This is a genomic window from Neobacillus sp. 204, from assembly GCF_046562815.1.
In the GTDB taxonomy this organism is placed as follows: Bacteria; Bacillota; Bacilli; order Bacillales; family Cytobacillaceae; genus Neobacillus.
On sequence record NZ_JBJORY010000009.1, the window covers coordinates 115,344 to 230,686 of the forward strand.

The 115,343-nt window shown below is 38.3% G+C and carries 113 protein-coding genes, 1 other RNA gene and 4 other annotated features (2 of these 118 cut by a window edge); of the genes, 25 read left to right on the plus strand and 89 right to left on the minus strand.

The genetic code is table 11. The features are described 5' to 3' along the window. From polX to zapA, 3 genes are all read right to left on the minus strand, one after another. Positions 1 to 891, minus strand: the 5' portion of a protein-coding gene (gene polX / locus ACJ004_RS19190; RefSeq protein WP_410894745.1) for a DNA polymerase/3'-5' exonuclease PolX. 828 nt of this gene lie to the left of the window's left edge; the window shows 891 of its 1,719 coding nt (coding positions 1-891); it begins with the start codon at positions 889 to 891; its stop codon lies off the left edge, out of view. Positions 892 to 965: 74 nt separating this feature from the next. Further along, complete coding sequence (locus ACJ004_RS19195; RefSeq protein WP_410894746.1) at positions 966 to 1,520, minus strand: CvpA family protein; 555 nt, start codon at positions 1,518 to 1,520, stop codon at positions 966 to 968. 6 nt (positions 1,521 to 1,526) lie between these two features. Continuing rightward, positions 1,527 to 1,787: a cell division protein ZapA gene (gene zapA / locus ACJ004_RS19200; protein WP_410894747.1), complete on the minus strand. Its 261-nt coding sequence runs from the start codon at positions 1,785 to 1,787 to the stop codon at positions 1,527 to 1,529. Between the two features lie 108 nt (positions 1,788 to 1,895). On the opposite strand from zapA, the gene rnhC reads away from it, so the two are divergent. Then, entirely contained in the window at positions 1,896 to 2,846 is a 951-nt protein-coding gene (gene rnhC / locus ACJ004_RS19205; protein ID WP_410894748.1) for a ribonuclease HIII, read from the plus strand. 56 nt (positions 2,847 to 2,902) lie between these two features. After that, the gene (locus ACJ004_RS19210; protein ID WP_410894749.1) at positions 2,903 to 3,196 is read left to right on the plus strand and encodes a 4a-hydroxytetrahydrobiopterin dehydratase; all 294 of its coding nucleotides are present in this window, start codon (positions 2,903 to 2,905) and stop codon (positions 3,194 to 3,196) included. A gap of 219 nt (positions 3,197 to 3,415) precedes the next feature. On the opposite strand, the gene pheT is transcribed toward ACJ004_RS19210, so the two are convergent. From pheT to ACJ004_RS19225, 3 genes are all read right to left on the minus strand, one after another. After that, positions 3,416 to 5,830 carry a phenylalanine--tRNA ligase subunit beta gene (gene pheT / locus ACJ004_RS19215; RefSeq protein WP_410894750.1) on the minus strand — a complete coding sequence of 805 codons (2,415 nt, stop codon included), beginning with the start codon at positions 5,828 to 5,830 and terminating at the stop codon, positions 3,416 to 3,418. Positions 5,831 to 5,881: 51 nt separating this feature from the next. Beyond that, the gene (gene pheS, locus ACJ004_RS19220; protein WP_410894751.1) at positions 5,882 to 6,919 is read right to left on the minus strand and encodes a phenylalanine--tRNA ligase subunit alpha; all 1,038 of its coding nucleotides are present in this window, start codon (positions 6,917 to 6,919) and stop codon (positions 5,882 to 5,884) included. Positions 6,920 to 6,983: 64 nt separating this feature from the next. Then, positions 6,984 to 7,228 (minus strand) — a binding site (T-box leader). Between the two features lie 61 nt (positions 7,229 to 7,289). Then, entirely contained in the window at positions 7,290 to 8,039 is a 750-nt protein-coding gene (locus ACJ004_RS19225; protein ID WP_410894752.1) for a TrmH family RNA methyltransferase, read from the minus strand. Between the two features lie 119 nt (positions 8,040 to 8,158). On the opposite strand from ACJ004_RS19225, the gene sspI reads away from it, so the two are divergent. Beyond that, positions 8,159 to 8,365, plus strand: a complete 207-nt coding sequence (gene sspI, locus ACJ004_RS19230; protein ID WP_410894753.1) for a small acid-soluble spore protein SspI — start codon at positions 8,159 to 8,161, stop codon at positions 8,363 to 8,365. A gap of 91 nt (positions 8,366 to 8,456) precedes the next feature. On the opposite strand, the gene ACJ004_RS19235 is transcribed toward sspI, so the two are convergent. The 20 genes from ACJ004_RS19235 to ACJ004_RS19330 form a co-directional block, all read right to left on the minus strand. After that, a complete protein-coding gene (locus ACJ004_RS19235) occupies positions 8,457 to 9,542 on the minus strand; it encodes a M42 family metallopeptidase (RefSeq protein ID WP_410894754.1) in 1,086 nt (361 codons plus the stop codon). Positions 9,543 to 9,613: 71 nt separating this feature from the next. Next, the gene (locus tag ACJ004_RS19240; RefSeq protein WP_410894755.1) at positions 9,614 to 10,105 is read right to left on the minus strand and encodes a dUTP diphosphatase; all 492 of its coding nucleotides are present in this window, start codon (positions 10,103 to 10,105) and stop codon (positions 9,614 to 9,616) included. Positions 10,106 to 10,133: 28 nt separating this feature from the next. Beyond that, complete coding sequence (locus tag ACJ004_RS19245) at positions 10,134 to 10,394, minus strand: DUF1294 domain-containing protein (RefSeq protein WP_410894756.1); 261 nt, start codon at positions 10,392 to 10,394, stop codon at positions 10,134 to 10,136. Between the two features lie 99 nt (positions 10,395 to 10,493). Further along, positions 10,494 to 10,853, minus strand: a complete 360-nt coding sequence (gene rplT, locus ACJ004_RS19250) for a 50S ribosomal protein L20 (RefSeq protein ID WP_026563363.1) — start codon at positions 10,851 to 10,853, stop codon at positions 10,494 to 10,496. A 38-nt stretch (positions 10,854 to 10,891) separates the two neighbouring features. Then, complete coding sequence (gene rpmI / locus ACJ004_RS19255) at positions 10,892 to 11,092, minus strand: 50S ribosomal protein L35 (RefSeq protein WP_066258063.1); 201 nt, start codon at positions 11,090 to 11,092, stop codon at positions 10,892 to 10,894. A 17-nt stretch (positions 11,093 to 11,109) separates the two neighbouring features. Further along, positions 11,110 to 11,613 carry a translation initiation factor IF-3 gene (infC, locus tag ACJ004_RS19260; RefSeq protein ID WP_066258068.1) on the minus strand — a complete coding sequence of 168 codons (504 nt, stop codon included), beginning with the start codon at positions 11,611 to 11,613 and terminating at the stop codon, positions 11,110 to 11,112. Positions 11,614 to 11,760: 147 nt separating this feature from the next. Next, positions 11,761 to 11,893 (minus strand) — a sequence feature (ribosomal protein L20 leader region). Between the two features lie 162 nt (positions 11,894 to 12,055). After that, positions 12,056 to 13,990, minus strand: coding sequence for a threonine--tRNA ligase (thrS, locus tag ACJ004_RS19265; RefSeq protein ID WP_410894757.1), 1,935 nt, complete (start codon positions 13,988 to 13,990; stop codon positions 12,056 to 12,058). Between the two features lie 86 nt (positions 13,991 to 14,076). Further along, positions 14,077 to 14,326, minus strand: a binding site (T-box leader). Positions 14,327 to 14,422: 96 nt separating this feature from the next. Then, the gene (locus tag ACJ004_RS19270) at positions 14,423 to 15,298 is read right to left on the minus strand and encodes a putative sporulation protein YtxC (protein ID WP_410894758.1); all 876 of its coding nucleotides are present in this window, start codon (positions 15,296 to 15,298) and stop codon (positions 14,423 to 14,425) included. A 163-nt stretch (positions 15,299 to 15,461) separates the two neighbouring features. Then, positions 15,462 to 16,388: a primosomal protein DnaI gene (dnaI, locus tag ACJ004_RS19275; protein WP_410894759.1), complete on the minus strand. Its 927-nt coding sequence runs from the start codon at positions 16,386 to 16,388 to the stop codon at positions 15,462 to 15,464. 12 nt (positions 16,389 to 16,400) lie between these two features. Beyond that, on the minus strand, positions 16,401 to 17,789 hold the full coding sequence (locus ACJ004_RS19280) for a replication initiation and membrane attachment family protein (protein WP_410894905.1): 1,389 nt from the start codon (positions 17,787 to 17,789) through the stop codon (positions 16,401 to 16,403). Between the two features lie 234 nt (positions 17,790 to 18,023). Then, the gene (gene nrdR / locus ACJ004_RS19285) at positions 18,024 to 18,485 is read right to left on the minus strand and encodes a transcriptional regulator NrdR (protein ID WP_410894760.1); all 462 of its coding nucleotides are present in this window, start codon (positions 18,483 to 18,485) and stop codon (positions 18,024 to 18,026) included. An 89-nt stretch (positions 18,486 to 18,574) separates the two neighbouring features. Then, entirely contained in the window at positions 18,575 to 18,970 is a 396-nt protein-coding gene (locus ACJ004_RS19290) for a hypothetical protein (protein ID WP_410894761.1), read from the minus strand. A gap of 110 nt (positions 18,971 to 19,080) precedes the next feature. Continuing rightward, positions 19,081 to 19,455: an adenosylmethionine decarboxylase gene (gene speD, locus ACJ004_RS19295; RefSeq protein WP_218347926.1), complete on the minus strand. Its 375-nt coding sequence runs from the start codon at positions 19,453 to 19,455 to the stop codon at positions 19,081 to 19,083. A gap of 342 nt (positions 19,456 to 19,797) precedes the next feature. Then, positions 19,798 to 20,829, minus strand: coding sequence for a glyceraldehyde-3-phosphate dehydrogenase (locus ACJ004_RS19300; protein ID WP_410894762.1), 1,032 nt, complete (start codon positions 20,827 to 20,829; stop codon positions 19,798 to 19,800). A 177-nt stretch (positions 20,830 to 21,006) separates the two neighbouring features. Further along, the gene (coaE, locus tag ACJ004_RS19305; RefSeq protein ID WP_410894763.1) at positions 21,007 to 21,612 is read right to left on the minus strand and encodes a dephospho-CoA kinase; all 606 of its coding nucleotides are present in this window, start codon (positions 21,610 to 21,612) and stop codon (positions 21,007 to 21,009) included. A gap of 82 nt (positions 21,613 to 21,694) precedes the next feature. Then, positions 21,695 to 22,330, minus strand: coding sequence for a sporulation membrane protein YtaF (gene ytaF / locus ACJ004_RS19310; RefSeq protein ID WP_410894764.1), 636 nt, complete (start codon positions 22,328 to 22,330; stop codon positions 21,695 to 21,697). Positions 22,331 to 22,435: 105 nt separating this feature from the next. Continuing rightward, a complete protein-coding gene (gene mutM / locus ACJ004_RS19315; protein WP_410894765.1) occupies positions 22,436 to 23,263 on the minus strand; it encodes a DNA-formamidopyrimidine glycosylase in 828 nt (275 codons plus the stop codon). A gap of 15 nt (positions 23,264 to 23,278) precedes the next feature. After that, positions 23,279 to 25,915: a DNA polymerase I gene (polA, locus tag ACJ004_RS19320; protein ID WP_410894766.1), complete on the minus strand. Its 2,637-nt coding sequence runs from the start codon at positions 25,913 to 25,915 to the stop codon at positions 23,279 to 23,281. Between the two features lie 19 nt (positions 25,916 to 25,934). Beyond that, positions 25,935 to 27,353 carry a two-component system histidine kinase PnpS gene (gene pnpS, locus ACJ004_RS19325; RefSeq protein WP_410894767.1) on the minus strand — a complete coding sequence of 473 codons (1,419 nt, stop codon included), beginning with the start codon at positions 27,351 to 27,353 and terminating at the stop codon, positions 25,935 to 25,937. Next, a complete protein-coding gene (locus ACJ004_RS19330; RefSeq protein WP_410894768.1) occupies positions 27,350 to 28,066 on the minus strand; it encodes a response regulator in 717 nt (238 codons plus the stop codon). Before ACJ004_RS19330 ends, pnpS begins: the two co-directional genes overlap by 4 nt. 195 nt (positions 28,067 to 28,261) lie before the next feature. Between ACJ004_RS19330 and ACJ004_RS19335 the strand changes: the two genes are divergently transcribed. After that, complete coding sequence (locus ACJ004_RS19335; protein ID WP_410894769.1) at positions 28,262 to 28,852, plus strand: nuclease-related domain-containing protein; 591 nt, start codon at positions 28,262 to 28,264, stop codon at positions 28,850 to 28,852. 530 nt (positions 28,853 to 29,382) lie between these two features. Here the strand turns inward: ACJ004_RS19335 and ACJ004_RS19340 are convergent. The 5 genes from ACJ004_RS19340 to ACJ004_RS19360 form a co-directional block, all read right to left on the minus strand. Then, complete coding sequence (locus ACJ004_RS19340; RefSeq protein WP_410894770.1) at positions 29,383 to 29,859, minus strand: MaoC/PaaZ C-terminal domain-containing protein; 477 nt, start codon at positions 29,857 to 29,859, stop codon at positions 29,383 to 29,385. Positions 29,860 to 29,947: 88 nt separating this feature from the next. Beyond that, positions 29,948 to 30,886: a malate dehydrogenase gene (gene mdh, locus ACJ004_RS19345; RefSeq protein WP_410894771.1), complete on the minus strand. Its 939-nt coding sequence runs from the start codon at positions 30,884 to 30,886 to the stop codon at positions 29,948 to 29,950. A gap of 91 nt (positions 30,887 to 30,977) precedes the next feature. Then, positions 30,978 to 32,246, minus strand: a complete 1,269-nt coding sequence (icd, locus tag ACJ004_RS19350) for an NADP-dependent isocitrate dehydrogenase (protein WP_410894772.1) — start codon at positions 32,244 to 32,246, stop codon at positions 30,978 to 30,980. A 140-nt stretch (positions 32,247 to 32,386) separates the two neighbouring features. Then, positions 32,387 to 33,505 (minus strand): citrate synthase, encoded by a 1,119-nt coding sequence (gene citZ / locus ACJ004_RS19355; protein ID WP_410894773.1) that lies wholly within the window; start codon positions 33,503 to 33,505, stop codon positions 32,387 to 32,389. A gap of 276 nt (positions 33,506 to 33,781) precedes the next feature. Beyond that, the gene (locus tag ACJ004_RS19360; RefSeq protein WP_410894774.1) at positions 33,782 to 34,243 is read right to left on the minus strand and encodes a DUF441 domain-containing protein; all 462 of its coding nucleotides are present in this window, start codon (positions 34,241 to 34,243) and stop codon (positions 33,782 to 33,784) included. A 216-nt stretch (positions 34,244 to 34,459) separates the two neighbouring features. Between ACJ004_RS19360 and ytvI the strand changes: the two genes are divergently transcribed. Continuing rightward, positions 34,460 to 35,575 (plus strand): sporulation integral membrane protein YtvI, encoded by a 1,116-nt coding sequence (ytvI, locus tag ACJ004_RS19365; RefSeq protein WP_410894775.1) that lies wholly within the window; start codon positions 34,460 to 34,462, stop codon positions 35,573 to 35,575. A gap of 37 nt (positions 35,576 to 35,612) precedes the next feature. On the opposite strand, the gene ACJ004_RS19370 is transcribed toward ytvI, so the two are convergent. The 8 genes from ACJ004_RS19370 to dnaE form a co-directional block, all read right to left on the minus strand. Next, complete coding sequence (locus tag ACJ004_RS19370; protein WP_410894776.1) at positions 35,613 to 35,999, minus strand: FxsA family protein; 387 nt, start codon at positions 35,997 to 35,999, stop codon at positions 35,613 to 35,615. Positions 36,000 to 36,124: 125 nt separating this feature from the next. Continuing rightward, positions 36,125 to 37,888, minus strand: a complete 1,764-nt coding sequence (pyk, locus tag ACJ004_RS19375; RefSeq protein ID WP_410894777.1) for a pyruvate kinase — start codon at positions 37,886 to 37,888, stop codon at positions 36,125 to 36,127. Between the two features lie 58 nt (positions 37,889 to 37,946). Further along, on the minus strand, positions 37,947 to 38,906 hold the full coding sequence (gene pfkA / locus ACJ004_RS19380) for a 6-phosphofructokinase (protein WP_410894778.1): 960 nt from the start codon (positions 38,904 to 38,906) through the stop codon (positions 37,947 to 37,949). 371 nt (positions 38,907 to 39,277) lie between these two features. Then, positions 39,278 to 40,255 (minus strand): acetyl-CoA carboxylase carboxyl transferase subunit alpha, encoded by a 978-nt coding sequence (gene accA, locus ACJ004_RS19385; protein ID WP_410894779.1) that lies wholly within the window; start codon positions 40,253 to 40,255, stop codon positions 39,278 to 39,280. Continuing rightward, entirely contained in the window at positions 40,249 to 41,127 is an 879-nt protein-coding gene (gene accD / locus ACJ004_RS19390) for an acetyl-CoA carboxylase, carboxyltransferase subunit beta (RefSeq protein ID WP_410894780.1), read from the minus strand. The genes accA and accD overlap by 7 nt, the downstream gene beginning before the upstream one ends. Positions 41,128 to 41,324: 197 nt before the next feature. Continuing rightward, positions 41,325 to 41,954 carry a FadR/GntR family transcriptional regulator gene (locus ACJ004_RS19395; RefSeq protein ID WP_410894781.1) on the minus strand — a complete coding sequence of 210 codons (630 nt, stop codon included), beginning with the start codon at positions 41,952 to 41,954 and terminating at the stop codon, positions 41,325 to 41,327. Between the two features lie 7 nt (positions 41,955 to 41,961). Further along, a complete protein-coding gene (gene ystJ, locus ACJ004_RS19400; RefSeq protein ID WP_410894782.1) occupies positions 41,962 to 43,200 on the minus strand; it encodes an NADP-dependent malic enzyme in 1,239 nt (412 codons plus the stop codon). A 127-nt stretch (positions 43,201 to 43,327) separates the two neighbouring features. Next, positions 43,328 to 46,690: a DNA polymerase III subunit alpha gene (gene dnaE, locus ACJ004_RS19405; RefSeq protein ID WP_410894783.1), complete on the minus strand. Its 3,363-nt coding sequence runs from the start codon at positions 46,688 to 46,690 to the stop codon at positions 43,328 to 43,330. A 218-nt stretch (positions 46,691 to 46,908) separates the two neighbouring features. Between dnaE and ytrH the strand changes: the two genes are divergently transcribed. Both ytrH and ytrI read left to right on the plus strand, forming a co-directional pair. Next, positions 46,909 to 47,247 carry a sporulation membrane protein YtrH gene (gene ytrH, locus ACJ004_RS19410; RefSeq protein ID WP_026563332.1) on the plus strand — a complete coding sequence of 113 codons (339 nt, stop codon included), beginning with the start codon at positions 46,909 to 46,911 and terminating at the stop codon, positions 47,245 to 47,247. Continuing rightward, a complete protein-coding gene (gene ytrI, locus ACJ004_RS19415; protein ID WP_410894784.1) occupies positions 47,244 to 47,744 on the plus strand; it encodes a sporulation membrane protein YtrI in 501 nt (166 codons plus the stop codon). The genes ytrH and ytrI overlap by 4 nt, the downstream gene beginning before the upstream one ends. 92 nt (positions 47,745 to 47,836) lie before the next feature. On the opposite strand, the gene ACJ004_RS19420 is transcribed toward ytrI, so the two are convergent. Then, positions 47,837 to 48,787, minus strand: coding sequence for a DHH family phosphoesterase (locus tag ACJ004_RS19420; RefSeq protein ID WP_410894785.1), 951 nt, complete (start codon positions 48,785 to 48,787; stop codon positions 47,837 to 47,839). A 96-nt stretch (positions 48,788 to 48,883) separates the two neighbouring features. On the opposite strand from ACJ004_RS19420, the gene ACJ004_RS19425 reads away from it, so the two are divergent. Next, positions 48,884 to 49,195 (plus strand): YtpI family protein, encoded by a 312-nt coding sequence (locus ACJ004_RS19425; protein ID WP_410894786.1) that lies wholly within the window; start codon positions 48,884 to 48,886, stop codon positions 49,193 to 49,195. Between the two features lie 59 nt (positions 49,196 to 49,254). Here ACJ004_RS19425 and ACJ004_RS19430 read toward each other — a convergent pair whose 3' ends face one another. The 3 genes from ACJ004_RS19430 to ACJ004_RS19440 form a co-directional block, all read right to left on the minus strand. Continuing rightward, a complete protein-coding gene (locus tag ACJ004_RS19430; protein ID WP_410894787.1) occupies positions 49,255 to 50,574 on the minus strand; it encodes a DRTGG domain-containing protein in 1,320 nt (439 codons plus the stop codon). Positions 50,575 to 50,700: 126 nt separating this feature from the next. Further along, on the minus strand, positions 50,701 to 50,940 hold the full coding sequence (locus tag ACJ004_RS19435; RefSeq protein WP_410894788.1) for a hypothetical protein: 240 nt from the start codon (positions 50,938 to 50,940) through the stop codon (positions 50,701 to 50,703). Positions 50,941 to 51,023: 83 nt separating this feature from the next. After that, positions 51,024 to 51,704 carry a metal-dependent hydrolase gene (locus tag ACJ004_RS19440; protein WP_410894789.1) on the minus strand — a complete coding sequence of 227 codons (681 nt, stop codon included), beginning with the start codon at positions 51,702 to 51,704 and terminating at the stop codon, positions 51,024 to 51,026. A 188-nt stretch (positions 51,705 to 51,892) separates the two neighbouring features. Here ACJ004_RS19440 and ACJ004_RS19445 point away from each other — a divergent pair, with 188 nt between their 5' ends. Together ACJ004_RS19445 and ssrS are read left to right on the plus strand one after the other, a co-directional pair. Continuing rightward, positions 51,893 to 52,990, plus strand: a complete 1,098-nt coding sequence (locus ACJ004_RS19445; RefSeq protein ID WP_410894790.1) for a M24 family metallopeptidase — start codon at positions 51,893 to 51,895, stop codon at positions 52,988 to 52,990. 56 nt (positions 52,991 to 53,046) lie between these two features. Further along, positions 53,047 to 53,243: non-coding RNA, 6S RNA (ssrS, locus tag ACJ004_RS19450), on the plus strand. 90 nt (positions 53,244 to 53,333) lie between these two features. Here the strand turns inward: ssrS and ald are convergent. The 3 genes from ald to ACJ004_RS19465 form a co-directional block, all read right to left on the minus strand. After that, entirely contained in the window at positions 53,334 to 54,452 is a 1,119-nt protein-coding gene (gene ald / locus ACJ004_RS19455) for an alanine dehydrogenase (protein WP_410894791.1), read from the minus strand. Positions 54,453 to 54,629: 177 nt separating this feature from the next. Beyond that, positions 54,630 to 55,061 carry a hypothetical protein gene (locus ACJ004_RS19460; protein WP_410894792.1) on the minus strand — a complete coding sequence of 144 codons (432 nt, stop codon included), beginning with the start codon at positions 55,059 to 55,061 and terminating at the stop codon, positions 54,630 to 54,632. 157 nt (positions 55,062 to 55,218) lie between these two features. Then, positions 55,219 to 55,377: a hypothetical protein gene (locus ACJ004_RS19465; protein WP_410894793.1), complete on the minus strand. Its 159-nt coding sequence runs from the start codon at positions 55,375 to 55,377 to the stop codon at positions 55,219 to 55,221. A 106-nt stretch (positions 55,378 to 55,483) separates the two neighbouring features. Between ACJ004_RS19465 and ACJ004_RS19470 the strand changes: the two genes are divergently transcribed. Beyond that, on the plus strand, positions 55,484 to 55,936 hold the full coding sequence (locus ACJ004_RS19470) for a universal stress protein (protein ID WP_410894794.1): 453 nt from the start codon (positions 55,484 to 55,486) through the stop codon (positions 55,934 to 55,936). A gap of 132 nt (positions 55,937 to 56,068) precedes the next feature. Then, positions 56,069 to 56,383, plus strand: coding sequence for a hypothetical protein (locus ACJ004_RS19475; protein ID WP_410894795.1), 315 nt, complete (start codon positions 56,069 to 56,071; stop codon positions 56,381 to 56,383). Between the two features lie 40 nt (positions 56,384 to 56,423). Here ACJ004_RS19475 and ACJ004_RS19480 read toward each other — a convergent pair whose 3' ends face one another. From ACJ004_RS19480 to sppA, 10 genes are all read right to left on the minus strand, one after another. Beyond that, positions 56,424 to 56,936 (minus strand): MogA/MoaB family molybdenum cofactor biosynthesis protein, encoded by a 513-nt coding sequence (locus ACJ004_RS19480; protein ID WP_410894796.1) that lies wholly within the window; start codon positions 56,934 to 56,936, stop codon positions 56,424 to 56,426. Beyond that, positions 56,933 to 57,775 (minus strand): EcsC family protein, encoded by an 843-nt coding sequence (locus ACJ004_RS19485; RefSeq protein ID WP_410894797.1) that lies wholly within the window; start codon positions 57,773 to 57,775, stop codon positions 56,933 to 56,935. The genes ACJ004_RS19480 and ACJ004_RS19485 overlap by 4 nt, the downstream gene beginning before the upstream one ends. A 117-nt stretch (positions 57,776 to 57,892) precedes the next feature. After that, the gene (locus ACJ004_RS19490) at positions 57,893 to 59,086 is read right to left on the minus strand and encodes an acetate kinase (RefSeq protein WP_410894798.1); all 1,194 of its coding nucleotides are present in this window, start codon (positions 59,084 to 59,086) and stop codon (positions 57,893 to 57,895) included. Between the two features lie 233 nt (positions 59,087 to 59,319). Beyond that, positions 59,320 to 60,303: a class I SAM-dependent methyltransferase gene (locus ACJ004_RS19495; protein ID WP_410894799.1), complete on the minus strand. Its 984-nt coding sequence runs from the start codon at positions 60,301 to 60,303 to the stop codon at positions 59,320 to 59,322. Positions 60,304 to 60,418: 115 nt separating this feature from the next. Next, on the minus strand, positions 60,419 to 60,919 hold the full coding sequence (gene tpx, locus ACJ004_RS19500) for a thiol peroxidase (protein WP_410894800.1): 501 nt from the start codon (positions 60,917 to 60,919) through the stop codon (positions 60,419 to 60,421). A 145-nt stretch (positions 60,920 to 61,064) separates the two neighbouring features. Continuing rightward, entirely contained in the window at positions 61,065 to 61,187 is a 123-nt protein-coding gene (locus ACJ004_RS19505; protein WP_410894801.1) for a hypothetical protein, read from the minus strand. Between the two features lie 74 nt (positions 61,188 to 61,261). Beyond that, positions 61,262 to 61,750, minus strand: a complete 489-nt coding sequence (ytfJ, locus tag ACJ004_RS19510; protein WP_410894906.1) for a GerW family sporulation protein — start codon at positions 61,748 to 61,750, stop codon at positions 61,262 to 61,264. Between the two features lie 16 nt (positions 61,751 to 61,766). After that, entirely contained in the window at positions 61,767 to 62,468 is a 702-nt protein-coding gene (locus ACJ004_RS19515; RefSeq protein WP_410894802.1) for a DUF2953 domain-containing protein, read from the minus strand. 72 nt (positions 62,469 to 62,540) lie between these two features. After that, positions 62,541 to 63,008 carry an RDD family protein gene (locus tag ACJ004_RS19520; protein WP_410894803.1) on the minus strand — a complete coding sequence of 156 codons (468 nt, stop codon included), beginning with the start codon at positions 63,006 to 63,008 and terminating at the stop codon, positions 62,541 to 62,543. Between the two features lie 11 nt (positions 63,009 to 63,019). Beyond that, the gene (gene sppA / locus ACJ004_RS19525; protein WP_410894804.1) at positions 63,020 to 64,030 is read right to left on the minus strand and encodes a signal peptide peptidase SppA; all 1,011 of its coding nucleotides are present in this window, start codon (positions 64,028 to 64,030) and stop codon (positions 63,020 to 63,022) included. 338 nt (positions 64,031 to 64,368) lie between these two features. On the opposite strand from sppA, the gene ACJ004_RS19530 reads away from it, so the two are divergent. Further along, complete coding sequence (locus ACJ004_RS19530) at positions 64,369 to 65,172, plus strand: NAD kinase (RefSeq protein WP_410894805.1); 804 nt, start codon at positions 64,369 to 64,371, stop codon at positions 65,170 to 65,172. A gap of 56 nt (positions 65,173 to 65,228) precedes the next feature. Here the strand turns inward: ACJ004_RS19530 and rarD are convergent, their stop codons facing one another. From rarD to refZ, 7 genes are all read right to left on the minus strand, one after another. Further along, on the minus strand, positions 65,229 to 66,161 hold the full coding sequence (gene rarD, locus ACJ004_RS19535; RefSeq protein WP_410894806.1) for an EamA family transporter RarD: 933 nt from the start codon (positions 66,159 to 66,161) through the stop codon (positions 65,229 to 65,231). A gap of 140 nt (positions 66,162 to 66,301) precedes the next feature. After that, the gene (gene mbcS / locus ACJ004_RS19540; RefSeq protein ID WP_410894807.1) at positions 66,302 to 67,888 is read right to left on the minus strand and encodes an acyl-CoA synthetase MbcS; all 1,587 of its coding nucleotides are present in this window, start codon (positions 67,886 to 67,888) and stop codon (positions 66,302 to 66,304) included. Between the two features lie 302 nt (positions 67,889 to 68,190). Beyond that, the gene (locus ACJ004_RS19545) at positions 68,191 to 68,397 is read right to left on the minus strand and encodes an alpha/beta-type small acid-soluble spore protein (protein WP_410894808.1); all 207 of its coding nucleotides are present in this window, start codon (positions 68,395 to 68,397) and stop codon (positions 68,191 to 68,193) included. Between the two features lie 100 nt (positions 68,398 to 68,497). Continuing rightward, positions 68,498 to 69,703 carry a tRNA uracil 4-sulfurtransferase ThiI gene (thiI, locus tag ACJ004_RS19550; RefSeq protein WP_410894809.1) on the minus strand — a complete coding sequence of 402 codons (1,206 nt, stop codon included), beginning with the start codon at positions 69,701 to 69,703 and terminating at the stop codon, positions 68,498 to 68,500. After that, positions 69,704 to 70,846 carry a cysteine desulfurase family protein gene (locus tag ACJ004_RS19555; RefSeq protein WP_410894810.1) on the minus strand — a complete coding sequence of 381 codons (1,143 nt, stop codon included), beginning with the start codon at positions 70,844 to 70,846 and terminating at the stop codon, positions 69,704 to 69,706. It abuts the gene before it with no gap. 181 nt (positions 70,847 to 71,027) lie between these two features. Beyond that, positions 71,028 to 72,716 (minus strand): septation ring formation regulator EzrA, encoded by a 1,689-nt coding sequence (gene ezrA / locus ACJ004_RS19560; RefSeq protein WP_410894811.1) that lies wholly within the window; start codon positions 72,714 to 72,716, stop codon positions 71,028 to 71,030. Between the two features lie 275 nt (positions 72,717 to 72,991). Beyond that, positions 72,992 to 73,624, minus strand: a complete 633-nt coding sequence (refZ, locus tag ACJ004_RS19565) for a forespore capture DNA-binding protein RefZ (RefSeq protein WP_410894812.1) — start codon at positions 73,622 to 73,624, stop codon at positions 72,992 to 72,994. Between the two features lie 158 nt (positions 73,625 to 73,782). On the opposite strand from refZ, the gene ACJ004_RS19570 reads away from it, so the two are divergent. Next, entirely contained in the window at positions 73,783 to 74,265 is a 483-nt protein-coding gene (locus ACJ004_RS19570; protein WP_410894813.1) for a GAF domain-containing protein, read from the plus strand. A gap of 43 nt (positions 74,266 to 74,308) precedes the next feature. Here the strand turns inward: ACJ004_RS19570 and megL are convergent, their stop codons facing one another. Then, a complete protein-coding gene (megL, locus tag ACJ004_RS19575) occupies positions 74,309 to 75,493 on the minus strand; it encodes a methionine gamma-lyase (protein WP_410894814.1) in 1,185 nt (394 codons plus the stop codon). A 97-nt stretch (positions 75,494 to 75,590) separates the two neighbouring features. Next, on the minus strand, positions 75,591 to 77,018 hold the full coding sequence (locus tag ACJ004_RS19580; protein WP_410894815.1) for a sensor domain-containing diguanylate cyclase: 1,428 nt from the start codon (positions 77,016 to 77,018) through the stop codon (positions 75,591 to 75,593). A gap of 391 nt (positions 77,019 to 77,409) precedes the next feature. On the opposite strand from ACJ004_RS19580, the gene rpsD reads away from it, so the two are divergent. Next, complete coding sequence (gene rpsD / locus ACJ004_RS19585) at positions 77,410 to 78,012, plus strand: 30S ribosomal protein S4 (protein ID WP_410894816.1); 603 nt, start codon at positions 77,410 to 77,412, stop codon at positions 78,010 to 78,012. A 306-nt stretch (positions 78,013 to 78,318) separates the two neighbouring features. On the opposite strand, the gene ACJ004_RS19590 is transcribed toward rpsD, so the two are convergent. The 3 genes from ACJ004_RS19590 to tyrS form a co-directional block, all read right to left on the minus strand. Beyond that, positions 78,319 to 78,768, minus strand: coding sequence for a Gp49 family protein (locus ACJ004_RS19590; protein WP_410894817.1), 450 nt, complete (start codon positions 78,766 to 78,768; stop codon positions 78,319 to 78,321). Positions 78,769 to 79,097: 329 nt separating this feature from the next. Further along, positions 79,098 to 79,286 (minus strand): DUF6954 family protein, encoded by a 189-nt coding sequence (locus ACJ004_RS19595; protein ID WP_410894818.1) that lies wholly within the window; start codon positions 79,284 to 79,286, stop codon positions 79,098 to 79,100. Positions 79,287 to 79,400: 114 nt separating this feature from the next. Beyond that, positions 79,401 to 80,654, minus strand: coding sequence for a tyrosine--tRNA ligase (gene tyrS / locus ACJ004_RS19600; protein WP_410894819.1), 1,254 nt, complete (start codon positions 80,652 to 80,654; stop codon positions 79,401 to 79,403). A 48-nt stretch (positions 80,655 to 80,702) separates the two neighbouring features. Then, positions 80,703 to 80,922: a binding site (T-box leader), on the minus strand. Positions 80,923 to 81,068: 146 nt separating this feature from the next. Here tyrS and ACJ004_RS19605 point away from each other — a divergent pair. Beyond that, positions 81,069 to 83,894 carry a transglycosylase domain-containing protein gene (locus ACJ004_RS19605; RefSeq protein WP_410894820.1) on the plus strand — a complete coding sequence of 942 codons (2,826 nt, stop codon included), beginning with the start codon at positions 81,069 to 81,071 and terminating at the stop codon, positions 83,892 to 83,894. 139 nt (positions 83,895 to 84,033) lie between these two features. Here ACJ004_RS19605 and acsA read toward each other — a convergent pair whose 3' ends face one another. Continuing rightward, positions 84,034 to 85,752: an acetate--CoA ligase gene (gene acsA / locus ACJ004_RS19610; protein ID WP_410894821.1), complete on the minus strand. Its 1,719-nt coding sequence runs from the start codon at positions 85,750 to 85,752 to the stop codon at positions 84,034 to 84,036. Positions 85,753 to 85,975: 223 nt separating this feature from the next. Here acsA and ACJ004_RS19615 point away from each other — a divergent pair, with 223 nt between their 5' ends. The 3 genes from ACJ004_RS19615 to ACJ004_RS19625 are packed head-to-tail and all read left to right on the plus strand — an operon-like array spanning position 85,976 to position 88,470. Further along, positions 85,976 to 86,608: a GNAT family N-acetyltransferase gene (locus tag ACJ004_RS19615; RefSeq protein ID WP_410894822.1), complete on the plus strand. Its 633-nt coding sequence runs from the start codon at positions 85,976 to 85,978 to the stop codon at positions 86,606 to 86,608. 45 nt (positions 86,609 to 86,653) lie between these two features. Then, the gene (locus ACJ004_RS19620) at positions 86,654 to 87,301 is read left to right on the plus strand and encodes an acetoin utilization AcuB family protein (RefSeq protein ID WP_410894823.1); all 648 of its coding nucleotides are present in this window, start codon (positions 86,654 to 86,656) and stop codon (positions 87,299 to 87,301) included. Then, positions 87,298 to 88,470, plus strand: a complete 1,173-nt coding sequence (locus ACJ004_RS19625; protein ID WP_410894824.1) for an acetoin utilization protein AcuC — start codon at positions 87,298 to 87,300, stop codon at positions 88,468 to 88,470. The genes ACJ004_RS19620 and ACJ004_RS19625 overlap by 4 nt, the downstream gene beginning before the upstream one ends. Before the next feature lie 45 nt (positions 88,471 to 88,515). Here ACJ004_RS19625 and ccpA read toward each other — a convergent pair whose 3' ends face one another. The 5 genes from ccpA to ACJ004_RS19650 form a co-directional block, all read right to left on the minus strand. Then, positions 88,516 to 89,514, minus strand: a complete 999-nt coding sequence (ccpA, locus tag ACJ004_RS19630) for a catabolite control protein A (RefSeq protein WP_410894825.1) — start codon at positions 89,512 to 89,514, stop codon at positions 88,516 to 88,518. A 250-nt stretch (positions 89,515 to 89,764) separates the two neighbouring features. Further along, positions 89,765 to 90,844 (minus strand): bifunctional 3-deoxy-7-phosphoheptulonate synthase/chorismate mutase, encoded by a 1,080-nt coding sequence (locus ACJ004_RS19635; RefSeq protein ID WP_410894826.1) that lies wholly within the window; start codon positions 90,842 to 90,844, stop codon positions 89,765 to 89,767. A 262-nt stretch (positions 90,845 to 91,106) separates the two neighbouring features. Next, positions 91,107 to 91,439, minus strand: coding sequence for a bacillithiol system redox-active protein YtxJ (gene ytxJ, locus ACJ004_RS19640; protein WP_410894827.1), 333 nt, complete (start codon positions 91,437 to 91,439; stop codon positions 91,107 to 91,109). A 93-nt stretch (positions 91,440 to 91,532) separates the two neighbouring features. Continuing rightward, positions 91,533 to 92,027 (minus strand): YtxH domain-containing protein, encoded by a 495-nt coding sequence (locus ACJ004_RS19645; protein WP_410894828.1) that lies wholly within the window; start codon positions 92,025 to 92,027, stop codon positions 91,533 to 91,535. A 20-nt stretch (positions 92,028 to 92,047) separates the two neighbouring features. Further along, entirely contained in the window at positions 92,048 to 92,509 is a 462-nt protein-coding gene (locus ACJ004_RS19650; protein ID WP_410894829.1) for a DUF948 domain-containing protein, read from the minus strand. Positions 92,510 to 92,732: 223 nt separating this feature from the next. Between ACJ004_RS19650 and ACJ004_RS19655 the strand changes: the two genes are divergently transcribed. After that, positions 92,733 to 93,848 (plus strand): aminopeptidase, encoded by a 1,116-nt coding sequence (locus ACJ004_RS19655; RefSeq protein WP_410894830.1) that lies wholly within the window; start codon positions 92,733 to 92,735, stop codon positions 93,846 to 93,848. A 219-nt stretch (positions 93,849 to 94,067) separates the two neighbouring features. Here the strand turns inward: ACJ004_RS19655 and murC are convergent, their stop codons facing one another. From murC to ACJ004_RS19685, 6 genes are all read right to left on the minus strand, one after another. Beyond that, on the minus strand, positions 94,068 to 95,369 hold the full coding sequence (gene murC, locus ACJ004_RS19660) for a UDP-N-acetylmuramate--L-alanine ligase (protein ID WP_410894831.1): 1,302 nt from the start codon (positions 95,367 to 95,369) through the stop codon (positions 94,068 to 94,070). 235 nt (positions 95,370 to 95,604) lie between these two features. Next, complete coding sequence (locus tag ACJ004_RS19665) at positions 95,605 to 97,944, minus strand: DNA translocase FtsK (protein WP_410894907.1); 2,340 nt, start codon at positions 97,942 to 97,944, stop codon at positions 95,605 to 95,607. Between the two features lie 285 nt (positions 97,945 to 98,229). Further along, complete coding sequence (locus ACJ004_RS19670) at positions 98,230 to 99,018, minus strand: DUF1444 domain-containing protein (protein WP_410894908.1); 789 nt, start codon at positions 99,016 to 99,018, stop codon at positions 98,230 to 98,232. Positions 99,019 to 99,279: 261 nt separating this feature from the next. Next, positions 99,280 to 99,594, minus strand: coding sequence for a thioredoxin family protein (locus ACJ004_RS19675; protein WP_410894832.1), 315 nt, complete (start codon positions 99,592 to 99,594; stop codon positions 99,280 to 99,282). Between the two features lie 128 nt (positions 99,595 to 99,722). Beyond that, positions 99,723 to 100,232: a DUF84 family protein gene (locus tag ACJ004_RS19680; protein WP_410894833.1), complete on the minus strand. Its 510-nt coding sequence runs from the start codon at positions 100,230 to 100,232 to the stop codon at positions 99,723 to 99,725. Positions 100,233 to 100,281: 49 nt separating this feature from the next. Further along, positions 100,282 to 101,355: a M42 family metallopeptidase gene (locus ACJ004_RS19685; protein ID WP_410894834.1), complete on the minus strand. Its 1,074-nt coding sequence runs from the start codon at positions 101,353 to 101,355 to the stop codon at positions 100,282 to 100,284. Between the two features lie 180 nt (positions 101,356 to 101,535). Between ACJ004_RS19685 and ACJ004_RS19690 the strand changes: the two genes are divergently transcribed. Then, positions 101,536 to 101,865, plus strand: coding sequence for a PepSY domain-containing protein (locus ACJ004_RS19690; RefSeq protein WP_410894835.1), 330 nt, complete (start codon positions 101,536 to 101,538; stop codon positions 101,863 to 101,865). Positions 101,866 to 101,905: 40 nt separating this feature from the next. On the opposite strand, the gene ACJ004_RS19695 is transcribed toward ACJ004_RS19690, so the two are convergent. Together ACJ004_RS19695 and trmB are read right to left on the minus strand one after the other, a co-directional pair. Beyond that, positions 101,906 to 102,748 carry a YtnP family quorum-quenching lactonase gene (locus tag ACJ004_RS19695; protein ID WP_410894836.1) on the minus strand — a complete coding sequence of 281 codons (843 nt, stop codon included), beginning with the start codon at positions 102,746 to 102,748 and terminating at the stop codon, positions 101,906 to 101,908. A 105-nt stretch (positions 102,749 to 102,853) separates the two neighbouring features. After that, on the minus strand, positions 102,854 to 103,495 hold the full coding sequence (trmB, locus tag ACJ004_RS19700; RefSeq protein ID WP_410894837.1) for a tRNA (guanosine(46)-N7)-methyltransferase TrmB: 642 nt from the start codon (positions 103,493 to 103,495) through the stop codon (positions 102,854 to 102,856). A 163-nt stretch (positions 103,496 to 103,658) separates the two neighbouring features. Here trmB and ACJ004_RS19705 point away from each other — a divergent pair, with 163 nt between their 5' ends. Beyond that, the gene (locus tag ACJ004_RS19705) at positions 103,659 to 103,937 is read left to right on the plus strand and encodes a YtzH-like family protein (protein ID WP_410894838.1); all 279 of its coding nucleotides are present in this window, start codon (positions 103,659 to 103,661) and stop codon (positions 103,935 to 103,937) included. Here ACJ004_RS19705 and ACJ004_RS19710 read toward each other — a convergent pair whose 3' ends face one another. The 4 genes from ACJ004_RS19710 to thpR form a co-directional block, all read right to left on the minus strand. Further along, entirely contained in the window at positions 103,938 to 104,711 is a 774-nt protein-coding gene (locus ACJ004_RS19710; protein WP_410894839.1) for a phosphotransferase, read from the minus strand. Between the two features lie 380 nt (positions 104,712 to 105,091). Then, complete coding sequence (pulA, locus tag ACJ004_RS19715) at positions 105,092 to 107,233, minus strand: type I pullulanase (RefSeq protein ID WP_410894840.1); 2,142 nt, start codon at positions 107,231 to 107,233, stop codon at positions 105,092 to 105,094. Further along, positions 107,220 to 108,203 carry a diacylglycerol/lipid kinase family protein gene (locus ACJ004_RS19720; protein WP_410894841.1) on the minus strand — a complete coding sequence of 328 codons (984 nt, stop codon included), beginning with the start codon at positions 108,201 to 108,203 and terminating at the stop codon, positions 107,220 to 107,222. Before ACJ004_RS19720 ends, pulA begins: the two co-directional genes overlap by 14 nt. Positions 108,204 to 108,224: 21 nt before the next feature. Beyond that, positions 108,225 to 108,803 carry an RNA 2',3'-cyclic phosphodiesterase gene (gene thpR, locus ACJ004_RS19725; protein ID WP_410894842.1) on the minus strand — a complete coding sequence of 193 codons (579 nt, stop codon included), beginning with the start codon at positions 108,801 to 108,803 and terminating at the stop codon, positions 108,225 to 108,227. Between the two features lie 164 nt (positions 108,804 to 108,967). Here thpR and cysK point away from each other — a divergent pair, with 164 nt between their 5' ends. After that, complete coding sequence (cysK, locus tag ACJ004_RS19730; RefSeq protein WP_410894843.1) at positions 108,968 to 109,897, plus strand: cysteine synthase A; 930 nt, start codon at positions 108,968 to 108,970, stop codon at positions 109,895 to 109,897. Positions 109,898 to 110,349: 452 nt separating this feature from the next. Here cysK and ACJ004_RS19735 read toward each other — a convergent pair whose 3' ends face one another. From ACJ004_RS19735 to pepV, 3 genes are all read right to left on the minus strand, one after another. Then, on the minus strand, positions 110,350 to 110,760 hold the full coding sequence (locus tag ACJ004_RS19735) for a hypothetical protein (protein WP_410894844.1): 411 nt from the start codon (positions 110,758 to 110,760) through the stop codon (positions 110,350 to 110,352). Positions 110,761 to 111,065: 305 nt separating this feature from the next. Continuing rightward, a complete protein-coding gene (gene dat / locus ACJ004_RS19740; protein WP_410894845.1) occupies positions 111,066 to 111,938 on the minus strand; it encodes a D-amino-acid transaminase in 873 nt (290 codons plus the stop codon). Between the two features lie 23 nt (positions 111,939 to 111,961). Next, positions 111,962 to 113,383 carry a dipeptidase PepV gene (pepV, locus tag ACJ004_RS19745; RefSeq protein ID WP_410894846.1) on the minus strand — a complete coding sequence of 474 codons (1,422 nt, stop codon included), beginning with the start codon at positions 113,381 to 113,383 and terminating at the stop codon, positions 111,962 to 111,964. 454 nt (positions 113,384 to 113,837) lie between these two features. Here pepV and ACJ004_RS19750 point away from each other — a divergent pair, with 454 nt between their 5' ends. Both ACJ004_RS19750 and ACJ004_RS19755 read left to right on the plus strand, forming a co-directional pair. Beyond that, on the plus strand, positions 113,838 to 114,059 hold the full coding sequence (locus tag ACJ004_RS19750) for a DeoR family transcriptional regulator (RefSeq protein ID WP_081825309.1): 222 nt from the start codon (positions 113,838 to 113,840) through the stop codon (positions 114,057 to 114,059). Positions 114,060 to 114,511: 452 nt separating this feature from the next. Then, a protein-coding gene (locus ACJ004_RS19755) for an amino acid permease (protein ID WP_410894847.1) crosses the window boundary here: on the plus strand, positions 114,512 to 115,343 show its 5' portion. 524 nt of this gene lie beyond the right edge of the window; the window shows 832 of its 1,356 coding nt (coding positions 1-832); it begins with the start codon at positions 114,512 to 114,514; its stop codon lies off the right edge, out of view.

Consider the following 115,343-nt stretch of genomic DNA (forward strand, 5'->3'; position numbering starts at 1 on the left):
CGAAGTGAAGGTGAGAATTTCCCCTGTCTCGATGATTTCCACGCCATACTCACTAATCTTTTCACCGCGTTCTTTGGCGAATTGTCTCATCCGGACATTATGTTCTTTTGAACCGGTAAAATGATGCAGAGTAGTAATGAATTCCTCTGGTTTAACCAGGCGGAAATCGACGGAAATATCATAATCATAGGCAAAAACTAGTGAAACCTTTGTCTCCCCGGCACCAATCACTTCTTTAATGTTTGGTAATTGTAATAAATTCTCGCGTACTTGCTCGGGCCGATTGGTTGCGATAATAAAATCAAGATCCTTTATCGTCTCTCTCATCCTGCGCAAACTGCCCGCACGTGAAAATCGCTGAATATCCCGTAAACCCGCCAGTGTGGCTTCAATCTGCTCGGCAATTGGTAGCATATAGGCCAAAGGTAGGCGTTCAGGCCTTGTACCGACATTGGCTATGGCACTGAGGATTTTTTCCTCTGTTTTCTTACCAAAACCAGCGAGAGCTTGAACTTTCCCCGTTTCACATGCTTCTTTTAAGCTGGAAACATCAATAACCTGTAATTCTTTATAAAGTTTTGCAATTTTCTTACCACCAAGTCCTGGAAGCTGAAGTAATGGAATCAGTCCTGTTGGAACTTCCGCTTTTAACTCCGTTAACACAGAAGAAGATCCTTCTTTTATGTATTCATCGATGACAGCGGCCGTGCCTTTACCGATTCCAGAGAGCGCTGTAAAGTCTTCAATTTCTTTGAGGTCGCGTTCGTCAGTTTCCAAGGCATTGGCTGCTTTTCGGAAAGCGGAAACTTTAAAAGGGTTTTCTCCCTTTAACTCCATATAAATCGCAATTGTTTCTAATACGCGTAATAAATCTTTTTTAGTTACTTCCATTTATAAGTCACCTGCCTACTGTTTAGCATTTTCATTTTATCCTACTTTATGGCATGAATAGAAAAACTTCTCTGCTACAGAGAAGTTAAAGCAGCTGAATATTCAATCCACAAGCTTTTTATTTGCTGTGAAAGGATAGGAGTGTGGTTCACAATTGCTTTTGACAACATCGAATGGTCCAAAGCATTTTGCATAAATTCTATTGGTACTAGCGCTGAAATATATAATAAAATAAAGATAACCAAATATACTTCAATGAAACCCAGAATACCTCCAGCCCAAACATTAAGCTGACGCAGGACAGGCAAATGGGCAACAAAGTCAAGCATCGAACCAATAATTTGCAATAACACTTTTACCGCAAAAAAGATGATGACAAAGGCAATCGCACGGTAAAATGCGGTTTCCATATTACTGCTGTCAGTTAGAATCTTTAATGAAGACACATTTCCAAAGTTCGGATATGGAATCCATAGTGTTAACTTTGGTGCCAGCTGTTCGTAGTATGAATTTGCTGCCACATATGCAATAATAAAACCTATTAAATGAACAAGTTGCAGAATAAAGCCTCTTTTTAGGCCTACAAAGAATCCAATAATTAAAAAAATGATAATTGCTAAATCCAACATAATTTTTTAGTCCTTTTCCTTTACTAGTTCTGTTTGGAGCCGCTCTAATTGGTCTTTCATTTTAAGATAATCATTGACTGCATTTACAGCTGTTAAAACGGCGAGCTTACTTGCGTCTAAATTTGGATTCTTAGAACTGATTTCGCGCATTTTATTGTCAACTAATGAGGCCACATGCCGGATGTGACTTGGACTTTCTGAACCCATAATCACGTATTGCTGTCCGTAAATATCTACGGATGTTCTATTTTTTTGTTTATTCGACAACGTCATGCCTCCAATCAGAGAATCCTAAAATATATCATAACATGAACTGTTATCTGTGGAAAAGTTAAAGCGTATTTTATATTTATTTAGAAATGTGGTGCTTGTAGTATGGGTAATGTTGTATTGAATTTAGAAATGAAAAAGATTATGGAAATGAGGAGTTATTACGGAAAGAATTTACTTGATAAAAACATTCCGGGAAGTGTATTTGCTGCGAAAACGTCTGCCTGTATGATCACAGCTTATAAATCTGGCAAAGTATTATTCCAAGGGAACGATAGTGAAAAAGAGGCAAGTAAATGGGGCAGTACAAACGGATCCTCGAACAAGGCTGCTACAGCATCTAAATCGAAATCAATAGCGAAAGGCGACCTGCCAATTGGCATTAGTCAAATGTCAGCGATTGGTTCAGATGAAGTCGGTACAGGAGACTTTTTCGGGCCGATTACGGTCGTGGCGGCTTATGTAAAAAAAGAGAACATTCCTTTGTTAAAAGAATTAGGTGTCCGTGATTCGAAGGATTTAAACGATGAAAAAATTATTGCGATCGCAAAGGTAATTAAAGATATTATTCCATTTAGTTTAATGACATTAAAAAACGAAAAATATAATCAGGTTCAACAATCAGGAATGTCGCAAGGAAAGATGAAGGCGATCTTACATAATCAAGCGATTTTAAACGTATTAGACAAAATTTCACCAGAGAAACCAGAAGCAATTCTTATCGATCAGTTTGTTCAAGGTAGTACCTATTTTCAGCATATTAAAAGCCAAAAAGCAATTGCCAAAGAGAATGTTTATTTTAGTACAAAAGCAGAGGGCATTCATCTAGCAGTGGCGGCCGCAAGTATTCTCGCCCGATATGCCTTTATCCAATATATTGATAAACTTAGCGAGTCTGCCGGTTTTAAGATTCCGAAAGGCGCCGGGGCGCAGGTAGACGTGGCGGCCGCAAAGCTGATTATGAGCAAAGGCCGTGACATCCTGCCGTCATTTGTTAAGCTCCACTTTGCCAATACAGACAAAGCAATCGCCCTAGTTAATAAAAAACGGTACTGATGATTTGATGCGGTTGCGAATAAATATATAGAAACGATGTTTAGGAGGGATTCAGGGTGGAGGCAAATCGACTAAGTGAAGCGGAGATTTCTACAGCTGTAGCTGGATTACCAGGCTGGAAATTGGACGGAAAATTTATCGTAAAAAAGTACCGCTTTCGTGAGTTTTTACAGGGCGTGGCATTCGTAAATGTCATTGCACAGCTTTCAGAAGAAAAGAATCATCACCCCTTCATTGCGATTGACTATAAACTAGTGACACTCCGACTAACCTCATGGAACGCCGGAGGATTAACCGACTTGGATATCTCTTTAGCAAAAAACTATGACTCGATTTATGAAAAAATATAAATTTAAAGAGGTTGGCCTAGTGTCAACCTCTTTCAGCGGTTTTTTCGGAGATTTACTCTCTTTGATGATACTAATTTAACTTTTATCAGCGCAAAAAAGAGTTTTATCAGAGAATCTGAGCCATATATCAGCGAAAAATAAAATATATCAGCGAACAGACTTTTTTAGGCAAAAAAAAGCCAGCCCGAAAAATTTTCGAGCCAGCTTCTATCTAAATGATTAACCTCTTAAAACCGCACCTGCTTTTTCTTCTAACGCTTCAAGCACTCGGTTATGAATCTTCGTTACTTCCTCATCAGTTAACGTACGTTCTGGATCAACATACTTAAGAGAAAAAGCAATCGACTTCTTACCTGCCTCCATCTTGTCTCCCTCATACAAATCAAACACTTCAGCTTCTTTCAGAAGTGGTGCTCCCGCTGTTACAATAATTTCTTTTAGGGTGCCTGACACCGTTTCTCTGTTTACCACAAGGGCAATGTCTCTTGTAATAGAAGGGAAGCGCGGGATGGCTTCGTATTGTAATGCTGGTGTTTCAGCTTCAAGTACTGCTTTTAATGAAAGTTCGAATACATAGGTATCTTTCAAATCTAGTTCTTTTTGAACAGTTGGGTGAACTTGACCGATAAAGCCGATTTTCTCACCATTTAGGTGTAATTCCGCCGTACGGCCAGGGTGCATGCCATCAACTTGCGCTTGAACAAATTGAACTTTTTCAAGCAGACCTAGCTTTGCGAACATTCCTTCTAAAATTCCTTTGATAACGAAGAAGTCGACTGCCTTCTTCTCTCCTTGCCAAGAATGACTTGACCAAAGTCCTGTAATAGCTGCTGCTAAATGTTCTTTTTCCGATGGAAGAGTGTCTTTTCCATTCGCCAAGAATACAGCACCTGTTTCATATACACCTAAGCTATCGTTTTGGCGAGCACTATTGTATTTTAATACTTCCAAAAGCTGTGGCATGATACTTAAACGCAAGATGCTGCGCTCTTCACTCATCGGCATGGAAAGTCTGATGGTGTCTCGCTTTTCCAGCGCGAATTGGCTTGCCTTTTCTTCGCTAGTCAATGAATATGTCACTGCTTGATACAGGCCTGCTCCTTCAAGGTATTGACGAACTACTCGACGCTTCTGCTGGTACTCAGACAATCTACCTGGGGTTGTGGAACCAATTGGTAATGTTTTTGGGATATTGTCGTAACCGTAAAGACGAGCTACTTCTTCTAGTAAATCTTCTTCAATTTTAATATCGCCGCGGCGTGTTGGAGCCGTCACGGTGATGGTATCCTCCTCAATGCTGACACCAAATTGAAGGCGATCAAAGATTTGCTTCACGTCATTCATCACAAGGTCAGTACCGAGAACACGATTGATTTTTTCTAAAGTGATCGAAACAACAGCTGGCTCAACAGTCAGTGTATCTGCCTCAGCCGTACCTTCTAATACTTCACCGCCAGCGTATTTAGCCATCAAATAGGCGGCACGCTCTCCAGCGGCACGAACACGATTTGGATCGACACCCTTCTCAAAACGAGCGCTCGCTTCACTTCTTAAACCATGGTCTTTCGAAGCTTTACGGACCGTTGCCCCGTTAAAATAAGCGGATTCAAGTAATACGGTTGTTGTATCTGACGTTACCTCTGAATTTGCTCCCCCCATTACACCGGCAAGAGCAACAGGTTCTGTTCCATTTGTGATGACCAGATGATCAGCTGTAAGCGTCCGTTCCGCATCATCAAGCGTGATAAATTTCTCCCCATCAACGGCTCGGCGGACAAGGATTTCTTTTGATCCTAAGCAATCATAATCAAACGCATGGAGCGGCTGACCGTATTCAAGCAAAATATAGTTGGTGATATCGACCACATTATTGTGGGGACGAATTCCCGCTGCCATTAAGCGTGTCTGCATCCAGAGCGGGGAAGGTCCAATTTTTACATTTTTAATGATTTTCGCTACATATAATGGGTTATCTTCTTTTGTCTCGACCACGATTTTAACATAATCAGATGCTTTTTCATTTGAGGGCTGAAGGTGCGTTTCAGGAAGTTTAACTTCTCTGCCAAGGATTGCCGCCACTTCATAGGCTACACCTAACATGCTTAAGCAATCAGCACGGTTTGGTGTCAAGCTAAGCTCCAGAATTTCATCATCTCGATTTAACATGCTAATGGCATCGACGCCCACTTCAGCATCTGCTGGAAAAACAAAGATTCCCTCGGAATACTCTTTCGGTACCACTTTTCCTTCGATTCCAAGTTCCGTAAGTGAACAGATCATTCCGTTCGATTCTTCACCGCGAAGTTTCGCGCGTTTGATTTTAAAATTACCTGGTAGTACGGCACCTACTGTTGCCACCGCAACCTTTTGTCCTTGAGCCACATTAGGTGCTCCGCAAATGATTTGTACAGCTTGTTCCCCACCGACATCGACAAGACACTTGCTTAATTTATCCGCATTTGGGTGCTGCTCACGTTCAAGGACATGACCAACAACAACGCCTTGAATACCGTCGTTAAGGATTTCAACTCCCTCAACCTCAATACCGCTCTTGGTAATCTTTTCTGCTAAATCAGTTGCAGTTACTCCAGTTAAATCGATATAATCCTGGAGCCATTTATATGAAACGAACATGTCGTCATCCTCCTTTATTTATTCAACTTCAACAGGGTGAAGCGTTCAATTTTATTCGTGTTTTGAAAATTGTTTTAAGAAACGAACATCATTTGTATAGAAATGTCTGATATCATCTACACCGTACTTTAACATCGCAATCCGTTCTGGTCCCATACCAAAAGCAAAACCAGTGTATTTTTTAGAATCGTATCCAGCCATCTCTAGAACGTTTGGATGGACCATACCTGCTCCGAGAATTTCAATCCAGCCTGTACGCTTACAAACACTGCAGCCATGGCCGCCGCAAATTTTACAAGAAATGTCCATTTCAACAGACGGCTCAGTGAATGGGAAGAAGCTTGGGCGTAACCGGATTTCACGATCTTCTCCGAACATTTTTTTCGCAAATACTTCTAAGGTTCCTTTAAGGTCACTCATACGAATGTTTTCACCAACAACAAGACCTTCGATTTGCATAAACTGATGAGAGTGCGTCGCATCATCATTATCACGACGGTATACTTTACCTGGGCAAATGATTTTGATTGGCCCTTTACCTTGGTGTTTTTCCATCGTCCGCGCTTGGACTGGTGATGTATGTGTACGAAGAAGGATATCTTCGGTGATATAGAACGAGTCCTGCATATCGCGTGCTGGGTGCCCTTTCGGTAAGTTAAGTGCTTCGAAGTTATAATAATCTTGCTCTACTTCAGGACCTTCTGCTACTTGGTAACCCATGCCAATAAATAAGTCTTCAATTTCTTCAATAATTCTGGTCAGCGGGTGATGATTTCCAACCTTTACCGGGCGGCCTGGAAGGGTAACATCAATGCTTTCAGAAGCTAACTTTTCGAGGACAGCTGCTTCTTCTAACCCCTTCTGTTTGGCTTCCATTTTTACGGCAATGGCTTCACGGACTTCGTTTGCTAATGCCCCCATCACTGGACGCTCCTCAGCGGAGAGCTTTCCCATTCCACGCAGTACTTCAGTAATTGGACCCTTTTTTCCTAGGTAGGCAACACGGATGTCATTTAATTCTTTTAAGCTTGCGGACTGTTCAATTTTTTGAATAGCCTCTTCCTGCAATTCCTTTAAACGTTCTTGCATGTCAATTCCTCCTTAATAGTAATCAGTGTCAGGTACCAGAAAAAACAAAAAAACCCCATCCCTGGAAAGGGACGAGGTTTATAGTTCGCGGTACCACCCTTGTAAACACGTTATGTAAAAAAACATTGTGTTCGCTTCATTCTGATAACGGCATATGCCGGTGCATCTTTACATTTTCTTTTGAAAATGGTCCCGACGCCAACTCAGGAGGTGAACTTCTCTTATCCTCGCCATAAAAGTGCTTTCAGTCGCGGCACTTTCTCCCTAAAAGGTCTTAAATAAGATACTTTTCTCCGTCATCGTCATTTAATATTCAATATTGTTCATTATTATATAATATTTTCACTTATAAGGTCAAACTAGTTTACGCCTATTTTTTCAAATAATAGAGAAGGATCCCTGTTGCCACGGCTACATTTAATGACTCACTTTTCCCATAAATCGGGATATAAAGGTTCGCTGTTGTGCTAGCAAGAATATCTTTGCCGACACCATTTCCTTCATTTCCAACAATCAAGGCAAATGCATCCCCTGTGGAAATATCAGTATATGCAGATGCTCCTTCGAGTGCTGTACCGTAAACAGGAATATTTTTTTCCTGCAGCTTGTCCATCCATTCATGAAGGTCCCCTCTTATAATTGGGAGATGAAAATGACTTCCTTGCGCAGACCTAAGGACTTTAGAGTTATAAATATCTACACTTCCTCGACCCACGACAACCGCGTCGATCCCTGCTGCATCTGCGGTGCGTATCATAGTTCCAAGATTTCCTGGGTCCTGAACGGCATCAATGAACAAAAAGGTTTTAGCTTCACGGACTTCAGCATTTGCGATCCGGCACACAGCATAAATTCCTTGCGGGGCTTCTGTATCTGTTAATGAATTCGATATCTCTTCCGTAACTTGTGTTACAGGAGTGGAACCAGCATCCCATCGAGAAGGTAAACCCACTTTTTCAGAAACAATGATCTCTACTATTTGTTCGCCTTGTTTCAGGCCTTCTTCCACTAAATGAAAACCTTCCACTAAAAACGTTCCTGACTTATCCCGTTCTTTTTTGGTTAGTAACTTTTTCCATTGTTTAACTTTAGGATTATTAATTGATTCTATATGTTTCAAAACCCGCTCTCCTTTTATAATAACGATGCTTTTTTTATTATAGCCTAACAAAAATACATAATAAAACCAAAAATAGAAAACATATTAAAGTAATACAGGATAAAAAGGAGTGCAAATACATGAATTTAAATTTACGTAATGCGATTGTTCACAATGTTACCGGGAATACACAAGATCAATTAGAAGATACCATTGTTGATGCGATTCAAAATGGGGAAGAAAAAATGCTTCCAGGTCTCGGCGTTTTATTTGAAATCATTTGGAAAAATTCTTCCGAAGAAGAAAAAAAGGAAATGCTTACAACCCTTGAGAATGGGTTAAAGTAATAATTATTTGAAGAACTGTCGATACCAAAAATCGGCAGTTTTTTATTTTTAAAAAAATCCCCGGCCAATTGACCAGGGATCCCATAATAAGTTATTCAAAGGTAATTTTATCAACAGTTTCACGATCTAAACGCTTGATGACTTCGACAATCAACTTCACGGCATTTTCGTAATCATCACGATGGAGCATCGCTGCATGGGAATGAATATACCTTGTCGCAATCGTAATCGGCAGTGCCGGAACGCCATTATGTGTCAAATGGATCGATCCTGCATCCGTACCGCCGCCAGGAATCGATTCGAACTGATATGGAATGTTCAATTCATCAGCTGTATCGGTCACTAAATCGCGCAGACCTTTATGGGCTACAAGAGAGGCATCATAAATGACCACTTGTGGTCCTTTACCCATTTTACTCATAGCCTCTCTTTCAGAAACTCCAGGTGTATCCCCGGCAATACCTACATCAACAGCAAAGCCGATATCCGGGTTAATTTTTGCCGATGCTGTCTTGGCACCACGCAAACCAACCTCTTCTTGAACATTTCCGACACCATATACTACATTTGGATGGTCTACACCCTTGAGTTGTTTGAGAACATCTATGGCAATCGCACAGCCAATTCGGTTATCCCAAGCTTTAGCTAATAGCATCTTTTCATTGTTCATAACTGTAAATTCAAAATATGGAACGACCATATCGCCCGGACGAACACCCCACTCATTGGCTTCCTCTCGGCTTGAAGCACCAATATCAATAAACATGTCTTTAATTTCAACAGGTTTCTTGCGTGCTTCTGGTGATAAAATATGCGGTGGCTTTGAACCGATAACCCCGGTTACATCTCCCTTTCTCGTAACGATGGTCACACGCTGTGCAAGCATGACCTGTCCCCACCAGCCGCCGACCGGTTGAAAACGAAGAAAACCTTTGTCATCGATTTGAGTAATCATGAAGCCAACTTCATCTAAGTGACCCGCCACCATAATTTTCGGGCCGCCTTCTTTACCTACCTTTTTGGCAATCAAACTGCCGAGTCCATCGGTTGTGAGTTCATCTGCAAATGGTTCTATGTATTTTTTCATGACTTCACGAACTTCGCGCTCATTACCAGGAATCCCTTTGGCATCCGTTAATTCTTTTAACATCGTCAAGGTTTCATCTAATTTTGCCATTTATAAGCCCCTTTATCGGTTTGTTTGACCTTAATTATACAGAAAATGGCGAGAAATTCGCAATTTTTCTGCTAATAGTTATTCTGCTGTCTTAGATAATTTACTTCGTTTTTGTGGAAATATGCTTTTTCTATTTCTTCATATGTAAATCCGAGTAAGGATGCTAATCCTAAGTAGGATGTAAATAACTTTATGTAATCATCCAAACTTTTGCTCTTTTGAAAAATAATGATTCTGTCGTAAACAAATAAAAACTGTTCTGTCACATCCAAAGATGACTGTCGATCATTTAAATCCAATTGCTCTCTATCATATCCACATTCGATCCCGAGCGATAAAATAAAATGAACACCATCAACAAATTCCTCTAGAATTACTTCTTTAGCTGATGATGGTTTAACGCTCCAAAATTTAAAACTGCGCGTTTCATTGGCTAATTCACCGATTTCAACGAGCAATGCGAGCACCTTTCTATCAAATAAATCTTCGTCTTGCAGGCCGTGCTTGTCCTCAATATGGGTATCCAATGCTTTTTGCATCTGAAACAGTTTTTCTAATTGCATGCTACCATCACTCCCTATGAAAAATTATTTATAGTAAATATTTAATGAACAGACCTAGCTCTATCACGGCAAGGGCCGGAAAACCAATCTTAAATGAAGTATGCTTCGTTTTATGACGATAAAGCTGCATACCCGCTGTCGCACCGACAGCACCGCCAAGTAATGCTACCATCCACAAGGTCCTCTCAGAAATGCGGTATTCATGCTTTTTAGCCCGCTTCTTATCTTCCCACATAATCACGAGTCCTACTATATTCATGATTAAATAGGCCACTAACCATGCTTTCATCAACCGTATCCCCCTTATAGAAAAAGCCATCCTCATCAAAGAGAATGGCCTTTAATATGTCTAGCGCAAGCAACCTAAGGGCGCTTTATGCTTTTCTTATTACTTGTTAATGTTTTGTTTTGCAACGTTTGCTAATTCAGCAAATGCGTTTGCATCGCTTACTGCTAATTCAGCAAGCATCTTGCGGTTTACTTCGATACCAGCAAGCTTTAAGCCATGCATTAAACGGCTGTAAGAAAGACCGTTCATACGAGCTGCTGCATTGATACGAGTAATCCAAAGTTTGCGGAAGTCGCGTTTTTTCTGACGACGATCGCGGAAAGCATACATTAAAGATTTCATAACTTGTTGGTTAGCAACCTTATATAATGTATGTTTTGAACCGAAATAACCTTTTGCTAATTTAAGAACTTTTTTACGACGCTTGCGCGTAACTGTACCGCCTTTTACACGTGGCATGTAATTTCCCTCCAATATATAAATCGATCACTAAATTTTTACTTCATGTAAGTTAACATTTGACGAATGCGTTTGAAATCACCTTTAGAAACAAGGGATGCTTTGCGAAGCTTACGCTTTGCTTTAGTTGATTTGTTAGCAAATAAGTGGCTTGTATAAGCGTGGTCACGTTTAAGTTGACCTGAACCAGTTTTCTTGAAACGCTTTGCAGCGCCACGGTGAGTTTTCATTTTTGGCATTTGGGATATCCTCCTTATTACTTGTCGATTTTAGGTGCTAAAACCAGGAACATGCTCCGGCCATCCATTTTAGGATGAGATTCGATCGTTGCAACTTCCTTGCACGCCTCTGAAAAACGGTCTAACACACGTTGACCAATTTCTTTATGGGTAATCGCCCGGCCCTTGAAACGGATTGAAGCTTTTACCTTGTCGCCTTTTTCTAAGAACTTAATTGCATTGCGCAACTTTGTATTAAAGTCATGCTCATCAATTGTTGGGCTGAGACGAACTTCTTTAGTAGTGATGATTTTTTGATTCTTCCGAGCTTCTTTGTCTTTCTTTTGCTGCTCGAATTTAAATTTGCCATAGTCCATAATTCTGCCGACTGGAGGCTTTGCATTTGGTGCTACAAGTACCAAATCAAGGTTCACTCTTCCGGCAATCTCTAAGGCTTCAGTTTTGGTTTTAATCCCCAACTGCTCGCCATTTTGATCAATTAGGCGAATTTCGCGAGCGCGAATGCCCTCATTTAACAACATGTCTTTGCTAATAATTAGCCACCTCCAAGGTTTTATCAAGAATACAACGTCTTGGTCAAGAAAATCATAACGAGCCCTTTCAAACCTTAACGTATGACGCCACTCTGAATCAACAGGTATAAAACTTTTTAGCAGTGCTATAATTGCACAAACAAAAAAGTGCGGATGAATACACCCACACTTTACAGAACAAAAGTAATTAAACCAAAAAGTTCAAGTAAAACCTGCCAACTGCAAATTGCGTCAACCAGGTGAGAAGCGGGTGCTTCTTCTTTTCCCAAAAACAAGTATTCAATTTTCACCTTAGTAAATATAACATAAGCAAAGATATAATGTCAAACGAACTATTTTCTTTGACAACGAAATTTATTTTAGCAAGAAACAAATAATTATTCAATAGTTTTTTTCAAACAAAAAGAGAGGCGAACCTCTCTTTCTTATATTATCCTCTTTTCACTTCAGCAACTAATGAAGCTAAAAACTCTGCAAATGGCTTTGTTTCTGAGTTTTGTTCCCCATATTTGCGGACGTTGACAGCCTGATCTTCGACTTCTTTATCCCCAACAACTAGCATATATGGTATTTTTTGCATTTGCGCTTCACGGATTTTATAACCAATTTTTTCATCACGGCCATCCAATTCGACACGGAAACCTTCACTTTGAAGCTGTTCCTGTACTTGTTTGGCATAATCATAATGCACACCTGGCGAAACTGGAATGACCTGAACTTGGACTGGAGCAAGCCAAGTAGGGAAGGCACCCTTATATTCCTCAATTAAGAAGGCAACAAAACGCTCCATTGTTGATACAACACCACGGTGAATAACGACTGGACGATGCGGTTTGCCGTCCTCGCCAACATATGTTAAATCAAAACGTTCAGGTAATAAGAAGTCTAATTGAACAGTTGATAGTGTTTCATCTTTTCCTAAGGCTGTCTTCACTTGAACGTCAAGCTTAGGACCGTAGAAGGCCGCTTCTCCTTCCGCTTCATAATAGTCAAGTCCAAGATCATCCATGGCTTCCTTAAGCATACCTTGAGCTTTTTCCCACATCGCGTCATCATCAAAATACTTTTCAGTATCTTGTGGGTCACGATAAGAAAGGCGGAAAGAGTAGTCATTAATATCAAAGTCTTTATATACAGCTAAAACGAGGTTAACTACCCTCTTGAATTCATCTTTAATTTGATCAGGACGAACAAAAATATGCGCATCATTCAAAGTCATTCCACGAACACGCTGCAGTCCTGAAAGTGCACCAGACATTTCATAACGATGCATTGTTCCTAGTTCAGCAATCCGAATCGGAAGCTCGCGATAGCTGTGGATGCTGTTCTTGTAAACCATCATGTGATGCGGGCAATTCATTGGGCGGAGCACTAATTGTTCATTGTCCATATCCATGACAGGAAACATATCTTCCTGGTAATGATCCCAGTGGCCTGAAGTCTTATATAAATCTACACTTCCCATAATTGGAGTGTAGACATGGTCATAGCCCAGACGCTGTTCCTTATCCACAATGTAACGTTCAACTACCCGACGAATAGTTGCACCCTTCGGCAGCCATAACGGTAATCCTTGACCAACCAATTGGTTACTAGTGAAAAGGTTCAACTCTTTACCAATTTTACGATGGTCACGCTCTTTCGCTTCTTCAAGTAAGCGAAGGTGTTCAGCCAAGTCTTCTTTTTTGAAGAAGGCAGTTCCATAAATACGTTGGAGCATTTTATTCTTACTGTCGCCGCGCCAATAAGCACCAGCAATACTTAATAACTTAAATTCCTTGATCTTACCAGTCGATGGAACATGAACACCACGGCAAAGATCAAAAAAATCGCCTTGTTCATAAATTGTCACTGTTTCATCATCAGGAATAGCTTCAATTAATTCAAGCTTATATGGGTCGCCTGCTTCTTTAAAAAGCTGAACAGCTTCAGCACGGCTTACCTCTTTGCGAACAATCTCAATATTTTCATTGACGATTTTCGCCATTTCTTTTTCAATCTTCGGAAGATCTTCGGGAGTTAATGATTCCTCAAGATCCATATCATAATAGAATCCACCCTCGATCACTGGGCCAACACCAAGATTCACATCTGGATAAAGCCTTTTAACTGCCTGAGCCATTAAATGGGCTGTACTGTGACGTAAAATCTCTAATGCATCATTGGAATCTGCGACGACGATTTCTATTGAACCATCTGAATTAATTGGACGGCGAAGATCATAAAGTTGACCGTTCCACTTGCCGGCTATCGCTTTTTTCTTTAAGCCTGGGCTGATGGAAGCGGCAATATCTTCCGTTGTTGTTCCTTGTGGGAACTCCTTTACTGCCCCATCTGGAAACGAAATCTTAACAACGTCTGACATGGTAATTCCTCCTTTGTAATTAAGCGTTTCGGGCTATTGTAGCCTAGAAATTCGCTTTTGAAAAAATAAAAAAAACCCGTCCCTGGAAAAGGGACGAGTTTTGATAAACACGTGGTTCCACCCAATTTTTCATTTTCAAATAAAGACTCATTGAAAATGACTTTGGTCTGTTAACGGTCGAGAGCCGTCAACAATTACTTCCCTCATGAAAACATGAAGCGTTCACTGTTGAAGTTTAAAGGTGGTAAGTATTATTTTCGTGTTAGGAGACTTTCAGCCATGTCCTCCCTCTCTAGAAACCGTAAAAAATACTGTTATCCTTATCATTACTTTTATTATGATTATACTATGTAGAGTATTATAATGATTAAACTTCTAAAAATCAAGAGACATCAACCCACAAAAACAAATTATTACAAAAATTCATGTGGCTCAAGCATGGTTCTCCGAATTATCATCGTCTACCCATTTCTTTACTTCACGTAAAGCAGCAAATGATTTTATAGTTACTCTTTCTTCAAAAATGTTTTTAATTGTCCTCACTAACGGCTCATCAGGGTCCTTTGTATATAAGAAAATTGTTGTTGGCGCAAGTGATAATAATGGGGCAATAGACGCAGAATCCACATAAACAGGATGATTAACCAGTAATTTACGGTCAATCATTCTTGTTAATTCGGCTCGCTTCATTTCAACAAACTGATCATTATAAAAGGTGATTTCTTCGTCGAACAGCAAATGCAGCACGTCCATTTTTGGTTCACGATTCACCAGGAATTCCCGGAGCATCTGTACAAATATTTGATATTCCTGCTCCATTTTATATTCATCGATGGCTATCTCAACATAACCTTCCAATGATTGCAGATACGGGCGTAATCGAAATTTAAGGAACGAGTCAAACGAAAATGATATATCATCCTGAAAAATATACTCGACGGCTCCCCTAATATTCGCCCCCTCATTTGAATCATTCAAAAAAACCGACAGATCTTCTCGTTGACCTTCGAGAATAGAATAGATAATCTCGATAATTTGTTGCTGTTCTTCGAAATCCTCATAAAAATATCGGCTTTTTAAAATTTCCCTAAACCAATCATCACGCTTAATAATCGTAATAAATTCATAAAATGCGTGTTTAGCGATCGTAGAAATTTCAATCGATAAAATACTGCCCAAAAATTTAACTATATGTCGATCTTCTATTAGAAGAATAGTTTCTTTCTCATGATTATTTGGTAAGTACTTCAGCAAGTGGTAATAGAATTTTTCTGCATCCACCTTGCTTTGGAAGATGATTTCCGCCAACCAAATCCCCCCTTTAGGCCAATCTTTGTATTAATATATATGGGGGACTTGGCTAAAATAGAAGTTAGCCTGCAAATGCTTTTGTTATTTACAGAAAAAAAGTAAAGAAAAAGGACTGCCGACCTGTTATCGACAATCCTTCATACACTTTCTATGGTACATATTATCTTCTGTTTGGTCCTTCGACCATTACTGGCACACTCAAGGAGCGAATTCGCTCCATGATTCGTCGTGCTTTCATTTTCTCTTCTTCCCCTCGCTGACTATAGGTTAAATGATGCTCTAACTCCGCAAAATTAAAGTTTGAAGTAAAAAATGTCGGGAGACTTTCCAGCATACGAAACTGTAAAATTGGCCCCAATACTTCATCTCTAGTCCAACTTGATACAGCTTCCGCACCGATATCATCAAGCATTAAAATGGGTTCTTTTTTTAAAGCTTCAATTTTTTCATTCAATGTGGAATCCGCGATCGACCCTTTCATCTCTCTCAACAATTCAGGAACATAAACAATCATCGAAGAAATTTGTTTCTTTGCCAATTCATTGGCAATAGCACCTAATAAATATGATTTCCCCACACCAAATTTCCCGTAAAGGTAAAGACCTTTTGGTTTATTTCCTGCCTCATAGTTCATTAAAAACGTGGCGGCCTTATCTCCAGCATCGAGTCGCCCCGAGTCCCCTTCAAATTCTTCAAAGGAGGCATTTAGTATATCTCTAGGAACATATAAACTTTTGATTAATTTCTCATTTTTCTTCTTTTCGTCAGCCAATATTTTTCGAGGACATTGTTTATAAACAACATCGATTGAATTCCGAGATAAAACTAAATCAGGGTGATACCCCTTCATAAAATTAACGCAGCCTGCAAGGGATTCACATTTATTGCAATCCTTGCTCTGATTGATGTACTCATAAAGTTTGCTCATACTTTTATCAATCATTGCTTGATCAACAGCATCTTGATGTTGAGCCAAAAATGCTTTAACATCAGAGTTTTGCAGAACTTGCATACGCTGTTGTTCATAGCGTTTTTGAAAACTTTCATTAGATGCTAATTTATTTAATGTTTTATTGATTTTCTCCAACTGGGACACCCCCTATTTGCGGAAAGCTTTTAATTTTTCCTCAATTGCTCGTTTTTTTGCCTCTACTTCATTGGTATTACCTTGTGTTTGTTCTTTACTTGCATCTTGTGTGCTCTCATCAAACCAATCAGGAATTAACTCTGTTCGAATTGGCTTTTTATTAATCGATTTTCCTGCTTTTTTACTTTGAGTAACCTTTTGTTCTTCATTCTTCGCGAGCTCCATTGCTTCCTTCACTGTTTTTACTTGCTTCCTTGCCCAATGACTAGCGATTGACTCAACAAAACCCTTTGTAAATTTCATGTCTGTTTTTCTCATCGCCACTTCAATTAAGACATTTACAACACCTGGCGGGAGTTTATATTTAATCATAATTTCTTCTAACGTTTTCAAATTGGTTTGTGAAGGTTCAACTCCACCTGAAAATTCTTTAAAAACGATAAGCGGCGGGATTGTTTCGTACGAACGAATTAATTTTTCTTCCTGTGTTTTCGGTTCCGTAATTTGCGTTTGAAGGGCAATTGGCTGAGTTCGGTTAATTAGACTCGGAAGTTGGTCATAATTAACAAATTGATACCAATCACGAGCCCCTTTTCTTAATTCCTCAATATCAACTTCTTCGTGCTCATTAATGGCACCTAAAATAAAATTTTTCATTTCGATTGGGTCGATTTGATACAGAAAGGCAAGATTACTAATCACATTTTTCACCTTAGCTGTTAACGCCTTTTTCGGAACAAGCGATTCATTCAACCCTGCCGCTAACATATCAAAATCAAACGTATCTAAACCAATTTGAATCGGATTTGCTTCTGCCCGTCCGATAAACTGCTGATTTTCTTCCTCATGTAATTCGTCAGAAATACCTTGGATATATTGCATACTTCCAGGGGCTGCCGATGCAAACACATCCTGAAAGGCTTTAGTAACATCTTCATACTCATCTTCGCTCGGCTTTTGTTGGTCACTAAAAAAGCGTTTTAGCCTAGAAAAATGATTTTTTCCGATTTTACGATAAAGATATATATTTAGCATCCCATCTAAAAAGAATTGTTCCGGATTCAGAGGAGGACGGAGCTCATATAAAAAGGATCTTCCCCCTTCATTTGTCTTAACGCGCGTCTTTAATAAACCTATACCTTCTAGTTTTAATCTTGCTTCGTAAATGTCCTTTAAGTTCACCTCTAAGAGATTCATCAACAGATGGTGTGTGGAAGATTCAGACCAAAGCCGATTTTCCTCTAGCTCTGCCCAGAGTGTCATATATAAACTAAAGCAAGTCGAACCAATCAAGGGCTGATATAAAAACGTCAGTACTTTCCGGTCATAATCATGCAAAAGCCCATCAGCAGCTACGATATAACGATCGATAGGAAGAATTTCCTGCCAATGCTGAGCCATTTTAATCAAACCTTTCCTCTTTTAATTAGGCTATTTTCGCAAAGATTGTTGTTTTTCGTATAAGTTCAACAACCCGTATAACTATATACTTCGTGGCATCTTTTCGTAAGAACTTTTGCGAAAATTGCCTAGAAACTTAGTAAATGACCCTTATAAAGTTCCTAAAGCAACAAAGTTTACGAAAAGAGCCTTTAATAAAAAAGAGAGCCAAAGACCATACTCCTCTTTAGCTCCTTAAGATTTTTCTTTTTTTATTAATTCCTTTAATTCATCAATGAAAACATTGATATCTTTAAATTGACGATAAACAGATGCGAATCTGACATAGGCAACTTCGTCCACGTGTGCTAGCCTGTCCATTACCATTTCACCGACGGCCTCACTTTTTATTTCAGAAATACCCTGACTGCGCAGGTCCTTTTCAACACCGTGGGTTATATCTTCTAATTCCTTCAAGGCCACAGGCCGCTTCTCACAAGCTTTAATCAAGCCTCTTAATATTTTTTCACGGCTGAATTCTTCTCTGGTACCTTCTTTTTTGACTACAATTAGCGGGATCTCTTCAATCTTCTCGAACGTAGTAAAACGATACCCACATTCTTCACATTCGCGTCTCCTACGTGTTGCCCGACCTTCATCAACAGGTCGAGAATCGAGGACACGTGTACCATAATTTTGACAAGAAGGGCATTTCATTGTAATCAACTCCAAATCTACACTGTAACTCCCGAACAAAAACGCTTACTTTTATCTTATAAAAAAGAATATCTTTATACAAGTAAGTATTAGGAGTTTTTTATTCCTACGAAGGTATGTAATCGATTAATTCGCTCGTAATAAGAATTAATCCGCTTTTTTAAAGCTGGATAGGTGCCGATTAAGGAAAATTGTTCAGAAGATATATTAAAGTCTACTGCTGTTTCCATTGGTTTTACAGCAACTATGGTAACAATCAGAAAGCATTTGATTGGTTTATTAATTTCAACAGCAATTTCTCCATGTTCTTTAGAAACGGTTGTTACCTTGCAATCAGCATCATCATGAAATAACTTTTCAACTGATTCGAAAACTTGATTAACCTTCGCCTTATAATAATGCGTTTTTAAGGTATCATCCGCAATTCGGTCTGAAGTCTCAATTTGCTTCTTAAAACGAACAAATAAATTACCTAACATAGCCATACTATTCCTCCCCAAGATATAACCTTTGGTCTTATTGTACAACATTTTCCCAAAATATAAAAAGAGGTGTATATTTAGATACACCTCTTGATTAATTGTTTTTATAAGAACTATAAAACCTTTGCCTGTTTCACATGAACAGGTCCCATGCCACGTGGGATTTCAATATTTTCACGTGTTTGCGCATTTAATGCCTCAGCAATATAATCTGCTGCAACATTAGGATTTAAATCACCGCAAGTGTATACATCAATGCTGGCGTATCCATGTTCAGGAAAACTGTGAATAGTAAGATGTGATTCGGAAATAATGACAACACCACTCACACCTTGAGGAGCAAATTTATGAAATGCTACTTCACGGATCTCCGCTCCAGATTTAAGAGCTGCTTCAACAAAAGTCGTTTCGATAAAATTCATATCATTCAATTTTTCAAAGTCGCATCCCCATAATTCAGAGATTACGTGACGTCCCATTGTTTCCATATTCATTTTCCCCCTCTAACCTTTTATGTTCTTTCTTGAAATCCAGTTATTGATGGTATCCTCTAACTACCACGGGGGAAAGTTAGTCCAGAGAGGTCCTAACCCTTTAAGTAATTAAAAGCTACCTAAATTTCAAGAAGTTCACGATGACTAGTATACTTTGTTTATATTTTTTTTGCAACCTATCAATATAAAAAACTTTTTAGTTAATGTTCGCACCAAAGGTCGATGGGCATTTCCATCCTTTAATAAATTCAACAAAGTTATTTTATGCGGATTACAACAAAAAGTCACATGCTAGAAACAATAAAAAAAGGCTGTCTGTCGACAGCTTCTTTTCATTTACCCAACTTTTACCTGGGAGGACCTTGCTATTTCCTGTGCCACTAAAAGCGTGAGATCTACAACTCGTGAAGAATACCCCCACTCATTATCATACCACGCCAAAACCTTTACCTTTCTTGTCCCCATCACCATTGTGGAAAGACCATCAACAATGGCTGAATGCTCATTAGTATTAAAATCAACAGATACTAATGGTTCCATCGTGAAATCCAAAATCCCTTTTAATCGACCGTTCGCTGCTTCAATAAAGGCATGATTGACATCATCAACCGTTACATCTTGCTTAAGATCAACGACTAAATCAACTAGAGAAACGTTGGGTGTTGGTACACGAAGTGACATGCCATGTAATTTCCCCTTTAACTGTGGTAAAACTAGCGAAATTGCTTTTGCTGCACCCGTTGTCGTTGGAATGATGGATTGTCCACATGCACGAGCCCTCCGTAAATCCTTATGAGGGTTATCAATATTCTTTTGATCATTTGTATACGCATGAATGGTTGTCATTAATCCACATTCAATGCCGAACCTTTCGTCTAATACCTTTGCAACCGGGGCAAGGCAGTTGGTTGTACATGATGCATTGGAGATAATATCATGATAATTAATATCAAGCATTTCCTCATTAACACCCATCACAATGGTAACGTCCTCATTTTTTCCTGGTGCCGTTAAAATCACTTTCTTAGCTCCTGCCTCTAAGTGCAAGGCTGCCGCTTCCCGGGCATTAAACTTTCCAGTTGCTTCGATAACTATTTCAATTCCGAGAGCTCTCCATGGAAGTTCCTCTGGCTTACGACTACTTAATAGTTTTATCCTTTTTCCATTGACAAGCAGCTCATCATCCAATGGGATGACCTCTCCTTGAAATGGTCCATGATTTGTATCATATTTAAGTAAATGTGCTAATGTTTCCGCAGGATAACTTGCATTTATGGCCACAACATCCAGCTTATTTTCAAGGATCGCTTTTCTAAAAACCATCCTACCAATTCTCCCAAACCCATTAATTGCAACTTTTGTCTTCATTTTGCAACCCCTTCCGCATTAATGTCATACTTAATACTCGTATTGTTGTAATTAGTATAACATATTTAGGTTTAATTGTGATGAATAAAATGCGGATTTTTAAAATGTTTTATAATTTAGACAACTTGTTAATATAAAAAAAGAGAAGGTGCTCCTTCTCTCCCATTACTTTTCATTCTATTTTTTATCGATGCCAAACTGCGCTAAAATTTCAAGAAGCTGTTTTTTTGTATCAGCAATGGAACCGTTATTGTTAATTACAGCATCCGCGAGCCTAATTTTATCTGACAATGGCATTTGAGAATGAATTCTTGCTTCTGCATCTTCAACCGATAAATTATTTCTCGCGATTAATCTTTTTAATTGTGTTTCATTGTCAACAAAAACCAGGACGGTTTTATCCACCATATAGGTAAGCTTACTTTCAAATAGTAACGGTATATCTAGTACAATCACTTCTTCATTTTTCCGTTTCGCTTTTTCAACTTGGTCGCTCATTCTTTGTCTGACTTCCGGATGAACGATATCGTTTAATCGTTGCCTTTTTTCTACTTGATGAAAAATAATAGAGCCTAGCTTTTGACGATCGATTTCGCCATTGGCTAAGATAATATCCTCGCCAAACTCAGCAATAATTTTAAAGTAAGCTGATTCACCCTTCATTACCGCAAGGCGTGCTTCAAGATCAGCATCAACCACAGTGATATCCATTTCTTTTAAAAAGTTTGAAACCGTACTTTTTCCACTGGCAATTCCGCCTGTTAGACCAATAACTAATGACATCCCGATATCCTCTTTCTTTTTTTCAAGGTATATACTTTGAACTTTGATAACTGTCTTCAATGCCAAACGGGCGCTTCTGTTTTTATAATTTCCAAATGCCTATAATGATTAACAAAATCCCTGGCAAAAAGGTGAACTTTTGAATCCAATCAAACTTATGAAAAAAAGTTCCACTTTTTATTCCTAATAGGACAAATAACGAACTCATAATCGCGACTGTAAATGCTAAATAAAAGGGAGAGTACCCAAGCATCGCTGCACCAATCCCAGCTCCAAAGGCATCTAGCGACAAGGCAAACCCTAACATTAATGCCTCAATCCCGGTAATCGTACCAGATTGATCGAAGTCAGCCGACATCGGCTTTTTCAATATGTTAATAGCTAATCCCAGGGACTTGATCTCAAAATTCACAATTGTTTTTTCCTGATCGAGTACGTCTTTTTCTTTCTCCGGCCGGAAAAATTGATACAAAACCCAGGCACCAAGACCAATTAGGATGATTCCCCCTAGGCTTCCCGTAACTCTTGGTGATAAAACTTTCTCAAGTCCATGTCCAATTGACACAGCAATCATTAAAGAAATAGCCGAACAACTTGCAATAATAATGATTGATCTAAGAGGCATTACCATTTTCCTTAGTCCATAGGTAAACCCCACGCTAAAGCTGTCAAGGCTAAGAGCAAAAGCAAGGATGAGAAGTGATAACAACTGAACCATGATGTCTAGGGCTCCTTCCACCAAAATCATTACGATAGTATATGGCAGGAGTCTATCAAAGGTTAATGTTATTCCATTCTCATATTTTTTACTTTTTCAATTCGCTTAGATCTTTTGGCAATTCGGGCAGAAATGGGTTCCTCTGCCCCCAACTGTGATTTTTTCCAAAGGAGTTCCACACCGTTTACATTCTTCGCCTTTTCGACCGTAAGCATATAATTCAAGCTGGAACATTCCAATTTCCCCTTGAGAGTTAACATAGGAGCGGATTGTGCTCCCTCCCTTTTTGACTGCTTCACTCAAGGTCGCACCAATTTCACGCTGAAGAAGGGTGATTTCGTTTATATCCAGCGTGTTAGCAAGACGTTCTGGGTGGATACCTGCTCTAAAAAGCGCTTCATCAACATAGATATTACCGAGCCCAACAAAAACTTTTTGGTCTAATAAGGCCGTTTTAATTTTCCGATTCGTTTTTTCCAGCTTGTTAGCCAGATACGGAACGGTAAATTCCTCTGAAAAAGGTTCAGGTCCCAGTCCAATCAACGGCTCTGTTAAGAATTCATCGCCTTTTTTATATAGATGCATGGTTCCAAACTTCCGAACATCCCGATACCTTAACTCGGTCCCATCGGTAAAGTGAAAGAGAACATGCGTATGTTTATCAAAGGGCTCGTCCTTTGGATAAAGACCGTACTTTCCTTCCATTCTTAAATGGGAAACTAAGGCGAAATTTCCGGTATAGATAAGTATGAATTTCCCTCTTCTTCCCACATCGATAATGGTCTCTCCAATCAAAGCATCTACAAATTGTTCCACTTCGAGTGGATTTTTAATAATTTTCGGCCAATAGACCGTTATATCTTTAATGGTCTTATTGACCACTAATTTTTTTAATGTTTTCCTAATGGTTTCTACTTCTGGAAGTTCTGGCAAGGTTGTTATCCCCTTCTATTTAGCATCAAACCAAGTTGGTCCGTAGGCATAATCCACTTTCAATGGCACCTTCAATTCAAGGGCATTTTCCATCACATCTGGGACTAACTTCTTCAAAATGTCCAATTCCTCCTCAGGTGCTTCAAAAATTAATTCATCATGCACTTGAAGTAAGAGCCTTGTCTTTAAGCCCATGTCTTTTAAGGCATCGTCCATATCAATCATTGCCTTTTTGATAATATCGGCGGCACTGCCTTGGATTGGAGTGTTCATAGCTGTTCTTTCCGCAAAGCTTCTGATGTTAAAATTACGGGCTGTAATTTCAGGTAAGTACCTTCTTCTTTGCAAAATTGTTGAAACATAGCCTTTTTGTTTTGCTGAATAGATAATGTCATCCATATATTGTTTTACACCAGGGTAGGTATCCAAATAACGTTCAATAAATTGACCGGCTTCCTTTCTCGTTATTCCTAAAGATTGGGAAAGACCATAATCACTGATGCCGTAGACTATTCCAAAGTTAACGGCTTTAGCCTGACGTCTCATATTTGAAGTAACCTCATCTTTATTGACATGGAAAACCTCCATAGCAGTTTTTGTATGAATATCCATGTCATCCTTAAATGCTTGAATTAGCTTCTCATCACCAGCAATATCAGCAAGAACGCGAAGTTCAATCTGGGAATAGTCTGCAGCAAAAATAAGCCAGCCATCCTCAGATGGAACAAAGGCTTGACGAATTTTACGACCCTCTTCCAAACGAATCGGGATGTTTTGCAAATTCGGATCAATCGAACTTAACCGACCTGTCGCAGTTAAAGTTTGTTGATATCTTGTATGGACTTTTCCGGTTTTAGGATTTATCACTTTTAGCAATCCTTCTATATAGGTAGATTGAAGCTTACCTAATTGTCTGTAAAGAAGGATATGTTCAATAATGTCATGATCCTCAGCTAATTTTTCCAATACATCCGCCGAAGTAGAATAACCTGTTTTTGTTTTCTTTAAAGTGGGGAGATTTAATTTTTCGAATAGGATAACGCCCAGCTGTTTCGGTGAGTTGATATTAAACTTTTCCCCTGCTAATTCACAGATCTTCTCTTCAATCTCAATCAGTCTGTCATTTAGCTCTTTTCCCATTGTCTGGAGGCGTTCCTGTTCCACTTTGATCCCGCAGGATTCCATATCTGCTAAAATAAGCGATAATGGCATTTCGAGTTCAGTAAATAATTCATATTGTTCATTTTTTCTTAATTCATCTTCTAGTTTATCTTTTAGATCTGACATAGCAAGACCTTTACGAACAAGATGTTCTGCAAGCTTTGAGGCTTCAGGGACTTTTCGTTTCGCCCCTTTTCCATAAAAAGATTCATCTGTTTGGATCGTATGTATATTGTATCTTTTCGTAATGGCGGCAAGATCTTCAATGTTATCTGAAGGATTTATAAGATACGAAGCCATCAGGATATCAAAGTAAACCCCTTTTAAATGGATATCATATCTTCTTAAAGAGACTTCAGAACGCTTGGCATCATAGACCGTCTTCTTTTTACTCTCATCCTCAGCCCATTTTTTGAAGGCATTCGATTGCAATACTTGATCTGTTGGAAAATAGAAATGTCCCTTTTCATTGACAAGGGAGAAACCGATAATCTCTGCATAATGATAATTATCATCCAACATTTCAACGTAAAAATAATTGTTGTCAGCAAACAACTCCTCCGTGATTTCTGCTGGAGTTTGAAACTCAATGTCTTCTAACTCTGGCTCTTCGGTAGTGTCCGGACCTTCCCCCAGCTTATCCAATAAAGAATGAAAGCCTAATTCTTTAAATAAAGCTATTAATTTTTCCCGGATAAACCCCTCATAAGCGATGGTGTCTATATCCACCTCGACTGGTGCTTTTCTTTCAATCGTAGCCAGCTCTTTGCTCATTAATGCTTGGTCCTTAAATTCTTCCAGCTTCTCTTTTAGCTTATTACCATTTACCTGATCAATAGAGGCTAATAAGTTTTCTAGTGTTGTAAACTCCTTTAAAAGTTTGATCGCTGTCTTTTCACCAACGCCAGGCACACCAGGTATATTATCGGAAGGGTCACCCATTAACCCTTTCATATCAATGATTTGCTCTGGTGTAAGTCCATATTTTTCAGCGACATGTTCAGGGGTGTATACTTCAATATCCGTAATACCTTTACGGGTAATTCCAACTGTTGTCACAGGAGAAGAGAGTTGTGTTAAATCTTTATCTCCAGAGATTACTTTTACTTCATACCCATCATTTTCAGCACTTAAAGACAGGGTACCGATAATATCATCAGCCTCATAATTCTCAAGTTCGTATCTAGAGATCCCATATGCATCAAGAAGGTCACGAATAAACGGAAACTGTTCCGATAGTTCAGGTGGAGTTTTTTGTCTTCCGCCTTTATATTCACTAAAGGTTTTATGACGAAAGGTCGTCTTTCCAGCATCAAATGCTACAAGTATATGGGTTGGCTTTTCATCTTCAAGAATTTTCATCAGCATCATCGTAAAGCCATATACAGCATTCGTGTGAATTCCTTTATCGTTATTAAGCAGGGGTAATGCAAAAAATGCTCGGTAAGCAATACTGTTACCATCTATAAGGACAAGTTTCTTTTTATCCATTTATATCCACCTTCCAAAATCACCTTAAATATTTATAGAATTCGATTATAAACTCGCTTCCTTCACCTAAATCACTTCTGACACTTATGTTTCCATGATGCGCTTCAACTAAGTGCTTAACAATCGCTAATCCAAGGCCAGTCCCACCAGAGTTCCGGCTTCTCGCGCGGTCAACACGATAAAAGCGTTCAAAAATACGCGGGATTTCTTCTTTACTAATACCTATCCCCGTGTCTTTCACATGAACTCTTACATTTTCGCCTTGTTCAAGAAGGATGATTTTCACATTCCCTTCAGAAGGGGTATACGTAATTGCATTAGCAATCAAGTTAATAAACACTTGTTTTAAACGGTCTAAATCACCTTGGATTATCACTTGGTTTTGCTTGCAAAAAAGGTCAAGCTCGATATTCTTTTCTTGCGCCTTTCCAGTTAAAATGGTGATAACTTCCTTTAACAGTACATACAAATCAAGTTCCTGAATATTTAACCTGAAGCCTTGCTGTTCTATTTTTGAAAGATCTAACAATTCTTGGATCAGGGTCTGTAGACGATCACTTTCTTTTAGAATAATTGAAAGAAACGCTGCCAACGTTTCTTTATTGTTCATGGCACCATCCATAAGTGTTTCCGTAAATCCTTTAATAGAAGTAACTGGGGTTTTTAATTCATGCGACACATTGGCCACAAAATCCTTACGCATTTGCTCGAGTTTTTTAATTTCAGTTATATCATGAAATACGAGTAATACCCCTTTCCAAACATTATTGGTTCCAAGAATCGGGACACCATAAACTGAAAAGTATCTCCGTTCGATAAATAAAGGAACAAGTATATGTTTGCTTACTTTCTTTTCTGTTCGAAAGACTTCAGCGACTAACTGACAAATATCCTCGTAATCAATAACTTCATAATAAAGTTTATTTAAATAATCGATTGGTTTCACATGAAATATATCAATAAAGCCTTTATTTATTAGATTTATGTACCCTCTACTGTCAATTAAGACTAAACCAGCACCCATATTTTCAATTAAAGCACTTAGCCGATCCTGCTGCATCTCCTGTGCTTTGGTGAGCTCTTGAAGGTTTTCAGCAAGCATATTAATAGATGACCCAAGCATACCAGTTTCATCTAATCGATTTACTTTTGTTCGAGCCCGGTAATTTCCTTTAGCCAGTTCAATGGCGACATTTGTTGCCGCTTCAATTGGCTTTGTATACTTTGAGGTAATTCTCAAACTTAAGAAAATAATTATAATGATAGCAATCCCAAGGCAAATGGAAAGAACCCAGAGGATTTCTATTTTAAGATGTTGATTTAGTGACTCTAAGAAATAGCTTTTAAAAAATTGCCCTAACAAAATTCCAAATCCAACTAATACCGCTATAATTAATATGATTAGTGAAATTAGTAGTCCTTTTCGGAATTTGGTCATTCTCCTTTTGGCTCCTCCAGTTTATAACCCAAGCCCCGGATCGTTTTGATATAGGCTGGCTTTTTAGTTTCCACTTCAACTTTTTCTCTTAAATGCGAAATATGTACATCGACAATTCTAGTATCGCCAGCAAAGTCATAATTCCAAACAGCACTTAGTAATTGATCACGTGTTAAGACACGCCCTTTATTTTGAGCAAGATAAAGAAGCAATTCAAATTCCTTTAAGGTTAATTCCAATAGATTATCGTTAAAATAAGCCTCATATTTTTCAGGATTGATTTTTAAATTACCTATTTGTAGCTGCCCCGTTTCTTCCCCACTTACTTGTGCAGCTTCAGCTTGAATTTGTGTCCTTCTGAGTATTGCTTTGACGCGGGCAATCACTTCTCTTGGACTGAAGGGTTTGACCATGTAATCATCAGCACCAAGTTCAAGACCCAAGATTTTATCAAACTCATCATCTTTCGCTGTTAACATTAAAATTGGTGTCATGATTCTCTTTTGTCTAAGCTGTTTGCAGACTTCCATTCCATCCATTTTAGGCAGCATAAGATCTAAAACAATGATATCAAGGGATTGTGACTCAGCAATTTGAATTCCAGCTTCGCCATCCATTGCAGTTAATACATCGAACCCTGCTTGCTCCAAATTATATTGTAGTAAAGTAACAATTGACTGTTCATCATCGACAACAAGGACTCTATTTTTCATCATATCCCCCACCTTTTTAGTTACCTCCATTATAATAATAAAGTTTACTTATAATCTAGTTTTACAAAACTTTTACAAATGAACCTCATAAGAGTTAAGATTTTAAAAAAAATTAACCAAAAAGTCATTTCTTGTGGCAGAATTTTCCCATTATTTTTTATAAAATTAAATGGAACACAAGGAAGGGAGTCGCATATGGCCTACAAAAATCGAATTGAATCTGGTGAATTGTTAATTCTAAGAATTTTATCCCGGCGAATGGCTTTAACAGCAGAGGAACATCAGAATTATTTAAACCTAGAAAAAGGCTTTAAAGGAGAAACTCAATTTGATGAATTAACAGAGAGTCTTCAGAGTCCGTGCATTATACTAAACGATTTACTGCTTGAGGTTAATGGTTCTAAATTTCAAATTGATACTACCATCATTTTTCAGGAGGCTATTTACCCTTTTGAAGTAAAAAATTATGAAGGCGACTTTATTTACAAACCTGACAGGCTTGAAAGGTTTTCCGGTAAACCATATAAAAATCCCCTGGACCAACTGAAACGCAGCAAATTTTTGCTCAGCCAATTACTTTATAATTTAGGATACAATATCCCCATTGTGGGATCCGTTGTGTTTATTAACCCCGAGTTTACATTATATCAAGCTCCTCCAAATGAACCTATAGTTTTCCCAACACAAATAAGCCAGCTAACCAAAAAACTGGAGATGGTGCCTGCAAAATTAACTAATCGTCATTTCAAAATTGCTGAAAAAGCTTGTTTCCTTACATCAAATTGAATCACCTTATACGAGGCTACGAACATATGATTATTCTGAAGTGCCAAAAGGGATAACATGTATAAAGTGTAACTCATTCGAGGTAACATTTCCCGCAGGGGCAAGGAAAATTGTTTGTAATCACTGTGGATGTGAGGAAGGGATTGAAGCCGCGGTTTTACGAAATGTTGAAGAAATAAAGCTATTATTTCCAGATAAAAAAATTACGTCTAATTTGGTTTTTGAATGGTGTGGAGTCGGGTCTAAAAAAACAATTAAAAATTTTTTAAAGAAAAACTATCGTTCAATTGGGAAGAAAAAATATACTTATTATGTATGAACCTGTCTTATCGTCCTGTTCGAGCGGGGCTATCACCTTTTAAGCTTTATAAACCGCTCTTATCGACCTGAATAAGCCGGGCATCTCCCTTTTGGGCTTTATGAACCTCTCTTATCGACCTGTTCGAGCGGTGCCATCACCTTTTCGGGCTTTATGAATGTTTTTTAACGCAAAAAGGAATGTCCACCGACATTCCTTTTTTAAAACACTATTAAAAATTCTCCAAAGCCTTCCCATGAAAGTCTTCTAATCGATGCGGAGGGCAAACTTTAAGTTTGCCTTGAATGACCGTTTCTTTCTTTTCATTGGTTCCTACCACACTAATCACAATAGTATGCTCATCTCTTATTACCTCAATTACTTCGAATAAAAATTCGACTGATCCATAATGGTAAACAGGCTTAGGAAACTCAATATCTTGGCCTAAAATATGGCTCCCTGGACCAGGTAAATATTTTGAAATAGCTGAAGTGATTAATCCTGTCAGCATAATACTTGGAACAATTGGTTTTTCAAAAGGAGTTTGTGAAGCATAATCATGCTGAATGTAGAGAGGATTCGCATCGTCAGTTAATCCTAAATAAAGAAGGAGATCCTTGTCTTCTATTTTTTCAGTCATAGATAATTTTTCACCGACTGTAATTTCTTCGATCTTTCGTCCTAACTTTCTCTTTTTACCTAAAAGCATAAAACTCCACCTCCGTGTAAGCGATTTCATTATAATGCAAAGAAATTCGGGGAACCTTTGTAACCCCGAATTTCACTTATATCCTTTTTTACACTAATACTTGCATAACATTACGAACGGATTCCACTGATTTATCTAAAGCAGCTTTTTCGTCAGCAGTTAAGTCAAGCTCGATTACTTTTTCAATACCATTTGCACCAAGGATAGTTGGTACCCCAAGGTAAATACCTTCGTAACCAAATTCACCTTCAAGATAGGCAATAGAAGGAAGAACGCGACGTTGGTCTTTAAGGATTGCTTCACACATTTCGACTAAAGAAGCAGCAGGAGCATAATAAGCACTACCATTACCTAGAAGGTTAACGATTTCACCGCCGCCTTTTCTAGTGCGTTCTACAATTGCTTCTAATCGGTCTTTAGGAATTAATGTTTCTAATGGAATTCCACCAGCATAGGAGTAACGTACAAGGGGAACCATGTCATCACCATGTCCACCCAACACAAAGCCTGTAATGTCTTTAACAGAAAGGTTTAATTCTTGAGCAACAAATGTCCGGAAACGTGCTGAATCAAGAACCCCAGATTGACCGATTACACGGTTTTTCGGGAATCCTGATTCCTTAAAAACAGTGTAGGTCATTGCATCTACTGGGTTAGTTAAAACAATAATCGTACAGTTAGGAGAATACTTCACGATCTCTTGAGTTACACTTTTCATAACCTTTTGGTTTGTCTGAACTAAATCATCACGACTCATACCAGGTTTACGAGCAATACCAGCAGTGATTACTACGATATCTGAATCACGAGTATCTTCATAGTTTGAAGTACCCGTAATATTAGAATCAAAGCCTTGTACTGGACTCGCTTCAAGCATGTCTAAAGCTTTACCTTTTGTTGGGTTTTCCATTTGTGGGATATCAACAAGAACTACATCTCCAAGTTCCTTTTGCGCAAGTAAAAATGCAGTAGTCGCTCCAGTAAATCCTCCGCCGATTACAGTTACCTTTTTACGCTTCAATGACATTATGACTCTCCCCTTTGAACTTTTTTGTTAGACCTAAACCTTAAAATGCAGGAGGGGCTATTTAAGTAACAGCCCGCATCTGCATCGATTTTTATTCCATGTTCTTAATAAGTTCGTCACCAAATTCAGAAGTCTTCACTTCAGTTGCTCCGTCCATTAAACGGGCAAAATCGTAAGTAACAACTTTGGATGCAATAGTTTTTTCCACAGATTTAATAACCATTGAAGCTGCTTCATTCCAACCTAAGTGCTCAAGCAATAACACTCCTGATAAAATAACTGATGAAGGATTTACTTTATCAAGACCTGCATATTTAGGGGCAGTACCATGTGTTGCTTCAAAGATAGCATGTCCAGTTTCATAGTTGATGTTCGCGCCTGGTGCAATACCAATACCGCCTACTTGCGCTGCAAGTGCATCTGAAATGAAATCCCCATTTAAGTTCATTGTTGCAACCACATCAAACTCACGTGGACGAGTAAGGATTTGTTGTAAGAAGATATCAGCAATGGCATCTTTTACGATGATTTTGCCAGTAGCTTCTGCATCAGCTTGGGCCTTGTTTGCAGCATCTGAACCTTGCTCAGCATTGATACGATCATATTGAGCCCAAGTAAAGACTTTATCGCCAAATTCTTTTTCAGCAAGCTCATAACCCCAGTTTTTAAACGCGCCTTCAGTAAATTTCATGATATTTCCTTTATGCACGAGTGTAACTGACTTACGACCTTCTTTAATAGCATAATTAATTGCAGCACGTACTAGACGAGTAGTTCCTTGTTCAGAAACAGGCTTGATTCCGATTCCAGAAGTTTCAGGGAATCTGATTTTCTTTACACCCATTTCGTTTTGTAAGAAATCAATTACCTTTTTTACTGCTTCTGTACCTTTTTCATATTCAATACCAGCATAAATATCTTCAGTGTTTTCACGGAAAATAACCATGTCAGTATCTTGTGGACGCTTAACTGGTGAAGGAACACCTTCAAACCATCTTACTGGACGTAAGCAGACAAACAAATCTAATTCTTGACGCAGTGCAACGTTCAACGAACGAATTCCTCCGCCGACAGGAGTAGTTAATGGTCCTTTGATGGCAATCAAATACTCATTGATTACATCAAGTGTTTCTGATGGAAGCCATTCGCCCGTTTGGTTGAATGCTTTTTCTCCTGCTAAAACTTCTTTCCATACTAATTTACGCACACCTTTGTAAGCTTTTTCAACAGCTGCATTTAAGACACGCTCAGAAGCAGCCCAAATATCAGGTCCAATCCCGTCACCCTCAATAAATGGGATAATTGGATTGTTTGGAACATTTAATACTCCATTTGTAACTGTAATTTTTTCGCCTTGCATAGTTGTTTTCCCTCCTATTATGTAAAAAAAGCTAAATTAAGAGCATGAGTCTACCCTTTGTCTTATCAAAGGTTAGAGATATAAATCTCTAACCTTTTCATACATTCCTATTAGACCAATTATTGCAACAAAAGTAAATATTAAGCTCGTTGGTCTATTGGTACATATTTTTGCATTCCAGGACCAATATAATCTGCACGCGGGCGGATTAAACGATTGTTTTCATACTGTTCAAGGATATGTGCAAGCCAGCCTGATACCCTGCTTACTGCAAAAATTGGTGTCATTAAATCATGGTCAATGCCTAGGCTGTGATAAACAGAAGCAGAATAGAAATCCACATTTGGTGGTAAGTTCTTTTCACCGGTAACAATGCTTTCGATCTTTTCAGACATATCATACCAGTGTGGTTCGCCTGTTAGTTCAGTTAATTTTTTAGACATTTCTCTTAAATGCTTGGCACGTGGATCTCCTTTTCGATAAACACGATGACCAAAGCCCATGATTTTTTCCTTTTTCTCAAGCTTTCCACGTACATATGGCTCTACGTTTTCTAATGTACCAATTTCTTTAAGCATTTTCATAACAGCTTCATTTGCCCCGCCATGTAAAGGTCCTTTAAGGGCTCCAATGGCAGCTGTTACTCCAGAGTAAACATCAGATAATGTCGCCACACAAACCCGTGCAGTAAATGTGGAAGCGTTTAATTCATGGTCTGCATGTAAAACTAGCGCTTTATCAATTGCTTCAATAGCAATGGGTTGTGGATCCTTTCCAGTCAACATGTATAAGAAGTTGGCTGCAAAGCTTAATTCTGGTTTAGGAGCAATTGGCTCCAACCCTTTTCTAACGCGAGCAAATGTTGCCACAATCGCAGGCATTTTTGCCTGTAAGCGAATCGCTTTTCGGTAATTCGATTCTGAATCCATTAAATCTGCTTCCTCATCATATAAACCTAAAAGAGAAACTGCTGAACGAAGTGCTGCCATTGGGTGTACCTTTTCGATTGGGTACATCTTAAAATGTTCGATTACTTCCTGTGGTAATGCTGCATTTTCAGAAAGTTGCTTTTTCAATTCAGCTAATTGTTCAGCATTAGGCAACTTAAGATGCCATAATAAATAGATTACCTCTTCAAAACTAGCATTCACAGCCAAATCATCAATGTCAAAGCCAACGTACGTAAGCGTATCATCAATAATTGAGCTAATGGAGGAAGTTGTCGCCACTACCCCTTCAAGACCGCGTGTTACTGTCATCGTAAATCTCTCCTTTTCATACTAAATTTCCCCATACCAGTGGAACAAAAAGATTCCCCTTATTCATCCATTAAAATGACTGAGCGATTGCTCGGATAAAAAGCAAACAATTAAAATTCTATAACTTTAGGCATTAATTAGTTAATAAGCAAATCAGCATATATATGTGGTTTATGTAAAAAAAGAAACGCTTACAAGCCTATTATAAACAATTATCAGATTTTTGTGAATGAAAAGCATTCGAAAAGTGTAAAAAAATATTATTTTACAAAAAATCTACGTAAAAAAACTAACAATTTTCATTGCCATATAGGCGATACCAGCTCCAATTAATGGACCGACAGCTACACCTTTAAAAATAGATACAGAGAGGATGGTTCCAAGTACTAAAGCCGTCGTAATCTGGGGATCATCTGCTAATAACTTGACGCCTCCTTTCGCCAACAAAGCGACAATCATGCCTGAGATTAGCGCTATCCAAGCATAGGAGGATTTAAATGCACCGGATAAGTCTTTAAAACCGATTTCTCCACTTGCAATTGGCGCTAACACTGCAATGGTAATAATTGTTACCCCCCAATTAATTCCTTTAGACTGGATAAATGAGAATACTTTTGTATCTAAACCCCCTACCTTTAAGACAAGCAGGACAGCAATTGCAATCAGTAAGGAACTGTTTTTAGCGATAAAACCAATAACTAGCAATAAAAGTAAAAATAATACCGACTCATTAAGCATGTTTTCACCTTCCCTTATATAAATTATCGTACCATAATGCTTGCATAGGAGTGAAATTACTGTTTATGTCAGTTTTCCTTCTATTGCATTACGAATCTTTCGCAAAAAAAGTTCATAATGTTTTATGTTATTATATTTAGCTGGAAAAATATGCAGAATTTTTCATAAGATGTTAAACTAGAATTACGATAATTCAGATAAAAGGAGGATTGTCTTTTGAATCTAACGTATCTATACCGGACCATTCGATTTATCATTGTCATCGGCGCAATAGTTTTGGGACTTTTATCTTGTTATTATTTATCAAAAGTAATCTATCCATTTTTAATTGGGCTAATCATTGCTTTTTTAATAAATCCACTAGTTGATATTTTTGAAAGAAAGGTTAGAATGCCTCGTGCATTAGCTGCCATCATTGCACTTATTATTATCTTTGCTTTATTTGCAGGACTTATTACTCTCCTCATAGCTGAAATTGTTTCGGGTGCAAATTATTTATCTACAGTTGTACCGGAACACCTTGATACGTTAATCGAGTATATTGAGAAATATTTCACGGCTCAAATTCTGCCAATTTACGACCAATTATCCAGTGTCTTTAAAAAACTTGATTCTGGTCAACAAGATACAATAATTAGTAATATTCAAAATGTCGGGACTAGAATTGGCACAACTGTTGGTAATTTTATTCAAAATCTCTTCGGGATTATTCCCAATATTATCGCTTGGCTTCCGAATGCGGCGACTGTTTTAATCTTTTCCTTACTGGCGACTTTTTTTATTTGTAAAGATTGGTACCGTTTATCGAGATTGGGTGGACGGCTTTTACCCGAGAAAGCCAAAAAGAGCAGCAGATCTGTTTTTATCGATTTAAAAAAGGCACTATTTGGTTTTATAAAAGCCCAATTAACACTCATTTCAATTACTACAGTTATTATACTAATTGGCTTGCTGATCCTTCGTGTTGATTATGCTATCACTATTGCATTAGTCACTGGAATTGTTGATATTATACCCTATCTTGGGACTGGAGCCGTTTTTGTTCCATGGATTATTTATGTGGCTATCGGTGGCAATATGGGGCTAGCAATCGGGTTAGGGGTTCTTTATATCATCGTCCTTGTTCAACGGCAAATCATGGAGCCAAAAATCCTGTCTTCTAATATTGGCCTCGATCCTTTAGCAACACTGATTGCGTTATTCGTCGGTTTTAAATTAATCGGATTATTAGGATTAATTGTGGGCCCTGTAACACTTGTCATCATCAGCACTCTATATCGTGCGAATGTTTTTCATGATTTATGGGGATTTATAATGGGGAAAGAGAACTAGTAAAAAAGTCAGTTCACTGTGAGCTGACTTTTTATTTTTATTTTATTATTTTTATATTTCCTTTTTTAATCCTTCTTTGCCACATTTTTATGATTAAATATTTTATCGGCTTTCGGGTGGGTGGAAAAAGGAATAGGAAGCCGGTTACATCGGTTATAAATCCCGGTGTTAATAGCAATATTCCACCGATTAATATACAGATTCCATCTAATAAAGCATCTCCAGGAAGTTGTCCATAGCTCAACTGTTCTTGCACCCTTCGGATCGTCTGCAGGCCCTCTCTTTTGGCTAAGTAAGCTCCAATAATTCCGGTCAAAAGTATTAGGGCAATCGTTGGCCACACACCAATGGCTTTACCTGAAAAAAGTAGTACACCAATATCTAGAGCTGGAATTAATATAATCAACAAAAATAAATAACGCATAGATTGTCCCCTTTCCAAAAGGCTTATTTTCATTATATAACGAATGGGGATCCTATTGTCATGATAAAAAAAGAAGGGTTTCCCCTTCTTTACTTTGCTATCAGTTTAATATATTTCACTTGTCTTTATAGTACGCTTGCGTGACCGTTGTAAATAACACCACTTGTTGCATCAACGGTTATTTCTTGACCATCTCTGAACAATTCTAAGGCATTATCTACCCCAACAACTACAGGGATGCTTAGGTTTAGTCCAACTACTGCTGCATGGCTTGTTAATCCACCTTCTTGGGTAATTACAGCAGCACATTTTTCTAGCGCTGGCATCATATCACGATCCGTACCAATTGTTACTAGGATTGAACCTTGTTTTACTTTTTCTAAAGCTTCCTTTGCATCTTGTGCAACTACTACTTTACCAAAGGCAGACCGACGGCCAATTCCTTGTGCTTTTGTAATAATATCTCCGACCACATGAATTTTCATTAGATTGGTAGTACCGGCCTCACCGACTGGCACACCAGCAGTAATGACTACTAAATCACCACGGTTCACGATACCGCTCTTTAAGCTGGCATCAACTGCATTATCCAGCATTTCGTCAGTTGTGGTAGCAACTTTTCCAAACTGAGGGTAAACGCCCCAAACAAGGGAAAGACGACGGCAAACATGTTCAACTGAAGTCACCGCAACAATCGCTGCTTTCGGACGATATTTAGATATCATTCTTGCTGTATGACCGCTTTCAGTAGGAGTTATAATTGATTTTACGTCAAGATTTAAAGCGGTGTGGGCAACAGATTGTCCAATTGCATCAGTGAGATTATGTTCTGTATCTTTGCTGCGGCCTGAAAGTATTTCTTTGTGATCTAATGCTGATTCTGCTCTGGAAGCAATATTGTGCATCGTTTGGACAGCTTCGACTGGATATTGGCCTGCTGCTGTTTCACCAGAAAGCATAATTGCGTCAGTTCCATCAAAAATCGCATTCGCTACATCACTTGCTTCAGCGCGAGTAGGTCGTGGATTTCTTTGCATCGAATCAAGCATTTGAGTAGCTGTAATGACAGGCTTTCCAAGTGCGTTACATTTCTTGATTAACATTTTTTGAACAAGTGGAACTTCTTCAGCAGGAATTTCTACGCCAAGGTCACCACGGGCAACCATTAAACCGTCCGAGATTTCTAGGATTTCGTCAATGTTATCGACGCCTTCCTGATTCTCAATTTTAGGAATAATATGGATATGAGTTGCTTTGTTTTCTTCTAAAAGCTGACGGATTTCTAATACATCTTTTGCTCGTCGTACGAACGAAGCCGCAATAAAATCAATACCTTGTTCAATTCCAAAAAGAATATCTTGCGTATCTTTTTCTGTAATACCCGGCAGGTTAACAGAAACACCAGGCACGTTTACGCCTTTTTTATTCTTCAATGTACCGCTATTTAGAATTTTCGTATGGATTTCACTATTTGATTTGTCTACGTTCGTAACTTCTAGACCAATTAAACCGTCATCTAGAAGAATTTTAGAACCTACATGCACATCATCAATTAATCCAGGATATGTAACAGAAAACTTGTCAACGGTCCCTTCAACTTCTGTCATGGAGACAATAATATTTTCTCCAGCCTGTAGTTCAATTGCCCCGTTTTGCATATTGTTGGTCCGAATTTCAGGACCTTTCGTATCAAGCAAAATAGCAACTGTTTTGCCAGTCAGCTGTGCTGCTTCACGGATATTTTTAATTCGTGCCCCATGCTCTTCAAAATCACCATGAGAAAAATTCAAACGTGCTACGTTCATTCCCGAATTAATTAATTGAGTTAACTTTTCCACACTTTCACTTGCAGGTCCTATCGTACAAACAATTTTAGTTTTCCGTAACATACTTCTTTTCCTCCTATATTAGAAAAGCACCTACGCCATTTCTTATATTCCTATATTCTTAAATTGATAATTCCATGGAAAGCTTGTATAAATCAAGGTCTATAGTATGTTTACGACCTAGTGCCTCAATAATGTCATAGTCGACCAGTTGATTCTTCTCAATCCCTACAGCACGACCGCCTTTTCCTTCAATCAAAAGCTCTACTGCTCTTGCACCTAATCGGCTAGCAAGAACCCGGTCTGCTGCAGTTGGTGAGCCACCGCGTTGAATATGTCCTAAGACAGAAACTCTAGTATCAAAGTTGGTTGCTTCCTGTACCTGCTTCGCAAACTCTACACCACTGCAGACACCTTCAGCCACCACAATAATACTATGCTTTTTACCACGTTCTTGGCCTTTTCGAAGTTTGTCGACAATATCATTCATGTCATAACCTTCTTCAGGAATCAGAATCGTTTCTGCTCCACCCGCAAGACCTGCCCATAGAGCAATGTCACCTGCGTTTCGTCCCATTACTTCAATAACAAAAGTTCTTTCATGAGAAGTAGCAGTATCACGAATCTTATCTAATGAATCGATCACTGTATTTAGTGCTGTATCAAACCCAATCGTAAGTTCAGTTCCGGGAATATCATTATCAATCGTTCCTGGAACTCCCACACACGGATAGCCTTGTTCTGTTAAAGCCTTTGCCCCACGATATGAGCCATCTCCGCCGATTACCACTAAGCCTTCAATTCCATGTGCTTTAAGCTGGTCAATCCCTTTTTGTTGCCCTTCTTTTGTTTTAAATTCTGGACAGCGGGCAGATTGAAGCATTGTCCCACCTCGTTGAATAATATCTCCGACCGAACCCAGCTCTAATTTTCTTATATTTCCAGAAATTAACCCTGTATAACCTCCGTAAACACCATACACTTCTACATTATGATAAATGGCTTTTCGCACAACTGCACGAATAGCTGGATTCATCCCTGGAGAATCTCCACCACTAGTAAGAACTCCTATTTTTTTCATGGTTATCACCTCTGTTTTTTATTGGGAATTTATGTATAAAAATTATATGTAGTAAAATAAAGGAAACGATGAGTTTTAGAAATTACTTCTTTTATTATTTACATAAAACCCGCGAATATTTATAAAATAACATGAAGAAATAACTATAACAACCTTATGGTATTAGTAATTATAAGAGACGGAATAATCAGTTTATTGCAAGCGTTTAATTTCATCTTGTAAGCGTCATCATTGTTTTTTTAAAGAATTTCTAGTGAACATTTTGTGAATTAAAAAAGAGGAAGCTCTCGTTTAAAATTTTACTCAACAAAAAAAGAGTGCCCATGAGGATGAGCACGTTTTATTAAGGTAGTTTACGAAAAGAGCCTTTATTAATTAACACCAATATAATCATTAACTGTCGCAAATTCACCGATTGTCCTAAAACGGTTATATCGATCAGCGATAAGTTCATCTTCCGACAGCTTAAGAAGCTGCTGTAAAGCTTTCTTCAGTACATTATCAATTTCTTCAGCTTGCTTTATTACATCCCTTTGAGCGCCGCCCTTAATCTCCGGAATAATATCATCAATGACGCCTAGCTCTTTTAGATCAGGAGCAGTAATTTTCATGGTTTCGGCCGCATTTCTAGCTAAAGATGCATCTTTCCATAAAATAGCTGCTGCACCCTCTGGTGAAATGACCGAGTAAGTGGAATTCTCGAGCATATAAATCCGATTTCCCACTCCAAGAGCAAGAGCACCACCACTACCGCCTTCACCAATAACAATACACACTACAGGAACCTTTAATCCAGCCATTTCAAACAAATTGCGTGCAATTGCTTCACTCTGTCCACGTTCTTCTGCAGCCTTACCAGGATAGGCTCCCTTTGTATCAATGAAACAAATAATCGGTCGATTAAATTTATTTGCCTGATTCATTAATCGAAGTGCTTTTCGATATCCCTCTGGATGAGGCATTCCAAAGTTCCTGCGAATATTTTCTTTTGTATCTTTTCCACGCTGGTGTCCAATCACTGTAACGGGTAAACCTCGATATTTAGCAATCCCGCCTACAATTGCCTCATCATCACCAAAGGTTCGGTCTCCATGACATTCAAAGAAATTCTCAAACAAATAGGGAATGTAATCTAATGTGGTTGGCCGGTTCGGAAGACGAGCAATTTGGACCCTGTCCCAAGGCTTAATATTTTCATAAATACTTTGTTCGAGTTTTTCAAGCCTTTTCTCTAATTTGGAGATTTCTGAGCTTAGGTCAACATCAGCCGTTTTTGTGAACTCTTGTAAATCAGTAATTTTTTTTCTTAATTCAATTACCGGGCGTTCAAATTCTAACTCTCCTACCATCTGAACACACCTCCAGGTTGATGGATTTCTAGAATGTTGGTGATTTTCTCAACTAAGTCAGTTCGATGGATAATTGCATCCAGTTGACCATGTTTTAAAAGGAACTCGGACGTTTGAAAATCCTCTGGCAATTCTTCGCGTATGGATTGTTCAATAACTCTTCGTCCTGCGAAAGCAATGAGCGCACCAGGTTCAGAAAGGTTGAAATCACCTAATGATGCAAAACTCGCAGAAACCCCGCCAGTTGTTGGATGTGTCATAATCGAGATGATTAATCCGCCATTATTACTAAACTTCTTGAGTGCCACACTAGTTTTTGCCATTTGCATCAAACTTAGTGCCCCCTCTTGCATTCGGGCACCACCTGAAGCAGTAAAAATAATAAAAGGGACATTTAATTCATCCGCTTTTTCAATGGCTTGTGTAATTTTTTCGCCGACTACTGAGCCCATGCTTCCCATTCGGAACGAAGCATCCATTATCGCAAGAACAATTTTATGATCATTGACTGTTCCAATGCCTGTTACAACAGCCTCATTTAACTTACTCTTTTGCCGATCTTTCTCAAGCTTTTCAATATAGTCAGGAAAATCCAATGGATTTTTAGAAATCATATCTTCATTAAATTCTACAAAACTTCCTTCATCAATGAAGCTGTCCAATCGTTCTTTAGAATTCATTGGAAAATGATGTCCGCAATGCAAACATACCTTAGAGTTTTTCAACAATTCTTTTGTATACATGATTTTCTTACAAGAAGGGCACTTTGTCATTATTCCTTCAGGAACATCATTCTTTGCATTTTCCGTCGGAATTTGAGCATATTTCTTCTTTTTTGTCTGGTTTTTTGAAAAAAGATCTTTCAGCGCCAAAATTAAACCTCCTTTGTGCTTCGATAACGCCAAATGGCAAGTTTATCCAATCATAACTTTACTAAAAGTTTTTCTATTTAAGCTTTACTTCATACCTCGTTGCTTTCAAGGGTGGTCAGACCACTTATAGATAAAAAACACCCGTTTCCTAGGGCTTGGATAACCTTCACTATAAGATAAAAAGAGTTCAAAATCTGTTAGTATTTGTCGTTAAAAACTGACAAATTCCGTAGATTGTAATAAGCAGACAGTGTTTTCGCTTCATTCTTTTCGGCTAAGGCATCTAGTAGGATTAAATAATCTTCACGATGATAGATAAAATTACTTGAATCGAGTGAATGGTAATAATCTTTTAAGATGGACCAAATTCTAGAAAAAAGGTGGTTATCTGCTATTTCAATAATTTGATAAAAAAACTCATCATCATTTAAAACATTTTCCTGATTCACCCATGATTTCAAGTTTACAATATTATTATCATCTATTTTTTGAAGGGCTAATCTTAGGCAATCCATCTCTATAAAGTTCTTTGTTTCAAATACATCTCGTTTCGCTTTTTCATCTTGTAAAATAAATGTACTAAGCAACTGAACCAGATGATTCCCCCGAAAATCCCGAATAAACGTCCCTTCACCACGCCTGGTTTCAATTAATCCAAGTAGTTCTAAAGCTCTAAGTGCCTCTCTAACTGAAGAGCGCCCGAAATTCAGGCGCTCAGACAATTCTCGTTCAGAAGGAATCTTATCTCCAGTTTTTAGATCACCAATGGTAATCATTTCACGTAGTTGCTTAACAATCTCTAAATAGACCTTGGTATTGTTTGCCACTCACGTATCACTCACTTTTACCAATAATAGCGAGCCTCTTTGTTTTTTCCTTTATTTCTTCTGGATCAACCTTAATACGTGCTACACCTGTTTCCATAGCTGCTTTTGCTACTGCTGCAGCTACATCTGGCGCAACTCTTGGATCAAAAGGACCAGGAATAACATAATCCGCATTAAGTTCATCTGGATTGATCAGGTTGGCAATAGCTTCTACTGCCGCGACTTTCATTTTTTCATTTATATGGGTGGCACGAACATCGAGTGCCCCACGGAAAATTCCTGGAAAGGCGAGAACATTGTTTACCTGGTTTGGAAAATCTGAACGACCGGTTCCCACCACTTTTGCTCCTGCTGCTTTTGCCTCATCTGGCATAATTTCAGGGACCGGATTAGCCATTGCAAAAATAATAGAATCAGGATTCATTGAAGCGACCATTTCTTTTGTAAGTGCTCCTGCTACTGAAACCCCGATAAATACATCTGCACCTTTAATTACATCTTCAAGGCTGCCAGATAGATTATCTCGATTTGTAAACTTAGCTACTTCAGCTTTCACTACATTCATACCTTGTGGACGCCCTTCGTAAATGGCTCCTTTGGTATCACACATAATTATGTCCCTTACACCATAACTATATAACAATTTAATAATTGCAATCCCGGCAGCACCTGCACCGTTTGCGACTACCTTAATTTCGGTCATTTTTTTGCCAATTAGCTTTAGGGCATTGACAAGACCTGCTACTGTTACAATAGCTGTACCATGCTGATCATCATGGAAAATTGGGATATTTGCCTCCTTCTTCAATCGTTCCTCAATAACGAAACAATTTGGAGCAGCAATATCTTCTAGATTCACGCCACCAAAAGTAGGTTCCAGCAATTTCACAGTTTCAACAATTTTATCTACATCGGTTGTGTTTAAACAAATCGGAAATGCATCAACCCCGGCAAAACTCTTAAATAATACCGCTTTACCTTCCATAACAGGTAGTGCTGCTTCCGGACCAATATTCCCAAGCCCAAGAACTGCTGTACCATCGGAAACGACGGCAACCATATTCCCTTTCATGGTATATTCGTAAACTAATTCTGGTTTCTCATAGATATCTTTACATGGCTCTGCAACACCTGGTGAATAAGCTAAGCTTAAATCATGTGCATTTCGGACTAGAACTTTTGACTTCGACTCTAACTTTCCTTTATTAATTCGATGCATATGTAATGCTTCTTCCCGTAAAGTCAAGATATGTCACCCCTCAAATTTATACAAAAAGTTTATAAACATCCCACTATATGTAGCCCGATTTTTTGGTGGTCAGACCACACTTGTCTCATTATCACTATAACATATCTTAGATAGTTGTAAAGAATTATTCCTTCAAGACAACATTTTTTGGCCCAAGCATCTCCCTTAATAATTGCAGTAATTCGAGGGTTGGTTTGATATTATTTTCTTCACCTAACTTAATTGTTTTTCGACTTTTTTCATAGTGTAAAATTACAGCTGCAGTGCCTTGATTATCTTTTAAAAGTTGATGGATCTGCTGAAGAAATTTCTCATCTTGTCTTTCTTCTACTATTTTCAAATATAAAACTGATTGTTTACGTGTTTTTGTTTTTAGCCACTCTTCTAATAGAAAAACTTGTTGAATGATTAATTGCTGTTTCCCATCACGTTCTTCGATCTTCCCTTCAAGTAATGTAAACCTGCCATGCCCTAATAAGTGCGAATATTTTTTGTATACATTAGGGAAGGCCACTGCTTCCATTTCACCACTTGAATCACTTACGGTTAAAAAGGCCATCGAATCACCTTTTTTGGTACGAATTGATTTCATCGAAGTGATATATACTCCAACTGATACCCGTTGGTTGTTATGATTCATACCAAATAAGGAGTGTGCCCCACTTTGCTTAAGCTGCTCTTCATAAATAGAAAGCGGATGATCAGAAAGATAAAAACCAAGTGCTTCTTTTTCAAATGTCAGCTTATTCTCTTGACTAATGGGATCGACTTGCATATATTTCGGCTTTGGCATGAATTCATCTTCAAATAAATCAAATTGGTTGTTATCTGTTGGTTTAAATATTTGGGCATGTTCCATTGCAACATCTAAACTAGCAAGCAACACGGCACGATCTTCGCCAAACTCGTCGAAGCAGCCAGAGTGAACAAGGAACTCGAGCGTTTTTCGGTTGATAGCTTTACTAGAAACCCGAATACAAAAATCAAATAAGTCTGCAAACCTTTTCTTTTTCCTCGCCTGAAAGATCTCTTTTAAAGCGGCTGCCCCTACACTTTTAACCGCCGCCAAGCTGTAACGGATCTCCTCTTGTTCCACTTGAAAGGAATAGCCGCTATGATTGATAGATGGTGGCAGGACTGTGATATCTTTTTGTTTTGTTTCCATCACGTATTGTGCTATTTTCGTATCATTTCCGATTGCGGAGGTAAGTAAGCCTGCCATAAAATAAACCGGATAATTTGCTTTTAAATAAGCCAACTGATAGGCAATCATACTATAGGCAACGGCGTGACTTCTGTTAAAGCCATAGTTAGCAAAGCGGACGATTAAATCGTAAACATCATTGGCAAGTGTTTGTTCATAGCCTTTTTTTAGAGCACCATGCACAAAATGACTGCGCTCTTGATCTAGAATTTCTTTTTTCTTTTTCCCGACTGCCCTTCTTAAAAGATCCGCTTCCCCCAGCGAAAAGCCTGCCATTTTCGATGCTATTTGGATAATTTGCTCTTGATAGACAATGACACCATATGTATTTTCAAGGATTGGCCGTAAATCAGGGTGTGGATATTCAACTGCTTGTACGCCATGTTTCCTGTCTATAAAGAGCGGGATATTTTCCATTGGTCCTGGGCGGTATAAGGCATTAACTGCCACGATATCCTCAAAGTGGGAAGGCTTTAAGCGTGTTAGAACCTTGCGCATTCCTTCTGATTCAAGTTGGAATACACCCGTTGTTTCACCTTTAGCTAACAGGTTGAAGGTTAGGGTGTCATCTAATGGAATCGAACTAATGTTTATTTTTTTACCAGTTTTACGTGAGATTGAAGATAAAATTGAATCTATCAATGTAAGATTTCGCAGGCCAAGAAAGTCCATTTTTAAGAGGCCGATTTCTTCCAGGTACTCCATTGAAAATTGCGTTAAAAAAACATGGTTTGTCCCCCGCTGGATGGGGATTAAATCAATAAGCGGCTTCTCACTAATAACAACACCTGCTGCATGCGTGGAAGTATGACGCGGAAGTCCTTCTAGTTTTAAAGCCGTTTCAAAAAGACGTTGATACATCGGACTTTCATTAATAAACCTTCTAAGCGCTTCTGATTCTTTATAAGCACCTTTCAAGTCTATTCCTAATCGCGACGGAATCATTCTTGATAAATGTTCGAGTTCCTTGGAATTTAACCCGAATACCTTTCCGATATCTCTTAGGACTGCTTTTGCAGCGAGTGTTCCAAATGTAACAATTTGAGCAACATGCAGTTCCCCATATTTCGCCGCTACATAATTTATCACTTCATCACGACGATGGTCTGGAAAATCAATATCTATATCCGGCATGGAAATTCGCTCAGGATTTAAAAACCGCTCAAATAATAGATCATGTTTTAATGGATCAACATCTGTAATGTATAAAACATAGGCAACTAGTGAACCTGCTGCTGAACCTCTCCCTGGTCCTGTCAAAATCCCATTCTCCCGTGCGTATTTCATAAAATCCCAAACAATTAAAAAGTAGTTGCTGAACTGCATTCGTTTTATCACCGCTAATTCATAGGACAACCGTTCAAAATGCTCCTTAGAAGGCGAGGAAAAACGTTCACTTAATCCCAGTTTACACAATTGATCTAGGAATTCCTCAGCCGGAATTCCTTTTTCTGTTGGAAATGCCGGCAAATAAGTTTTATTTAATTCAATGTCAAAGTGACATCTATTGGCAATCTGGATTGTATTTTCCAATGCATCTGTTATATCAGAAAAGCAATCAACCATTTCGCCTGCCGTTTTTAAATAGAATTGATCGTTTTCCATCTTTTCTCTGTGATCATCCTGCAATTTATCACCATTTTTAATGGCTAGCAAACATTCATGAGCAAACATATCTTCTTTCTCTAAATAATAGACTGGGTGGGTGGCTACAAGCGGGACATTCATTTCTTTTGACATGATCGTAAACTTATTTCTTATTTTAGTTTCTTGTTCGAGGTGATGATTTTGAATCGCAAGAAAAAAGCTATCCTGTCCAAAAATGGTGTCTAGTTTTCTAATCATATCTCTTGCTATTTCCTCGTTGTCATTGATGATCAACTGCTCGATTTCACCTTCGAGACCAGGAGTTATCGCAATTAACCCTTCCGAATAATGTTTCAACCATTTGAGCGGAATTCCATTTTCCGTTTTGGTTTGCACCGTACTAGATATCTTTAACAAATTTTTATAACCACGATCATTTTCAGCGAGTAAGACTAATGGATAGGACTCATTATTGGAGTACTCACTTTCCACATCCACTGTTAATCCGATAATGGGCTTCAAATTATTTTTTTGGCATAACTTATAAAATTCGACTGTTCCGTACATGACGTTTCTGTCCGTTAAAGCGATGGCAGAAAACCCTTTTTCTTGTGCATTTTTTATTAAATCCGGGACAGATGCCGTACTTGTTAATAAACTGTATGCACTATATACATGCAGGTGAATAAAAGACATATTGTCACACCCTTAATTCCATAATCTCTCCCTCTATTATAGAACGAGATTGGTAAAAAAGAAAATATGTTCTCATTTTTTAAGAAAGCGGCAGCGCCCGTTAAACGATGTCCATTTGCCCTAGGCGCTGTAGCTGGCCAATTCTTCATTCATATTTACACATATTTGTCCATATAAATGAGTATTAGTATTGACTACTGGAAGAGGCGGTTGACAAGATGAAAGAAATTGGTTTTTTTCCTGCTTTTATAGAAAGCTACTTTATTGCCTTGGGAGTCGTGCTTGGAGGATCGCTTATTGGGGGAATAGCTTCATTCCTAACTGGGCAGCCGCCGCTAACAACCGTTTATCGCTTATCTTCAGCGCTTAGAATTTGGGCCATTGTTTCTGCCATCGGTGGGACGTTTGACGCGGTTTATACGTTTGAAAGGGGATTATTTAACGCCGATACAAAGGATCTTTTTAAACAGTTTTTATTAATTCTCTCTGCCTTAGGCGGTGCCCAGACTGGTGCCCTGATTATTAATTGGTTGACCCAGGAGCATATCTCATCATGAGAATCCCGCCGTTATATAGAAAACCACCCTGGCAGCGTTTTTTTGCTGGAATGGCCGTTGGGGGAGCAATAAGCTGGTGCATTTTTTTATATATTTATGGAGGCTGGCAGGAAGAGAATACCGAATTAATTAGGAAACAAGAGCAAAAAATTGTTGACTTAAACGAAGAGAAAAAGATCTGGCAGGATGAATATAAAGAGATTAATAAGCGAAAAATTGAGCAGCTTACAGTACAAAAAATCAATATTCGAATTATAAACGGGGAAAAATATAAACTTGATTCTTTAAGTGTTTTAGAGACAGAAGACTCGGTTCGAGATGATATAAGCTTGATGCTTGCAAAAGATATCGAAACAGTCTACAAAAGTAAAGATCTTCTGAAAAAAATTATTGAAAATAAACCCATAAAAATAAATGATAAAAGATATAAACTCAAGGTAAAAGAAATGGTTTTCTATACAAATCTCTCAATACAGGTAGAAATTAAATTTGAATAATAAAACGGAATCACCCGTTTAGCGGTGCATGGACTGGAGCGCTTCGACTAAAATAAAGGAAATCGGCCCCGCGATTGCGAGAGCCGATTTTTTTAATGGTTAAAAGTATAATTCTCACAAACCTCATCCAGTGCTTTCAATACATTGTCTACTTCGTTCCAAGAGTAGATGGAGGCACCTGACGCTAGTGGGTGTCCCCCACCATTAAACTTGCGTGCAACTACATTAATAACTGGTCCCTTTGAACGAAGACGTACTCTTATTTGTTCGTCTTCTTCGATGAAGAAAACCCATGCTTTAATTCCTTTAACATTCCCTAATGTTCCGACAAGGAGAGATGCTTCTGCTGGTTTCGCCTTGTATTCTTCAAGTAGTTCCTTTGTTAGTTTTACGGAGGCGACACCGTTTTTCTGAAGATTAAAATTTTGGAGTATGTAACCATTTAATTTAATGATATTGATATCCAATTCATACATCTTGTCAAATAATTCAGTGCGAGAAAAATTATAATGGATCAATTCTCCTGCATAGCCAAGTGTTTTTTCTGTTGTACTTGGAAATAGAAATCTCCCAGTATCACCGACAATCCCTGCATATAACAGTCTCGCCGCTTCATCATTCATTTTAAGCCCTTTAGCTTTTCCGTTTAAATAAAACTCATAGATCATTTCGCTGCAAGAGCTGGCAGTTGTATCCACCCAAAGTAAATCACCATATCGGTCTTCATTAGGGTGATGATCAATCTTTATTAATTTATCACCAAGTGTGTAGCGCTTGTCACAGATCCTAGCAGCGTTTGCGGTATCACAAACGATCACCAATGCTCCCTTATATACTTCATCTTCAATCACATCAAGCCTGCGCATGTAATGAAGGGTTGGTTCTTCTTGACCAACTGCATAAATCCTTTTATTCGGAAAGGATTCTTGCAATATTGCTGCCAATCCGCCTTGCGAACCATAAGCATCCGGATCTGGACGGACGTGACGATGAATAATTATGGTGTCATATTTTTCAATCTCAGCTAATATTTGCTCAATCATGGGCAATGCTCCTTTACCTACTCATAAACCATAGTGGTATTTTTTTGTTTTTACATGTACAATAATAGAAGATTTTCTATGCCTGGAGGAAATAATATGTTTGTACTTGTTGTATTAATTGCTATACTATTTGCTTTCTACCTATTTTATAAAACAAAATACATCAGAAGCAACCGTTTAGTAGAAAAGAAATGGCTTGCTGCTAAATCAAATATTGCTCTTGGGCTTTTTGTGTTGTTATTTGGTCTTAATCACCTGCTATTCATTTCCGAAACAACAGTATCCTATATTGTTGCTGCAGTATTTATTATTTATGGGGCAGTATTTGGCTGGATCGGTTTCAAAAAATATAAACATTACCTTCCCTTCGCAATTGAGGAAGCGAAAAATTTTGAACTGCAAAAATAAAATAGAAGCCGCTTCTCAATTAGTGAAGCGGCTTTGTTTTATAGTAATATAAATTGAATCTAGCTCCTATCCAACAACTGACACATCATCATCGCTTTCCCGACTAATACTCCTTCATTGAAAACCTCGACATCCACTTTACCAAATTTACGTCCCACTTCCAGGACTTTTGGATAAATTTCTAAATTACTTTCCATTTGAACTGGTTTAATAAAGTAAATCGTCATATTTTCAACGACAAGATCACCTTTTTTATAGGAGCGTAATACGCGGTTGGCAGCATCTGAGACAATGGTTGTAAAAACACCGTATGAAATGGTTCCCAATTGGTTTGTCATTTGTGGTGTTACTTCGCAAGAGTAAACCTCTTCTCCTTTTGCTTTTCCCTGCATTAATACCATTTGATTGGTTACGATATCATCGATGGTTTCCCCAACCTGTGGCTGCCGCTGGTTCATTTGTAAGGCCTTTAAAACATCCTGCCTGCTAATTATCCCTTCAAGTCGGTTAGATTCATCCGTAACAGGAAGTACTTCAATCCCTTCCCAGACCATTGTATGAGCTGTTGACGCCACACTTGTTTTTCCATTAACCGACATCGGATGTTTGGTCATGATCTTATCAATGGATGCTTCCATATCTTGACCTAAAATATCCTTGCTCGTAACCATCCCTTGTATTTTCAAGTTTTGATCGACAACAGGATAGCGGCTGTGGGCAGTTTGTTGATTAAATTCATGCCATTTGGACACCTTATCCGTCGTTTTTAGATAAAAAGTGTCAGCAAGAGGAGTTAAAATATCTTCAACCAATATAATTTCCTTCTTGATCAACTGGTCATAAATAGCGCGGTTAATCATCGTAGCAACAGTAAAAGTATCATAGCTCGTTGAAATAACTGGTATTTCTAGTTTATCAGCCAGCTTTTTGATATGTTCTTCCGCATCGAATCCTCCGGTAATGAGGACGGAAGCGCCTGCTTTTAAGGCAAGTTCATGTGCTTGTGTCCGGTTTCCAACAATTAATAGGTTGCCTGCCTCCGTGTAGCGCATCATGGCTTCTAATTTCATAGCGCCAATCACAAACTTATTAAGAGTTTTATGCAAGCCCGTTCTTCCGCCCAATACCTGTCCATCAACAATATTTACTACTTCAGCAAAAGTCAATTTTTCAATATTTTCTTTTTTCTTTCGTTCTATTCTAATCGTTCCAACACGTTCGATGGTACTAACATATCCTTTATTTTCCGCTTCTTTAATCGCACGGTAGGCTGTACCTTCACTTACGGCCATCGCCTTAGCAATTTGTCTGACTGATATCTTTTCCCCGATAGGGAGTCCATCAATATATTGTAAAATTTGTTCATGTTTTGTGGCCAAGACCTTCACCCTTTTTATAGTCAAATTCCAATCATTCAATTACGAATAATCCGGATTACGTATAACTTTTATTATAGAGTTTATAAAGCCTTGATTCAATGCGGATTCTCACATTACAATTAATTCTCAATGATAGGACCTGGATTTCTTCTTTGGACGTCGGTCCGATTGAAGTTTTTGTCCTTGCCTTTTAGGACTATAAAGCAAACCCGTAAGATTTCCAGCGATGACGATTAAGGCAAATAAGAGCCAGACGATTGAAAAAATCCCCTGGGCACCTTCTGCATAAATCGATAATCTCGGCGCTCCATAATACAGCAAGAAGCCACAGAGTAACAGGCAAAGTAAATATCTGTTCTTTTTCATGTTTATTTCCTCCCCTAAAAAGACTGCTTGTTCCATATTTATGCTTATCGGAGGAAAAAAAGTATGTAAATCATCTAGAACACTTAAATTTCGATTGCTTCGCCTGGTTGGAGTACTTTACCATTTTTATCTTCTAGCATATCAATAAACTTATGCGGATCCTGCTTAATTGGAGGGAACGTATTAAAGTGAATTGGCACAACTGTTTTAGCTTTTAGCAGCTTGGCAGCATATACTGCATCTTCAGGTCCCATGGTAAAATTATCTCCAATTGGCAGGAAGGCCACATCAATCTGATGGCGCTCACCAATCAACTTCATATCTGAAAATAACCCCGTATCTCCGGCATGATAAATGGTCTTTCCTTCATTCATAAATAAAATCCCAGCCGGCATTCCGCAATAGATGAGTTCATTATTCTCTGTTTCATAGCTTGAACCATGAAAGGCTTGCGTTAATTTAATTTTGCCAAAATCAAATTGATAGGCACCACCAATGTGCATGGCATGGGTATTAACCCCTTGCCAGCTGAGGAAAGTTGAAAGCTCGTGGTTGGCAACTACCAGAGCATTATTTTTCTTTGCTAATTCGACTGTATCCCCAACATGATCATTGTGACCATGAGATAAAATAATGACATCGGGTCTTGTTTCCTCCACTTTTAAGTCGGTTAATTGGTTTCCATTAATAAAGGGGTCAATAATAATACTCTTTCCCTTTGTTTGAATTTGCACAACGGAATGGCCATGATAAGATATTTTCATCAAACTCGCTCCTCTCATTTTTCTCTATTAAATATTTCCATACAATACCTGAAATTCCTTCCATTTCTCTAGTTTATTCCTTTACAAACGAATTTAAGCACAAGGAGGACAAAAACGTCTGTTAGTTTACATTTCGGTTTTTAATTGATAATCTCAAATAGGATATGATTGATATAGGGGGAGTTAAAATGAATCAGCGATTAACTAAACTTCAAAACTGGATGAGGGAAAACGACATTGAAGTTACCTTTCTAACCTCTTCTGAAAATGTATTTTATTTAAGCGGATATTACACTAATCCACATGAACGCTTGCTGGCATTAGCAGTTTTTCAGAAAGACGAGCCTTTCCTTGTCTGCCCGGGAATGGAAGTGCCTGATGCGAAACGTTCTGGTTGGGACCATGAAATTCTTGGCTATAGCGACATCGACAACCCATGGAAAATGATTCTAAATTCCATCCAGAAAAGAATTAAAGGTGTCTCCAAAGCAGCCATTGAAAAAGAACATATGAACGTGGAACGCTATGAACATCTTACAAAGTTATTCCCACAAGCATCCTTTGTTTCTGCGGAAGAAAAATTACGCCTGCTCCGTATGATTAAGGATGCAAAGGAATTAAAAATTATTGAAGAAGCTTGTGCTCTTGCCGATTTCGCGGTTGAATTTGGTGCTAGTGAAATCAAGGAAGGCAAAACAGAATTGGAAATACTAAACGCCCTAGAGTACGCCTTAAAACAAAAAGGTGTAACCGAAATGTCGTTTTCGACAATGGTTCTTACTGGGGCTAATGCCGCTTCACCTCATGGAAACCCTGGAGATACGAAAATTCAAAAAGGGGATCTAGTTTTATTTGATCTAGGTGTGGTTGTTGACAGGTATTGTTCTGATATCACTAGGACCGTAGCATACGGTGATATTAATGACAAACAAAAGGAAATCTATGACACCGTATTAAAAGCCCAGCTTGCTGCCATTGAAGCAAGCAAACCAGGGGTATCTGCGGCAGAAGTAGACCTTACTGCCCGTCGAATTATTGCTGATGCAGGTTATGGAGACTTTTTTCCACACAGGCTCGGGCACGGGCTCGGAATTAGCGTCCATGAGTATCCGTCACTAACAGAAACAAACCCACTCATTATTGAGGAAGGTATGGTCTATACGATTGAACCTGGTATTTATGTACCAAATGTGGCCGGTGTCCGCATTGAAGATGACATTTATATTACTGCAGACGGGGCAAAAGTTCTCACAAAATTCCCGAAAGAATTGCAGGTTATAAAATAATTCCATTTGTAAATTTTTTACATTGAAATTTAGATAGAATTGATATATTATACAAATACAAGCTGCGTTGTTCGTAGTCATAATAAAGTTTTAACCTTTAAGCTGTAAAAGGGAGTTTAACCATTGGAGCTGGAATGACAAGCCTCCGTCTATAAGACTTGGAGGACACGCAGGAAATGTTTCTGAGAACACCCACTTTGAGGAGTGGTGGTTTAAAACTTTCTTATATTAATACGGCAAATGCGGCTACATAGTATGTATTTCAAAGCCAGTTCCTTTTAGGAGCTGGTTTTTATTTTTATAAAAAAAGAAGAGGTGTCCACCTCTTCTCGTAAAAATATCATTATTTTTCCAGCAAGGTTTTTGTATCTAAAAATTCAAGCCCATGCGCTTCTGCGACAGCTTGATAGGTCACGAAGCCGCCAAGTGTGTTGATTCCTTTTAACAATGCCTCATTGCTGAGACAAGCTTGTTTATAGCCCTTATTGGCAATTTGCACGGCATATGGGACCGTTACATTTGTTAAGGCAAGGGTAGAAGTTCTTGGCACCGCACCAGGCATGTTAGCAACAGCATAGTGAACCACATCATGCTTCACATAGGTTGGATTGTCGTGTGTGGTAATCCGGTCAGTGGTTTCAAAAATCCCCCCCTGATCGATGGCAATATCCACCACGACACTACCTGGTTTCATTGATTGAATCATTACTTCTGTTACAAGTTTTGGTGCTTTTGCCCCTGGAATAAGAACAGCACCTATCACCAAATCAGAATCCTTCACTGCTTCAGCAATATTATAGGGATTGGACATAAGCGTCGTCACATCCGAGCCAAATATATCATCCAATTGGCGAAGCCGATCAGGATTTAGATCAATAATAGTCACTTTTGCTCCTAAACCAATCGCCATTTTAGCTGCATTTGTTCCAGCTACACCGCCGCCGATAATGGTAACCGTCCCTCTTTGGACCCCTGGGACACCAGAAAGAAGAATTCCCATCCCCCCGTGGACCTTCTCAAGGAATTGAGCACCAATTTGAGGGGCCATTCTTCCAGCCACCTCACTCATTGGCGTTAATAATGGCAAGCTTCTATTGGGTAACTGAACCGTCTCATAAGCAATGCCTACTACTTTATTATCAATTAACGCTTTCGTTAATTCTGGTTCAGGCGCTAGATGTAAGTATGTAAATAATATTAATCCTTCACGAAAGTATTTGTATTCACTTGGAAGTGGCTCTTTAACCTTCATTACCATTTCCATGGACCATGCTTCTTCTGGTGAATCTACTAATTTCGCACCCGCAGATTCATAATCCTCATTTAAAAAACCAGATCCAAGCCCAGCTCCATTTTCAATAAAAACCTCATGACCAAATTTCACTAGGTTGACCACTCCAGCGGGTGTCATGGCAATACGGTTTTCATTATTCTTGATTTCTTTAGGTACACCGATCCGCATGTGCAAACCTCCAAATAAATTTAGTAAAATTAACCAAGAGACTATTTTATTTTATTATACCCTTTTTGTTAAGTAAGATGTAACCTTGTAGCTATTAACTAACAAACATTAGATTTCGACAAAATTATATAGTAAAGGCTTTGCGGTGTATCGCAAAGCCTTTGTTTTATTTGTTCATTAATACCAAGGATAATATGGGTATGGATATGGGTATGGATATGGTGGATAGTAAGGATATCCGTAACCATAACCGAAACCTGGAGCTAATAAGGCACCTGCAGCTAACCCAGTTAAGAATGGGAATCCAAATCCAAATCCAAATGGTCTGCCAAATCCAAATCCAAATGGTCTGCCAAATCCAAATCCAAATGGTCTGCCAAATCCAAATCCAAATGGTCTGCCAAAACCACCGAATCCAAATCCTGGACGGCCAAAACCTCCGAATCCAAATCCTGGACGGCCAAAACCTCCGAAACCAAATCCTGGACGGCCAAAACCTCCGAAACCACCAAAATGTCCGAACCCTGGACGAATCCTTTCATCTGCAGGATCGACCACATTATAGTTCACATCAATGTTACTAGGCACTCCATACATTTCTGTAGTCATGTTTCTCCTCCTCATTTTAATTAATTGACACATTAAAGAATATGCATATGTAAAAGCATATTCTTGGGTATTTGCCCTTTAATTAAAAATATCCATGACATTTGTCCAAAAAAAAAAAAAACTGTCCTATATTAGGACAGCCCAACAGTCTCATCATTTACCCCTCAGTACCAGCAAAGTTATCGTTATCGGCAATTGCGGTGCCTTCGCCAATAAATCCACTATTATATGAATTCAAAATTTGTTGGCTGACTTCCTTTGTACCCTGTTCATCAAACTCAAACGAAAACTGATTTTTTTGTTCATGCTTCACCATCCTGTAAATCTCCTTCCTTTTTAAGGTTACCTCATTATTGTTCGAAAAATTGCAACAGTTATCCCTTGTTAAATAATGTATAATTTAAGTAAGGAGATGATAAATCATGGGACTTAAATATAAAAATATTTTAGTCGCTATTGATGGTTCAAAAGAAGCTGATTGGGCTTTTAAAAAAGGGATTGAAATTGCCAAGAGAAATGATGCTACCCTATTATTAGTCCATGTTATTGACACTAGAACATTTGCATTAATTGAGGCTTATGATACTGTTATTGGAGATCGAGCAGAGAAGCTGGCAAAAGATATGCTTGAAAACTACAAAAAACAAGCGGAGGATGCAGGCTTAACAAACGTGCAATTTGCAATTGATTACGGCTCTCCTAAAATAAGAATTCCTAGAGATTTAGCTAAAAAACACAAAGTAGACTTGATTATCTGCGGCGCGACTGGATTAAATGTTGTGGAAAGGTTCTTTATTGGAAGTGTTTCTGAACATATTACTCGTTATGCAAATTGCGATGTTCTCATTGTCCGCACTGAAAAAGATATAGCATAGTACAGAGTTGATAAGCACGCAGCATGGATGCTGCGTGCTTTTTCTTCAATTAATAAAAACATAGGTTTTTAATGAATGGTTGATAAATGTATAGTAGAATAAATAATAGTCAAACGGATTGGAGGCAATCGAATGAAAGAATATTTTTCTTTTGACCATCGTCTTGGTATTCCACTGCCAGAATTAACCTTGGAATTGGACCATTTCAACAAGGCAAAACAACAGGAAATTCTTTTTTATTGGGAACAAGTTCGCGGCTCGATTCCTGACCGGATAAGAGATCTTGAAACCGAGATTAACCATAAACAAGCACTTCTCTCAAATGAAAGTAATTTTCCTCGCTCTTGTCAACTGAATACGGAGATTGCTGAACTAGCTTCGATTATTAATGATTTATGGCTATGGTACCGGGCAAACGAAGTTCTTTCAACAAAAGTTCATCAATAAAAAACTCCCTTTCCATTTAAAAAGGGAGTTTTCCTAATTATTAGAGGTCTTTTTGAATCTCTTTCACCACATGGCTTATCTCAGGTAAAATTAATTTATTCATAGCAAGCTTCACAGCACCAGTTGAGCCTGGGGTAGAGAATACTGCTTTATTTTTCACAACCCCAGCAATAGCTCTGGAAAGTATTGCAGCAGATCCAATATCTTCTTGATAGCTTAACATCCGGAATATTTCTCCAAAACCGACAATCTCCTTATCAAGTAGATTCTGTACCGTCTCAATCGTTACATCCCGCTTGGCTATCCCCGTTCCGCCATTAGTTAAGATGACATCGATTTCTTCACTTGCACATCCTTTTACGATTTCATTTTGAATTGGATCGGCTACATCTTTAACTATGACATAATCAACAATCTTGTGACCTGCTTGTTCGAGCAAGTCCATCATCAACTTTCCACTTTTGTCCGTTTCCTTATTTCTTGTATCACTAACCGTAATTACTTTGCAATTAACTGTCTTAGGTGCAGCTTTTTTATGCTCTTGAGTACTCATTCAATAAACACCTCTTTTTCACGTAGATAACGAAGTTGATAATATTTATGGGCTAATTCGGTTACTTTTCTCGTTAACTGATAATTAGCACCTGCACCAATGGCCATACTGACAAGCGGTATACCTTGAATCATTTTTTTCCGTAACAAGGTAATGACCAGGGCTTTCACAAGTTGTTGAACCTGCTGTTCAAGCCATGTTATATCCGTTATTTCTTCATTTCCTTCATAAAAATAAAAGTCTTCCTGACCGTCTAATTCTGCCATTAGAGCGTTCCAGCCCTCGCTTTGCAGTCTTGGTGGTAATGTTGCCGTATGAAAGACCTTCAGGGAGGTCATCATTTCAAATGGTGTGTTAACCTCTATCCCATAGGTCATCGCAATTAATTGTACTACCCTTAAATTAATTACTGCGATCGCTGGTATGTCGGTGCCAAGCAGCAGTGGTCCACCAGTCCCCGCTAAGCCACCTTGTGCAAAAGAATATAGACGATGACGCGCGATTTGCTGCTCGGCTATGTATTGTAATTGCTCAATGCTTAACTTTTTTAGGTCTTCAATTTTTGCTAAGTCCTTCTGAAAGATTCGCCCCGAAGATAGAATTCTCTCCTTTGCATCCATTTGCAGCTGAGAGCCTTGGATTATACTATGTAAATGAAACAGCCAGCTATCGATAACCGAAAAGAATTGTCGTTGAATCTTTTCAGGTAATAATGAGAATGAATGTTGCAAATATTTTTCATAGGTTAGTTGGAAATCATTCGGCACAAATTCCTGTATATTTCTTTCCCAATCCCGTATTTCCTTCAAGACCTTTGCTTCACGGTCTGTCAATGGCATGTTTGATTCCCCCTCACAGCAAGGCTTTCTAATTCCAGTATATCATAAAGAAATACTTGTATAAAAAGGCAAAAGGCAAAAGCTATGGCATAGCTTTTGCCTTTTAAATAATAACGATTAATGGATGTCAGCTAGACGTACAACATCGCGGGCAATCATTACTTCTTCATTTGTTGGGATGATTAATACTTTAACTGGTGAGTGTGGATAATTAATAAAAGCTTCTTCGCCTCTAACTTTATTAAGAGCTGGGTCCCAATAGACTCCCATAAATTCAAGACCTCTTAATACATTTTCCCTAATCGTATCACTATTTTCACCAATTCCAGCGGTGAAAATAATAGCATCGACACCATTCATTCGAGAAGCATATGAACCGATGTATTTATGAATCCTGTTTGCAAAAACATCCAAGGCAAGCTTCGCGCGTTCATTTCCTTTTTTCGCTTCAATTTCAATATCACGTAAATCGCTAGAGAAACCGGACATTGCCAACATACCGCTCTTTTTATTTAGTACATCAAGTACTTCCTCAGCAGTTTTATTGGTTTTTTCCATGATATATGGGATCAATGCAGGGTCAATATTACCTGAACGAGTACCCATGGTTACCCCAGCAAGTGGTGTAAAGCCCATAGATGTGTCAATAGACATTCCGCCTTCAATTGCTGCAATACTTGCACCGTTTCCTAAATGACAGGAAATGAGACGTAATTGTTCAACAGGTCGACCTAATAGCTCAGCTGCACGCTGTGAAACATATTTATGAGAGGTTCCATGAAAGCCATACTTACGAATACCATACTTCTCGTAATACTCCATTGGTAAGCTGTATAGGTAAGAACTTTCTGGCATCGTTTGATGGAAAGCCGTATCAAACACTGCAACTGCAGGAACATTAGGAAGCACGCTCATAAAAGCTTTGATTCCGGTTAAATTTGCTGGGTTATGCAATGGCGCAAGTTCCGATAGTTCTTCAATTTTTTTAATAACTTCATCTGTAATAAGCACAGAATCCGTAAATGTTTCTCCACCATGAACCACACGGTGTCCCATTCCAACAATCTCATCAAGAGATTGGATAATTCCAAGTGTCGTTAATTTATCTAAAAGCATTTTAACCGCGACTTCATGATCAGGAATATCAATTATTTCTTGAATTTTTTCTCCGTTAACCGAAATATTAAAAATCGAATCATTTAAGCCAATTCTTTCTATAAGTCCTTTTGTAATGACATCTTCACTTGGCATTTCAAATAATTGAAACTTTAAGGAAGAACTCCCCGCATTAATAGCAATAATTTTTGACATATCGTTACCGCTCCTTTTATATAACAACACTGGTTTGGCATTTTTTTGTGTAGTACAACATTATTTTGCTCAAACCACTCTTGATTATTTCCATCCTTAATTGAATCATTGTGTTTATTATATTTCAAGGCAAATTTCCCTTGGCAACGATTACATTACAAATAAAAATTTATTCTGATATTTCATATTTTTGTATTTGTCAAAAAAAAGATGAACCAGAGTTTAGTCTCGGTTCATCCATTGTTCTCTTGAAACCATTTATCCATTCTTAATAGTATTTTATCCATCTCTACTGCACTTGAAAGGTTAGGCAATTCGACAAGCAATGCCTGTTTTGGCGGCTGTACTCCTTCTCCTTTTTTTTGCAAGATGATAATACTCTTCGCTGATTTTTCATTTTTAAACATACTGATTGGTAATTGCAGCAAGCCTTGCACAATGACATTCTCTTTAAAAAATTCATGTAATAATGGTGCTTGCTCACTTTCAAATAGTCCATTTGGAATAAGGAAGAATAAATAACCTCCAGGCACCGTATGGCGGACACTTTGTTCTATGAATAAATGATGGGAATACGTATGCCCTTCACTTGCACTCACTTGATAATCTGCGGCTCTTACATCATTGGGATAAAAGCCAACAGGCAAATCTGCTATAACCGCATCAACAGGATCGATAAACATCGGCTCAAGGCTATCTTGATTGAAGAGTTGAATTGGGTGAGCTTGTAAATTAGCATTAATATAAGCAAGCTTAATTAAAAGGTCATCAATCTCCACGCCGACAGAGTCAACTTTTCTTTGAAGATGATTTAATACGGTTGTTAACAAATTCCCTGTCCCCACTGCTGGGTCAAGCAAGCGAAATGTTGATTGTTTCATAAATCTTTCTACTAAATAGCCAACAAGCATTCCGACTGAATCAGGTGTCATTTGATGGTTTGGCTGAACACTATTATTCATCCCTTTTAAAATGGCCAATTGATAGGCTTTTCTAATTTCCTCATTTGAAAACTTATCTAAATTAATCTGTCCATATTGTTTCTTAATCCTTTTTTCTGTAAGTTCGCTGACCTCATCTTGAAGGATAGAGCCATGAAATAAATTCTCTCCCGTCTCGGCGAGTGCCTCTAAATATGTACAGTTTAATTCTTCCTGCAAAAGAATTGCTGTTTCATTAAATAATGTAAATAGTTGTTCTACTGGAGATACTTTCACCTTATCCCCTCCCTCATTAATTTCCTTATCCATTTTAATCGAGTATCTACATTTTATACAAGTATTAAGCAATGAAAAAAAGGCCCCGCTATGCAGAGGCCTCCGTAGCACTAGATTATTTAGCTGCTTTTGCTGCTTCGAGTGCTGCTTCGTAATTAGGGTGGTTTGTTGCTTCGCTAACATATTCAACATATGTTACAGTGTCGTTAGAATCAACAACAAATACCGCACGAGCCAACAATCTTAATTCTTGGATAGCAACCCCATATGCTTCACCAAAAGAAAGGTCACGATGATCGGATAATGTTTGCACGTTTTCAATTCCACTAGCGGCACACCAGCGTTTTTGTGCAAATGGCAGGTCAACACTTACCGTTAATATTTTCACGTTACCTAAGCTGTTTGCTTCTTCATTAAAACGGCGTGTTTCTGCGTCACAAACACCAGTATCTAGAGAAGGTACTGAAGTAATCAAACGTACTTGACCCTTGGTGCTATCTAACGTAACTGCTGATAAATCATTTGCAAGCACAGTAAAGTTAGGCGCTTTGTCCCCTACTTTTACTTCATTTCCTAAAAGCGTAATTTGATTTCCTTTAAATGTTACATTTGCCATTTTACATCCTCCTTTGTCGTATCCAAGTTTAAGCGACTATTAAATAGCCACTTTAATTCAACTATGTACAGTGTAAATATATCTTCTCAACATCATTTTTGCAATTATTTAGATTTAACTGTTAATCTTGTCTGTTGATTTCCGCTTAAGGCGCTTCGCTTTTAACGCCTGCGGGGTCTCCCCTGCCCCGTACTCCCGCAGGAGTCTTCGCGTCTTCCGCTCCAATCAACAGAGTGGAAAAATCAACAATTACCTTTAACACAGTCAACTAAAAAAGTGAAATCGGTCCGTTTCATGAAAAAAGTTAACCTTCCTAATCTTTTGGAAGATTAACCTTTCCTACTATAATTCAAGTTCTTCTTTAGGTTTTTGCTCCTTTTTAGATCCTTGGGAACTATTTTGCTGGTTCCCTTGATCTTTTTTAGAGAACATTTGCTGAATTTTATCAATCGCCTGTGGAGCAAGCTCTAGTATTTTCTCGTATAAATGAGTACTTTCATCCAAATGCAACATTTTAACTCCATTAGAGTTGACAATTAAAAAAGCAATTGGGGTAATTGACACACCGCCCCCGCTACCACCGCCAAATGGGTGAGATGAACCTTGACTTTGACCCTGCCCCTGGCTTTGGCCTTGGCCTTGACTTTGAGACCCCTCAATTTTAAATTCACTACCGCCTGCGGCAAATCCAAAACCTACTTTCGAGACTGTTAAAATAACACTCCCATCAGGGGTTTCAACAGGGTCACCAATAATAGTATTTACATCAATCATTTCTTTAAGGCTTTCCATTGCAGTTGTCATCAAACCTTGAATTGGGTGGTCAGACACGGCTGTTTCCTCCTTTTCAAACGGAATTTGTTTTATCATTTGCAAAATTTGTTTTCTTTTTAAAGTGCGGCAGTCCGCCCTTCCAGAATTTAAACAGTTTTAATCCTGCAAGAATAGCATGCCCGATACGAAACTGAATAATACATGATAGTCTTGTTTGCATAACGGTAGCTTGAAAGTGTGGAGTAACTGTGATTTTCGGCATAACTTTAAGCTTAAAATAATGGCTGAGAAGCCCTATCAAGCTCCCTTTTAATGCCCAGATTGCCCCCGTGATCATGCCTGTGTGCGCCGCATCTCCTACTCCAATTAGCGTATCCCATTCTAAACTTTTAATCGTGACTTTTTGAAGAAAATTTCTAACAATCCGATGTAAGCCAAAGACATGATTCAGTAATTTCTTTGTATTTGAAAGATTGTTTTCTATATCTTTTGTTGTGATTTTATTGACATCACTATTGTTGGACTCTTCATTTGCTTCACCCATTTGTTTATTACTTTTAATAATTAGGCTCGGAGAATTATCATCCACTTTTATTAAAGGAACGTTAATTTTATACTTTATTAATCCAAACCAAATCTTGAAAACAATTTTTAAATCATCATTGTCATTATGATGATAGTAATTAATAAGAATGGTTAATTTCGTAAATAGAATGAGAATAAATAAGAGCAATAGAATGGACAAAACTAGGATTACCCAGAACAATTCAATCACAACCTCTCAGCGGGTAGTATTTGCTTTTCCCAAAAAAAATAAACCTACCAACAAATGTTGATAGGTTTATTTTCACCGTTCTATATGGATGACGGTTGTGTCTGTAAAGAGATCATGAAGACCTTGCTTCTTTGGCAAGAATGCAACAATGATATATCCTACAATTACAGTGGCCGAAATATACCGTCCGATCCATTCCCGAAAAAGAATTGATCCCCAGCTAAGTTGATTACTTTTTAAATCGACTACTTTCAATCCAAACACCATTTTTCCTAGCGTTTGATTTAGATATTTTGTCATCAGCACAAAATATACATAAAAGATGACTGCCGATGCGATTGAGAGTGGAGCAAAAATTGTCGATTCTGACAAAGGAATATCCAACAGTCTAAATACCGGTTTAATCAAAATCCTAACAATGCTTCCCACAACTACTAAATCAAGAAGGTAAGCCCAAAAGCGCATCCAGAAGCCTGCATATCGAACGGTATAATAATCGTTTCTGTCGTTCGAGTATTCTTGATACTCATTCGTTTCCATTGATACTCCCCCTATTCCGCATAAAGATACATGAGGCGCGGAGAGTTCGGTTTTGAAAGAACCTTCAATAATCCGGCCATCTCAATATTTTCACTCATTAATTTCTTTGCCTGCATAGTAAATAAGGATCCCAGCCCAAGAGAGTCCGAATACCGAACAACCTGCGCCCCTTTTAGTCTCTCTTGTTTTTTCATATGTTTTACAACATCGTCTAAGTAGCCAAAACCATCAATCAGCCGCAAATCCTTTGCTTGGCGGCCATCATAGACACGGCCATCAGCTATTTTTTTCACTTCTGCGATTGGAAGGTTACGGCCCGCTGAAATAACTTTGACAAACCCTTCATACGAATTATTGATCATCGACTGTAATATTTGCCGTTCCTCTTCTGTCATTTTTCTAGTTGGGCTCATAATGTCTTTATGCTTACCGCTTTTAATGGTCACAAAATCAACACCATATTTATCGGCAAGCCCTTTATAATTGATTCCTTCCATAATAACTCCGAGACTGCCTGTCATGGTCTCCGGACTAGCATAAATCTTTTTAGCCGCCGTTGAAATATAATACCCTCCTGATGCAGCCATGGAACCCATGGAAATATAGACAGGCTTTTTAGTTTCTTTTTGAATTTCCTTTATCTTATCGTGAATTTCTGCACTTTCAACTACTCCGCCACCGGGTGAGTTGACTTTAATAATAATTCCTTTAACCGAATCATCTTCCTTAATATAGTTTAACTTTTTCATAAAATCCTGATGGTTGTAACCAGCGCTTTGCAGGATAGAGCCTGTTTCTCCAGTATCCTGAATGACACCATTCACATCAAGAATCACTATTTTCTTTAATTCGTTTCCTTCATCGACAACTTCCTCTGTAAAAGGCTGTTCAACAGAAGCCATTAAATCGGTAAAATTTGTTTCCAATCCTTTAAATGCAAATGAGGATAAAAAATTAATTACCACAGAGATAAAAAATAACGCTGCTGCAATCCCAAGTGCGGCCCACCGTTTTCCATTCATATATGCGTCGATCCCCCTTTTAGTTTTTGTAAAGGCAATTTTCGCATAGATGTTGCTTTTCGTATAAGTTCATCAACCCGTATAACAATATGCTTCGTGGCATCTTTTCGTAAGAACTTTTGCGAAAATTGCCTAGAAACTTAAGTTATGATCCTTATAAAGCTCCAAAAGCAACAAAGTTTACGAAAAGAGCCTTTATAAAAAATGAATGTCCTTCTTTCATATTGTTTCAATAAAATGCTAAACTAATTTCAGACTAGCAGAATTTTACCAAAGAATATTTTCTGGATTGGAAATAAAGTTAAAATTATTCCATTATCTTGCAGGGGGTCCATAAAATGGGGAATCGGCGTAATATCTACTTTTATCACAAACGAGATACCAAAATGCTATCCGATGTAGCTCCGCTTGTAGACGTGGCAAATCGATATGGATTTACGATTGTTACTGATTACAGAAAAGCTAATATCATCGCAAGTGTTGGTGATGACGGAACGTTTCTTCAAGCAGTCAGGAAAACAGGCTTCCGGGATGACTGCCTTTACATGGGAATTTCAACCAAAGATAGCTTGAATATGTATTGTGATTTTCGAATTAATGATATTTCAAAAATGATTGACGTGATTGTTACTAATGAAAATTTAAAAGTTCGCCGTTATCCGTTAATCGAAGTAGACGTCGATGGCCAAGGTACGTTTACATGCTTAAACGAATTCAGTATTCGTTCTTCAATTATTAAGACTCTGGTTATAGATGTGTTTATAGACAAACTCCACTTAGAAACCTTCCGAGGGGATGGACTGATTGTGGCGACCCCAACAGGTAGTACTGCCTATAATAAATCGGTGAGTGGCTCAATTGTTGACCCACTTCTTCCTTGCATGCAAGTGAGTGAAGTAGCCTCTTTAAATACCAAAAATTACCGAACACTAGGTTCCTCCTTCATTGTTGGTAGTGAACGTTCGCTAACACTTAAAGTAGTATCCGAGGGTAACGACTACCCAACCATGGGCATGGATAATGAAGCATTAAGCATCCGTCACGTTGAAAAAATCACGATAAAAATGAGTGATAAAAGGTTAAAAACACTTAAACTTAAAGACAACTCCTTCTGGGAAAAAGTAAAAAGGACTTTCCTTTAAATAAGCCAAATATACAAAGAAAAACCTTATCCAAGACCGTGGATAAGGTTTTTCCATTATATACTCGTGCTCTTTTGTTTTCGAAAATGTAATCCTTGTGGAGACAATAGCTTTGTTTTTGACAGCGAATAAATCGTTAACGCCGACCAAATGAACAAAAAGGATAGGAGTTGTATTTTTGAAAAATGTTCATTGTAGACAAATACGCCTAATAGTAAGGTTAACGTCGGTGCAATATATTGCAGGAATCCTAATAATGATAGCGGAATTTTTTGTGCCCCTTTTGCAAAATAAAGGAGCGGCACTGCTGTTGCAACCCCTGCACCCATCAATAGCAGATCGGTTGGTACCCCAGCGTTCAAGAAAGCACTGGATCCATCAATAAATAGGAATCCCAGATAAATGACAGCAATTGGTGTAATCACCAGCGTTTCTAGGGTTAACCCAACTGCAGAATCCACATTGATTAGTTTTTTTGCTAAACCATATAGCCCAAAGGATAGGGCCAACGTAATCGCAATCCATGGAAACTGCCCATGGGAAATCGAAATAATTAATACCCCAATGGCAGCTAAGATGAATGATACGTATTGATAAACCGTTAATTTCTCTTTAAGAACAATCATTCCTAACAAAATACTAATTAATGGATTGATATAATAACCAAGGCTTGCTTCAATCATATGACCGCTGTTAACCGCCCAGATATAAATAAACCAGTTCAAACTGATTAATAGGGAAGCTATCGTCAGTGCGGACATTTGCTTTTTATTTTTAGCAAACCCTTTAATGGTCTGGAGAAAAAGTCCCCATTTTTTTGTTAGGAGAAGAATGAAGACCATAAAAATAAACGACCATAAAACACGGCTTGCTAAAATTTCTTTTGCATTCACATGATCTAAAAACTTCCAGTAGATCGGCAATAATCCCCACAGGAAATATGAAAAGCCTGCATGAATGACTCCTTTTTGCGTTTCTGTTTTTTCCATATTTGTCCTAGCCCCTATTCTTTCTAGTTTCGAAATAATTTCTATTATAACGCGAAACTTTGTAAATGGGGGAAAATTTTACTTCGAATAAAAATAAAATAAGCAGACGATTGATCGCCTGCTTACTCTCACAAGAGATATTATGCTTGTTTAGCTTCCTCGAATTCCTTTTTCCGAAGCTCAATTCGGCGGATTTTCCCTGAGGTCGTTTTGGGAAGCTCTGTTAAATACTCTATTTTCCTTGGATACTTATATGGTGCAGTGAGTGTTTTTACATGCTCCTGCAATTTTTTTGTTAATTCGGGGTCAGTAGAATCAATATCCTCTTGTAAAACAACAAATGCTTTGACAATAAAGCCGCGAATCTCATCAGGACTTGCCACAACTGCGCATTCCTTAACAAACGGATGTTTAACGAGGGCATCCTCCACTTCAAATGGTCCAATCGTATAACCGGAACTAATAATAATATCATCACCGCGGCCTTCAAACCAGAAATAGCCTTCTTCGTCCATTTTTGCTTTATCACCCGTTACATAATAATCACCACGGAATTGCATCGCTGTTCTTTCCGGATCTTTATAATAGTTTTTAAATAATGCTGGAGTTTCTACATGGACAGCGATATCTCCCACTTCACCGACTGCACAAACCTGGCCTTCTTCGTTAATTATTTCTACCCGGTTCCCTGGAGTCGGCTTGCCCATCGATCCAGATTTCAATTCCATTCCTTTAGTCACGCCTACAAGCAAGGTATTTTCTGTTTGTCCATAACCGTCACGGACATCGATATTAAAATGCTTTCTAAATGTATCAATCACTTCTCGATTTAAAGGTTCACCTGCAGAGACAGCACTATGAAGCTTTGGTAATTGATAATCAGCCAAGTTATCTACCTTCGCCATTAGTCGATATTCCGTCGGTGTACAACAAAGGACATTAACATCATATTTTTGGAGGAGGCTCAAATATTTTTTCGGTTCAAATTTTCCATTATAGACTAATCCTGTTCCACCTGAGCCAAGCACTGATAAGAAAGGACTCCAAATCCATTTTTGCCAGCCAGGACCGGCCGTTGCCCAAACCGTGTCACCGTCTTCAATACACAACCACTGGGGTGCAGCTGTTTTTAAATGTGCATAAGCCCAGCCATGTGTATGAACCACTCCTTTAGGATTTCCTGTTGTTCCAGACGTATAAGACAAAAAGGCCATATCGTCTCTAAGCGTATCTGCTCGTTCGAATGTTTCAGATGCGGCAGCCATCTCTTCGTCCAAGTTTATCCAGCCCTCTTCAGATCCGCCAATCGTAAATCTTTGCAACGGCTGGGATTCACTGATATTTTCAAATTGATCCACGTATGGATAATAACTAATGACACCTTTGACGTCACCGTGTGTTATTCGGTATTGCAAGTCTTTTTCCTTTAACATTTCCGAACTTGGAATGACGACTATGCCTGCTTTTAATGCAGCCAAATAAACGACATATGCCTCGATGAGACGCGGCACGATGACAAGCACTACGTCGCCCTTGTTTAAACCATTTTTAACGAACACATTTGCGGCTTGATTTACCTTCTTCATTAATTGCTCATATGTAACTTGCTTGGTTTCCCCCGCTTCATTTTCCCACTTTAATGCCACCCTGATCGGTTCTTTTGCAAAGCGCTCTACTTCAGAAACAAGATTATACTTTTCTGGTGCAATTAAATCTTCCCGCTTCATGCTTCTCCCCCTATATTTTGCATAATTATCCCTCAAAATTAATTATACAAAATTATTTAAAAATTTTAAATTATTATTTAAAAAGCGGAATCGCCCGTTTTGCGACGTATGGACTGGAGCAGTTCGACTGAGATAAAGGAAACACGGAGAGCGTAGCGATTCGATGTTGACTTATCGTAGGGAGAAGTGCGAAGTACACTAGTCGCAGGGCGATGGAGCTAGATTGCTGTCTAGGTACAAAACATAAAAAAAGAGAGCGGGGAAAACCCCACGCTCTCTGTAGCCATCTTATTAATTTTTTATTAACGAGAGAATCCGCCGCCTAATTGTGATTCAGCCATTGCTACTAAACGTTTTGTGATTTCACCACCAACAGATCCGTTAGCGCGTGAAGTAGTGTCAGCTCCAAGATTTACACCAAATTCATTAGCAATTTCATATTTCATTTGGTCAAGAGCTTGTTCAACACCAGGAACTAATAATTGATTTGAGTTGTTGTTGTTTGCCATGTGATATCACCTCCTTGTGAGTATAGAATGTGTAGAACTTAAAAGCTTCATTCTATATTACAATTGGTAATTGTTCACAAATTGTTCGAATTTTACCTTTTTAAAATAATTCACTAAATTCTATGCGTTGTTTATTATCCGGTTTGATAACAATGGTCTCTGTCTCTTGCACTGCTTCATGGATTAGTGGTTCAAAATCAAAAAAGCTCTCATACCGCTGCACCTTTTCCCTTTTTGGTTTCGTTTTTGGAGAAGCAGGAACAAAGATTGTACAGCAATCCTCAAAAGGCCTGTTTGAAATTTCAAGTGTATCAATTTCCTGAGCAATTTTTATAATATCCGTTTTGTCCATTGTAATTAATGGCCGCAAAATAGGTGTATTGCTCACCTCATTGATTGCAAACATACTCTCTAATGTCTGACTTGCAACCTGACCAAGACTCTCACCGGTAATTATCGCAAGACCATCATGTTTTTTCCGAATTTCATCAGTAATTCGCAGCATCATTCTTCTTGTAGATGTCATCGAATAATTTTCTGGTACTTGTTCGCGAATTGTTTGCTGAATATCTGTAAACGGTACAATGTGCAAAGTCATCGAACCATATATTTCTGCTAGTTTTTTTGAAAGGTCAATGACCTTTTCCTTTGACCTTTCACTCGTAAATGGCGGACTGAAGAAATGGACAGCTTCAACCTCTACTCCCCGTTTCATTGCCAAATAACCTGCAACAGGACTGTCAATCCCTCCTGAAAGCATGAGCATGCCTTTGCCGCTTGACCCAACCGGTAGTCCCCCCGCACCTTGGATGGTTTCACATGAAAGATAAATGGCTTCCTTTCTTACTTCAATCCGTAAATTAATATCTGGATGTTTGACATCCACCTTAATTCCTGGAATATTCTGTAGTAAATAGCCGCCAATGGTATGATTGATTCCATCCGTATCGAGTTCAAAGCCTTTATCCGATCTTTTAGGTGTAACTTTGAAGGTCTGTCCTTCCTTATATAGGGACCGAACCAATTCAAGTGAGGTCTGTTTTAATACCTCGATACTTCTTTCCACTTTTATAGCTGGACTAAAAGACTGTATTCCAAAAATATTCTTTAACTTGCCAATAACTTCTGCACCATTTTCACCATTTAATAAAACATACATCCGGTCACGGCTGGCTTCCACTTTAACGTTTGGAAATGGCGTGAGAGCAATTCTTACACTTTTCTTCAATTTCTCAACAAATTTATTGCGATTTCTACCCTTTGTTGAGATTTCACCGTAGCGTATTAGTATTCGTTCATATTCCATTTATTTCATTACCTTCCTTAATTGTTTTGCAGATTCTTTGAAAGCCTCTAAAGCCGTAATTGCCTCTTCCATCCGATTCTCAAATGAAAGGCTGATTCTGATCGCACTTTCAGCTAATGTTTCTGGGACTCCCATTTCCAGGAGCGTCTTACTTGGCGATTTCTTTTTGGAGGAACAAGCACTAGTTGTCGAAACAAAGATGCCTTTCTGCTCAAGTGAGTGGATGAACACTTCGGATTTTATTCCAGTTAGTGAAAAATTTAAAATATGCGGTGCAGCCTTTTCATTTGGAGTATGAAGTTGAACACCATCTATTTCTGTTAATCCCTTCCTAAGCACGCTCTGGATTTTCTGCATTCCCTCTAACCCTGCTTCAGCTTTCGTGAAGGTCATCCTCAGTGCCTTGGCCATCGCAACCGCACCTGCGACATTTTCAGTACCACTTCGGAGCTTCCTTTCTTGATTTCCACCAGAAAATAATGGAGCAAGTCTTGCACCTTCACGGATAAAGAGGGCTCCCGTACCTTTTAAGCCATGAAATTTATGGGCGGAAATCGAACAAAAATCCACTCTGTTTTCATACAACGAAAGGGGAATTTTACCAACACTTTGTATGGCATCGACATGAAATAAAATCGTAGGATATTTTTTTAATAGGGCACCGATTTCTGTAATGGGCTGAACCGTCCCCACTTCATTATTCACATGCATAATTGAAATTAAAATGGTATCTTTTCTTATCTCTTTTTCAAGATTTGCCACACTGATTCTGCCAAATTCGTCAACAGGCAGGTAGGTTATCTCAAAGCCTTCTTGTTCAAGTTGTTCCATTGCTGTTCTAACTGATGGATGCTCAACACTTGTTGTAATCAAGTGGCGTCCTTTATTTTTATGCAATAAAGCAGACCCTTTTATCGCTAAATTATTACCTTCAGTGCCCCCGGAGGTAAAATAAATCTCGGCGGGCTTCACTTTAAGGAACGTGCTCACTTGTTCCCGCGCCTGGGATAGCAGCTTTTCAGCTTGTGCCCCCATGCTATGCAGGGAGGATGGGTTTCCATAATATTCACTGGACACCGTTACGAAAGAATCCAAAACTTCTTTAAACGGTTTTGTCGTTGCACTATTATCAAAATAAATCATGTTTTCTCCTCCGAACTTCCGAACCATAACACTTACAAAAATAAATCTTATCATAAAGATAATAAAAGGAAAAACAAAAAACCGATTCAGCTCAAAAGATGACTGATCGGTTTTTAATTTTTTGAACTCAGATAACTGTCTAGCTCCAGCGCCCAGCGGCTAACCGGGCGCTTCGCTTTTATTATTTAGCTACAAATGAAGATTTTATTTTTTTCAAAGCTTCTGGATCAATCACATCTAGTGTTGCTGCTGCTTGTTCTAGAGCCTCTTGATAGTCGTAGTGTCTAAATGCAATTTCTGCTTCCATTAAGCCTTTAGCCACAGATGGATATTGACTTTTGTAACGATTTCCGTATTGAATGGCTTTTTCGGCCAGCATAACATTTTCTAAAAGTTCTATCGTTGAATTAGTAAGTTTTTCCACCGTCAAAACAGCGATTTCTAAATACTGATTTAGGGCCGAAATGTTTAGCGGCTTTTCTTCGAGTTGGTATTTCACATTTTGAATACTTTCATTTGTATCCTCAAACAAATACTTATAATCCTCTGGTAAGCCAGGGACGTTGCTCTTCGTCACAAGACGAACGGTCTCTCCAACCTTTTTCGTAAGTTCTTTAAGCTTTTCTCTTGCTTCAAGTTCATCTTTCCTAAGCGCTTGGAGTTTTAAAGCAAAATCTTGCTGACCCTCACGTATTATATCGAGTTGTTCTTTAATTTGAGCTAACTCATCACTAATGACAGATTGTGCCGTTTCGTTCATTTTTACTTTTTCCATTAGTATTTCAAAATGTTTATACACATTGGAAAGTTCCTTTTCCAGTTGCCGCTGTGTTTCAAAGTCACTTTCAGACAACTGATAGCTTTCTTGAACATGAAACACTTCACTTGATAGATGACTATTTTCCTCAAGAGCAGAAGCGAAAAGGTCACTAGCAATTTGTTCATTTTTTAAGACAAAATGCTTGGCATGAACTTCTTTTTCCAATAAATCAAAGAGAATATCAATCCGATCCTTTACTTCTTTTATTCCTTCGACTGCTTCGTCAATCTTCGTTACTTCAATCAGTACTAAATTCTCAGACAGCTTCTCTTCTAAGCGTTTTAGTTCTTGTTCCACATTAATATGTTCTAAATAATATTCTTGGCTAGACATTTCACGAAACCCTTCAAGGATATCAGAAAGCTGATTCGGAAGGAGCGATTGACATTCAATTAATAACTGCGGGATTAAGTCCATATCTTTCTTAATTGTTCCAAGCTGGCTGTGAATGGACAAAACTACTTCTCGGGCTTCAAGATAATTACCGTGTTCAGTTTTTTCATCAAATTCCTGAAATTTCTGTGATACACCATTAAGTTGTTCCTCTAAAGACTTTTCTGAACTGCCAAAACTGTGCCGGTGGGCAAGGAGCATTTTTTTGGATTCCCTATACCGCTCTTTTAATTCCTCAATTTCAACTCGGTTTTTTTCCTCACTGCCAACCAATTCATGTAACTCTTCTAAAATACTTTTTATCTGATCCTCAGTAGCTTGTAACTTCTCAGCAATCGCTACCTGGACACCTTTGGCTTTATTAAAGCGGTACCGATCTATGTACTCTTCTGCATCAAAAAGCATTTCCTCTAAATCAGGTAGTTGAACCGTAACCACTTCGTCCCACTGATTTCGCCAACGCTCGAAAAGCTCTTCTGTTTGACCTGTCATATTGAGCAGCTTAACCTTTGACATTTCATCCAGTACTGGACGATTCATTAAATCGATTTTCCATGCTTCCAATCGATCCATTTCCTTAAAGTACTTTTTCTTTATTAAATACCCTACTACAAATAAGGCTAGTATTAGGATAAAAAATCCAATGAAATATTCCACAAGTAAGCCCCCTATTTCCAAAAACATTCTATCAAAATGCAGATATCGTCCATCTATTTTAAATAAATCTCTTAATGTTCTGTTCAATGCTATTATGATACCATGTAAACGACATTTTTTGACTATTAATTTCATTTTTTTTGTAAAATAAATGAAAACACATCGAAGGGCGCAATAAGTTCTAAAACAGTGGCGTTGTTAATTTTGTAAAATAGGAAAGTGGTGAATTGGAGAAAATCACCTCCACCTACAAACAAAAAAAATAGCGATTGCCGCTATTTTACTATTGCACCCATTTTTATTGGTACACCCGAACATAAAGTTTTATCGATCCACAAATTAATATCCTTTAAATATTTCTGCTCGAAAAATGGTTCATTAGGAAAGACGTACAAAACTTCCCTCATATAGTGTGTATTCATAAATGGCATCATTAGTAATCCTTTTAACTGTATAATTAAATAGGGAATCGAATGGGGGCGAAATTCATTCCATTCAAAACCTCTTTCAAATATTAATTGAAAATAGTATTTTTCTTTAAGTAAGTATGTTGACATGATCTCTCTTACTATTTGCGAGTCCATCGACATTTCACGGTAGACCAGACTTGCCAATTTACTATTTTCACATTGATAGTGTAATAAATCCGCGACAATTCTTTTTAAACATTCCTTTGCTCCCTTTTCAATGGATGCATAGGCTTCTTCCATTTTACTAATATACTGTTCAAAAAAATGCGTAAAGCAATATTCTAATAGACCTGGTTTGTTTTCGAAATGGTAGGCAATTGTTGCGGTATTTACGTTTGCCAGACGGGCGATATCCCTTATCGACGTTCCCGTGTATCCATTGGACTTAAACAATGTAATAGCAGCCTTAACAATCGCTTCTTTAGCATTTTTCTTCATATATTGTCCCCTTTCTGGAATAACCTAAAATCCCCTTACATATATGATTCTTTGTTCCAGGACAGATTCCTTTATGAAAATATCGACAAAGTCTGCTTATATTCTTGTAAATTTGATAAAATACATATATAAAATTGTTGAAATAAAGGGGAAATATCATGTTTAACGTCGAAATGTATACAGGAAGCCGCGAAGAAAATTATAACCTTGTCATAAAGCAGTTGCATGCTCTCATTCATGATGAAAACAATCAGATTGCCAATCTCAGCAATGCAAGCGCCCTGCTGAACCAATTTCTTGACCGTACTAATTGGGTTGGATTTTATTTAATGGATTCGAATCAACAACTTGTATTGGGTCCATTCCAAGGGCTTCCTGCATGTGTCCGTATTCCGGTTGGCAAAGGTGTGTGTGGAACATCTGCCTTAAAAAAAGAAACACTTCTTGTTGCTGATGTCCATCAATTCCCAGGTCATATTGCCTGTGATGCAGCTTCCCAATCAGAAATTGTTATTCCACTGATAAAAGATGGGAATCTTATTGGAGTTCTTGATATTGATTCCCCTGAAAAGAACCGTTTTGATAAGTTAGACCAACAAAAACTAGAAGAGTTTGTCGCTGTTTTGGTTGAACATATTTAAAATAGAAGAGCACAGAGGAACTTTTCCTCTGTGCTCTTCTATTTTAAATTCTATCCAGTGCCTGTTCGAGGTCTTCTTGGATATCCTCCCATGCTTCTAGTCCAACAGATAGGCGCAGCAAGGTATGATCAATCCCCATTTTTCTCCGTTCTTCCTCTGGGACAACGGCATGGGTCATCGTGGCAGGATGTTGTATTAATGTCTCAGCATCACCGAGACTAACGGCAATTTTTATTAATTGTAATTGATTCATAAACTGTTGTGCTGTTTCCTTTGTTCCTTTAATCGTAAAAGAAATAAGTCCACCGGGTCGTTTCATTTGTTTTTTAGCAATCGAATGATCTTGGTGTTCCGGATCACCTGGAAAATAAACCCTTTCAATCTTCGGATAGCGTTTCATAAACTCATACAGTTTAATGGCATTTTCACTATGACGTTCCATGCGTACTGGCAGTGTTTTTATTCCTCTTAATAGTAGCCAGGCATCAAAAGGAGAGATGATCCCACCGATATCTTTTTGGGTTGTCCTTGATACCTGTCTAATAAAGTCTTTCTTCCCAATAACAAGCCCAGCAATGACATCCCCATGTCCGCAGATATATTTTGTTGCACTATGAATGACAACATCGCACCCAAGGGTAAGTGGGGTTTGAATATATGGTGAACAAAAAGTATTATCAACAACAACGGGAATCCCTTTATTATTAGCCACCTCCGCCACCATTTCCAAATCTACCAGCTTCATTGTCGGGTTTATCGGCGTTTCAATATAGATGCAAGCGGTGTTTGGACGAATTTCTTGTCCTAATGCTTCCGCCGATTCCATTAAAGAAAAGTCGTGTTCGATTCCATATTTCTCTTTTAATAACTCTAACAACCCAAATGTACAACCATAAACTCCTTTTGAACAAAGGATATGATCACCTGTTTTTGTGAGGGCAACTAACACAGCACTGACGGCCGCCATTCCTGACGAAAATGCTAAACCCGCTTCACCTTGTTCGAGTACAGCGATCCGTTCTTCCAAAATTTTCACCGTTGGATTTCCTAATCGTGAATAAATAAACCCCTCCTCCTGACCAGCAAACCTGCTTTCCCCTTGTTCCGCACTTGCAAAAGTAAAGGTGGATGTTTGATATAAAGGGGGAACTAAACTGTCCTGATGTTCATTCGGCCGGTAGCTTGAATGAATGACTTCCGTTTCAAACCGTAATTTCTTTTTCCCCATTCTGGACTCCTCCTTGTTGAAAACGTTTTCATTTACTAATATATATTATGTCGGTTAGATAAATCTCGTTAGGGCACTCAAAAATGAGTGCCCTCCCTTAGCTAACCTTTATATTCTGTTCTTGAATGACGACCTTGTTCTTTCCAGACTCTTTTGCAATATACAGCGCTTCATCCGCTCGTTTAAATAGGAAGTTGTACGCATCGATTCGTTCCTTATTCCAATAAGAAACACCACATGAAACCGTTATATGAGGATCAGAGGTTTCAGATACCTTTTTCACTAATCTTTCAGCGACAACTACGCCTTTGTCTAATGGGACACCCGGAAGATAAAGAGCCAGCTCTTCTCCACCCCAGCGGGCACCGATATCTTCTTCACGGATATTTCTTTTTATTAGGTTTGCAACCTGGACAAGGACTTTATCTCCAACCTGATGACCATATGTATCATTAATTTCTTTAAAATTATCAATATCAAGAAGGATAAAGGTACCTTCTTCGGACTCCTTCATTGACCGCTGGATTTTTTCATCCAAAAATTTTCGAGAATGGAGTTTAGTAAGATGATCGGTAATAATCATCTGCTCTAACTCTTCTCTCAGCATAGAATTTGTAAGTGCAAGTGATGAATGATGGATAAGTGACTGAAGGAGTTTAAATGTATCAAAGGAAAAGAAAAAAGGCTTTTGATGCATCACAATGGAAAAACCTTGTAATTTTTCGCTTTGAATCATTGGAATCGCAAGGATTGAATGAAATCTAGGATTTTTTATGTTATGGAGGTTGCAATCTCCGATAAACAAAGGGTTTTTCTCTAATTCGATTTTTCCCTTTAAATAATCGATATAAATTTTGGCTTGTTGCGTGTAAAAGTAGGGTGTTGAGCCTGGGAGTATTTTTACTTCTGTCTGTTCGTTGGTGAATAAGAAAAAACCAACTTCTTGTGCATTGATGGAAGAAATGATTCGCTCTGACATATACGTCATTGTATCAATTAAGCGCAGGTTGGAATTTAAACAGTGAGAAGTTTCGTTGATTAATTGTAAATTAGAAATTTCTTGCCTTGACTGTTGGTAGTGATAGGCATTCTCCAAGGAACTTCCCGCAGCTCCTGCTAATACTCTAAGAAACTCTATCTCATATTCAGGAAATTCGGTCGAATAGGATGCTACTACCTGCAATACGCCATGAGTACACTGTTTCCCTTTTAAGGGTGCATAAATAATGGCATGTTCAGCAGAAACAGAATATTCAAATTGTATCTCACCAGATGTAAAAGCTTTAATGGCTGCAATATTTTCACTATCATATTCAAGTTCAATAATTGGAAGATCATTGTGGTGGTATGTTTCCTGTGAAAGCAATAAGGAAAATGAGAAGTCAGGATATAATTCCTTTAATGTTATACATAATTCTCCCAAAAGAATCTCTACATCCAGGGACGAATGAAGTGTTTCTGTAATCTGTACTAGTTGCTTATATCTTTTAATTTGCCATTGTAAATCACATTCGAGAATATCCATTAGGTTTCACCCGATCTAATTCCAGATATATACATAGTACCCTAATTATAGTTAATTTTCAGATACTTTGGCGATATTTATTTGTATAAATTATTAAATTTATGAAATAATCTTTCCGACAAAAAATTCACTTGTCTCCACTTCTTAAAAATATACTTGACTTTAAAGGAATAAAAATTATATAATACTCTTTGTGTAAAATATTGCAGCCTATTGTGTTCACTTTGAATAGTCTCATTTTATTCCTCATTAAGGTATAGTCCCTTTAAATGATGGTGTATCTTGTAACCCTTAGCTGCTAGGGCGAAGGTGCATGAAAATAAAATGGCGTCAAAGAGTCTCATAACGGTTTTTATTTTACCAAAATAAAAACACGAAGGAGGAGTCATTCATGGCTCGTTATACTGGCTCAAGCTGGAAAATTTCCCGTCGTCTTGGAATCTCTCTAAGCGGCACAGGTAAAGAATTAGAAAAGCGTCCTTACGCTCCTGGACAACATGGTCCAAACCAACGCAAAAAGCTTTCTGAATACGGATTACAATTACAAGAGAAGCAAAAGCTTCGTCACATGTATGGAGTAACTGAGCGTCAATTCCGTAATCTTTTTGATAAAGCTGGCAAATTAAGCGGCGTACACGGTGAAAACTTCATGGTTCTTCTTGAATCACGTCTTGATAACGTAGTTTACCGTTTAGGTCTAGCTCGCACTCGTCGTGCAGCACGTCAATTAGTTAACCATGGCCACATTTTAGTTAACGGTTCACGCGTTGATATCCCATCTTTCCGCGTAACTGCTGGTCAAACAATCGGCGTTCGTGAAAAATCACGTAACCTTGATGTTGTTAAAGAAGCAATCGAAGTAAATAACTTTGTTCCTGATTATTTAACTTTTGATGCTGACAAATTAGAAGGTACTTTCACTCGTTTACCTGAGCGTTCTGAATTACCTGCTGAAATTAACGAAACTCTTATCGTCGAGTTCTACTCACGTTAATTGATTTGCTTATTAAATAGCAATCACAAAAACCCTAGAAACTGCGTTATATCAACGCTTCTAGGGTTTTTTTATTTTCACTCTACTTAGTAGAATCTTGTATTCTCCCCCAAATGTTTCCGCATTTCACATGTGTCGAAAACTGGTCACTACTTCCATTAACCAGAAAAGGGTTAGAAAAACGGTAGTGGATAATAAGGTTTTCCTTCAGCTCAACCTCTATTTAGAAAAACAGGGTCAACATAAAAAAAACCTGAACACAATGATTCTTGCATTCAGGGTTCGGACTTTTCGCAGCTCCACATTCTAAGACTGTATCGTTAAACTTTGAGTTTTGTAAACTTCAAGCTCACTAATTTTATGTTTAATCCGTTCCAAACAAATCTGGGTGGTTGTTTCTTTGTTATAGGATGCCGCATCTACACTGGTTATCGATTCTGTGATGATATACCCATTGGGCAGCTGGACCGCAACCATAGTGCATCTTCCAAAAGCCTCAACAACTTTAACATGAGATTTTTCGATCATTTCATTGATATCCGCTGGTACGCTATGATTTATCATTAGTGCCTTTGCTCGTTGTTTTGCAATAAAGGAATCATCGGATGATGGTTCAAATGCCATTTCAAAGGCTTGCATTGTTGTTTCAAAGACCTCATCATCGATCATATTCCTAACCTTCACTATCCCATTCGCTGTGATTTCCAACAATTCCATTACACTATCTGGCGACCCTTTCACTCGGTATATCTTCATGCTCTTCCCTCCACCATGCCTTTTTAAATAAGCTTCCGTTAAACTAGTCTATTCAGCATGTAGAAAAGCAGTGAAACTTGAGAATAAATTTCAACCGTTCATACGAAAAAAGCCAGGCCACATCGCAAGAAGACCTGACACTAACTAGGAATCACAGCTCTTTTTTAAATACAATCATATCTAAAGCTCTTGCCTAGCATTTTGGGGGAGGTTTTTAATTCATCCAGTCCAAAACCCCTTTATACTAAGGTTTCTGTTACCGTTGAGCATTCCTCACGTTAATAAGAAAAGCCCTCAATCACATTTGGCTGAGGGCTTTTTCTTATAATTTATTTTCTATTGACCCATTGAATCGATTTCCGATATAAAATCGCAAGTATGATATAGATGACTACTACGATCGCGGCAGTTGCAAGTCTTTCTTGTAAAACCCCGTCTGCAAATAACACAGGACCAAGTCCGAAAAATGTAACAAGTGCAATGAAGATAATAAATACAGTGTGTAAGAGAAACTTCAATACATTCACCCCCACATTCGTTCCTTTATTATTAGACGGAATAAAGTATTCGGTTGTTACCAGGATATCGTTATAGCACAAAAAAGGGCTTTGATCTCCAAAGCCCTTCCGCCATTAGTATTGGATTAATGTGTACTTCTTTTTACCTCTTCTAATAATCGTAAACTGTCCTTCAATCCGATCCGATTCCGTTAATACGTATGAGGTATCCGTAATTTTTTCCCCATTAACAGTAACCGCTCCATTAGCAATGTCTTCACGCGCTTGACGCTTGGATGGGGATATTTTCGCAGCAACCAAAAGATCGACCAGATTCTCCTCATTTTGTGAAGCATAAGCTGGCACATCTTTAAAGCCCTGTTCGATTTCCGCTGCTGAAAGACTTCTTACATCTCCGCTAAATAAGGCTTGAGAAATTTTGATTGCCTGTTGTAAGGAATTTTCTCCGTGAATCAAACGCGTTAATTCTTCTGCTAATACCTTTTGGGCCTTACGAAGATGTGGCTCTTCCTGAACTGCTTTTTCTAATTGCTCGATTTCCTCGTGTGATAGGAAGGTGAAAATCTTTAAGTACTTAACGACATCGGCATCAGCGGTATTAATCCAGAACTGGTAGAATTCATACGGCGTTGTTTTTTCAGGATCTAACCAAACTGCACCACTTTCCGTTTTCCCAAACTTCGTACCGTCCGCTTTTGTAACAAGTGGAATTGTTAAACCATATGCCTTCGAGCCTTCTGGCTGAACTTTACGGATTAATTCCAACCCCGAAGTTATATTCCCCCACTGATCACTTCCGCCAATCTGCAATTTACAATTGTGATGTTCATATAAATGAAGGAAATCCATCGCTTGTAAAATGGTGTAGGTGAATTCAGTGAATGAAATACCGGTCTCAAGCCTTGATGCAATCGTATCCTTTGCAAGCATGTAGTTGACACCGATATGTTTACCAATATCACGCAAGAAGGTAACAACATCCATTGACCCTGCCCAATCATAGTTATTAACCATGATTGCCCCATTTTCTCCTTCAAATTCGAAAATAGATTCCAGCTGTTTCTTGATTCCAGCTACATTATCTTGAACGGTTTCAAGTGTTAACAGCTTTCGCTCTTCGCTTTTTCCACTTGGATCGCCAATTAAGCCTGTTGCTCCACCAACGAGGACAATCGGACGATGTCCATGCTGTTGAAATCGTCTTAATGTTAAAAATGGCAATAAATGACCGATATGCATACTATCTGCAGTTGGGTCGACACCGCAATATAAAGAAATTGGCTCCTTACTTAATGTATCCTTCAAACCTTCTTCATCGGTTTGCTGGTAAATGATACCTCTCCAAGCTAAATCCTGTAATAAATCCATTCCGATTTCCCTCCATTTTGGTAAAAAAATAAAACGCCCCTGCAAAAATGCAGGGACGTAAAATTACGCGGTACCACCCAGCTTGAGGAAACGTTCCTCCAACTCAAAAAATTAACGGTTTAGACCGTTCTCCGCTACTATTTATCATCTTTCACAGAGAAAGCTCAGGGGAGTAATTCATTCTTCTATATGTATCAGCTTGCACCACCGCCGACTCTCTAAGAACAGGGATAGAAGAACTACAGTTGGTTCCCTTCACAGCTTTATTATTAAATTCATGTATAGCTTTTTTTACCATATTTCAAGCTTTCTGTCAAACTCAACTGGAAATTTCAGATAAATGTAGAACTTTGTCATTTTTTATACCTTTAATATGCTATAATGGACTTGATTTTAGATGAGGTGATACTATAGATGGTTGATAAATTACAAGCATGGATGGAAAAAGCAAAATCCGTACTCAACATATTTACCCATAAAAGAACGGTTAAAAGTGCACGAATCACATATCAAGTCGTTTGGAATATGTTTCTCCTTGTATTAACAGTGGTAATTCTTGGCGGATCATTTGCGACTGGAGTGGGTGCTGGTTACTTTGCCTCTCTAGTAAAAGATGAACCTGTTCGATCCTATGATAGCATGAAAAAAGATATCTACAATTACACGGAAACATCTGAATTATATTTTGCTGATAATATTTATCTCGGCAAACTTCATACCGACTTAGAACGGGAAGAAGTAAAACTGAATGATGTATCTGATGATTTGGTAAACGCAGTTGTCGCAACCGAAGACGAATACTTTTACAAGCATAAAGGTGTGGTTCCCAAAGCCGTATTTCGGGCTGTCTTCCAAGAAGTGACAAACTCTGCTGTTCAATCGGGAGGAAGTACGCTTACACAACAATTAATTAAAAATCAAATTTTAACTAATGAGGTCTCTTTTCAAAGGAAAGCGAGTGAAATCTTACTTGCTCTTCGTTTAGAGAAGTTTTTTGATAAAAAAGAAATTCTTGAAGCATATCTTAATGTGGCTACGCTTGGAAGAAATTCGTCTGGACGAAACATTGCTGGTGTCCAAGCCGCGGCAAAAGGAATCTTTGGTAAAAAGGCGAGTGATTTAACACTCCCTCAAGCAGCCTTCATTGCAGGATTGCCTCAAAGTCCATTCGGATATACTCCTTTTACGAATGAAGGTACTATAAAAGAACCAAAATATCTTGAACCAGGTCTTACACGGATGAAAACCGTCCTAAAGAGAATGTTTGACGGTGGCTATATTAACCAAAAGCAATATGCTGAGGCCTCAGCCTACGATATTAAAAAGGATTTTATTAAACCGGTTGCAAACCCACTGGAAAAATACCCTTGGCTAACTGTCGAAATTGAAAAGCGTTCCATTGAAGTTTTGACTACTGTGTTAGCAAAAAACGATGGGATTCCAGAGAAAGAGTTAAAAAACGATGATAATCTAGCATATAAATATCAAATCATGGCTAGAAATGCTTTACGTCAAAATGGATACAAAATTCATTCAACAATCGACAAAAAAGTATATGATGCAATGCAAAAGGTAAAGGATAATTATCAATATTACGGACCTGATAAACCTCAAGAAAAAAAGGATCCAGAAACCGGAGAAATCAAAACAGTTATGGAACCTGCTGAGGTTGGGGCAGAACTGATCGAAAACAAGACTGGAAAGATTATTAGTTTTGTCGGTGGAAGAAATTATGATGATCAGCAGCTTAATCACGCTACCAGCGCCATCAGACAAAACGGTTCAACCATGAAACCACTTCTTGTCTATGCGCCAGCGATTGAATTAGGAAAAGCAGCCCCGGGGACACCGCTGCCTAACGTAGCATTAAGTCTGAATCCTGGCAGTAGTGCGCCATGGCCACAAAACTACGACTATCGATACAGCGGATTGGTTTCAGCTAGATACGCCCTGGCGAAATCCTATAACGTACCAGCGGTTAAACTTTACAAGAGTATCGTTGACCAACGTCCTGCCAAGTATCTTGAAAAAATGGGATTTACCTCTTTAAGAAAAGATGATTATACAAATCTAGCTACTTCCATTGGTTCAATGACAAATGGGGTAACGATTGAAGAAAATACCAATGCGTTTAGTACCTTTGCAAATGATGGAAAATTTATTGATGCCTATATGATTGATAAAATTGTTGATAAAAACGGCAAGGTCATCTATCAGCATACAGTAAATCCAGTCAAGGTCTTTAAACCGCAAACTGCTTATTTAACCATTGATATGATGCGAGATGTGGTTAAAATGGGGACGGCAGCAGGAGTTAGAAGCCAATTAAACTTTAGTAGTGACTGGGCAGGGAAAACGGGAACCGGAAATCAATATATTGACTCCTGGTTCGTTGCTTCAAACCCTAATGTCACTTTTGGACTTTGGAGAGGATATGATACACCTAAATCACTCCAGACATCAGGAATGTCCTATAGTGCAAGAACCAATACCCTATGGGCAAAGTTAATGAACGCTGCCTATAAAATAAAACCGGATCTAATTGATCCAAATACGTCCTTTAAAATGCCAAAAGGAATTGTGAAACGATCATATTGTGCTGTTTCAGGCATGCTTCCTTCTGCGGCTTGTTCAAAAGCCGGCTTGATTGAAAGTGATTACTTTAATGTCAATAATGTCCCAACAAAAGTAGATGATAGCTTAATTGAAGCAAACTATGTTATGGTAGACGACAAAAAATATTTAGCCTTGGATTCCACACCAAAAGAGTTTTCCCAATTTGGGCTCATCTTAAATCCTGACTTTATTAAACGAATCGTTGGAAGTAACTTTCATAATTACAGTCAACTAATTCCACAAAAGGATCGTTGGGGAAAAATTCTCGTTTCAACCGCAAGAATGTCTGATAACGGAAAGAACCCTGATAGTGTTAACTTAAAGGTAAAAGGTAATACCTTAACGTGGTCAGCCTCGGCAGATAATGATGTTGTTGGTTACCGCATCTATCAAGGCGGATTAATTTCTAAAAAAGTAGGCAGTGTAGTCAATAGTTCTAAACGATCATTAGAAGTTGGTACTGGTTCCTTTTATGTAACGGCAGTTGATATTGCTGGTAAGGAGTCTGCCCCGTCGAATCTTGTTGATGCAGGGGTTATCATACCACCGGAACCAACTAATCCTGTCGTACCAAATGATCCAAACGTTCCAACTGAACCGACTGATCCACCAACCACCCCTTAAACAAGAAACCCGTATCGAAATGAATGTTTCGATACGGGTTTCTTTGTTAATTTTTTTACCACACTTCATCCAAATACTCTACTAAACACTAAAAAGCCAGGCTACTAGCCTGGCTCTAAACATTCTCTATTATGTTTTATTAATCCTCCATCGTAGAAAGGTCACCAGTTGGCAGGTTTAGTTCCCATGCCTTTAATACACGTCTCATAATCTTACCGCTTCTTGTTTTAGGCAGTTTATCACGGAAATCAATTTCGCGTGGAGCTGCATGAGCGGCCAATCCTTTTTTCACAAATTGACGGATTTCTTCTTTTAGTTCATCTGTTGCCGCGTAACCGGATCTAAGCGCAATGAAGGCTTTAATGATTTCCCCGCGAACTGGGTCTGGTTTTCCGATTACACCTGCTTCAGCAACGGCAGGATGCTCGACAAGCTTGCTTTCTACTTCAAACGGTCCAACACGCTCTCCTGAGGTCATAATGACATCATCCACACGTCCTTGGAACCAGAAATAGCCGTCTTCATCCATATACGCTGAATCGCCAGATACATACCAGTCACCTGGCATAAAGTAAGATTCATACTTCTCAGGGTTATTCCAAATCGTATTCATCATGGAAGGCCAGCCTTTTTTAATGGCTAGGTTCCCCATCCGATATGGCGGCAGTTCATTTCCTTGATTATCAACAATTGCTGCTTGTACACCTGGAATTGGTTTCCCCATCGATCCTGGCTTAATCTCCATACAAGGATAATTGCTAATCAGTTGAGCCCCGGTTTCCGTCATCCACCAGTTATCATGGATCCGCTTGTTGAATACCTTTGCCCCCCATTTAACAACCTCTGGATTTAAAGGTTCCCCCACGCTTAGGACATGACGGAGGCTGCTTAGGTCAAATCTCTTAACCAACTCATCGCCAGCACCCATTAACATCCTGAACGCCGTTGGTGCACTGTACCAAACAGTAACTCCGAAGTCTTCAATCATTTGATACCAAGATTCCGGACTAAAGCGCCCGCCCACAATCACATTCGATGATCCTGTTAACCATGGGCCAAAGATACCGTAAGAGGTACCAGTCACCCAACCTGGATCAGCAGTACACCAGTAAACATCGTCCTCTTTTAAATCGAGCACCCATTTAGCTGTTTGGTAATGCTGAATCATTGCATTATGTACATGCAGGACACCCTTTGGTTTTCCAGTCGATCCTGATGTGTAATGCAGGATAAGTCCGTCGGTTCTATCTACCCACTCAATTTGAAGATTCTTACTAGCAGTTTCAAACTTCTTCAAGAAGTCAATATATGGTCCTTGTTCATCTACATTTTTACCAATAAGGAAAATATGCTTTAATGCCGGCAGGTCTTGAACAGGAACACGATCCAACAGTTCAGGTGTCGTGACTAAAACTTTTGCTTCACTGTCTTGCAAGCGATCCCTAACAGCCCCTTCCATGAAGGCCTCAAATAAAGGGCCAACAATCGCACCAAGCTTAATAGCACCCAAAACCGTAAAGTAAAGTTCAGGAGAGCGCGGCATAAAAATAAAGACACGATCACCTTTATCGACATCCCCGAAAGTTTTTAGCACATTGCCCGCTTTGTTGGATAGTTCCTTCATTTCCTTAAATGTGTACTTCTCATTTCTGGAACCATCGCGATAATATAAGGCTACTTTATTTTTCCGGAAGGTTTTTGCATGACGGTCAATAGCTTCATAAGCCATGTTGACAAGACCTGTTTCACTCCAGGTAAAATTCTTTTCAGTTTCCTTCCAGTCGAAGTCCCTGTACATTTCTTGATAATTTACTAGATTATGCTCCCCTTGTACAACTGGTAACGCTTCCACTTTCATTTAATTCTCCCCCTTTGATCTTATTTTTAATTATTATAGTACAAATATATACTATTCACAATTTTTTAAAAAGTAAATTATATACATATTTTATTTTTACCTACTAAAAGCCTAGAAAATCCTAACTTATAAGACTGAAAATTTTGTGAAGTTGCTTTTCAATGATAGATTTTATGTATAATAGAATGGAGTATAGATTGATTTTCCCAAGGTAGGTGACCGTATGGAACACAAAAAGACATACAATGCCAAACAATTAAAAACACCTCATGGTTCCCTTATTATCGAAGGACCAATTATTGCAGATAAACTATCTGGCTATGAATTCCACAATGATCTTATTGCATTCCGCCAGCCTGCACAGCAGCATCAGGCCTTAGTTGGAATTGCGAAACTTCCTGAAGGAAGGATTATCATTGCCAGACATCAAAATACCATCGTTGGTTATGTAACCTTTCTATATCCTGATCCGCTGGAACGATGGTCTGAAGGCAAAATTGAAAATTTAATCGAATTAGGTGCAATCGAAGTCATTCCGCAATATCGAGGCTCTTCAGTTGGTAAAAATCTTCTCATTGTCGCAATGATGGATAATGCGATGGAAGATTACCTCATTATCACGACAGAGTATTATTGGCACTGGGATTTAAAAGGTACTAAATTGAATGTGTGGGAGTACCGAAAGATCATGGAAAAAATGATGAATGCGGGCGGTCTTGAATGGTATGCAACCGATGACCCTGAAATTTGCTCACACCCTGCCAACTGCCTTATGGCACGTATGGGGGAAAGAATCGATCGAGATACTATCCAAAAATTTGATCGCCTCAGATTTATGAACCGTTTTATGTATTAACTCATTATTGTACATGATATTTGCTTAGGTAAGGAGGATTTTCTAATGATAGTAGAACAAATCATGAAAACAGATGTTGCCACACTTCTACCAACAGATACCATTGCGGATGCCATTCAATTAATGGAGTCAAGAAAAATTCGTCATATCCCTATTATCAACCAAGAAAAACATTTAGTTGGTCTTGTCACAGTTTCTAAAATCCATGAGGCAACTCCATCAATTTTCCACACAAATGAGCATCTAGAAGATTTGAAAAAGCCTATTGACGCAATTATGGAGCGGAATGTTATCACCGGGCATCCACTGGATTTTGTCGAGGAAGTAGCTGGCCTTTTTTATGAGCATAAAATCAGTTGTATTCCCATTATAAATAACCGAGAATTAGTTGGTATCGTTACTGAAACAGATTTACTTCGGACATTGGTAGAACTAACCGGTGCTCATCAACCAGGTTCACAAATTGAGATTAAAGTCCCTAATCTTGCCGGTAAACTTAGTGAAATAACCACTGTGATTAAAAATCGGAAGGCAAATATTTTGAGTGTTCTGGTTTATCCAGATAAGTTGGATGAACAGTATAAAATACTTGTGATCAGATTGCAGACAATGAATCCTACTGTGTTAATTCAAGATCTTAAACAGGCAGGCTTTCATGTCCTATGGCCAAATCTTCCGGGGATTTCAATATGAGTGATAGATGTTCCTTTATTTTTTCGGATGAACTGCTGAAATATAAATTCGGCAACCAACATCCTTTTGATCAATTCCGGCTCAAATTAACAGTGGACTTATTAGACAAGATGAATGCACTTAACCAAGAAGATGTCATCCCTCCAAGAATGGCCTCTGATGAAGAGTTAGCCTTAATTCACGATCGTAGTTACCTAGACGCTGTAAAAAAGGCAGGGAATGGTCATTTGCCAGCAGAAATAGCCGAAAACTATGGTCTCGGTACAGAAGATACCCCTATATTCCCTAACATGCATGAAGCAAGCGCCTTACTTGTTGGTGGAACTTTAACAGCTGTCGATCAAGTTATGACTGGAAAAGCCCTTCACGCTCTCCATCTAGGCGGGGGATTACATCATGGATTCAGGGGAAAAGCATCAGGATTTTGCGTGTATAATGACAGTTCGGTCGCCATCAAATATCTACAGGAAAAATATAATGCTCGTGTTTTATACGTGGATACAGATGCACATCATGGAGATGGGGTTCAATGGTCCTTCTACGATGATCCAAAGGTATGCACACTGTCAATCCATGAGACAGGTAGATATTTATTTCCTGGTACAGGAAACGTAAATGAGCGTGGTCAAGGGTTGGGCTATGGTTATTCATTTAACATCCCGGTTGATGCTTTTACCGAAGATGAGTCGTGGATTTACGCCTATACACATGCACTAAAAGAAGTGGCTGAGTTTTTTAAACCTGATGTAATTCTTACCCAAAACGGGGCAGATTCACATTATTTGGACCCTTTAACACATCTCTCTTCAACTATGAGAACCTATCGAGAAATCCCAAGACTTGCCCATGAAATTGCCCATCAATATTGTAACGGGAAATGGATTGCTGTTGGCGGCGGCGGGTATGATATCTGGCGGGTGGTCCCAAGAGCATGGGCCCTTATTTGGCTTGAAATGACAGAAAACTCAAATTGTTATGGAAGTTTACCGAATCAATGGGTAGATTCCTGGCAAAAGGACTCTCCAGTTATTTTACCTAAAGAATGGGACGATCCAAAAAATTTATATACCCCCATTCCGAGAAAAGCAGAAATCACCGAAAAGAATTTATTAACTCTTGAAAAAGCACTCTACCCGATTCGAAGTCAACAAAAAAGTGAATCCATATAAAAAAAGGGGATGACCGAATTAGTTTGGCCATCCCCTTTTTACCATTTATTTTGTGGATTTACGATGTTCAATCCGGTGTGGGAGAACCACAATTTGTTCTGACACCTTTTCTTTGTTCATTAATTTCGTTAAGAGTCGCATGGCAACCGCACCAATATCATATAATGGCTGAACAATCGTGGTTAGCTGAGGGCGCACCATTAGTGAAAGCCTTGTATTGTCAGATGTGATTACCTCAAAATCCTCAGGGACCTTATAGCCTTTGTCCTCTGCTCCATGCATAACACCAAGAGCCATTTCATCAGAGCCAACTAAGATTGCCGTAGGTCTATCTGAAATCTCTAATAGCCTTTCTATTGCTTCAATTCCAGAGTCGTAGGTATAATCGCCTTCAACTACAAGGTCCTCATTATAAGCAATTCCAGCTTCTTGTAAGGCCCTTTGATACCCTCTCAGTTTCTTAATTGTATTCTTAGGTTCATGAAGAGGTCCAACTACAAAAGCAATATTCTTATGACCTTTTTCAATAAATTCCTTGATGGAGTCATATACCGCTTCTTCATAGTCAATATTGACAGAAGGCATCGTGTTAGACTCTTCAATGGAACCCGCAAGCACGATTGGTACAGGTGACTTTTCAAATTCCTCGACATGATCTGCTGTTATATTGCCTCCCATGAATACTAAGCCGTCCACTTGTTTGCCAAGCATTGTATTGAGCAAATGTAATTCTTTATCTTTGTTTTGGTCTGAATTGCTTAAGATGATGTTGTACTTGTACATCGTTGCAATATCTTCAATACCACGAGCTAATTCAGCAAAAAAGATATTTGAGATATCAGGAATAATTACCCCGACTGTTGTTGTTTTTTTACTAGCCAATCCTCTAGCCACAGCATTCGGACGGTAGCCTAGTCTTTCAATAACTTCTAACACTTTTTTTCTGGTCACTGGCTTAACATTTGGATTTCCGTTTACCACACGGGAAACAGTAGCCATTGAAACATTTGCTTCTCTTGCGACATCATAAATTGTAATATTCACTTAACACACACTCTCCTAAAACGAACATTGTTTTCATTATTTTACAACAGGTTGTATAAACTTAATCATTTGTTTTTATTTTTGTTTTTGTTTGTGAGAACCTAAACAATCTTTTGTATTATATAATGATACGATAAGAAGGTAAAAGCCGCAATTGCATTTGTCAACATTTTTCGCTAAATTACTAAATATTATCAAAAAACCTCCTGCAATTTAGTTGCAGAAGGTTTTTATTTCCATTTACTTGTAATTAAAGTCGAACGTAGTTGGACGCAAGCAGCTCGTTATAAAATTTATCGAACTGATTAAGATCCATTTGCTGCTTTTGATCTGAAAGTGCCACAGCTGGATCTGGATGAACCTCTGCCATAACACCATCTGCCCCAATCGCAATGGCAGCTTTCGCACAAGGTAATAATAAATCTCTTCTACCTGTAGAATGCGTTACGTCAACAAACACTGGTAAATGTGTTTCTTGCTTAAGAATCGGTACGGCAGATATATCAAGGGTGTTTCTTGTAGCGCGTTCGTAAGTTCTTATGCCACGCTCACAAAGAATAATTTGACCATTTCCTTGTGACATAATGTACTCGGCAGCATTGATAAATTCTTCGATTGTTGCAGCAATCCCTCTTTTTAACAATACCGGTTTATTTACAGATCCTGCTGCTTTTAACAGTTCAAAATTCTGCATATTACGTGCCCCAATTTGAATGACATCGATATAATCAATCGCCATTTCAATATCGGCAGGATTAACAATTTCACTGATTACTGCCATATCAAATTCCTTTGCCACACGTTTCAGGATTTTTAATCCCTCAACGCCCAATCCTTGGAAATCATATGGAGAGGTTCTTGGTTTATAGGCTCCACCACGAAGAAGTTTTAAGCCTTTTTCTTGCATTGATTTCGCGACGGTTGCCACTTGTTCATAGGATTCGACTGCACATGGACCAAAAACAAAGTGCGGTTTGCCATCACCAATCTTTTCACCATTTAAGGTAACAATGGTATCTTCAGGCTGTTTTTTTCTAGAGACGAGTAATGCTTTACTATGGTCATCCTGTTGCAGGTCTAAGCCTGCTTTAAAAATCTCTTTAAAAATATGGTCAATCGTCGAATTTTCAAAAGGACCATCATTATGCTCTTTAATAACATCAAGCATCTTTCTTTCACGCACTGGGTCGTAACGGTATACCCCTTGGTTTTCTTTAACCCGGCCAATATCTTGAACGAGCTGTGCCCGTTCATTAATTAACCTCAACAATTCTAAATTTAGCTCATCAACTCGCGTCCTCAATTGTTCCAATTCATTTTTTTTGCCCATCCTTCGTCCCCGTCCTTTCTTTTGCTAAACAGATTTCCTTTAAGAAAATTCTGAGTGCATTTGTGTTTGTCAAAAGGTTAACGTGTCCAACCCTAAGATTTCAAATATTTTAATAATTAGGGTTATTATAGCGGAAATGTTATTGTTTGTCATCATTTTTTTCTTTAATGATTAAACGCTTTTATGCGCTAAAGTGTTTTGTTAGATATTAAAACAATATCAGCTTGTCCAATAAATGTAAAACTCTTAGGCTCGAAGAAAATTATTGATTTTCACCATAAGCACCAGTTAAAGAACGACTTGTTATTTTCCAGTGAGAGGCATTCCATAATACCTCACCGTTTGAAAACAGGATGGTTTGTGGCGATTCATGTTTAATTTGGAATTTTTCTGCTACTTCATTAGACAATGGACGTGAATCCTGAACGGCTAAGAAATAAGTGGGGACAGACTGATTTTCATTTGCAAATTTTTCATATTCCTTATAAGCTGCATGGCTAATTGGACATGTTAAACTATGCTTTAAAAGGAAAAACTTACTCTCCTTTTTTACTACTTCATCAAATTGTTCAATTGAATCAATTTTCTCTAACATCGGTACATACCTCCAGAAATGAAATAAACGGTGAAGTAATTTTATCACTCCACCGTTTCTATAACAAATAAACTGATTTAACTCGTTGATTTTTTAAAGTTTGACCTTGTTTTCTTCCTCTTCAAAAGCTTTTTCAGCCTCTTCAAGTTTTCTTCTTATTTCAGAGCTATCAAGGGTTCCAATTTCGATGGAATTCTTTGATTTAATCTTTTCTTTCGGAGCATGAATGGGAATATAAGTTGATTCACCTTTATCCTCCACAACGTCATGACTTGTTATTTTTCCCTTTACCTTATTCAATAATCCTGAAGATTGTAGGACGATTCCTTGGGACAAGGAGGAACCTTTAGAGACTAATTCATTGCTTTTGCTCATTACATTTTCACTTATTGTCGATGTCTTATTGATGATAGAACCAGCTTGGTTACTAAACTTATTCCGAAGATCCTTTCCCGACTTAGGAGCCAAAAAGAGTGCAACAGCAGCACCAACCACTCCTCCGATAATTGCACCAAGCAGAAAGCTATTGGATGACTCCTCATTTCGAGTTTGATTCGTCTCTCTTGAATCAAATTCCCTATTTGACATCTTCATTACCTCCTTATTTTCTAATGGGATCTAACCTTCTTGCCTTCATTTAAGCTAACACTAGTTTTTTGTTGCTTTCTTAACTGCCATTTATCCCTTAATTCTAGAATGACATTACTCCATTGAACAATTTGCGATATTTTTTCTTTACTTTCCTCTACTTGTTTATCAACATTTTTCGTAATGTTTTGTAGGGTTCCATTGAATTTAGTGACTGTTGTGCCCACGTCTTTTACCGATTCAACGACACTAGTTAAACTTTCAGATTTCTGTTTAAGGTCATCAGCTAATGCGTTTGTTTTTTGTAAAAGAATGGTGGTTTCGGCTGTTACACCCTCCAACTGCTTTTCTAATCCATCTAAAGTTTTCGAAACGCTAGTAAGTGTAACTTGAAATGATTTGAGTGTTGTCGATAAAAATATGACAAGCACAAAAAACGCGATTGCTATCAAGGCTACGCTTAAGTATAAAATAATTTGCATCGTGCACCTCCGCCTTAATCCTATCAATATGTATTTCCCATCGAGTATAGATATAAACCTCGCTAATTATCTTATACTACTTCCATATTTTTGTCCTCTTTTCCTGCTCCATCTTCTAAAAAATTTCAACTAGGTATGGGACAAAAGTTTTATTTTTCAACTTTATGGCCTGATTCGGTTACAATAAAAGTGTACTTAGATAATTTTTTTGGAGGCGTAAAAAATGAAAGATCCTCGTATTGAGAAACTAGCAAAAAACTTAATTAATTATTCGGTCCAGCTTCAAAAGGGAGAAAAGGTGTTAATTGAAAACTTTGGGCTCCAGCGAGAACTTGTGACCGCTCTCGTGAAGGAAGCCTATTTAGCTGGCGGATACCCATTTGTACTGTTAAAGGACCATCAGGTGGATCGTTCGCTCTTATTTGGTGCACAAGAAGAGCAATTTAACATGATGGCAGAATTCGAAGCAAATGTGATGAGTAAAATGGATGCATACATAGGCCTTCGTTCCGGTGATAACATCAGTGAACAGTCAGATGTTCCAGATGATAAAATGAAGGTTCATGGAAATACCATCGGAAAAAAAGTTCATCGTGACATTCGTGTTCCAAAGACAAAATGGGTTGTCCTCAGGTACCCGACTTCTTCCATGGCACAATTAGCAAAAATGAGTACGGAAGCCTTCGAAAACTTCTATTTTGATGTTTGTAATCTCGATTATGGAAAAATGGATAAAGCAATGGACAGTCTGAAAGACCTAATGGACCGAACAGACAAAGTTCGAATCACAGGTCCAGGAACAGACCTTAGCTTTTCCATTAAGGATATTCCAGCTATTAAATGTGCCGGCCGATTAAATATTCCTGACGGTGAAGTTTATACGGCTCCTGTTCGTGATTCGGTCAATGGGGTAGTTACTTATAACACACCTTCACCATATCAAGGGTTTACATTTGAAAATGTGAAGTTGACTTTCCGAGATGGGAAGATTGTTGAGGCGGAGTCCAATGATTCTAGTCGTATCAATAAAATTTTTGATACAGATGAAGGAGCGCGCTATATTGGAGAATTTGCGATTGGGGTTAATCCATTTATCCTCAATCCAATGCAAGATATCTTGTTTGATGAAAAAATTGCCGGCAGTTTCCATTTTACACCTGGGCAATGTTATGACGATGCCTTTAATGGCAACCATTCCAATATCCACTGGGATATGGTTAATATTCAAAGACCTGAGTATGGCGGCGGAGAAATCTATTTTGACGATGTATTAATCCGCAAAGATGGTCTGTTTGTTCTTCCTGAATTAGAAGTTTTAAACCCAGAAAACTTAAAGTAAGAAAAGCGGAAGCGCCCGGTCAGCGGCGTATGGACTGGAGCCCTTTGACTGAGATAAAGGAAACACGGAGAGCGTAGCGATTCGATGTTGACTTATCGTAGGGAAAAGGGCGAAGTACACTAGCCGTTGGGCGCTGGAGCTAGACAGTAATCTAAGTTCAAAATCCTATCCTATCTATTAACAAACAAGGATGCCAACTATTGCTGGCATCCTTGTTTGTTATTTAATTAATTGTTTTTCATATGATTCCTGGAACTTTTGAATGTCTCCAGCACCCATAAAAATAATTACACTGTTATCATAGTCATTTAATACCGAAGTATTTTCTTCAGAAATGACTTCAGACCCCTCGATTCGTGCCTGTAGGTCCTTGATTGTTAATTTTCCATGATTCTCACGAGCGGACCCGAAAATCTCACATAAATAGGCTTTATCTGCCTCTCGTAAACTCTTGGCAAAGTCTTCAAGAAACGCTTGAGTTCGTGAAAAGGTATGTGGTTGGAATACCGTCACAATGTTTCGATCAGGATATTTTTGCTTAGCAGCATCAATGGTAGCTTTGATTTCGGTTGGATGATGGGCATAATCATCGATTAGTATTTGCGACCCGATTCTCTTTTCCGAAAATCTCCTCTTTACTCCTTGGAAGGTAGTTAATTGGTTCTTGACTACGTCCACATTAATTTCTTCATAATGACACAAACCAATAACGGCAAGTGCGTTTAATACACTGTGATCGCCGAAGGTTGGAATGCTGAATGTATCATAGAATGTATTACGGATAAATACATCAAAAGTCGTCCCATTGGTTGTTTTCACAAGGTTTTTGGCTTGATAGTCATTTTCCTCGCCAAAACCATAGAACAAGACGGGAACCTTTGCCTGGATTTTTTGAAGCTGTTCATCATCGCCATAAGCGAAAATTCCTTTTTTCACTTGAATGGCCATCTCTTGAAATGCCGAAAAGACATCATCAATATTTGCAAAATAATCGGGATGATCAAAATCAATATTAGTCATAATCGCATAGTCAGGGAAGTATGACAAGAAATGCCGTCTGTATTCACAGGCTTCAAATACAAAATATTCGGAGCCTTCTTTCCCTTTACCTGTCCCATCACCAATTAAAAAGGAGGTCGGCTTAGCCCCTTCCATCACATGGGCCAGTAAACCAGTTGTGGACGTCTTCCCATGCGCACCAGTAACCGCGACACTAGTAAAGTTCTGCATAAAGTCACCCAAAAAGCGATGGTAACGCACGATAGGAAGCCCTAATTTCATCGCCTCTTGAATTTCTTCATGTGTATCTGGAAAAGCATTCCCTGCAATAATCGTCATTCCTGGCTTGATATTCTCCTTTTGGAAAGGAAGAATCGTAATCCCTGATTGCTCAAGGGCCAGTTGTGTAAAAAAGCGCTTTTCGACATCGGAGCCTTGCACCTGAAATTTCATATCATGTAGAATTTGTGCGAGTGCACTCATTCCAGACCCCTTTATACCGACAAAATGGTAAATAGTCATAGAAGAACCTCCAACAACGTCTATCTGTAAAACAGTATATGACATCTGTCTGTATTTGCTAACAAGAAAAAACGGAGTGCTATTGTACACTAAAAACTTCAATAATCTCTCCAAAACATATTAAATAATTATATCATTATTCTGCCTGAAAAACTATGTACAAACAAATTCTTTCAATTCTGCTTAATAAGAACAATATATATTATTTGTCCATGTCATTAAAGAATACTATAGATTAATTATTTGCACTAGCCTCTTGAATGGATTCTAAATCTGCTTCAGTAATTAATACTTCACGGGCTTTACTTCCATTTGCACTAGTAATATATCCATTGGTCTCAAGCAAATCCATCAATCTCGCCGCCCGGTTATAGCCAATTTTAAAGCGCCTTTGCAGACTAGAAGTGGATGCACCGCCTTGGTCAATAATAAATTCGCAGGCATCATAAAACAGTTCATCTTCATTTTCCGTTACTTGAGCTTTTTTTAATAATTCTTCTTGCTCAAATAAATAATCCGGTTCGCGCTGTTCCCTTACGTGACCTACAACGAGATCAATCTCTTCATCCGAGACAAACGTTCCTTGCAAACGGACGGGTTTAGAGGAACCATTTTCTAAAAATAACATATCGCCGCGGCCAAGTAACTTTTCTGCCCCGCTAATATCAATGATTGTGCGAGAATCAACTTGAGAAGAAACCGAAAAGGCAATTCGAGTTGGAATATTTGCTTTAATTAATCCGGTTATCACGTCAACCGATGGCCTTTGTGTGGCAACAATTAAATGAATCCCACAAGCTCTTGCTTTTTGAGCAATTCTACAAATAGCTTCTTCCACATCTGCTGGGGACATCATCATTAAATCGGCTAACTCATCAATAATAATAACAATAAAAGGAAGTTTATCTGCATACTGTTTATGTTTTATTGCCAACTCATTAAAACGGTTAATGTCACGAACACCCGTGTGAGCAAATAACTCGTATCGTCTTTCCATTTCGTCGACCGCCCATTTTAATGCAGCAGTTGCCGCCTTAACATCCGTAATAACAGGACTGACAAGATGTGGAATACGGTTGTATGGTGCAAGTTCGACCATTTTTGGATCAATCAATAAAAGCTTTAAATCTTCCGGTCTGGCTTTAAATAGCAAGCTAACTAAAATGGTGTTAATGCAAACACTCTTCCCTGACCCCGTTGCCCCAGCAATCAAACCGTGTGGCATCTTCTTCAAGTCTGTTACAATCGGTTTTCCGGCTATATCAAGGCCAAGCACCGCTGTTAATGGAGAGGTAGATTCTTTGAAGGTGCTGCTTTGGATAATTTCGTTAATGAATACAGGGCGCGACTTTTGGTTAGGAACTTCAATCCCAATCGTATGTTTTCCTGGTATTGGAGCTTCCATCCGAATATCTCTTGCGGCAAGGCTTAATTTAATATCATCACTTAAATTGGTTATTTTGTTTACCTTGACACCTGGCTCCGGCTGAACCTCAAACCTAGTAACGGAAGGACCTTGTGTTACATTGACGACACTTGCCCCCACATTAAAGTTTTTTAATGTTTCGTTTAAAATCTCTTCTTGTTCTAATAACCATTTAGTATCATTCACTACGGTAACAGGAGGGTTAAGCAAACTAGATGTTGGGAGTACATAATGTTCCTCATCTGTTTGTTCCTGAATGTTCTCTTCCTTTCCCGGGAAGAGGTCGATCACTTGGTTCGCCTTTTCTGGCTGCATATTTCCCGTATGCGGCACAACCTGAGATTCCAATGCCCTTTTTCGCTTTCGTTCTTCCCATTTTTGTTTATCTTGTTTTAACATCATCACATTAAATGGCAAATGGGAACGCTCAGGTACATTCGGTTCTGGTTGAGTCTCTTCTTCTGTTATAGCCTCTTCTTCAGCTAATGAATCATCCGCAGCTGCTATTAATTTATTTACCTCTTCATTTTCAGCTTCTGACTGAATTTCATCTATTGTATCTTCTTGTACTTCTTCATGTTCGATCAAATCTAGTAGGTTCTCTGTCTGAATTGGAGTTAGTAATGCAAGTTCGGTTTCTTGCTGTTCTGAAGAGTTGATTTCTTCGATGGATTCCACTAATTCTTCCTGATCATTTTCTCCACTTGTTGATTCCACTTTGAGAACTTCTATAGCCAGCTCAGATCGGCCCGTTAGCTCAATTTCAGTCGGCTTTTCTGGCTCAACCATACTGTCAATTTGATTTTTATCATCCACTTCTAAAAAATGGCTTAATTCATGCTCCACAATTGTATTCGTATTTCTTGGCCGATTAAATCCAAAAACGGGTGAAGGAATTTCTGTCGGTTGGAATGGACCGCTCTTTTTAATCGATGACTCTTTTTTAATTTTAGGCACTTCCTGTTTAACCGTTTGAACTTCAGGTTTTTCCCTTATTGTTCGTTTGTCGGGTTCTGGTTGCCTATTTATTCTTTTTTGGCGTAATGTTTCTTCCTTTGCCTTTGGAGTTTCCTTAAGTTTTGGTGGATGAATAGGATGATTTCTGCCTTTTGGGTATTGATAGGAAACCTTTGTCTCTAGATCCTTCATGCTTTCCTTTTTGTTTAGAAACGGCAGACCTTCATGTTTATGTAAAATGGAACCTTCAAATTCCTCATCATCCTCTTCGTCTCTTCTTAATTTTTGAAATAGATTTTGGAACCAGCTCAAAACAATCACTCTTTCTACTAACTACTTTAAATCTATCACTCTATTTTATCAGTTTTTTATCTTTTTTCGACATAATTCTTTTAAATGAGTCCAAATACATGTAATCGGAAAATTGCTAGAATGAAAAAAGATCACTGGATTATTGTGATCCTTTTTCTATTGTGATTATTTATTTTTTCCTAAAATAAAAATAGGTTCTAATTCACCATTTTCATATAAAAATGATAAAGCTGTAATTGGCACATGGCCATTTGCAAAAAAGCTCATTGCCATTTGCGCCATTACATCATAGCCACGATCATTACGAATATCAGCAATAATTAGCACGTCTTGATGTGGAACAGCAAGAACCATCGTTCCCGTTATCTGCTTCTCGATTTCAGTTAAGAACACCTTATTTAAGATCCGACTTGCATCATATCCATCATTGGTGTTAAGAAAGTAAAAGCTATTGCCGGCGACCTGATCTTCTTTTAGGGAAGTGGAAAGTGATCTTACGTTAAATAATGCAATTTCCTTAATCCTCGTCGCTTCCCAGCCCTCTTTTGCCATGATACGTGAGTCAATTAACCGGTAGGTATTTCCTTGATCAAACGCGTAATAAATTTTTGTTTCCGCAGTGTGCTCGTCAATTAAAAACGGAACTCCCTCTTCTGCTTCCGTAGGGAAGGACGAGGAGCGAATAACAGGGAAGATTTTTTTTTCATGATCGGTTAATTGAACAGCGTCCTCCATAGCACGTAGTCCTTCTTCGATATAATAAACCACTTCATCGATGGCTTTTTCCTTTTTGACATGCCATTTGGCAATAACCCCAGGTAGGGCAACAGTTATTCCTTTGCCTGAGACTTTACTTTCAAATCGCAGTTGATCTTTCTCTCGATCATAAGAAATTACCCGGTCTTCTCCAGCCAAACGCTTTTCTAATTCAGTTTTCATTTTTCTACTATCCATTTTCATTTTGAATCCCTCCATTTTAGGAGCTGCCGAGTCCATTTTACATGAAAAACCCTCCATCTCAAAGTGATGGAGAGTTTCTTACTTATTATTTTAGCTCTGTTAAACTTATCTGTTGATTTCCGCTCCAGGTGCTTTGCTTTCCGCGGGCGTGCCGGGGGGAGCCTCCTCAGCGCTTAAGCGCCTGCGGGGTCTCCCCGGCCCCGTACTCCCGCAGGAGTCTTCGCACCTTCCGCTCCAATCATCTGGGTTCAAAATTTATTTTAAACCAGAAATAAAGTCTTCTATTTCTTCTTGCGTTTTTCGGTCTTTACTTACAAATCTGCCCAATTCGGTCCCATTTTCAAATGCGATAAAACTTGGGATTCCAAAGACATCTAATTGCTGGCAGATATCAATAAACTGATCTCGATCAATATGAATAAATGTATATTCATTAAATTTAGATTCTATTTCTGGTAAAATCGGCTCAATTATTCGACAATCTGGACACCAGCCTGCTGAAAACATGAAGATTGTTTTCCCATGATCGCGCAGCTGTTCAAATTGGTCTACTGATTCTAAATTCTTCAAAATCAACGCCTCCGTTTATTTCTTTGCGTTATTCTATGCTTTCTTCTTAAAGAATAGCAGTCATACAGCGGTATAGTCCAATCTTTTGCATTGAACGTTTTGAGTTAAGAAGCCCTTACTAAAGCTTTTTACCGGCTGGAATAATAAGTATATTGCCCAACTAAGAGCTTCATAAGATGTGTGAACATATCCACCCGATTTATGGATCCATTGGTAAAAATTCCGACCGCGCCTTCATGCTTGCTGACATTTTGCATTTTCGCATAATCATTCATTACTGGTCCCAATTCCTCTCCATCTCTTAGCCTTGCTGCCACTTCTTCCGGGAGAAGGAGTCTAGCTCCACCTGCAATATACGGTTCTCTCTCATTTACGGCAAGAGCTCCCCAGTTACAGATGAGCAATCCAAAACTCGTTTCCTGAACACCGCCTTCAAGACCAATCCCAATGTCGCCATTTCCCTGTTTTAATGCACCCACTGCTCGATTTATTGCACCTTTAATTGTTTCTTCATCAGAAAACGGCTGCTCATTAACACCAGATGGTATATCTAAGTCAACAAACTCATTATGATTAGGAAAACAATTTTTCACTGCATTAATTTTAGCAGGATTCTTTGACCCAATGATTATTTTCATGATAAGTACCCCTAGTAAAGGGAGCAATAAAATGCCCCCCAAAAAAATATCAACTGTTAGCCTTAATCGTATCAACCGTTGTTTTGTCACAAGCTTTTACTAGTTTAACAATTAGTTCTTTTGCTGCCGCATAATCATCCACATGAACAATAGAGGCATGGGTATGAATATAACGCGAACAAATACCGATTACTGCACTTGGAATGCCTTCATTAGATTGATGAACCCGACCAGCATCTGTTCCGCCCTGTGAAACAAAATATTGGTATGGAATTTTATTTGTTTCCGCAGTATCCAAGATAAACTCTCTCATCCCGCGATGGGTGACCATGGTCCGGTCAAGGATACGAAGCAATGCCCCTTTCCCCAATTGACCAAATTCATTCTTATCCCCCGTCATATCGTTGGCTGGGCTTGCATCAAGCGCAAAAAAGATATCAGGGTTAATCATATTTGCGGCTGTTTGGGCACCACGTAAACCTACTTCTTCTTGAACCGTAGCCCCTGAATAAAGCGTATTTGGCAATGTTTCGTCTTTTAATTCCTGGAGTAACTCAATGGCTAATCCACAACCGTAGCGATTATCCCAAGCTTTCGCTAATATTTTTTTCGGATTGGCCATTGGCGTAAATGGACAAATTGGCAAGATGGCCTGACCTGGCTTTATCCCTATCCGTTTTGCGTCCTCACGGTTATCCGCACCAATATCAATCAACATATTTTTAATTTCCATTGGTTTATTTCGCTTGGCATCGTCTAATAGATGTGGTGGAATCGAACCAACCACACCAATTACTGGACCATTATTTGTCATTACTTGAACCCGTTGGGCCAGAATTACTTGACTCCACCATCCTCCAAGCGGCTGAAAACGAAGCATACCATTTTCCGTAATAGCTGTCACCATGAAGCCTACTTCATCCATATGACCAGCTACCATTACAGTCGGACCACTTTCAGCTCCTCTTCTCACCCCAAAAATGCTGCCCAGATTATCTTGAACCAATTCATCTGTGTACTGAGATAGTTGTTCCCTCATAAATTTTCTTATTAAATGTTCATTTCCGGGAGCACCGGGAAGTTCTGTTAAGGTTTGAAAAAGCTTTAACGTTTGATCGTTCATTTTTTGAGGCTCCTTTTGGTTTCTCGGGTTATATATGTACATATGTTAATTTTACAGAAGTTTAGTTTCTCTTTCCATCAATTGAATTTAATATATGTAATATTATGTTCCTATCGGCAAATACGATATACTGAGAAGAGAATCCTATCTTTTCCAAATTTATCTTTTGGAGGTCCTGTTATGAATTGGAAGTCGTTTCTCCTCGGTGTAGCGGTCGGTATTATTGGAGGATATGCTGCAAAAGAAATCATTACCTGTAAAACTAATATTTCACCTGAAAAAGTATTAGAACAAGTAAAAAAACAATTTTCTAAGAACGGTCCAATCAATGGATCATGGATACATATGGAAGCAGAGCCATATGAAAAACAGCAAATCAATTACCGTGTCTATAAAGGCGGCATTTCTAAAAACAATAATGGGACCACCGAACAATTTGAATTCATCGCCGATGCTCAAACTGGTACCCTTTTGGACGTTCGGGCGTTGTCCAGCGAACTAGTTTCATAGTATAAATAGCCGTACCTCAATGGTTACGGCTATTATCAGCTTATTTTGCTCTTTTAATACTTTCAATTATTTGTTTTCCTTCTACATCCCATTTCACAGCCCGGTAATAAGCATCATGATAAAAGCTGAACCAAGCGTTTTTATTTAATCCGTATGGCAACCATTTTTCCTTTGCTGCAATCGAGGTCATTGGATAATCATCATAGGCCATCACCCATAATACGGGTTGATGTGCATGCGTTGCCATCAGGTCGGCCATATGAATTAACGTTTCTCCTGCATCCTCTACAATCAGGATAGAATGCCCATCACTATGACCGCCAGTATGAACCATGGTTAACGCCCCAAGGTTCCATTTTTCTTCAAAAGGCATTACTTGCGTCTCAATCGCTTCCCAGTTTTCTTTCCAATATGTATTTTTCGAGCGAATATTGGGGCTACGCATTTCGTCCCATTCTACTTGTGAGGTAATTATTTTAGCATTTGGAAAGGCAGAAACGTATCGTCCATTCACAAGCTTTGTCAGGCCGCCTGCATGGTCAAAATGCAAATGAGTCATCAAGATATAATCGATCTCCTCTGCTTTTAACCCTAGCTTTCCTAATGATTCATCCAGCTCTGATTCTCTCGTAACCCCATAATTTCTTAATTGCTTGTCCGATAATTTTCCTTTGCCAATACCAGTTTCAACTAAGAAATTTTTCCCATCCATTTGAATGAATATCGGATCTGTAGGCAGCTCAATCTGGTTTTTATCATTATGAGGGTATTTTTTCGACCATAAACCTTTCGGAACAACCCCAAACATAGCACCGCCATCTAAATTTGTTACTCCACCAGATAACCACGTTAATGTCACACCGCCAATTTTTACTGTTTCCAACGATTCTTCCCCCTTTTGCACCTTGTACCTTTTCTACATATTAACATTTTCTGACTATTTGAAGAAATAAAAAAGAACAGCTCAATAATGAACTGCCCTGAAAAATTAGTTTTGATATTTCACTTCACAACGATAAATCCGATTTCCTTGTTCTGAGAACTTCTCTTCATACTCCGTCATGATGTTTCCTTCATAACCGCTATTATGAAAATCTAGGCTTACATACTTTAATAATAAACCGTAGGAGGAAAAGCTCATTAAAGAATATTCAAATAGCCCTTGATTGTCGGTTTTAAAATGAATTTCCCCACCATCAACCAAAATTTCTTCATAAATTTTTAAAAAATCTTTGTACGTTAACCGTCTTTTTTCATGACGATATTTTGGCCATGGATCAGAAAAGTTTAGATAGACTTGGTCCACATCATTTTTCGCAAAGTATTTTGGTAAATCAACTGCATTTACATTAAGAAGCCTCAGATTCGGTAAATCGGCATCAATTAAACGTTCCAAAGCTGTAATGATGACACTGTCGTATAATTCTATGCCAATATAATTTATCGACGGATTTGCTCTAGCCATTTCAGTAATAAATTGTCCTTTGCCCGTACCCACTTCAATATGAAGTGGTTGATCCTTTTCAAATACCTCATGCCATTTACCTTTATATTGTTCAGGATTGGCGACGATATATTGAGGATATTGCTCTATTTTTTCCTTTGCCCAAGGTTTATGTCTAACTCTCATTTATTACACTCCTAAAAATAATATTGTTCATTACATATCATGCACCATTTTTCCTTACAGGTTTAACTTTATGGAAATAAGATAATGCATAAACAAAAAAAGAATTCACAACCTAACAGTGTGAATTCTTGTTTTTAAATAACACTTGAGAGGGTGTACATTCATGCCATTAAGTCATGATGACCAAGTAACTTTATTAAAAGATATATTAAACAATCATCAAACAGATTGCTGCGGTTCCGTTGCCGAATGTGAACAATTGGAGCGCTTAGTAAAATCCCTAATGGTAAATACACAGGTTGATCAAAATGTTAAGAATGTCTTACAGGAAGTATATCAATACAGCCAACATGGAGTTGGTACAGATAATTTAGATCAACACATTCTATCTAACCAAGCAAACTTATCAAGCTGGGTAAATGATATTGATCAATTTTCCTAATTACAGAATTTCATCTAGGAACTTTATCCATTTGTTCATTTCTTCCAAGCGATTTTTATTTTTATACCATTGAATTGAAGACAGCGTTTGTATGGTTACATACCATTTCATTCGCAACTTTAGGTCATTGGTCAGCTCTTTGCCGTACATGCTTAACCAATCCTGCCAATTCTCTTTTGGAATATACCAATAAAGGAGCAATCCTAGGTCAATGGCGGGGTCGGCAATCATTGCCCCGTCCCAATCTATCAAGTACAACTGGTTGTCTTCTGCAAGCAGCCAGTTGTTATGGTTAACATCACCATGACAAACTACTTTTTCGTCGCAATAAACATTTAACGCTTCCTTTTTTAAAAAGCTCATAGCCTTTTGCAATTCAGGCAACGAAAGGACCTGCTCATCTAACTCGTTAACCACCGATTGCAAAATAGGCTCAGGATGTATGGGAGAAGTCTCTATCCGGCTTAACATTCCCAGCATTGGCTCTGAGCAATGAATCTTCTTTAGCAGTCTTGCAACGAGTTCTTGATTCATTTCTGACGGCTTTAGTTCTCTGCCTGGAAGCCACTGCTGTGCAGTGATCACGTCTCCACTTTCCAACCTTTTTGTCCAAACAAGTTTCGGGACAATGCCTTCAGCTGATAGTACAGCAAGGAACGGAGACGAATTCCGTTTCAAAAAAAGCCTTTGGTCTTTATATTTTGCATAAAAGGCTTCACCTGTTTTGCCTCCAGCAGGGGTAATTTCCCACTCTTGTCCTAGTATATGATCCAAAATTGCTCACCTTCAATTTATGCCGTTCTAATGGGCTTATTCCCCTAAAAAAGAGGTATAACCTGCGCTGCCGGAAGGTCTTATATTACCACAGTTTCATCAACAGCTTTTATTTTTTTGAAATAAAAAAAAAGCTATTGAAACCATTGCACACAATAGCCATCTTATTGAATTTTATCTCGGATTACCTTTTTTCGTCAAGTACATCTGCTGAAACTATTTTTTTAACAAAAGCTATTTTCGCATAGATTGTTGTTTTACGTATAAGTTCATCAACCTGTATAACTACATGCTTCGTGGCATCTTTTCGTAAGATCTTTTGCGAAAATTGCCTAGAAACTTAAGTTATGACCCTTATAAAACTCCAAAAGCAACAAAGTTTACGAAAAGAGCCTTACCAAAACATTAATAGAGACAGGTTCGATACTCATTTCTTTCCCCTGCAAAATCCGCTTCGCAGAAATCCCCGCATTTTCATGGTCAACTAAGACCGCCCAGTTCCCGTCTGGTACCGTAATTACCTGCTTTTTACTGGTGGTATTGATTAGTAAAATGATTTCATTCTTATTACTTTTCAACCAATACCCCAACAATGGTGAAGCTAACGGCAATTGGCGGATATTGGCACGGATCTCAGCAGAAGTTCTTATTCTGAAACAAGAAAATTCCTTACGTACTTGGATAAGACCTTTAATATAATTTACGTTATCTTTAAAAATAATCTTTCTTTCCCAGTCCAGCTGATTGATTTCATCAGATGAACGGTAACTATTTCCATCGCTCTTTTTTGTTCGAAAAAACTCTTGACCACTGTGAAGAAAAGGGATTCCCTGTGACAACAAAACAATCCCTGTGGCCAGACGATGATATTTCATTCGTAAAGAATCATCTGCCTCAGAGAGACATGCTAGAAGTTTATCCCACATCGTATGATTATCATGACATTCAACATAATTCACTGACTGAGAAGGTTCATTAAAGGTCCCAGACCCCTGTTTCGTAAAACCGATACTGCCAGTGATAACCTCATTTGCTGCCTCAAAGTAATGCTCATTTCCTAAGGCAAAGCCTTTATCAAAGAGATTAAAGGTACTCCCTTTTATAAAATCACGAAATTTATCATTGAATTGAGCAATTTTAGGCATTTTCGCCTGATTACCTATCGTTGCTTTCTGATCGACCGGTAGAGGTGTATTAAGGCTCCAGCCTTCACCAATGATGATTGTTCCGTTTGACAAACTGTCACAGATATTTCTAACCTTGTTCATGGTCTCAACATCCAAGATTCCCATTAAATCAAAGCGAAATCCATCGATATGATATTCTTCCAGCCAATATCGAATCGAATCCACGATAAATTTTCTGACCATTTTGCGTTCTGATGCAATATCATTTCCGACACCAGTACCATTGGAAGGAAGTCCAATCTCGTTATGCCGAAAATAATAACCAGGAACCACCTTTTCAAAAGATGAAGTCTCACGAACATAGACATGATTATATACCACGTCCATGATCACGCGAAGACCAAGACTATGAACTTGATCTATTAACTGCTTTAACTCTGTAATTCTTGAATATGGATTAGTGGGATTCGTTGAATAACTGCCTTCAGGAGCATTAAAATGGAGAGGATTGTATCCCCAATTATATTCGTTATTTCTTTGTAATTCGTCAACACCAGCAAAATCATGGAAGGGCAAGAATTCGATATGGGTAACACCTAAGTCTTTTATATAAGCTAACCCAGTGGGTTCTCCATCGATCCCTTTTGTATTTTGCTCGCCAGCACCGAGATACAAGCCCTTATTCTTTACACCGCTGTTTGGATGAATCGTTAAATCTCTAATATGGGTTTCATAGATGATTGCATCCACGGAATTTTCAATAGAAGGTAAGTTGGGACGCGGTCTTTGTGTTTTTTCGAGTCTCACAATAACTCCAAGTTCTCCATTTACAGTCACAGCTTTTGCATAAGGATCCACCGCCTCGCACCATTCTTGATTCACTAAGATAAGAAAGCTATATTGATAGAGCTCTAAATCACGGTTTACAGCCACGGACCATATACCGTGATCTTCTCGTTTCATTTTTACAATTTCTGAAAAACTACTGTTAGATGGACGTAACTTTAATTTAACCTGAGTGGCAGTAGGTGCCCAAAGCTTAAACCGGGTTAAACCCTCTTGAAAAGTAACTCCTAAATCATTACCGTCATAATAGAATTTCTCGTCAAAGGCCTTGGTTCGAATTACAGCACCAATTTGAAGGTCCGTTTTCCCACCATGCTCATCTATAATCACATATTGTTTTTCAAAGGAATACTCCTTTGATAACTCGCAAATATATTTCATTTTATTATCTATTTGTCTCGTCTCGATGATTTTCAATGGATGTTCTTGAAAATCACTAGTTATCGAAAAGGAGGATGACAATCCGTGATGATAGGAAAGAGGAAGAAGAATCGTAATGATCTTCATCTCATCTAGATAGGCAAAGAAATTTCGGTCAGTAGCAATCATTCGAGTCCCTCTCTTTCATCTCCACTTCTTCCGTAGGTTTTCTTCTCGTTAACACCTTCATAGCGCTTGCTTGAAGATCTATAATGAGTGGTGTAAATCCGACATGCTCCCCATCTGCATGAACAAAAAGCTTTGCCGAAGAATGGATGGTAACATCCCTGCCCGTATAGGTCTTCACTTCTTTAAAATGAATATGCTTCCCCCAAAACACACTAATAAAAACAAGTAACAGTTTCCATCTTGATAATTGGTGGACCACGGTAATGTCAAAAAGACCATCATCCGGCAGAGCCACAGGGGCAATCTTCATACCACCGCCATAATAAGGTTGATTGGAAACCGTTACAAACCATGTTTGTTCAAATATATGCTTTTTCCCGTCAATTGATAAATCAATTGTTGAGGTTTTATAAGTAAATAATTTTTTTAATAAAAAATAAACATAAACCATCCTGCCCATTGAAAGTTTATTTAATAAGGCCTTCATCCGCGATTGATTAACTTCATAAGAAATAATCGCATCAAATCCAGCACCCATGTTGTTAATAAAAAAGTGCTCATTGGAATCAGCCATTGTAATTTTTCCAACATCGATTGGCAAACCTTTTTGTTTGGCCAGACGGAGAATTACTGCTAATGCTTCGACGGGGTTGACAGGAATTTGAAACCCTCTTGAAAAATCATTTCCAGACCCGCCGGCGATAAATCCAAGTGTAATATTATTATCGTTTATTACCCCATTCATCACCTCATGCATCGTTCCATCGCCACCAACAGCAATAATAATCTTTTGCTCAAGATTCTTTTTCGCAATTTGGATTGCAAGGTTCTTAGCATGACCGGGGTATTTGGTAACGAATGCTAAGTACGAAACCTGGGACCCTTTTAATTGATCTTCCACTCTTTCCCATATCTTAAAGCAATGACCGTTGCCAGCTTTAGGATTAATAATAAAGTAAATTTGTTTCATCATACCAACCTTTATATCATTTTATGTTTCTGTGCTTGTTAAAGGATATATTTTTATCGCTTCATACTTCGGAGTTTTGTTAAGGTGTGTTTGGTAAAGCACAACTTCCCCGGCTATAAATGAGAGGGGAGCAGGCTGGAATTCTTCCCAAAGATCCAGAAGTTCGGTTTGAAAAGATTGTTGCCCTATCCACTTTCTAGCGAGTGTTATATGGGGACGAAAGGGTCTGGTTTCCAGTTGAAACCCCGCCTTCGCGCAAGCCGAAAACACCTTTTTTCTGATAGTTTGTAAATGATTGTTTTCCTCAGTATCTGCCCAAAAAACACGAGGGGAATTACCACTACCGAAAAATCCAAGTTTGTTAATTTTCAATGTGAATGCCGTCTCATCGATAAGGACAGCTTTAACGTTTTTATCCGCTTCTATAAGTTTATCAGGTGAGGAACTGCCAAGAAATGCTAAAGTAATATGTAAATCCTGATAATGGACCCAGCGGCTAAATGGGGTCCTTTCTTTTATTTTTTCCATATGCTCTCTCATGACTAACTTCGTTTGTTCTGGAATTCTTATCGCAAAGAAAAAATGGGATTGATGGTCCATTGTTATATTCCTTTCTGTAGATAATACTAGTCTATTTTGCCCTAAATGTATCTATTAGCAAACAGACAATTATCCGATTTTTTTACAATGTGTCAAAATTTATTTATTATTAGAAAGGAATCTAAGTAATCCGTATTTACTTTAGAATGGAAAGGAAGGTCTCCATGAAAGTAGTAAACAATATAGCAGAATTAATCGGAGATACACCACTCGTTAAACTAAATCGCTTAGCACCTAAAGATGGGGCAACAGTCTATTTAAAATTGGAGTACTTTAATCCAAGTAAAAGCGTGAAAGACCGGGCAGCTTTTAATATGATCATTGAGGCAGAAAAGGCAGGAAAATTAATACCTGGTTCAACTATAATTGAGCCGACAAGTGGAAATACAGGGATTGGCCTTGCCATGAATGCGGCGGCTCGGGGATACCAATCAATTATCGTCATGCCGGATACAATGACACAAGAACGAATCAGTATTTTAAGGGCATACGGTGCGGAGGTTGTCCTCACCCCAGGGGATGAAAAAATGCCAGGAGCCATAAAAAAGGCACTTGAATTATCTAATGAGATTCCAAACAGTTTCGTCCCCATGCAATTTGAAAATCATGCGAACTCAGATGCACACCGATTAACTACCGCTGTTGAAATCATCGAAGCGATGAAAGAAATAGGTAAGCCGCTTACAGCTTTTGTTGCCACCGCTGGTACGGGGGGAACGATTACCGGTACAGGTGAAACATTAAAAGCACATTATGAAAATTTAACCGTCCATGTGGTTGAACCAAAAGGCTCTCCTGTTTTGTCAGGCGGGAAACCTGGTAAGCACAAGCTTGTTGGGACCAGTCCAGGATTTATTCCAGCTATTCTCAATCAGAGTGTCTATGATGAAATCCATCAAATCAATGATGAAGATGCCTATGATATTACGCGACGATTAGCAACTGAAGAAGGAATTCTGGTCGGACCATCCTCAGGAGGGGCTTGCTTCGCTGCATTAGAGGTTGCCAAACGATTAACTCCGGACGATGTTGTTCTTTGTATTGCCTGCGATACAGGGGAACGGTACCTTTCGAGCGACTTATTTCAGTTTTAAGATAGGCTCTTTTCGTAAACTTTGTTGCTTTTAGAGTTTTATAAGGGGCATTTACTAAGTTCCTGGGCAATTTCCGCAAATGTTCTTACGAAAAGATGCCACGAAGCATATAGTTTTACGGTTTGATGAACTTATACGAAAAACAACAATCTATGCGAAAATTGCCTAAGATAATAAGACGTGAACATTTGTCTTATATTAGGTTAGATAAGTTTAAAAGTTAATATTAAAAGGATCATACATTTTAGATATATCTAATACGTATGATCCTTAATATTTTGTTTAACTATCTCACCTTTTGTTGAACAAGCACCTTTTCATCTTTATCATAAACTCTTCGTCCTTCACAATAACCTTAACGCTAAATCAGAAACTTACATCAGCATCATGATACAAATTTTGTATTTTACACCAAATATTTACTATCCTTACAAAACGTCTGGTCATGTTCTTTATGGAATAACGCGAGGAGGTTTGACTGTTTCCTCTTCAAGTACATGGATTCCTCCGAATACTTCATAAGCAGCACCAATTGACGCTAGAAAATCTCCTGTGATAGCTACTTTTTGTTCTTGCAGAAGTTTTATTTTATCTGTTTCATTTATTTGCCTTGATACAGAAATGGCCTCTAATATTTGACCAATCGTCTTAATCCAAACGCCAGTTAATATTTGTTGTTCACCAATTGAACTTGTATTATTCTCAATATGCAAAAGCCCTGATAAACCTTTAATTTCAATAATCTGACCTATTACTTGGATCCACAGTCCCAATTCAACCTCCCTTTCAAGTTCTAAAACTTTTTTACTTTTTTTATTGCTGAAATCTTGTCTGTTATTGCTTTTATTTTTTGGGTGTTCCATTATTATCAACCCCAGAACTAAACTTTTGCTTTATTTTATATGAATCAAATGCTATTTTGTTGACCCTCTTTGTGGTCAAATTTAAATATTGTTTTCTCACCCGTATTGGTTTATTGCACAATATTAGTCAAATGTGACATAAAAAAGAGATGAATTTTCATCTCTCTTTCCACAAAACTGCCCATTTTCAACCATTATTTATTTAATCATTTATTTAAATAAAAAAGGATAATTAGTCTCCATAAAAGACTAACTATCCTATGAATTATTATCTTAATTTAACTTTTGTGTTCACGTCTTTATTTCTAATTTAGGATTTTGTCTTGAAGTGCTCCGCATTGTTTTTCAATTTCTTGCTCAAACCATTCCTGCAGTCTTTTGGTGACAGGACCTGGCAATCCATCTCCTACCTTCTTCCCATCGACTTCAATAATTGGCATTACCTCTGCAGTAGTACTTGATAAAAATACTTCATCAGCATCCATAAATTCATCAAGGGTAAATGTCCGTTCCTCAACAGGAATACTATTCCTTTCACATACCTGCAAAATAACATCTTTTGTAATTCCTTTTAAAATCAAGTTATCCGACTGATGTGTGATAATCATTCCATTTTTAACAATAAAGATATTCGATGAACTTCCTTCTGTCACATCCTGGCCGCGATGTTGGATTGCCTCAAAGCAGCCAACTTCTGCCGCTTTTTGTTTTGCTAACAAATTGCCAAGTAAATTTAAACTTTTTATGTCACAACGAAGCCAGCGAATATCTTCTGTAACAATTGTTTTAACACCTATTTTCAAATTTTCTAACGGTCTAGCAGCTTCCTTAGTATAGGCTACTAGACTTGGACTCACATTTTCCGAGGGAAAAGCATGATTACGAGGTGTCACTCCTCTTGTAATTTGCATATAAATTGTACCTAACTGAAGATTATTTTTCGCAATAAGATCTTCAAGCAATTTCGTTAAATGATCCATTGTGTATGGTAGTGTGATTCCGATACTATCTAAGCTTTTTACAAAACGATTCAGATGTTCGGTTACTGTGAACATTTTTCCGTTGTAGACACGGATCACCTCGTAGACCCCATCCCCAAATTGATAGCCACGGTCTTCTATATCAACCTTTGCTTCTGAACGCTCAATTATTTTTCCATTCAAGATTGCAAATTTCATTCTCCCATATCTCCTTTTATCTTTTATTCATTCATCGCTAATTCAAAAATTGCTTGTGCGTAAATGGCTGTTGCTTTGAGTAAATCTTCAATGTACATATATTCATCCTTTTGATGGGCGATATCTGGTCTGCCTGGAAATAGGGGACCAAATGCTACCCCGGCTTTTAGGGAACGAGCGTAAGTCCCTCCTCCAATTGCAATTAACTCCGCTTTTTCTCCGGTTTGTTCTTCATAAACTTTTTTCAATGTTTGAATTAGGAACTCATTTTCTTCGACATGATGTGGTTTTGAGTCTGAAAAATTCTCTATCGTGAATCCCTCATCACGCAAGAGATCATCCAGTTTTGCTTTCGTAGATTCCATTTTGTTTGTGACTGGGTACCTGCAGGTCATTCCAAGGCTTCCACCAGACTCATCCGAGTAAGAAAGTTTTCCAAGGTTGATCGTTAAGTCGCCGGAAATATTATCTGAATAGGCGATACCTAAGTTTTTTCCTCTTGAATCATTAAAGAAATAGCGGGAGACGAAATGGAAATAATGAGCGGCCTTTTCATCCAGGTCTTGCTTAGAAAGAAACTCTGCTAAAAATATTCCTGCATTTTTCCCATTTTTCGGTTCCATCCCATGAGCTGAGACACCTTTTACCTCGAAAATTAATTCTCCATTTACGATTTTGTGACCATGTTCCAATTCATAGTCGTTCATAAAATTCGAAAACTGCTTAACTATTTCATCCGGCTTACTTTTAACCAGAATAGTTGCTGTAGCAAAATCAGGAACCATGTTGTATCTTTTTCCCGAAATAAAACTTACAACTTTGGCAGTTGACTCGGCTGCTTCCTGATTAGATACTTTCTGAACCATATCAAAATCAGCTATCCCTTTTTCTGCATTAATAATAGGAAAATCCGCATCAGGAGCAAATCCTAAAGTTGGCATTTCTTCATGCTTAAAATAATGTTCAACACAACGCCAATTACTTTCTTCGTCCGTCCCGATAATCATTCGTACACGCTTTTTAAGTGGTAAACCAAGTTCCTTTACAATTTTCATTGCATAATAGGCCGCCATGGTCGGTCCTTTGTCATCTAAAGCACCGCGAGCAAAAATCTTCCCTTCACGAATTTCCGCCCCAAAAGGGTCACTAGACCAGCCATCACCTTCTGGAACAACATCTACATGACAAAGAATTCCAAGCAATTCTTTTCCCGCACCGAGCTCGAGATGTCCTGCCAGATTCCCTACATTTTTCGAGATAAAGCCATCCTTCTCACCAAGGTTTAGCATGAAATCCAACGCCTCTTTTACCCCTTTTCCCAGCGGCGCTTCAGCAGATGTTTTCTCTTCATCTAAAAGACTTCTTATATGTAAAAGCTCCTGTGTGTCCTTGATTAAAGACTCTTTTCTTTTCTCAACTTCACTCATCCAATCAATACTTGTCAATTCTGCATCCCCCCTATAGTTGATGAAATCACTTCTATAGTAACAATATCATTTTTCCAAATCTGTTATCAATTTTGCTTAAAAAAACATTATTTTTTTCTCATGTTAAAATAAATTTAATGATTTAACTAAAAATTCAAATAATTTGTCATAATCCATACATTATAACCCATAACCTATAGTAAGAGTACTGTAAGGGAGGGCAAATATCCGAACAATTTATGTAAATTTTTGAAGATTATTTTGTAAAATAAAGTATATTGGTGGAAATTTTCAGATTTTGTGGTTACAATAAGGGTAGATGGAAGACATCTACGTATCCACAATAACCTTCCATGAAAAGGAGTTGTCTGCGCGGAAAAGAAAACTACATATTCTTGAAGAGGAATCTTCAAACAGGCTGTCGGTAGCAGGATATTGCCATAGGTTTGAAAAAAGGATAGGGAGTGGTTCTTTGAAACCTTCGACTAACCGGATGTTAAACCGCATCAAATGTATCTACATGTTTATTCGCAATAACGGAACTGTCACAACGCAGGAACTTGTAGAGGAATTTGGTATCACTCCTCGCACCATACAACGAGATTTAAATGTCTTAGCCTATAATGACTTGGTAATAAGCCCAAGCCGCGGAAAATGGACGACTACACAAAAGAGAGTAAAAATGTCTTCATAACACAAAATTAATTACACATGATAGCATAAAAAAGCACACGAGATTTTGTCTCGGGTGCTTTTTGTTTGTAAATTCAGTGCTGACCATGTACTTGATTAGTGATTTTGTTATATTCTTGTTCACTTAAGATGCCGAGCTTTCTAAAAACATATGAATACATAAAAATCCTCCGTTGCAATCGAGGGGTTATGAACATTTGCATCATCCTCCTACTTTCCTTTATTATATTCGCCACTTCAAACAAAGTTTCCTTCAACCAAAAAAAATTCTCATAGGTAATATTTTGACCTGCAGCAAAAATAACCATGCTAAGCCAAGGAGAATCCAGAGAAGATCTGCTAATAAATCTGCGACTCTATTTGACAGTTTTTAATAGTATGGTAGTATATTATTATAAAAAAATACTTTAGCGCTTAAAAGCGTCTAAGTAGAAAAGATAAGTAGGAGAGAACATGGAAAATAATCAGCAGAACTTACAAAAAGGATTATTACCAAGGCATGTACAGTTTATTGCCTTGGCTGGTATGATTGGCACGGGGATTTTTAAAGGCAGCTCCGATACATTAGCGATTGCAGGACCTAGTGTTGTTGTAGCCTATTTAATTGGAGGTCTTTTGCTATTTATCATTATGGCTGCCTTAGGGGAAATGGCGCTTGCGTTTCCAAATTTAAATGTACAGCATTTAGTTAACAAAGCATTTGGATTCCAAGTTTCTTATATCGTGGGATGGCTTTACTGGATCAACTGGATTCTTGTCACTGTAGTTGAACTATTAGCAGCGGGAAGTTTTCTGCAATTTTGGTTTCCTACGATACCATTATGGCTGCTAAGCTTCCTTTGCGCTGTTGTCATTGTCGGAATTAATTTAACTCAAGTAAAATATTATGGCGAGCTTGAATTTTGGTTTGCGGGAATTAAAATCATCGCCCTAGTTGCATTTATTATTTTGGGCTTTTCACTCCTATTGGGTCTTATTCCTAGCTCGATCCAGGATCCGCTCTCTAATTACACCGCTCATGGTGGATTCTTCCCACACGGAATGGGTGGAATTTTCAGCGCCTTTTTAGTGGTCATGTTTTCTTATGGCGGTGCGGAATTAATTGGGGTTGCTGTTACTGAAACAAAGGATGCCGAAAAAGTATTGCCAAAAATTATTAAGGGCGCGGTATGGCGTGTCATCATTTTTTATATTTTACCAATTCTAATCATTTGTGGACTCATCCCTTGGGACAAAGTTACTGGTGCTGACAGTCCTTTTGTTCAGGTCTTCAGTTCAACCGGTT

Bases quoted from the DNA above. Each gene is read 5' to 3' on its own strand.
- ACJ004_RS19470 (WP_410894794.1), top strand. From the start codon at position 55,484: ATGGGACTTAAATATAAAAATATTTTAGTCGCTATTGATGGTTCAAAA.
- ACJ004_RS19685 (WP_410894834.1), bottom strand. From the start codon at position 101,355: ATGAACGATCAAACGTTAAAGCTTTTTCAAACCTTAACAGAACTTCCC.
- ACJ004_RS19570 (WP_410894813.1), top strand. From the start codon at position 73,783: ATGTTTAACGTCGAAATGTATACAGGAAGCCGCGAAGAAAATTATAAC.
- mbcS (WP_410894807.1), bottom strand. From the start codon at position 67,888: ATGAAGCGGGAAGATTTAATTGCACCAGAAAAGTATAATCTTGTTTCT.
- ACJ004_RS19620 (WP_410894823.1), top strand. From the start codon at position 86,654: ATGATAGTAGAACAAATCATGAAAACAGATGTTGCCACACTTCTACCA.
- ACJ004_RS19520 (WP_410894803.1), bottom strand. From the start codon at position 63,008: ATGGAAACGAATGAGTATCAAGAATACTCGAACGACAGAAACGATTAT.
- ACJ004_RS19465 (WP_410894793.1), bottom strand. From the start codon at position 55,377: ATGGTGAAGCATGAACAAAAAAATCAGTTTTCGTTTGAGTTTGATGAA.
- ACJ004_RS19670 (WP_410894908.1), bottom strand. From the start codon at position 99,018: ATGGATAGTAGAAAAATGAAAACTGAATTAGAAAAGCGTTTGGCTGGA.
- ACJ004_RS19195 (WP_410894746.1), bottom strand. From the start codon at position 1,520: ATGTTGGATTTAGCAATTATCATTTTTTTAATTATTGGATTCTTTGTA.
- ACJ004_RS19590 (WP_410894817.1), bottom strand. From the start codon at position 78,768: ATGAAGATATACCGAGTGAAAGGGTCGCCAGATAGTGTAATGGAATTG.
- dnaE (WP_410894783.1), bottom strand. From the start codon at position 46,690: ATGTCTTTTATTCACCTGCATGTATATAGTGCATACAGTTTATTAACA.
- ACJ004_RS19280 (WP_410894905.1), bottom strand. From the start codon at position 17,789: ATGGCTCAGCATTGGCAGGAAATTCTTCCTATCGATCGTTATATCGTA.
- pheT (WP_410894750.1), bottom strand. From the start codon at position 5,830: ATGTTCGTTTCATATAAATGGCTCCAGGATTATATCGATTTAACTGGA.
- ACJ004_RS19420 (WP_410894785.1), bottom strand. From the start codon at position 48,787: ATGATTGAGCAAATATTAGCTGAGATTGAAAAATATGACACCATAATT.
- ACJ004_RS19370 (WP_410894776.1), bottom strand. From the start codon at position 35,999: ATGCGTTATTTATTTTTGTTGATTATATTAATTCCAGCTCTAGATATT.
- ACJ004_RS19625 (WP_410894824.1), top strand. From the start codon at position 87,298: ATGAGTGATAGATGTTCCTTTATTTTTTCGGATGAACTGCTGAAATAT.
- ACJ004_RS19705 (WP_410894838.1), top strand. From the start codon at position 103,659: ATGCCATTAAGTCATGATGACCAAGTAACTTTATTAAAAGATATATTA.
- ACJ004_RS19530 (WP_410894805.1), top strand. From the start codon at position 64,369: ATGGGGAATCGGCGTAATATCTACTTTTATCACAAACGAGATACCAAA.
- murC (WP_410894831.1), bottom strand. From the start codon at position 95,369: ATGACTATTTACCATTTTGTCGGTATAAAGGGGTCTGGAATGAGTGCA.
- ACJ004_RS19735 (WP_410894844.1), bottom strand. From the start codon at position 110,760: ATGGAACACCCAAAAAATAAAAGCAATAACAGACAAGATTTCAGCAAT.
- ald (WP_410894791.1), bottom strand. From the start codon at position 54,452: ATGCGGATCGGTGTACCTAAAGAAATCAAGAATAATGAAAACCGTATT.
- sspI (WP_410894753.1), top strand. From the start codon at position 8,159: ATGAATTTAAATTTACGTAATGCGATTGTTCACAATGTTACCGGGAAT.
- ytrH (WP_026563332.1), top strand. From the start codon at position 46,909: ATGAAAGAAATTGGTTTTTTTCCTGCTTTTATAGAAAGCTACTTTATT.
- trmB (WP_410894837.1), bottom strand. From the start codon at position 103,495: ATGAGAGTTAGACATAAACCTTGGGCAAAGGAAAAAATAGAGCAATAT.
- ytxJ (WP_410894827.1), bottom strand. From the start codon at position 91,439: ATGTTAGAGAAAATTGATTCAATTGAACAATTTGATGAAGTAGTAAAA.
- speD (WP_218347926.1), bottom strand. From the start codon at position 19,455: ATGGAAACAATGGGACGTCACGTAATCTCTGAATTATGGGGATGCGAC.
- rarD (WP_410894806.1), bottom strand. From the start codon at position 66,161: ATGGAAAAAACAGAAACGCAAAAAGGAGTCATTCATGCAGGCTTTTCA.
- thiI (WP_410894809.1), bottom strand. From the start codon at position 69,703: ATGGAATATGAACGAATACTAATACGCTACGGTGAAATCTCAACAAAG.
- sppA (WP_410894804.1), bottom strand. From the start codon at position 64,030: ATGAATGGAAAACGGTGGGCCGCACTTGGGATTGCAGCAGCGTTATTT.
- nrdR (WP_410894760.1), bottom strand. From the start codon at position 18,485: ATGAAATGCCCTTCTTGTCAAAATTATGGTACACGTGTCCTCGATTCT.
- accA (WP_410894779.1), bottom strand. From the start codon at position 40,255: ATGGTAGGAGAGTTAGAATTTGAACGCCCGGTAATTGAATTAAGAAAA.
- ACJ004_RS19555 (WP_410894810.1), bottom strand. From the start codon at position 70,846: ATGATTTATTTTGATAATAGTGCAACGACAAAACCGTTTAAAGAAGTT.
- rpsD (WP_410894816.1), top strand. From the start codon at position 77,410: ATGGCTCGTTATACTGGCTCAAGCTGGAAAATTTCCCGTCGTCTTGGA.
- coaE (WP_410894763.1), bottom strand. From the start codon at position 21,612: ATGTCATTAGTTATTGGTCTAACAGGCGGAATTGCCAGTGGAAAAAGT.
- rplT (WP_026563363.1), bottom strand. From the start codon at position 10,853: ATGCCACGTGTAAAAGGCGGTACAGTTACGCGCAAGCGTCGTAAAAAA.
- tyrS (WP_410894819.1), bottom strand. From the start codon at position 80,654: ATGGATTTATTACAGGATTTAGCTTGGAGAGGTATCATTTACCAGCAA.
- ACJ004_RS19485 (WP_410894797.1), bottom strand. From the start codon at position 57,775: ATGCCATTGACAGACCGTGAAGCAAAGGTCTTGAAGGAAATACGGGAT.
- citZ (WP_410894773.1), bottom strand. From the start codon at position 33,505: ATGACAGTAACACGCGGTCTTGAAGGGGTAGTGGCGACAACTTCCTCC.
- polA (WP_410894766.1), bottom strand. From the start codon at position 25,915: ATGGATAAAAAGAAACTTGTCCTTATAGATGGTAACAGTATTGCTTAC.
- ACJ004_RS19335 (WP_410894769.1), top strand. From the start codon at position 28,262: ATGGCCTACAAAAATCGAATTGAATCTGGTGAATTGTTAATTCTAAGA.
- pheS (WP_410894751.1), bottom strand. From the start codon at position 6,919: ATGCAAGAACGTTTAAAGGAATTGCAGGAAGAGGCTATTCAAAAAATT.
- ACJ004_RS19475 (WP_410894795.1), top strand. From the start codon at position 56,069: ATGAAAGAATATTTTTCTTTTGACCATCGTCTTGGTATTCCACTGCCA.
- ACJ004_RS19235 (WP_410894754.1), bottom strand. From the start codon at position 9,542: ATGGCAAAATTAGATGAAACCTTGACGATGTTAAAAGAATTAACGGAT.
- ACJ004_RS19300 (WP_410894762.1), bottom strand. From the start codon at position 20,829: ATGAAGACAAAAGTTGCAATTAATGGGTTTGGGAGAATTGGTAGGATG.
- pyk (WP_410894777.1), bottom strand. From the start codon at position 37,888: ATGTTACGGAAAACTAAAATTGTTTGTACGATAGGACCTGCAAGTGAA.
- ACJ004_RS19330 (WP_410894768.1), bottom strand. From the start codon at position 28,066: ATGAAAAATAGAGTCCTTGTTGTCGATGATGAACAGTCAATTGTTACT.
- pnpS (WP_410894767.1), bottom strand. From the start codon at position 27,353: ATGACCAAATTCCGAAAAGGACTACTAATTTCACTAATCATATTAATT.
- ACJ004_RS19290 (WP_410894761.1), bottom strand. From the start codon at position 18,970: ATGGCTATGTTAGGTAATTTATTTGTTCGTTTTAAGAAGCAAATTGAG.
- ACJ004_RS19645 (WP_410894828.1), bottom strand. From the start codon at position 92,027: ATGTCAAATAGGGAATTTGATTCAAGAGAGACGAATCAAACTCGAAAT.
- tpx (WP_410894800.1), bottom strand. From the start codon at position 60,919: ATGGCAAATGTAACATTTAAAGGAAATCAAATTACGCTTTTAGGAAAT.
- ACJ004_RS19445 (WP_410894790.1), top strand. From the start codon at position 51,893: ATGAATCAGCGATTAACTAAACTTCAAAACTGGATGAGGGAAAACGAC.
- acsA (WP_410894821.1), bottom strand. From the start codon at position 85,752: ATGAAAGTGGAAGCGTTACCAGTTGTACAAGGGGAGCATAATCTAGTA.
- ACJ004_RS19245 (WP_410894756.1), bottom strand. From the start codon at position 10,394: ATGAAAGCATGGTTAGTGGCCTATTTAATCATGAATATAGTAGGACTC.
- icd (WP_410894772.1), bottom strand. From the start codon at position 32,246: ATGCAAGGCGAAAAAATTACAGTTACAAATGGAGTATTAAATGTTCCA.
- refZ (WP_410894812.1), bottom strand. From the start codon at position 73,624: ATGAAGAAAAATGCTAAAGAAGCGATTGTTAAGGCTGCTATTACATTG.
- ACJ004_RS19680 (WP_410894833.1), bottom strand. From the start codon at position 100,232: ATGAAAATAATCATTGGGTCAAAGAATCCTGCTAAAATTAATGCAGTG.
- rnhC (WP_410894748.1), top strand. From the start codon at position 1,896: ATGGGTAATGTTGTATTGAATTTAGAAATGAAAAAGATTATGGAAATG.
- pulA (WP_410894840.1), bottom strand. From the start codon at position 107,233: ATGATTGCTACTGACCGAAATTTCTTTGCCTATCTAGATGAGATGAAG.
- pfkA (WP_410894778.1), bottom strand. From the start codon at position 38,906: ATGAAAAAAATAGGAGTTCTTACTAGTGGTGGAGATTCTCCAGGGATG.
- ACJ004_RS19690 (WP_410894835.1), top strand. From the start codon at position 101,536: ATGAATTGGAAGTCGTTTCTCCTCGGTGTAGCGGTCGGTATTATTGGA.
- ACJ004_RS19425 (WP_410894786.1), top strand. From the start codon at position 48,884: ATGTTTGTACTTGTTGTATTAATTGCTATACTATTTGCTTTCTACCTA.
- ACJ004_RS19615 (WP_410894822.1), top strand. From the start codon at position 85,976: ATGGAACACAAAAAGACATACAATGCCAAACAATTAAAAACACCTCAT.
- ACJ004_RS19635 (WP_410894826.1), bottom strand. From the start codon at position 90,844: ATGGGCAAAAAAAATGAATTGGAACAATTGAGGACGCGAGTTGATGAG.
- ACJ004_RS19240 (WP_410894755.1), bottom strand. From the start codon at position 10,105: ATGCAATTAGAAAAACTGTTTCAGATGCAAAAAGCATTGGATACCCAT.
- dat (WP_410894845.1), bottom strand. From the start codon at position 111,938: ATGAAATTTGCAATCTTGAATGGAAAAATAATTGAGCGTTCAGAAGCA.
- ytaF (WP_410894764.1), bottom strand. From the start codon at position 22,330: ATGGTTCAGTTGTTATCACTTCTCATCCTTGCTTTTGCTCTTAGCCTT.
- megL (WP_410894814.1), bottom strand. From the start codon at position 75,493: ATGGGGAAAAAGAAATTACGGTTTGAAACGGAAGTCATTCATTCAAGC.
- ACJ004_RS19545 (WP_410894808.1), bottom strand. From the start codon at position 68,397: ATGGCAAACAACAACAACTCAAATCAATTATTAGTTCCTGGTGTTGAA.
- ACJ004_RS19720 (WP_410894841.1), bottom strand. From the start codon at position 108,203: ATGAAACAAATTTACTTTATTATTAATCCTAAAGCTGGCAACGGTCAT.
- ACJ004_RS19665 (WP_410894907.1), bottom strand. From the start codon at position 97,944: ATGAAGGATCTAGAGACAAAGGTTTCCTATCAATACCCAAAAGGCAGA.
- ACJ004_RS19580 (WP_410894815.1), bottom strand. From the start codon at position 77,018: ATGGATATTCTCGAATGTGATTTACAATGGCAAATTAAAAGATATAAG.
- ACJ004_RS19435 (WP_410894788.1), bottom strand. From the start codon at position 50,940: ATGAAAAAGAACAGATATTTACTTTGCCTGTTACTCTGTGGCTTCTTG.
- ACJ004_RS19655 (WP_410894830.1), top strand. From the start codon at position 92,733: ATGAAAGATCCTCGTATTGAGAAACTAGCAAAAAACTTAATTAATTAT.
- mdh (WP_410894771.1), bottom strand. From the start codon at position 30,886: ATGTCATTGAAGCGTAAAAAGGTAACTGTAATCGGCGGAGGATTTACT.
- ytrI (WP_410894784.1), top strand. From the start codon at position 47,244: ATGAGAATCCCGCCGTTATATAGAAAACCACCCTGGCAGCGTTTTTTT.
- cysK (WP_410894843.1), top strand. From the start codon at position 108,968: ATGAAAGTAGTAAACAATATAGCAGAATTAATCGGAGATACACCACTC.
- ACJ004_RS19650 (WP_410894829.1), bottom strand. From the start codon at position 92,509: ATGCAAATTATTTTATACTTAAGCGTAGCCTTGATAGCAATCGCGTTT.
- ACJ004_RS19340 (WP_410894770.1), bottom strand. From the start codon at position 29,859: ATGCTTTTAGGTAAAAAGAGAAAGTTAGGACGAAAGATCGAAGAAATT.
- ACJ004_RS19480 (WP_410894796.1), bottom strand. From the start codon at position 56,936: ATGAGTACTCAAGAGCATAAAAAAGCTGCACCTAAGACAGTTAATTGC.
- ACJ004_RS19490 (WP_410894798.1), bottom strand. From the start codon at position 59,086: ATGTCAAAAATTATTGCTATTAATGCGGGGAGTTCTTCCTTAAAGTTT.
- thpR (WP_410894842.1), bottom strand. From the start codon at position 108,803: ATGGACCATCAATCCCATTTTTTCTTTGCGATAAGAATTCCAGAACAA.
- ACJ004_RS19360 (WP_410894774.1), bottom strand. From the start codon at position 34,243: ATGCTTAATGAGTCGGTATTATTTTTACTTTTATTGCTAGTTATTGGT.
- ACJ004_RS19440 (WP_410894789.1), bottom strand. From the start codon at position 51,704: ATGAAAATATCTTATCATGGCCATTCCGTTGTGCAAATTCAAACAAAG.
- rpmI (WP_066258063.1), bottom strand. From the start codon at position 11,092: ATGCCAAAAATGAAAACTCACCGTGGCGCTGCAAAGCGTTTCAAGAAA.
- ACJ004_RS19605 (WP_410894820.1), top strand. From the start codon at position 81,069: ATGGTTGATAAATTACAAGCATGGATGGAAAAAGCAAAATCCGTACTC.
- thrS (WP_410894757.1), bottom strand. From the start codon at position 13,990: ATGTCAGACGTTGTTAAGATTTCGTTTCCAGATGGGGCAGTAAAGGAG.
- infC (WP_066258068.1), bottom strand. From the start codon at position 11,613: ATGTTGTTAAATGAGGGCATTCGCGCTCGCGAAATTCGCCTAATTGAT.
- ACJ004_RS19460 (WP_410894792.1), bottom strand. From the start codon at position 55,061: ATGACTACAGAAATGTATGGAGTGCCTAGTAACATTGATGTGAACTAT.